General features: G+C 74.0%; 83 protein-coding genes and 1 tRNA gene (2 of these 84 cut by a window edge). 47 read left to right on the forward strand and 37 right to left on the reverse strand.

The features are described from left to right. Positions 1-299, forward strand: the 3' portion of a protein-coding gene (locus ACGFK0_RS20290; RefSeq protein WP_392906754.1) for a PaaI family thioesterase. 106 nt of this gene lie to the left of the window's left edge; 299 of the gene's 405 nt are visible here — the last part of the coding sequence; the start codon falls outside the window, past its left edge; its stop codon occupies positions 297-299. A gap of 30 nt (positions 300-329) precedes the next feature. On the opposite strand, the gene ACGFK0_RS20295 is transcribed toward ACGFK0_RS20290, so the two are convergent. Together ACGFK0_RS20295 and thyX are read right to left on the reverse strand one after the other, a co-directional pair. Then, positions 330-728 carry a dienelactone hydrolase family protein gene (locus ACGFK0_RS20295; RefSeq protein ID WP_392906755.1) on the reverse strand — a complete coding sequence of 133 codons (399 nt, stop codon included), beginning with the start codon at positions 726-728 and terminating at the stop codon, positions 330-332. A gap of 93 nt (positions 729-821) precedes the next feature. Further along, positions 822-1,619, reverse strand: coding sequence for an FAD-dependent thymidylate synthase (thyX, locus tag ACGFK0_RS20300; RefSeq protein WP_392906756.1), 798 nt, complete (start codon positions 1,617-1,619; stop codon positions 822-824). A gap of 127 nt (positions 1,620-1,746) precedes the next feature. Between thyX and ACGFK0_RS20305 the strand changes: the two genes are divergently transcribed. Continuing rightward, a complete protein-coding gene (locus tag ACGFK0_RS20305; protein ID WP_392906757.1) occupies positions 1,747-2,991 on the forward strand; it encodes a DUF1266 domain-containing protein in 1,245 nt (414 codons plus the stop codon). Between the two features lie 12 nt (positions 2,992-3,003). On the opposite strand, the gene add is transcribed toward ACGFK0_RS20305, so the two are convergent. Next, a complete protein-coding gene (gene add, locus ACGFK0_RS20310) occupies positions 3,004-4,029 on the reverse strand; it encodes an adenosine deaminase (protein WP_392906758.1) in 1,026 nt (341 codons plus the stop codon). Between the two features lie 111 nt (positions 4,030-4,140). Between add and ACGFK0_RS20315 the strand changes: the two genes are divergently transcribed. Then, positions 4,141-5,121 carry a helix-turn-helix transcriptional regulator gene (locus ACGFK0_RS20315; protein ID WP_392906955.1) on the forward strand — a complete coding sequence of 327 codons (981 nt, stop codon included), beginning with the start codon at positions 4,141-4,143 and terminating at the stop codon, positions 5,119-5,121. 28 nt (positions 5,122-5,149) lie between these two features. On the opposite strand, the gene ACGFK0_RS20320 is transcribed toward ACGFK0_RS20315, so the two are convergent. From ACGFK0_RS20320 to ACGFK0_RS20345, 6 genes are all read right to left on the reverse strand, one after another. Then, positions 5,150-5,554 carry a ChaB family protein gene (locus ACGFK0_RS20320; protein ID WP_392906759.1) on the reverse strand — a complete coding sequence of 135 codons (405 nt, stop codon included), beginning with the start codon at positions 5,552-5,554 and terminating at the stop codon, positions 5,150-5,152. A 177-nt stretch (positions 5,555-5,731) separates the two neighbouring features. Further along, a complete protein-coding gene (locus ACGFK0_RS20325) occupies positions 5,732-6,649 on the reverse strand; it encodes an SDR family oxidoreductase (RefSeq protein ID WP_392906760.1) in 918 nt (305 codons plus the stop codon). Between the two features lie 71 nt (positions 6,650-6,720). Then, the gene (locus ACGFK0_RS20330) at positions 6,721-6,867 is read right to left on the reverse strand and encodes a GPGG-motif small membrane protein (RefSeq protein WP_165975373.1); all 147 of its coding nucleotides are present in this window, start codon (positions 6,865-6,867) and stop codon (positions 6,721-6,723) included. A gap of 67 nt (positions 6,868-6,934) precedes the next feature. Continuing rightward, the gene (locus ACGFK0_RS20335; RefSeq protein ID WP_392906762.1) at positions 6,935-9,112 is read right to left on the reverse strand and encodes an anthranilate synthase component I; all 2,178 of its coding nucleotides are present in this window, start codon (positions 9,110-9,112) and stop codon (positions 6,935-6,937) included. A gap of 336 nt (positions 9,113-9,448) precedes the next feature. Further along, the gene (locus ACGFK0_RS20340; protein WP_392906763.1) at positions 9,449-9,874 is read right to left on the reverse strand and encodes a phosphomannose isomerase type II C-terminal cupin domain; all 426 of its coding nucleotides are present in this window, start codon (positions 9,872-9,874) and stop codon (positions 9,449-9,451) included. Next, the gene (locus ACGFK0_RS20345; protein WP_392906764.1) at positions 9,871-10,527 is read right to left on the reverse strand and encodes a TetR family transcriptional regulator; all 657 of its coding nucleotides are present in this window, start codon (positions 10,525-10,527) and stop codon (positions 9,871-9,873) included. Before ACGFK0_RS20345 ends, ACGFK0_RS20340 begins: the two co-directional genes overlap by 4 nt. Positions 10,528-10,639: 112 nt before the next feature. On the opposite strand from ACGFK0_RS20345, the gene ACGFK0_RS20350 reads away from it, so the two are divergent. From ACGFK0_RS20350 to ACGFK0_RS20380, 7 genes are all read left to right on the forward strand, one after another. After that, positions 10,640-12,010: a hypothetical protein gene (locus ACGFK0_RS20350; RefSeq protein WP_392906766.1), complete on the forward strand. Its 1,371-nt coding sequence runs from the start codon at positions 10,640-10,642 to the stop codon at positions 12,008-12,010. 271 nt (positions 12,011-12,281) lie between these two features. After that, positions 12,282-13,475, forward strand: a complete 1,194-nt coding sequence (locus tag ACGFK0_RS20355; RefSeq protein WP_392906956.1) for a thioesterase domain-containing protein — start codon at positions 12,282-12,284, stop codon at positions 13,473-13,475. Further along, positions 13,472-18,427, forward strand: a complete 4,956-nt coding sequence (locus ACGFK0_RS20360; protein WP_392906768.1) for an amino acid adenylation domain-containing protein — start codon at positions 13,472-13,474, stop codon at positions 18,425-18,427. Before ACGFK0_RS20355 ends, ACGFK0_RS20360 begins: the two co-directional genes overlap by 4 nt. Beyond that, a complete protein-coding gene (locus tag ACGFK0_RS20365) occupies positions 18,396-23,936 on the forward strand; it encodes an SDR family NAD(P)-dependent oxidoreductase (RefSeq protein ID WP_392906769.1) in 5,541 nt (1,846 codons plus the stop codon). The genes ACGFK0_RS20360 and ACGFK0_RS20365 overlap by 32 nt, the downstream gene beginning before the upstream one ends. Then, positions 23,933-29,449: an amino acid adenylation domain-containing protein gene (locus tag ACGFK0_RS20370; protein WP_392906771.1), complete on the forward strand. Its 5,517-nt coding sequence runs from the start codon at positions 23,933-23,935 to the stop codon at positions 29,447-29,449. The genes ACGFK0_RS20365 and ACGFK0_RS20370 overlap by 4 nt, the downstream gene beginning before the upstream one ends. A 53-nt stretch (positions 29,450-29,502) precedes the next feature. After that, on the forward strand, positions 29,503-32,664 hold the full coding sequence (locus tag ACGFK0_RS20375) for an amino acid adenylation domain-containing protein (RefSeq protein ID WP_392906773.1): 3,162 nt from the start codon (positions 29,503-29,505) through the stop codon (positions 32,662-32,664). Next, the gene (locus tag ACGFK0_RS20380; RefSeq protein WP_392906774.1) at positions 32,661-35,999 is read left to right on the forward strand and encodes an amino acid adenylation domain-containing protein; all 3,339 of its coding nucleotides are present in this window, start codon (positions 32,661-32,663) and stop codon (positions 35,997-35,999) included. The genes ACGFK0_RS20375 and ACGFK0_RS20380 overlap by 4 nt, the downstream gene beginning before the upstream one ends. On the opposite strand, the gene ACGFK0_RS20385 is transcribed toward ACGFK0_RS20380, so the two are convergent. The 7 genes from ACGFK0_RS20385 to ACGFK0_RS20415 form a co-directional block, all read right to left on the reverse strand. Continuing rightward, positions 35,967-37,007 carry an LLM class F420-dependent oxidoreductase gene (locus ACGFK0_RS20385; protein WP_392906776.1) on the reverse strand — a complete coding sequence of 347 codons (1,041 nt, stop codon included), beginning with the start codon at positions 37,005-37,007 and terminating at the stop codon, positions 35,967-35,969. The genes ACGFK0_RS20380 and ACGFK0_RS20385 overlap by 33 nt on opposite strands. Continuing rightward, positions 36,986-37,738: a thioesterase II family protein gene (locus tag ACGFK0_RS20390; RefSeq protein ID WP_392906777.1), complete on the reverse strand. Its 753-nt coding sequence runs from the start codon at positions 37,736-37,738 to the stop codon at positions 36,986-36,988. The genes ACGFK0_RS20385 and ACGFK0_RS20390 overlap by 22 nt, the downstream gene beginning before the upstream one ends. After that, complete coding sequence (locus tag ACGFK0_RS20395; protein WP_392906778.1) at positions 37,735-43,017, reverse strand: amino acid adenylation domain-containing protein; 5,283 nt, start codon at positions 43,015-43,017, stop codon at positions 37,735-37,737. The genes ACGFK0_RS20390 and ACGFK0_RS20395 overlap by 4 nt, the downstream gene beginning before the upstream one ends. 11 nt (positions 43,018-43,028) lie before the next feature. Continuing rightward, the gene (locus ACGFK0_RS20400; RefSeq protein WP_392906780.1) at positions 43,029-43,361 is read right to left on the reverse strand and encodes an acyl carrier protein; all 333 of its coding nucleotides are present in this window, start codon (positions 43,359-43,361) and stop codon (positions 43,029-43,031) included. 206 nt (positions 43,362-43,567) lie between these two features. Next, positions 43,568-44,797 carry an acyl-CoA dehydrogenase family protein gene (locus tag ACGFK0_RS20405; RefSeq protein WP_392906782.1) on the reverse strand — a complete coding sequence of 410 codons (1,230 nt, stop codon included), beginning with the start codon at positions 44,795-44,797 and terminating at the stop codon, positions 43,568-43,570. Between the two features lie 113 nt (positions 44,798-44,910). Further along, on the reverse strand, positions 44,911-45,894 hold the full coding sequence (locus ACGFK0_RS20410; RefSeq protein ID WP_392906783.1) for a glucosyl-3-phosphoglycerate synthase: 984 nt from the start codon (positions 45,892-45,894) through the stop codon (positions 44,911-44,913). A 166-nt stretch (positions 45,895-46,060) separates the two neighbouring features. Further along, on the reverse strand, positions 46,061-47,497 hold the full coding sequence (locus ACGFK0_RS20415) for a helix-turn-helix domain-containing protein (protein WP_392906785.1): 1,437 nt from the start codon (positions 47,495-47,497) through the stop codon (positions 46,061-46,063). A gap of 149 nt (positions 47,498-47,646) precedes the next feature. Between ACGFK0_RS20415 and aceA the strand changes: the two genes are divergently transcribed. From aceA to ACGFK0_RS20435, 4 genes are all read left to right on the forward strand, one after another. Continuing rightward, positions 47,647-48,930: an isocitrate lyase gene (aceA, locus tag ACGFK0_RS20420; protein ID WP_392906786.1), complete on the forward strand. Its 1,284-nt coding sequence runs from the start codon at positions 47,647-47,649 to the stop codon at positions 48,928-48,930. A 153-nt stretch (positions 48,931-49,083) separates the two neighbouring features. Next, positions 49,084-49,872: an ABC transporter permease gene (locus tag ACGFK0_RS20425; protein ID WP_392906788.1), complete on the forward strand. Its 789-nt coding sequence runs from the start codon at positions 49,084-49,086 to the stop codon at positions 49,870-49,872. Further along, complete coding sequence (locus ACGFK0_RS20430; RefSeq protein WP_392906789.1) at positions 49,865-50,680, forward strand: ABC transporter permease; 816 nt, start codon at positions 49,865-49,867, stop codon at positions 50,678-50,680. The genes ACGFK0_RS20425 and ACGFK0_RS20430 overlap by 8 nt, the downstream gene beginning before the upstream one ends. Next, positions 50,680-51,672: an ATP-binding cassette domain-containing protein gene (locus ACGFK0_RS20435; protein ID WP_392906790.1), complete on the forward strand. Its 993-nt coding sequence runs from the start codon at positions 50,680-50,682 to the stop codon at positions 51,670-51,672. The genes ACGFK0_RS20430 and ACGFK0_RS20435 overlap by 1 nt, the downstream gene beginning before the upstream one ends. A 57-nt stretch (positions 51,673-51,729) precedes the next feature. Here the strand turns inward: ACGFK0_RS20435 and ACGFK0_RS20440 are convergent, their stop codons facing one another. Beyond that, positions 51,730-52,221, reverse strand: a complete 492-nt coding sequence (locus ACGFK0_RS20440; RefSeq protein WP_392906791.1) for a hypothetical protein — start codon at positions 52,219-52,221, stop codon at positions 51,730-51,732. A gap of 241 nt (positions 52,222-52,462) precedes the next feature. Here ACGFK0_RS20440 and ACGFK0_RS20445 point away from each other — a divergent pair, with 241 nt between their 5' ends. From ACGFK0_RS20445 to ACGFK0_RS20465, 5 genes are all read left to right on the forward strand, one after another. Next, positions 52,463-53,089, forward strand: a complete 627-nt coding sequence (locus tag ACGFK0_RS20445) for a hypothetical protein (RefSeq protein ID WP_392906792.1) — start codon at positions 52,463-52,465, stop codon at positions 53,087-53,089. A 6-nt stretch (positions 53,090-53,095) separates the two neighbouring features. Then, positions 53,096-53,620, forward strand: coding sequence for a hypothetical protein (locus ACGFK0_RS20450; protein ID WP_392906793.1), 525 nt, complete (start codon positions 53,096-53,098; stop codon positions 53,618-53,620). Positions 53,621-53,761: 141 nt separating this feature from the next. Then, on the forward strand, positions 53,762-55,171 hold the full coding sequence (locus ACGFK0_RS20455) for an aldehyde dehydrogenase family protein (RefSeq protein ID WP_392906794.1): 1,410 nt from the start codon (positions 53,762-53,764) through the stop codon (positions 55,169-55,171). A gap of 191 nt (positions 55,172-55,362) precedes the next feature. After that, positions 55,363-56,112 (forward strand): hypothetical protein, encoded by a 750-nt coding sequence (locus ACGFK0_RS20460; protein ID WP_392906796.1) that lies wholly within the window; start codon positions 55,363-55,365, stop codon positions 56,110-56,112. Between the two features lie 36 nt (positions 56,113-56,148). Next, complete coding sequence (locus ACGFK0_RS20465) at positions 56,149-57,000, forward strand: helix-turn-helix domain-containing protein (RefSeq protein ID WP_392906797.1); 852 nt, start codon at positions 56,149-56,151, stop codon at positions 56,998-57,000. Positions 57,001-57,072: 72 nt separating this feature from the next. Here ACGFK0_RS20465 and ACGFK0_RS20470 read toward each other — a convergent pair whose 3' ends face one another. From ACGFK0_RS20470 to ACGFK0_RS20480, 3 genes are all read right to left on the reverse strand, one after another. Further along, a complete protein-coding gene (locus tag ACGFK0_RS20470; RefSeq protein WP_392906798.1) occupies positions 57,073-57,402 on the reverse strand; it encodes a DMT family transporter in 330 nt (109 codons plus the stop codon). Further along, entirely contained in the window at positions 57,402-58,274 is an 873-nt protein-coding gene (locus ACGFK0_RS20475; protein WP_392906800.1) for an LLM class flavin-dependent oxidoreductase, read from the reverse strand. The genes ACGFK0_RS20470 and ACGFK0_RS20475 overlap by 1 nt, the downstream gene beginning before the upstream one ends. A 64-nt stretch (positions 58,275-58,338) precedes the next feature. Beyond that, complete coding sequence (locus ACGFK0_RS20480) at positions 58,339-59,487, reverse strand: helix-turn-helix domain-containing protein (RefSeq protein WP_392906802.1); 1,149 nt, start codon at positions 59,485-59,487, stop codon at positions 58,339-58,341. A 126-nt stretch (positions 59,488-59,613) separates the two neighbouring features. On the opposite strand from ACGFK0_RS20480, the gene ACGFK0_RS20485 reads away from it, so the two are divergent. After that, positions 59,614-60,408, forward strand: a complete 795-nt coding sequence (locus ACGFK0_RS20485; protein WP_392906803.1) for a class II aldolase/adducin family protein — start codon at positions 59,614-59,616, stop codon at positions 60,406-60,408. A 51-nt stretch (positions 60,409-60,459) separates the two neighbouring features. Then, positions 60,460-61,515, forward strand: a complete 1,056-nt coding sequence (locus tag ACGFK0_RS20490; RefSeq protein ID WP_392906805.1) for a Gfo/Idh/MocA family oxidoreductase — start codon at positions 60,460-60,462, stop codon at positions 61,513-61,515. Here the strand turns inward: ACGFK0_RS20490 and ACGFK0_RS20495 are convergent. From ACGFK0_RS20495 to ACGFK0_RS20530, 8 genes are all read right to left on the reverse strand, one after another. Further along, positions 61,509-62,345 (reverse strand): endonuclease/exonuclease/phosphatase family protein, encoded by an 837-nt coding sequence (locus ACGFK0_RS20495; RefSeq protein ID WP_392906806.1) that lies wholly within the window; start codon positions 62,343-62,345, stop codon positions 61,509-61,511. The genes ACGFK0_RS20490 and ACGFK0_RS20495 overlap by 7 nt on opposite strands. Positions 62,346-62,396: 51 nt before the next feature. Continuing rightward, positions 62,397-63,437 (reverse strand): coiled-coil domain-containing protein, encoded by a 1,041-nt coding sequence (locus ACGFK0_RS20500; RefSeq protein WP_392906807.1) that lies wholly within the window; start codon positions 63,435-63,437, stop codon positions 62,397-62,399. A 250-nt stretch (positions 63,438-63,687) separates the two neighbouring features. Continuing rightward, positions 63,688-64,149, reverse strand: a complete 462-nt coding sequence (locus ACGFK0_RS20505) for an HNH endonuclease (protein ID WP_392906808.1) — start codon at positions 64,147-64,149, stop codon at positions 63,688-63,690. A 6-nt stretch (positions 64,150-64,155) separates the two neighbouring features. Then, positions 64,156-64,226, reverse strand: a tRNA-Asn gene (locus tag ACGFK0_RS20510). A gap of 150 nt (positions 64,227-64,376) precedes the next feature. Beyond that, on the reverse strand, positions 64,377-65,360 hold the full coding sequence (locus ACGFK0_RS20515) for a GNAT family N-acetyltransferase (RefSeq protein WP_392906809.1): 984 nt from the start codon (positions 65,358-65,360) through the stop codon (positions 64,377-64,379). Positions 65,361-65,438: 78 nt separating this feature from the next. Beyond that, positions 65,439-66,422 carry a methylmalonyl Co-A mutase-associated GTPase MeaB gene (gene meaB / locus ACGFK0_RS20520; RefSeq protein ID WP_392906810.1) on the reverse strand — a complete coding sequence of 328 codons (984 nt, stop codon included), beginning with the start codon at positions 66,420-66,422 and terminating at the stop codon, positions 65,439-65,441. Next, positions 66,419-68,632: a methylmalonyl-CoA mutase gene (gene scpA, locus ACGFK0_RS20525; protein ID WP_392906811.1), complete on the reverse strand. Its 2,214-nt coding sequence runs from the start codon at positions 68,630-68,632 to the stop codon at positions 66,419-66,421. The genes meaB and scpA overlap by 4 nt, the downstream gene beginning before the upstream one ends. Beyond that, positions 68,629-70,452: a methylmalonyl-CoA mutase family protein gene (locus ACGFK0_RS20530; RefSeq protein WP_392906812.1), complete on the reverse strand. Its 1,824-nt coding sequence runs from the start codon at positions 70,450-70,452 to the stop codon at positions 68,629-68,631. Before ACGFK0_RS20530 ends, scpA begins: the two co-directional genes overlap by 4 nt. 130 nt (positions 70,453-70,582) lie before the next feature. Between ACGFK0_RS20530 and ACGFK0_RS20535 the strand changes: the two genes are divergently transcribed. The 10 genes from ACGFK0_RS20535 (at position 70,583) to ACGFK0_RS20580 (ending at position 79,906) form a co-directional block, all read left to right on the forward strand. Further along, positions 70,583-71,761, forward strand: coding sequence for an acyl-CoA dehydrogenase family protein (locus ACGFK0_RS20535; RefSeq protein ID WP_392906813.1), 1,179 nt, complete (start codon positions 70,583-70,585; stop codon positions 71,759-71,761). A gap of 112 nt (positions 71,762-71,873) precedes the next feature. Then, entirely contained in the window at positions 71,874-72,083 is a 210-nt protein-coding gene (locus ACGFK0_RS20540) for an HGxxPAAW family protein (RefSeq protein ID WP_392906814.1), read from the forward strand. 4 nt (positions 72,084-72,087) lie between these two features. After that, complete coding sequence (locus ACGFK0_RS20545; RefSeq protein WP_392906815.1) at positions 72,088-72,261, forward strand: hypothetical protein; 174 nt, start codon at positions 72,088-72,090, stop codon at positions 72,259-72,261. A 150-nt stretch (positions 72,262-72,411) separates the two neighbouring features. Then, positions 72,412-73,500 carry a glutamate--cysteine ligase gene (locus tag ACGFK0_RS20550; RefSeq protein WP_392906816.1) on the forward strand — a complete coding sequence of 363 codons (1,089 nt, stop codon included), beginning with the start codon at positions 72,412-72,414 and terminating at the stop codon, positions 73,498-73,500. Positions 73,501-73,748: 248 nt separating this feature from the next. Beyond that, positions 73,749-74,696 carry an anti-sigma factor RsbA family regulatory protein gene (locus ACGFK0_RS20555; protein WP_392906817.1) on the forward strand — a complete coding sequence of 316 codons (948 nt, stop codon included), beginning with the start codon at positions 73,749-73,751 and terminating at the stop codon, positions 74,694-74,696. A 168-nt stretch (positions 74,697-74,864) separates the two neighbouring features. After that, complete coding sequence (locus ACGFK0_RS20560) at positions 74,865-75,278, forward strand: hypothetical protein (RefSeq protein WP_392906818.1); 414 nt, start codon at positions 74,865-74,867, stop codon at positions 75,276-75,278. A 65-nt stretch (positions 75,279-75,343) separates the two neighbouring features. Further along, positions 75,344-75,991: a GNAT family N-acetyltransferase gene (locus tag ACGFK0_RS20565; RefSeq protein ID WP_392906819.1), complete on the forward strand. Its 648-nt coding sequence runs from the start codon at positions 75,344-75,346 to the stop codon at positions 75,989-75,991. A gap of 313 nt (positions 75,992-76,304) precedes the next feature. After that, positions 76,305-77,099 (forward strand): SAM-dependent methyltransferase, encoded by a 795-nt coding sequence (locus ACGFK0_RS20570; RefSeq protein WP_392906820.1) that lies wholly within the window; start codon positions 76,305-76,307, stop codon positions 77,097-77,099. Between the two features lie 228 nt (positions 77,100-77,327). Then, positions 77,328-78,623, forward strand: a complete 1,296-nt coding sequence (locus ACGFK0_RS20575; protein WP_392906821.1) for an acyltransferase family protein — start codon at positions 77,328-77,330, stop codon at positions 78,621-78,623. Positions 78,624-78,727: 104 nt separating this feature from the next. Next, positions 78,728-79,906 (forward strand): helix-turn-helix domain-containing protein, encoded by a 1,179-nt coding sequence (locus tag ACGFK0_RS20580; RefSeq protein WP_392906822.1) that lies wholly within the window; start codon positions 78,728-78,730, stop codon positions 79,904-79,906. Positions 79,907-79,917: 11 nt separating this feature from the next. Here the strand turns inward: ACGFK0_RS20580 and ligA are convergent, their stop codons facing one another. After that, positions 79,918-81,987: an NAD-dependent DNA ligase LigA gene (ligA, locus tag ACGFK0_RS20585; RefSeq protein ID WP_392906823.1), complete on the reverse strand. Its 2,070-nt coding sequence runs from the start codon at positions 81,985-81,987 to the stop codon at positions 79,918-79,920. Between the two features lie 58 nt (positions 81,988-82,045). Next, positions 82,046-82,948, reverse strand: a complete 903-nt coding sequence (locus ACGFK0_RS20590) for a DMT family transporter (protein WP_392906824.1) — start codon at positions 82,946-82,948, stop codon at positions 82,046-82,048. A 389-nt stretch (positions 82,949-83,337) separates the two neighbouring features. Here ACGFK0_RS20590 and pfkB point away from each other — a divergent pair, with 389 nt between their 5' ends. The 8 genes from pfkB (at position 83,338) to ACGFK0_RS20630 (ending at position 89,339) form a co-directional block, all read left to right on the forward strand. Next, the gene (pfkB, locus tag ACGFK0_RS20595; protein WP_392906825.1) at positions 83,338-84,264 is read left to right on the forward strand and encodes a 1-phosphofructokinase; all 927 of its coding nucleotides are present in this window, start codon (positions 83,338-83,340) and stop codon (positions 84,262-84,264) included. A 104-nt stretch (positions 84,265-84,368) separates the two neighbouring features. Further along, positions 84,369-85,550 carry a mannitol-specific PTS transporter subunit IIC gene (mtlA, locus tag ACGFK0_RS20600; RefSeq protein ID WP_392906827.1) on the forward strand — a complete coding sequence of 394 codons (1,182 nt, stop codon included), beginning with the start codon at positions 84,369-84,371 and terminating at the stop codon, positions 85,548-85,550. 52 nt (positions 85,551-85,602) lie between these two features. Beyond that, positions 85,603-85,902 carry a PTS lactose transporter subunit IIB gene (locus ACGFK0_RS20605; protein WP_392906829.1) on the forward strand — a complete coding sequence of 100 codons (300 nt, stop codon included), beginning with the start codon at positions 85,603-85,605 and terminating at the stop codon, positions 85,900-85,902. Next, positions 85,895-86,404 carry a PTS sugar transporter subunit IIA gene (locus tag ACGFK0_RS20610; RefSeq protein WP_392906830.1) on the forward strand — a complete coding sequence of 170 codons (510 nt, stop codon included), beginning with the start codon at positions 85,895-85,897 and terminating at the stop codon, positions 86,402-86,404. The genes ACGFK0_RS20605 and ACGFK0_RS20610 overlap by 8 nt, the downstream gene beginning before the upstream one ends. After that, positions 86,401-87,441, forward strand: a complete 1,041-nt coding sequence (locus tag ACGFK0_RS20615; protein WP_392906831.1) for a zinc-dependent dehydrogenase — start codon at positions 86,401-86,403, stop codon at positions 87,439-87,441. The genes ACGFK0_RS20610 and ACGFK0_RS20615 overlap by 4 nt, the downstream gene beginning before the upstream one ends. A 50-nt stretch (positions 87,442-87,491) precedes the next feature. Next, positions 87,492-87,776, forward strand: a complete 285-nt coding sequence (locus ACGFK0_RS20620) for an HPr family phosphocarrier protein (protein WP_392906833.1) — start codon at positions 87,492-87,494, stop codon at positions 87,774-87,776. 95 nt (positions 87,777-87,871) lie between these two features. Then, entirely contained in the window at positions 87,872-88,633 is a 762-nt protein-coding gene (locus ACGFK0_RS20625; protein ID WP_392906957.1) for a DeoR/GlpR family DNA-binding transcription regulator, read from the forward strand. Positions 88,634-88,733: 100 nt separating this feature from the next. Further along, complete coding sequence (locus ACGFK0_RS20630; RefSeq protein ID WP_392906834.1) at positions 88,734-89,339, forward strand: TetR/AcrR family transcriptional regulator; 606 nt, start codon at positions 88,734-88,736, stop codon at positions 89,337-89,339. Positions 89,340-89,372: 33 nt separating this feature from the next. Here the strand turns inward: ACGFK0_RS20630 and ACGFK0_RS20635 are convergent, their stop codons facing one another. Together ACGFK0_RS20635 and ACGFK0_RS20640 are read right to left on the reverse strand one after the other, a co-directional pair. After that, complete coding sequence (locus tag ACGFK0_RS20635) at positions 89,373-91,034, reverse strand: long-chain fatty acid--CoA ligase (RefSeq protein ID WP_392906835.1); 1,662 nt, start codon at positions 91,032-91,034, stop codon at positions 89,373-89,375. Between the two features lie 29 nt (positions 91,035-91,063). Next, positions 91,064-91,516 (reverse strand): MaoC family dehydratase, encoded by a 453-nt coding sequence (locus tag ACGFK0_RS20640; protein WP_392906837.1) that lies wholly within the window; start codon positions 91,514-91,516, stop codon positions 91,064-91,066. 525 nt (positions 91,517-92,041) lie between these two features. Here ACGFK0_RS20640 and ACGFK0_RS20645 point away from each other — a divergent pair. Continuing rightward, positions 92,042-92,944, forward strand: a complete 903-nt coding sequence (locus ACGFK0_RS20645) for an alpha/beta hydrolase family esterase (RefSeq protein WP_392906838.1) — start codon at positions 92,042-92,044, stop codon at positions 92,942-92,944. A gap of 42 nt (positions 92,945-92,986) precedes the next feature. Here ACGFK0_RS20645 and ACGFK0_RS20650 read toward each other — a convergent pair whose 3' ends face one another. From ACGFK0_RS20650 to ACGFK0_RS20665, 4 genes are all read right to left on the reverse strand, one after another. After that, on the reverse strand, positions 92,987-93,184 hold the full coding sequence (locus ACGFK0_RS20650; protein ID WP_392906959.1) for an MbtH family protein: 198 nt from the start codon (positions 93,182-93,184) through the stop codon (positions 92,987-92,989). After that, complete coding sequence (locus ACGFK0_RS20655) at positions 93,184-94,494, reverse strand: lysine N(6)-hydroxylase/L-ornithine N(5)-oxygenase family protein (protein WP_392906840.1); 1,311 nt, start codon at positions 94,492-94,494, stop codon at positions 93,184-93,186. Before ACGFK0_RS20655 ends, ACGFK0_RS20650 begins: the two co-directional genes overlap by 1 nt. Further along, on the reverse strand, positions 94,494-95,513 hold the full coding sequence (locus ACGFK0_RS20660) for an iron-siderophore ABC transporter substrate-binding protein (protein WP_392906842.1): 1,020 nt from the start codon (positions 95,511-95,513) through the stop codon (positions 94,494-94,496). Before ACGFK0_RS20660 ends, ACGFK0_RS20655 begins: the two co-directional genes overlap by 1 nt. Before the next feature lie 112 nt (positions 95,514-95,625). Continuing rightward, positions 95,626-107,931: an amino acid adenylation domain-containing protein gene (locus ACGFK0_RS20665; RefSeq protein WP_392906960.1), complete on the reverse strand. Its 12,306-nt coding sequence runs from the start codon at positions 107,929-107,931 to the stop codon at positions 95,626-95,628. Positions 107,932-108,030: 99 nt separating this feature from the next. On the opposite strand from ACGFK0_RS20665, the gene ACGFK0_RS20670 reads away from it, so the two are divergent. From ACGFK0_RS20670 to ACGFK0_RS20695, 6 genes are all read left to right on the forward strand, one after another. Next, on the forward strand, positions 108,031-109,341 hold the full coding sequence (locus ACGFK0_RS20670; RefSeq protein WP_392906844.1) for a salicylate synthase: 1,311 nt from the start codon (positions 108,031-108,033) through the stop codon (positions 109,339-109,341). A 27-nt stretch (positions 109,342-109,368) separates the two neighbouring features. Beyond that, positions 109,369-109,497 (forward strand): hypothetical protein, encoded by a 129-nt coding sequence (locus tag ACGFK0_RS20675; protein WP_392906845.1) that lies wholly within the window; start codon positions 109,369-109,371, stop codon positions 109,495-109,497. A 121-nt stretch (positions 109,498-109,618) separates the two neighbouring features. Then, complete coding sequence (locus tag ACGFK0_RS20680; RefSeq protein WP_392906847.1) at positions 109,619-110,533, forward strand: ABC transporter ATP-binding protein; 915 nt, start codon at positions 109,619-109,621, stop codon at positions 110,531-110,533. Continuing rightward, positions 110,530-111,552 carry an ABC transporter permease subunit gene (locus ACGFK0_RS20685; protein WP_392906848.1) on the forward strand — a complete coding sequence of 341 codons (1,023 nt, stop codon included), beginning with the start codon at positions 110,530-110,532 and terminating at the stop codon, positions 111,550-111,552. The genes ACGFK0_RS20680 and ACGFK0_RS20685 overlap by 4 nt, the downstream gene beginning before the upstream one ends. Positions 111,553-111,613: 61 nt before the next feature. Then, on the forward strand, positions 111,614-112,762 hold the full coding sequence (locus ACGFK0_RS20690) for a sensor histidine kinase (RefSeq protein WP_392906849.1): 1,149 nt from the start codon (positions 111,614-111,616) through the stop codon (positions 112,760-112,762). After that, positions 112,759-113,415 carry a response regulator gene (locus tag ACGFK0_RS20695; protein WP_392906851.1) on the forward strand — a complete coding sequence of 219 codons (657 nt, stop codon included), beginning with the start codon at positions 112,759-112,761 and terminating at the stop codon, positions 113,413-113,415. Before ACGFK0_RS20690 ends, ACGFK0_RS20695 begins: the two co-directional genes overlap by 4 nt. Positions 113,416-113,481: 66 nt before the next feature. Here ACGFK0_RS20695 and ACGFK0_RS20700 read toward each other — a convergent pair whose 3' ends face one another. Next, positions 113,482-113,814 (reverse strand): hypothetical protein, encoded by a 333-nt coding sequence (locus ACGFK0_RS20700; protein ID WP_392906852.1) that lies wholly within the window; start codon positions 113,812-113,814, stop codon positions 113,482-113,484. A 77-nt stretch (positions 113,815-113,891) separates the two neighbouring features. Between ACGFK0_RS20700 and ACGFK0_RS20705 the strand changes: the two genes are divergently transcribed. Beyond that, a protein-coding gene (locus ACGFK0_RS20705) for a hypothetical protein (RefSeq protein ID WP_392906854.1) crosses the window boundary here: on the forward strand, positions 113,892-115,343 show its 5' portion. Its footprint extends 231 nt past the window's final position; the window shows 1,452 of its 1,683 coding nt (coding positions 1-1,452); it begins with the start codon at positions 113,892-113,894; its stop codon lies beyond the right edge, outside the window.

Genomic DNA, 115,343 nt, shown 5'->3' on the forward strand with positions numbered 1-115,343 from the left:
TGGACTGGGCCCCGGACCGCTGCACCGCCGGCGGCGTCATGCACGGCGGCGCCCTCATGGCCCTGGCCGACACCCTCGGCGCGGCCTGCGCGTTCCTCAACCTGCCGCCGGGCACGTCCACCTCGACGCTGGAGTCCAAGACCAACTTCTTCCGCGGCCTGAAGGACGGCCACGTCCGGGGCGTCTCCCGCCCGCTGCACACGGGCCGCACCTCGATCGTCGTCCAGACCGACCTGTTCGACGCCACCGGCCGCCGCGTCGCGCAGGTCACCCAGACCCAGGCCGTCCTCCGTGTCTGATCCGGCCGTGTCTGAGCCGATCGTGCGCCTTTACGTTGTAGATTTTTTCGCGAGATGCTCGCCGAAGAAGGCGAAGATCCGCTCCCAGCCGTCCGACGCGTTCTCCCGGCCCCGCCCGAGCCCGAACACGATCTTCGCCACCGGGCCGAGCGGGCCCGGGAGGGCGGTCTCGGTCAGGAAGCCGTGCCCGGTCGCCGGGTACTCCTTCACATCGTGCGCGACCCCCGCACCGGTGAGCGCCCGCTCCAGCTTGCCCGCGGCCCCCCGAAGCGTCGGATCGGCGCCGCCGTAGTTCCCGACGATCGGGCACGCGCCGCGCAGCGTCTCCTCCGGCCGGCTCGGCAGGATCCCGTAGTTGACCGCCGCGGCCTTGAAGTCGTACTTCGCCGCCGCGACCCGTTCGCCCACGGGAATCGTGATGTCAGACATACCGTCCAACAATGCCGCAGACGCAGGCCCCGCGACCAGACCCCGACCACACGGGCCCTGGCCACACGGACCCTGACCACACGGGCCTGGGCGTCAGACCTTGCGCCACTGGGGGATCCAGGCGCCGTCCTCGATGACGTAGTCGCCGAACAGGTCAGGGGCCTCCTTGCGCATCACCTCGCCGATCTTGCCGAAGAGCAGGCGGATCTCCTCCTCGGCGCCGGGGGCGGTGCGGTTCTCCAGGGTGTGGCGCAGGGTGCGGACGTTGGCCGTCCAGACCAGACCGGTGCCGACACCCTCCGGGGCGAACCTGCGCATGAACGAGGTCTTGTGCTTCTTCTCCTTGAACGGCACGCCCTCGTCGTCCAGGCCGAAGTGCCCGGCCATCCAGCCCTGGAACTCCTCCATCTGCTCCAGCATGGCGGTGGCGCGCTTCATCAGTTCCGGGTCCTCGCGGGCCCACTCGGGGAACCAGAACGGGATGTCCTGAAGCCGGACGAAACGCAAGGACTCCTGCGAAATGGCCACACCGGGACGATGCCGGACGAGCTCATGGGTGAGGACGCGGCTCACATTGTGCAGGACGAAGCTGAAGCTGACGTGCTCCAGCACCGAGCCGTGCAGGCTGCGCAGGATGTTCTCCAGGTACTGGCCCGAGTCCGTGCGGACCTTGACCACGTTGGGGTTGAGGCCGGGCTCCCACGAGCGGTAGCAGAGCCGGCCCGCGAACTCGGCGAGGTTCTGCGGATCGTTCAGCTCGTCGTCGAGGCCGCCGCGGTCGAGCCGCTCCAGCCAGCTCTCCCCGCCCACGTCGCGCAGGTACCGGGCAACCTCGTCGTAGTCCAGTTCGGGCCGCGCAACGAGAAAAACCTCAGGCTCGACGCTCTTCACTCTCGTATCCCCCCAGGGTCGATTCGGTCGTCCCTAGGAAACCACCACGGTGGGACGGCCGCGACCTCGGCCGCGGAAGCCCGGCCGTGGAGATCATCGGGTCGGTACGGTTGGGCGCGGAGGGACGATGACGAATCAGGGGATGCTCGAGCGGGCCCGGAAGTTCGAGCGGCAGGGCAGGCACGGGGAGGCCGCGGCCGCCTACGCGGGCGCCGCCGAGGAGCTGGAGCGCCGCGGCGACCGGACGTCCGCCGTGGCGGTGCGGGCGCGGTGGGCGCGGGCCCTCGCCGCCGCGGGCGACACCGGGAAGGCGCACCGCATCCTGGACGGGCTCGACCGCGCCGCCGCGTCCATGCCCGCCGAGGTGCGCGCCGGGCTGGACGCGCAGGCGGCGCACGTCCTGGCCGCCGCCGGGCGGACCGGCGAGGCGGCCAGGCGCGCGTGGTCGGCGATGAGCGCGTTCTGGTCGCTGCACGACCGCAAGCGCGCCGACGGGGCCGGCGTCCACGCCGCGCGGCTCATCGTCAAGGACGCGGGTGCCCGCGAGGCGCTGCGGCCGCTGCGGGAGCTGCTGGCGCAGATGCCGACCGGAGGCGAGGGGTACCGGCAGGTGGCGAAGATGCTCGCCGACGCCGAGCGGCGTCCCGACCGGGACCACGACGTCCTCGTCGTCGATCCGGACAGTGCGGCGTGGGGGCGGCTCGCCGCGGCCCTCGCCGTGGGCGCGCATCTGGCCGTCGGCAACGGGGTCGCCTGGAACGGCTTGAGCGGCCACGACGGGAGTTCCCGGGACGGCAAGGTCATGCTGGAGCGCGACTGGGGCATCACCGGCCCCGAGAGCTGGCGTGAGCAGATGGACGCTCTGCTCGACGCGCAGAACAGCGATCCCGCGATCCAGATGGTCCTCGACCAGCGCGGCCGGGGCACCGACCGGGCGGCGTGGCGCGCGGCCGTCGTCGCCTGGTGCCGCGAGCGGAAGATCTCCGATGAGACCGTCGGCGAGGTCGTCGGGCTGCCCGACCTGATCGAGCGGTACGAGGCGCGGTTCCGGGCGGACGGCCTCCTCAAGCCGGACGGCCGGGTCGAGAGCGTGTACGGCTACGACTTCGGGCGCGCGGTGAACATGGCCCGCTGGGGCCTGAACGCGGGGTACTGCGACGCCGAGGAGGCCGAGAAGTGCGTCCTCACGGCCGGTGGGCGCGCCCACCAGGTGTACTCGTCGTGGGGCGCGTTCTCCGCCGGGTACATCCTCGGGAGGATGCTGCGGTTCGATGAGGGCGGGTTCGGCGAATGGTACGAACGCTCCCTCGCCGGTCACCGCGTCCTCGCCGAGGATCCCGACAGCCCGTGGCGCCGCATGGCCTGGGGCTAGGCCGGAGCCGGGTCAGAGCAGGGCGTCGATGTCGGCGAGGACGGCCTGGCGGGCCTCCTCGTCCAGGGACGAGGCGGCGACGCCGTTGCGGGCCAGGGACGCCAGGCCGGCGCGGTCCAGGCCGAAGACCTCGGCGGCGATGCGGTACTCGCCGGTGAGGGTGGTGTCGAACATCGGCGGGTCGTCGCTGTTGAGGGTGACGAAGAGGCCTTCCTCCAGCATCCTCGGCAGGGGGTGGCCGGCGAGGGCGGCGACCTGTCCCGTGCAGACGTTGGACGTGGGGCACACCTCCAGGGGCAGTTGCGTCTCGCGCAGGTGCGCGATGAGGCGCGGGTCGTCCATGCAGCTGATGCCGTGGCCGATGCGTTCGGCGCCGAGGCCCTCGATCGCCTCCCAGATCGTCTCCGGGCCGGTCATCTCGCCCGCGTGCGGGAGGCTGCGGAGCCCGGCGGCGCGGGCGGCGGCGAACGCGTCCCGGAAGGCGTCCCGGAACGGCGGGCGGACCTGCTCGATGCCGCCGATGCCGAACCCGATGAGCGCCTCCGGCGGGTGGGCGAGGGCGTGGTCGATGGTGCCGCGGGCCCCCTCGGCGCCGAACTCGCCGGGGATGTCGAAGATGTAGGCGACGCGGATGCCGTGCCGGTCGCGGGCCTCCCGGACGGCGTGGTCGAGGACCTCGGTGATCGCGGGCATCGGCATCCCGGCCCGCTGGTGGGTGTAGGGGGTGACGGTCAGCTCGACGTAGCGGACGTTCTGGGCGGCGAGGTCGCGGGCGGTGCCGAGGACGAGGGTCCCGACGTCCTCGGGGGTCCGGACGAGGCCGGAGACGGACTCGTACACCTCGGCGAAGTGCGGGAAGTCGCGGAACTCGTAGAAGGCGCGCAGTTCCCGCTCGTCCACCGGGACCGGCCCGTCGGGGTGGCGGCGGGCGAGTTCGAGCACGGTCGGGACGGAGGCGGAGCCCACGAGGTGGACGTGGAGCTCGACCTTCGGCAGGGCGTCGATGAACGCCTCGATGGGTGTGGTTTCGGTCGGCACGCCGCGAAGCTAACAGCCGTCGGACCGGCCACGACAGACAAACCACCCCAATCTGCCACAAGATTGTCAGATACCGCGGAGCGGTGCCCGGGGTGCGGCAGGATGGGACGCGTGCGGGCCGCCCGGTTGATCTCGATAGTGCTGCTCCTGCAGTCGCGGGGCACGATGACGGCGGGTGAGCTGGCGCGGGAGCTGGAGGTCTCCGAGCGCACCGTGTACCGGGACATGGAGGCGCTGTCGGCGGCCGGCGTCCCGGTGTACGCCGACCAGGGGCGCGCCGGCGGGTACCGGCTGGTCGGCGGGTACCGGACCCGGCTGACGGGCCTCACCCGCGAGGAGGCCGAGGCGCTGTTCCTGTCCGGGCTGCCGGGCCCGGCGGGGGACATGGGACGCGGCGACGCGGTGGCGGCGGCCGAGCTGAAGGTCCTGGCGGCGCTGCCCGCCTCGCTGCGGGACGCGCCGTCGCGGGCGGGCCAGCGGTTCCATCTGGACGCGCCGGGCTGGTTCGGCGAGGCGGGACCGCCGCCGCTGCTGCGGGACCTCGCGCGGGCCGTCTGGGAGGACGAGTGCGTCGAGCTGCGCTACCGCCGCGGGGACACCGAGGTCACGCGGGCGGCCGAGCCGTACGGGCTCGTCCTGAAGAACGGCACCTGGTACCTCATCGCGCGGGTCGGGGGCAGGCCCCGCACCTACCGGGTGGACCGGGTGACGGAGGTCCGGCCGACCGGCTCCTCCTTCGAGCGGGACGAGGACTTCGATCTCCCCGGGCACTGGCGCGAGCAGGCGGAGGCGTTCGTGCGGTCGATGCTGCGCGAGGAGGTCACCGTCCGGCTGTCGCCTACCGGGATGCGGGTCCTGCGGTACGCCGTCGAACCGTACGCCGCGCAGCGGGCGGCGGAGGGCGCCGGGGAGCCCGACGCGCAGGGCTGGGTGGTGACCGCGCTTCCGGTCGAGTCGATGGCCGTCGCGGCGTCGGAGCTGATGCGGCTCGGGCCGGAGGCCGAGGTCCTCGCCCCGCCGGAGTTGCGCGAGCGCATGGCCGACGGCGCCGCCCGGCTCGCCGGGCTGTACGCCTCCCGGCACCCGCGCTGAGCGCGTCCCGTCCGGGGCGGCGCTACAGCTAGTCCTGCTTGCGTGCGATCGCCTCGGCCAGCTCCTGCTTGCTCATCTTGGAGCGGCCCTGGACGTCGAGGTCGGAGGCGCGGTCGTAGAGGTCCTTCTTGCTGCTGCCCTCGACGTCCACGCCGCCGGCGGTCCGGCCGCGGCCGCGGCGCGCCTCGGGATCCTTGGCCCGCTGGTCGGACGGGCCCTTGCGGCCCTTGGGGACCCACCTGTCGCCGCGCTTCTCGAACTTGTGCTTGAGCGCCGAGTAGGCGGTGCGGTGTGCGCGCTGCCCCTCGCCGTAGGTCTCGACCGCCGAGTCGTGGGCCTTGGCGAACGTCTCCTGCGCCTCCTTCGGGGAGCGCTGCAGCGTCCCGGGGAGCTCCTCCTTCCGCGGCTTGCCGCTCTTGGTCGTCTTCGGCATGGCTCCTCCCCTTTCACCTGTCCGGCGCCGTCTTTCCGGCGTCGTCCGTCCGGCTTTCATCCGTCCGGCTTTCATCTGTCCGACGCCATATCCGGACAGAATCGGCTCAAACCGGCACGAGGGGCGGGGCCCCGCCGACGCCGGGGGGTCGGCGGGGTCCTCGCCGGGGGGGCGTTCCTACCGGTAGCCGGTGACGTCGGCGGGACGTCCGGCCTGCTCGACCTCGACGATGTAACGCCAGGCGTCGGGCCGGCTGCCGTCGGCGTCGGTGAACCCGTAGACCTGGGCGAGCCCGCCGCTGGACAGCGACGCGCCGTTCCAGCGCGCCCGGTCCGGGTCGGCGGCGAGGGCCGCCGCGGCGCGTCCCACGAACGCCGGGGACTCGGAGATCGCGAAGTGCGGGTTCGCCTTGGCGGCGTCGAGCCAGTTCTCCTCGGTGACGCCGAAGTTGTCGAGCATCGCCTCCGAGCGCAGCCATCCGGGCGTCAGGGACAGGGCGGTGGCCCCGTGCTCGGCGATCTCCTCGGACTGGGCGTGCGCCATCCGGATCACGGCCCACTTGGCGAGGTCGTAGAAGTAGCCGACGTCCTTGCGGTACTTCGCGTTGAACTCGGCGGTGCCGTCGGTCATCTCGATCACGAGCCCGCCGGGCTCGCGGATCAGCAGCGGCAGGGCGCGGTGGCTGGTGATGGCATGGGTCTCGATGGCCAGCCGCAGCAGCCGCAGCCCGTCGTCGAGGGACTGCTCCCACAGCGGCTTGCCGAACTGGAACAGGTGGTCGGCGCCCCAGATGTCGTTGACGAGGACGTCCAGCCTTCCCTGCTCGCCGTCGATGCGGTCCACCAGCGCGGTGACCTGCCCGGGGTCGAGATGGTCGACCGGGACGGCGATGCCCTCGCCGCCCGCGGCCGTCACCAGTTCCGCGGTCTCCTCGATGGTCTCGGGACGGTCCATCTCCGATCGCGCTGACCGGGTGGACCGTCCCGTGACGTACACGGTCGCGCCCGCGGCGCCGAGCTCGGCGGCGATGCCGCGGCCCGCCCCGCGCGTCCCGCCCGCGACCAGTGCTGTCTTTCCCTTCAGTGCACGGCTCATGGGGACGATGCTGGCACCGAAACCTGACAGGCGACGTCAGGTTTCGCGTCCCCGGCCGCGCCGGTTTTCGGTCAGGTGAAGATGCTCACCCCGCCCGGGCCGACGAGGAGCCCGACGACGATGAGGACTATGCCCCAGAGCAGGTCGCGTCGCGCGACGATCACATAGATACCGGCGATCACCAGGATCACGGCGATGAGCCACAGAATTGTCATCATGGCCCAGGGGATCCCCGGTAGATTCACGGCAAAACCGGCATCTCGGTTCGGATGCCCAAATTTGACATTATGGACGGCGACTCTGCGGACGGCTCAACCGGAGGACGTTGGCGACGATCCGGTGCCCCGCCCCGCCCGCCGCCGTGAGGATGGACTCCGGGTGGAACTGGACGGCCCAGCGCCGCCGCTCCGGATCCTCGATCGCCATCACGACGTCCCCGGTCAGCGCCGTCACCTGGAACCCCTTCACCCGGTCGGGCGTGGCGTGCAGCGAGTGGTAGCGAGCCGCGGTGAACTCGTCCGGGAGCCCTTCGAACAGCCCGCCGCCCGTCACCTTCACCTGGCCGGGCTTGCCGTGGGACGGCTCGGGCAGCAGCGTCAGATCGCCGCCCGCGTGCTCGACCATCGCCTGCAGGCCGAGGCAGACGCCGAAGACGGGGAGGTCCCGCTCGTCCAGCGCGTCCAGGAGGGCGCGGGTGGCGAAGTCGTCGGGGCGGCCGGGCCCGGGTGAGAGCACGACGAGGCCGGGTGCGTGCTCGTCCAGCATCCGCATCGGGAACCCGTGCCGGAGCGTGACCACATCGGCGCCCTGCTGGCGGAAGTAGTCGGCGAGGGTGTTGACGAACGAGTCCTCGTGGTCGACGAGCAGCACCTTCGGCGCGTCGCCCGGCGGCGCGGGAAGCGGCGCCTCCCGCGCCGCGGCGGACCCGCCCCCCTCCAGCGGCGCGGTGAGCGCCCCCAGCAGCGCGCTCGCCTTGAGGTGCGTCTCGCGCTCCTCCTCGTCGGGGTCGGAGTCGTACAGCAGGGTCGCCCCGGCCCGGACGGTGGCGACGCCGTCGCGGATCTGCGCGGTCCGCAGCGTCAGGCCCGTGTTCATCGACCCGTCGAAGCCGACGCATCCGACGGCGCCGCCGTACCAGCGGCGCGGCGACTCCTCGTGGTCCTCGATGAACTGCATCGCCCACGTCTTGGGGGCGCCGGTGACGGTGACCGCCCACATGTGGGTGAGGAACGCGTCGAGCGCGTCGAACCCGGGGCGCAGCCGCCCCTCGATGTGGTCGACGGTGTGGATCAGCCGCGAGTAGATCTCGATCTGCCGGCGGCCGAGGACGCGCACGCTGCCCGGCACGCAGATGCGCGACTTGTCGTTGCGGTCCACGTCGGTGCACATGGTCAGCTCGGACTCGTCCTTCGCCGACGACAGGATCGTGCGGATCTGCTCGGCGTCCTCCAGCGCGTCGGCGCCGCGCTTGATCGTCCCGGCGATCGGGCACGTCTCGACCCGGTCGCCGCCGACCCGGACGAACATCTCCGGCGACGCGCCGACCAGGTGCTCGCCGTCCCCGAGGTTGAACAGGAACTCGTACGGTGCGGGGTTGGTCTCGCGCAGCCGCTCGAAGAACGCGGCGGGCGCGTCGCAGCGCGCGTACATGGCGTGCCCCGGCGTCACCTCGAACAGGTCGCCGCGGACGAACTTCTCCTTGGCGTCCCGCACCATCTGCGCGTACACGCCGGGGACGGGCTGCGCCGGAAGCTCCGCCGCCGGTGGCGGGACGGGCGTCGGCTCGGTGGCGCGCGGCAGCCCCGCGGTGCTCACCCCGCCGATCTCGAACTCGTACGACATCCGGTGGGAGGTCTCGCGCTTGCGGTCCACGACGACCATCTCGTCGGCCAGGTGCAGGACGAGGTCGCGCTGGTCCGCCGGCCGTTCGGCCCTCGTCCGCAGCGGCTCGAACTGCAGCGACAGGTCGTATCCGAACGCCCCGTACAGGCCGAGGTGGGGGTCGTCGCAGCGGAACAGGCCGACGACGGCGCGCAGGGCGGTGAAGACGGTCGGCTGGCGGCTGCGCTCCTCCTCGGTGAAGAACGCGTCCGCCGGCGGGACGAAGACCTCGAACAGGCCGGGTTCGTCCGCCCGGACCTCGCCGGTGCCGCGGAGCACGGCGGCGATGGCGGGCAGGACGACCCGCCCGCGCTCGTTGAGGGCCCGCACGGCGGCCGTCCGGCCGCGGGCGACGATCTCCAGGCAGGGATCGACGTAGGCCATGTGCCAGCGGCTGTAGCGGCCCGGGTACTCCATGCCGGAGCTGAGCACGCCGCCGCGCCGCTCCCCCACGGCGGCGACGAGGGCGTTCAGCACGTCGGACTTGCGCTCGGAGTCGACCGGGGTGGCGGTACGGGTCACCCGTACGCCTCCGGCCGTGACGAACTCGCTGGTCAGCGGCTGCTGTGAGACGGTCTCCACCGCGGTGGCCCCTCATTGTCCGGGCCCTGCACCCAGGCGGAGGGACGCGAAAACGACCGCCGGGTGAGGGCGGTCGCCTGGGTGTGAACGTGCACGAACCGGCGCCGCCTTAGCGGCGCCACCACCACTGGGAGGCTGCGGTTCGCATGCCGCGAGATTACCACGGGCCGGAAGCAGGGGTTCACTCACGCCACCGCGCGGCCCGCCCCGGCGGCGGCCGGGAGCCCGGCATCGCCGGCGGCCACTGGACGCTTCTCCGGTAACCGCGGGACACGGTGATTCAGGGAACGGCCCGGCCGCCCGCTCGACCGGGCGGCCGGGCCGTTCTCCCGCGGGTCAGGCGCGCCCGTACTGGTCCTCAAGGCGCTCGATGTCGTCCTCGTCGAAGTGCCCGAAGGCGATCTCCATGACGCGCACCGCAGGGCCGTCCGAGCTCAGCCGGTGCGTGTCGCCGGCCCGGATCAGCACCCGCTCCCCCACACCGGGCACGATGCGGCGGCCGGCGACCTCGAACACCGCGCCGGGGTCGAGCGCCACCCACAGCTCGTCGCGGTCGCGGTGCCGCTGCAGGCTGAGCCGCTGTCCCGGCTCCACGTGGATGATCTTCACGGTGGACGGCTCGTTGAGCGTGAAGCGCTCGAAGCTCCCCCAGGGCCGCCGCTCCGTCTCCACCGCGGGTTCCGTCTCCACCGCGGGCTCGGTCTCCGCGGCCGGCTCGGGCCGCACGTCGGTCTGCACGCGCGCGTCGGTCTGCACAGTCACCTCGGGGATCGTGGTTCGTCGGACATCTGCGGGGCGCGGGCGCCGGACGCCGCCGCCGGCAGCCCGCCCAGGACGAGGTCGACGAGGCCGTCCACGACGGCCTCCCGCGGAACCTCGTCGTCGTGGTCGAGCCACCAGTCGCCGGCCGTCTGCACCATGCCGACGATCGCGTGGCCCCACACGTAGGCGCGGGTCCGGTCCGCCATCTCGCCGTCGGCGATCATCACCTCGGCCAGTTCCCGGCTCACGTCGCGGATCATCGTGCTCATCGCGCTGTGCGTGGCGGTGTCCTCGGCGCTCGCCCGGTGCATCAGGAAGCGGTAGAGGTTGAGGTTCTTGGAGATCGTCGACAGGTAGGTGTCGATGGTGGAGCGGGTGCGGTCGCGGATCGGGCCGCCGCTGGAGAACTCCTCCCGGATCCCCTCGATCAGCTTGCGCGTGTGCCGCTCGGCCAGCGCCTGGTAGAGGCCGCTCTTGTCGCCGAAGTGGCGGTAGAGGATCGGCTTGCTGATCTCCGCTTCGGCGGCGATCGCGGCCATCGACGCCTCCGGGCCCTCCCGCTGGATCACCCGGTCGGCGGCCTCGAGCAGCGCGCGGCGGCGCCCGGGATCGCGCCGCGACCCCGTTGCCGGGCCGCCCTGCGCACGTGTCATGCCCGCAAAGGTATCCGGGGGTGTTACCCGGTGACAACACCGCCTGGCCTGCGCGGAACTCGCGCGGCGGCGAGCCTCCCGCCGCGCGGCCCGAGCGGCTACCGTGACCAGGGTGCGGACGCTCTATTCGGTGCGGCTGGAGGGCCTGGCCGCCAACCCCGCCGCCCCGGCCGATCTCCTGCTGCTGATCCTGGAGCGCGCCGAACCCCGGATGGGGAACGCGCTGCTGCGCCGCGCCGGTGTGCCGGACGCCGTGTACGAGGCCGCCGCCCGGCACCCCGACCCGCGCACCCGGCGGCTGGTCGCCACGACGGGCCACGCACCGGTCGCGCTCCGCGCCCGCCTCGCCGACGACCCCGATCCCGTCGTCCGCCGGGCGGTGGCCTCGGCCCCCGAGCAGTGGGAGCCCGCGATGCCGCTGCCCCGCGACGTCCTCGCGCGGCTCGCGGCCGACCCCGACGCGCGGGTGCGCGACGCCCTGTGCGACAACGCGGCCCTGCCCGACGGCGTCCGGGCCGCGCTCGCCGCCGACCCGGACGCGAAGGTCCGGATGAGGGCGCTGCTGACCTGGCCGGAGCCGCCCGACGAGGTCGTCGACGCGGCGCTGGAGGACGCCGACCCGGCCGTCCGGCGGCTGGCGATGCGGCTCGCGTGCCACCGCCGCCCCGAGTTCGCCGCGCCGCTGCTGGCCACCGGCCAGGCGTCGGCGGTGTCCACCCTCCCCCTGGACGACGAGCAGGCGCGTGAGCTGTGCCGGCACGAGAACACCGCGACGCGCGCCGCGGTCGCCGCGAACCCCCATCTGCCGCCCGGCCTCGTCGAGGTCCTCGCCGCCGACCCCGAACACGAGGTGCGGCTCGCGGTGTCACTGCGCCCGGAGCTGCCCGAGGAGCAGCGCGCGGCCATCGACTGCCACGTCGGGCCGCACGACCGGCTCCACCCGCCCGAGTGGTTCTGGACGCGGCTGGACGACCTCGTCCTGATGCGCCGGTACGCCACGTCCGCGCATGTGGGACTGCGCCGCTTCGCCGCCTACAGCCCGCACCTGCCCGCCGACCTCGTCGCCCTCCTGGCGGCCGACGAGGACTTCGTCGTCCGGATGCTGCTGTCGGAGTGCCATCCCGACCCGCCCGGCGACCTGCTGCTCGCGGTGGCGCTGGAGTCGCCGTACATCACCAGGCTGGACCGCGTCGGGCATCCCAACTTCCCGTGCGCGGGCCTCGCCCGGCTCGCCGGCGCGGACGACCCGGTCGCCCGCACCCTGGCCCTGCGCGATCCCGCGCTCGGGATCCGGGCCGTCGAGCGGCTCAGCCGGGACGGCGACCCGGAAGTGCGCGCGGCGGCGGCCCGGGACGCGCGGCTCCCGGTCGCCCGGCTGCTGGAACTGCTCGACGACCCGGAGGCGGCCGGGAGCGCGGCGCGCAACCCCGGCCTCCCCGAGGCGTCGATGAAGCGGATCCTCTACGACGTGGCGATCATCTAGCGATCATCCGGCGAACCGGCAGGCCGGCGGCGGCCCGGCCGGGAGCCTGGGCGCCCGTTCCGCGGTGCCGCCGATCTCTTGATCGTTCGGGTCTCGACATATCACCAGGAAATCGGCAAAATTCAGCCAGCCGAGGTTGTGACACCCCTCACGCGGTCGGGTGCCGCACCGCCGTCCGGGTGGAATGGGGTGAGCAGGCATCGCTCGTCCGGTAACGGAAGAACGCTGGTTCGGCCCACCCCGGAAAGACGCCGAGTGCGCGCTTCTGTGCCTGCCCTACGCAGGCGGCGGCGCGACCGCGTACTGGTCGTGGCGGCGCGGGTTCCCGGCCGCCATCGACCTGCAGCCCCTCAAGGTCCCCGGCCGGGACGGGCAGGCCGGCGAGCCGGCGGAGGCGCCGTCCGTCCCCGAGATCGCCGCGGCGGTGGCGTGCCGGGCGCGGGGCCCCTACGCGCTGTACGGGCACAGCATGGGCGCCCGCCTCTCCTTCGAGGTGGTGCGCGAGCTCCGCCGGACGGGCGCGCCGATGCCGGTCCGGCTCTTCGTCGGCGCGGCCCTCCCGCCCCACCTTCCCGAGCCGCTGGCCCGGTTGGCGAACCTGCCCGAGGCCGACTTCATCGAGCAGCTGATCGACCGCGCGGGAGCACCGCCGGACCTGCGCCACGAGCCCGAACTGCGCGCCCTGGCGCTGCCGGCGCTGCGCGCGGACTTCGCCTGGATCAGGGCGTACCGGTACCGGCCGGAACCGGCTCTGGACGTCCCCGTCACGGCGTTCGCGGGGTCGGACGACAGGGAGTTCCCCCCGGCGAAGATGGCGGGCTGGGCCAGGCACACCACGGCGGGGTTCCGGCTGCACACCCTGGCGGGCGGGCACATGTTCCTGCACGGGCAGGCCGAGCGCATGGCCGCGATCATCGCGGCGGACCTGACCGGCGGGAGCGGCCGCGCTCCCGGACCGCCGGAGGACGACGAGGTCCACGTCTGGCTCGCGACGCGGCCGGAGATCCTGCGCCGGTACGACGGCGCACGGCCCGGCCTCCGGATCGGCGCCGCAGAATCGGGAGGTCTCACCGTCACCGCGGTCACGCGGGGCCTGCGCGCCGGCATCGCCGTGGAACGCCTGCCGCCCCCGGAGGGCGTCGACGAGAGCCTCTTCGATCCGGCGGAGCGGGCCGACCTCGACGCCGAGCCCGCGGAGACGCGGCTGCTGTCCGCGGTGAGCATCCACGTCGCGAAGAAGGCCGTCCTGCGGGCGGCCGGGAACGCCCCGGCCTGCGACCCCGCCGGTTTCGGGTTCGTCCGGCGCGACGCGGGCGAGCCGTGGCGTCCCGGCGCGGCCCCGGGGATGGAACGGCTGGAGGCGTGGCGGGTCACTCACTTCCCCGTACCGGGAGGGCTCGCGGCCGTGGCCGTCGCACGTGACGGATGGCGGCTCCGCTTCGAGATCCCCGGGGAGGCCCGGTGACCGAGGCGCCGGCCGCCCCACCGCCCCCGCTCCTGGGAGACCTGATCACGGCCCAGGCCGCGCGGACCCCCGACGCCATCGCCGTCAGGCAGTGGAACGACACCCTCACCTACCGGGCCCTGGCCGGAGCCGCCGCGGCGCTGGCCCGGGACCTCCGACGGCTCGGCATCGGCCCGGAGCAGCGGGTCGGGGTGTGCCTCCGGCGGACGCCGCTCATGCCCGTCGCCGTCCTCGGCGTCCTGCTCTCGGGCGGCGCCTACGTGCCGCTCGACCCGTCCCATCCGCGGGGACGGCTGGCCGGCGTCATCGCGGACGCCGCCATCGACGTGGTCGTCGCCGACGAGACGGGCCGGGAACTCCTGGACGGCCTCGGCCCGCGCCTGCTCGTACCGTCGCCGGACGACCTGGACAATCCAGATGACCCGGACGATCCGCCGCCGAACGCGGCCGCGCCCGAGAACGCCGCCTACGTCCTCTACACGTCCGGGTCGACCGGCGAGCCCAAGGGCGTGACCGTCGCCCACCGCAGCGCCGTGGCGTTCGTGACCATGGCGGCCGACTGGTTCGGGCTGGACGGGACGTGCCGCTCGATCGCGTTCTCCGCGCTGGGCTTCGACGTGTCCGTCCTGGACATGCTGGCACCGCTGACCAGAGGCGGCAGCGTGCAACTCGTCGGCGACGGCGACCGCGACGACCCCGGCCGGCTCCAGCGCTTCCTGGGCGAGCACGACGTGACGTGGGGCTTCCTGCCCCCGGCCCTTCTGCCGCTGCTCGACCCCGAGGGGATGCCGAACCTGCGCGACCTGGTCACCGCGGGCGAGCCGGCCGGCCCGGAACAGGTGGAGCGCTGGTCGAAGCCGCCGGAGCGGAGGTTCCACAACTGGTACGGCCCGACCGAGACGACCGTGTGCGTGGTCGGCACGGAGCTGACCGGCCACTGGGACCGCCCGCTCCCGATCGGCCGCGCGCTCCCCGGCTGCCGGGCCCACATCCTGGACGAGCGGGGCGGCCCCTGCCCGCCGGGCGTCCCGGGCGAGCTGTGGATCGGCGGCCCGCAGGTGGCGCGCGGCTATCTGGGGCGGCCCGCCCTCACCGCCGAACGCTTCGTCCCCGACCCGTTCGGAGGCGAACCGGGCGCGCGGCTGTACCGCACGGGCGACCGGGTCGTCCTGGACGCGGAGGGGCGGATCGCCTTCCTCGGACGGCTGGACCGGCAGGTGAAGATCCGGGGCCAGCGGGTCGAGACCGGCGAGGTCGAGACCGTCCTGCGCGGCCATCCCGGCGTGCTCCAGGCGGTCGCCGGCGTCGCGGCGGACGAGCTGGTCGCCTACGTCACGCCTCGCGGGGCGCCGGACCTGGACGAGCTGCGCGCCCACTGCGCCGGCCGGCTGCCCGCCTACATGCTGCCGACCCGCCTCGTCCGGCTCGACGCGCTGCCGCTCAACACCGCGGGCAAGGTCGACCTGGAGGAGCTGCGCGGCCGGGCGGTCCCGGAACCGGCGCCGTCCGCGAGCGGGAACGGGACGGTCGCCGGGATCTGGGCTCGAGTCCTGCGGTCACCGGCTCCCGGGCCCGGCGACGGGTTCCTGGAGTCCGGCGGCCACTCGCTGCGGGCCATGCGGATCGTCTCCGCGCTGCGCGCCGAGCTGGGCCGCGACGTCACCGTCGAGGACGTCTTCGCCGGGCGGACGCTGGCCGGCCTGCAGGCCCGGGTGGCCGCGGCTCCCCCGCTCCTCCGCGGCCCGGTACGCGCCGCGCCGGACGGACCGGTGCTGTCGGCCATGCAGCGGAGGCTCTGGTTCGTCGAGCAGCTCGCGCCGGGCACCCCCGTGCACAACGTGGCGATCGCGGAGCGGCTGCGCGGCCCGCTCTCGGCGGACGCGCTGCGCGCGGCGCTGACCGCCGTGGTCGCCCGGCACGACGTGCTGCGCTGGCGCGTCCGGCAGCGGTCCGGCGTCCCCTACGTGGTCGTGGACCCGCCCGGCAAGGTGCCGCTGCCCGTCGACGAGGTCGGCGAGTCCCGGCTGGCCGGGGCCCTCGCGGACGAGGCGTCCACGCCGTTCGACCTGGCCGCCGGGCCGCTGCTGCGCGCCCGGCTGCTCCGGCTCGGCGACGACGACCACGTCCTGGCGCTGACCGTCCACCACATCGTCTTCGACGGCTGGTCCCAGGGCGTGCTCGCCGGCGACCTCGCCGCCGCGTACGCCGGGACGCCCGCCGCGCCGGCACGGGCGGGCTTCGCGGACTACGTCGCGTGGTCGCTGGAGCGGGCGAGGCGCCACGGGACGGACCAGGCGGCGTGGTGGAAGGACCACCTGGCCGGCGCGCCGGCGGTGCTCGACCTCCCCCGCGACCGCGCCCGCCCGCCCGTGCAGACCTTCCGCGGCGAACGCACCGCCGCCCGGACCGGCCCGGAGCTCGCCGCCGCCGTCGACGCCCTCGGCGTCTCGCTCGGCGCCACCCCGTACGCCGTGCTGCTGGCGGCCTTCGGGGTGCTGCTGCACCGGCTCACCGGCCAGGACGACCTGGTCGTCGCCACCCCGTACGCCGACCGCCCGGACGCCGCGTTCGAGAACCTGGTCGGGTGCTGCCTGCGGATCCTGCCGCTGCGGCTGCGGGTCGACGGCGGCGCGGACTTCGCTTGCCACGTGCGGCGCTGCCAGGACGAACTCGCCCAGGCGAGCGCCCACGGCGACCTGCCGTTCGAGCGGATCGTCGAGACGCTGGGCGTCCCGCGCGACCTGGGACGGGGGCCGCTCGCGCAGGTCGCCTTCAACATGTTCGGGTTCGCCGGGCCCCGGCTCCGCCTTCCCGGCTGCACCGCCGAACCGGTCGAGGCGGGGCTGCCCGGGTCCCTGTTCGACCTGACCATGTACGCCGACCGGACCCCGGGCGGGCTGGCGTTCCAGGTCGTCCACAACCCCGACCTGTTCGACGGCGACCGCGTCGAGGCGCTGCTCGCGGGCTACCTGCGGCTGCTCGGGGACCTCGTCGCCCGCCCGCACGAGCCGGTGCGCGAGGCGTCGCTGCGCGACCCGGCCGCGCCGGGCTGGGACGAGCCGCTCCCGGAATGGACGGGGCCGGGAGTCCTGGAACGGGTGCGCCGGGCGGCGCCGGACGCCGTCGCGGCCTCCGGGGCCGGGGGCGAGCTGACCTACGGCGAGCTCGCCCTCCTGAGCCGCCGCACGTCCGCCGCCGTGCGCGCGGCGGGCGTCCGCCCCGGCGAGACGGTGGCGGTACCGGCGATCAGGGACGTGGCCCTGCCCGGCCTGCTGCTGGGCGTCCTGGCCTCCGGGGCGCGCTGGGCGATCCTCGACCCGTCCGATCCACCGGCCGTACGGCGGGCGCAGGCCGCCGCCGCCGGAGCCCGCGCCCGGCTGCGCGGCCCCGGCGCCGCCGAGGACGACGGCGCCCTCCGCGACCTCCCGGCCGTCCTCGTCGAGGACGGCGGGCCCGCCGACGGCACCGAGTCGCCGCGCGGCTACATCTCCCTCACCTCGGGCACCACGTCCGGGCCCAAGGCGGTCGTCACGTCGGACCGCCCGCTGGCCCGCTTCGTCGACTGGTACACGACCGCGCACGGGATCGGCCCCGGCGACCGCGTCGCGCTGCTGTCCGGCCTGTCCCACGACCCCGCGCTGCGCGACATGTTCGTCCCGCTCGCCGCCGGGGCCCGGTTGTGCGTGCCCGGCGGGCCGATGGTGCGCGACCCGGGACCCCTTGCGGAATGGCTGCGCGCGCAGGAGGTCACGGTCGCCCACCTCACCCCGCCCTTGGCCCGGATGCTCTGCGCGGCCGCCGCCGAGCCGATCCCCGGCCTGCGGCTGATCGCGCTCGCGGGCGACCGCCTCACCGAGGACGACGCGCTCCGCCTGGCCGTCCTCGCCCCGAACGCCCGGATGCTGAACCTGTACGGCACCACCGAGACCCCGCAGGGCCACTCCCGCCACGAGGTCGATCCGGCCCGGCTGACCGCGACGGCGCACCCGGTCCCCGTCGGACGCGGCATCCCCGGCAGCCGCCTGCTGGTCGTCGACCCCGCGGACCGCGTCTGCGGGACCGGCGAGCTGGGCGAGGTGGTGATCCGCAGCCGCCATCTCGCCGACGGGTACCTCGACCCGTCCCTGACCGGGCGGGGCTTCGGCGCCACGCCCGGCGCCGCCGACCCCGGCGACCGGATCTTCCGCACCGGCGACCTCGGACGGTACGCGCCGGACGGCGCGGTCGAGCTCGCGGGACGCGCCGACGACCAGGTGAAGATCCGCGGGTACCGGGTGGAGCTCGGCGCGGTCGAGGCCGCGATGCTGGACCATCCCGGCGTCAGGGCGGCCGCCGCCGCCACGGCCGTGGACGCGGCCGGCGCGCGCGTCGTCCACGGCTACGCGGTGCCCGAGCATCCCGAACTCACCCCGGCCGGCCTGCTGGCCCACCTGCGCGCGAAGCTGCCGGACGCGGCCGTCCCGGCGGACGTGCGCCTGGTCCCGGCGATCCCGCTGACCCGCGGCGGCAAGGTGGACCGCTCCGCGCTGCCCCGGCAGCGGCGGCGTCCGCTCCCGCCCGCGTCCGGCGGGCCCCTGACCCCCACCGAACGGGTCGTGGCCGAGGCGTGGGGCGCGGTGCTGGGGCGGCTGCGGGTCGGCCCGCGCGACAACTTCTTCGACATCGGCGGCCACTCGCTGGCGATCATGGCCGTGCAGGCCCGCCTGGACCAGGCCCTCGGCCGCCGCGTCCCGGTGGTCGAGCTGTTCCGCCACCCCACCGTCCGGGAACTGGCCGCCTTCCTCGAAGGCGGCGCCCGCCACAGCCCCGGCCTCGACCGGGCGACCCGGCGGGCCGCCGCCCGTCGCTCCCGCTCCCGGCGGCGCGACCGCCCCTCTTCACCCACGCGACCGGCGCACGGCAACCAGAAGGACGCGGACCATGACGACCCCCCACACGGCCTCCCCGGCTGACCGCCAGGACGACCACGGAGAACACGACGAGCACGGCGGGCAGGCCGTGGAACCGATCGCGATCATCGGGCTGGCCTGCCGGGTCCCCGGCGCCGGCGACGCCCGGCGGTTCTGGGACAACCTCGCCGAGGGCGCGGAGGCGATCCGCTACTACTCCCCGGACGAGCAGCGCGAGCTGGGCGTGGCCGAGCACGTCCTGAACGACCCGAACTTCGTGCCGGCCGCGATGGTGCTGGACGACCACGACTCCATCGACGCCGCGTTCTTCGGCATGTCGATCCGCGAGGCGGAGATCCGCGACCCGCAGCACCGGCTGTTCCTGGAGCTGGCGCACACCGCGCTGGAGGACGCCGGCTACGACTCGACCCGCTACCCGGGCGAGATCGGCGTGTACGGCGGGGTGGGTCCGGACGTCTACCAATGGATCAACATCCGCAGCAATCCCAAGGCGTACGCCAACGCGGGCTGGCTCGCGGTGATGGTCAGCAACCACGCCGACTACTGCGCCACGCTCGCGTCCTACAAGCTCGACCTGCGCGGGCCCAGCATCACGCTGCACACCGCCTGCTCCACCTCGCTGGTCGCCGTGCACACCGCCTGCGAGGCGCTGCGCAACGGCGAGTGCGACATGGCGCTGACCGGCGGCGCGACCATCGAGGTGCCCGCCGGCCACGGCTACATCTACGACGACGACGGCATCACCTCGCCGGACGGGCACTGCCGCGCCTTCGACGCCGGGGGCAAGGGCACGATCTGGGGCAGCGGCGGCGGGATCGTGGTGCTGAAGCGGCTGGCGGACGCGCTGGAGGACGGCGACAACGTCCGCGCGGTGATCCTCGGCAACGCGATCAACAACGACGGCGCCAACAAGGTGGGGTTCTCCGCACCGAGCGTGGAGGGCCAGTCGGCGGTGGTGGCGCAGGCCCTCGGCGTCGCCGGGGTGGACGCCCGCACCGTGTCCTACGTGGAGGCGCACGGAACCGGGACGGCGCTGGGCGACCCGATCGAGGTCGGCGCGCTGTCGAACGTGTTCGGCCAGGCCAGTCCGGACACCGGCTGGTGCGCGATCGGCTCGGTCAAGACCAACATCGGGCATCTGGGGCAGTCAGCCGGGATCGCCGGGGTGATCAAGACGGTGCTGGCGCTGGAGCACGGGACGATCCCGCCGAGCCTGCACTACGAGTCCCCCAACCCCAGGATCGACTTCGGCGAGAACCCGTTCTACGTCAACGCCTCCCTCGCGAAGTGGGAGGCGAACGGCGCCCCGAGGCGGGCGGGCGTCAGCTCCTTCGGCATCGGCGGGACCAACGCGCACCTCGTCCTGGAGGAGGCGCCGGCCCGGGACCGCCCCGCCCGGGAGCCGCGCCCGCTGCATCTGCTGCACGTCTCCGCCCGCACGGAGACCGCGCTGGAGGCGTCATGCGAGCGGCTCGCCGCGCATCTGGACGGCGACCGCGACCTGGACCTCGCCGACGTCGCCTTCACCCTGCGCGAGGGACGGCGCAGGATGGGCCGCCGCGCCGTGGTCGTGGCCGCCGACATCGACGAGGCCGTCGCCGCGCTCCGCGACCCGCGGCGCCTCGTCACCGGCGCCGTGCCCCGCCGCACCCCGCAGGTCGCGCTGCTGTTCTCCGGGCAGGGCGCGCAGTACGCGGGCATGGGCGCGCAGCTCTACGAGGCCGAGCAGGTGTTCCGGGACGCCGTCGACGAGTGCGCCGCGATCCTCGCCGGCGAACTCGGCGAGGACATCCGCGAGACCGTCCTCACCCGCGGCGGGGACGGCGACGAGCGGCTCCGGCAGACCCGGCTGACCCAGCCCGCCCTGTTCACGGTCGAGTACGCGCTGGCGCGGCTGTGGCTGTCGTGGGGCCTGGAACCGGCCGCGATGATCGGGCACAGCATCGGCGAGTACGCCGCCGCGACCGTCGCGGGGGTGTTCGACCTGCCCGGCGCCCTCAGGCTCGTCGCCGCCCGCGGCGCGCTGATGCAGGAGATGCCGCCGGGAGCGATGCTCGCGGTGCCGCTGGACGAGGAGGAGGTCCGCACGCGGCTCCCCGCCGACCTGGCGGTCGCCACCGTCAACGCGCCCGGCACCTGCGTCGTCGCCGGGCCGGCCGAGGCCGTGGACGCGTTCGCGTCCGAACTGGCGGCGGAGGGCGTCGCCGGTACGCCGCTGCGCACCTCCCACGCGTTCCACTCACCGATGATGGAGCCGATCCTGGGCCGGTTCCGGCAGCTGGTGGAGGAGACGCCCCGGTCCGCGCCCCGGATGCCGTTCGTCTCGAACGTCTCGGGCACCTGGATCACCGCCGAGGAGGCGACCGACCCGTCCTACTGGGCGCGGCACCTGCGCGAGGCGGTCCGGTTCGGCGCGGGCGTGGAGACGCTGCTGAACGAGGGCGAGTGGCTGTTCGTCGAGTGCGGGCCGGGCCGCCAGCTGTCGAGCCTGGTCCGGATGCAACTGGGCCGCGACGCGGCCCGCCCGGCGCCGAGCCTGCCGGGTCCGCGCGACAAGGGCTCCGACCTGCACACCCTCTACGCCGCCGCCGGGGCGCTCTGGACGCGGGGCATCGACCTCACCGGACCGGCCGCCGAAGGCCGCCGCGTCTCACTGCCCGGCTACCCCTGGGAGCGCAAGCGCGCCTGGATCGAGCCCGCGGAGGGCGTCGGGCCGCTGGCCGTCGTCCCGCACATCGGCGGCGAGGCGAACCTGCCCCTGGAGGAGTGGTTCACCGTCCCCGCCTGGCGGCAGGCGCCGCGGGCACCGGGCTCGCCGGAGCCGATCGGCCGCTGCCTGGCGTTCGTGGACGACGGCACCGCCGGGCTCGTCGCGGCATTGCGGGAAGCGGGCGCCGAGGTCGTCGAGGTCCGTCCCGGCGACGCCTACGGCAGGGCCGGCGACGGAGTCCACACCGTCCGCCCGGCCGAGCCCGCCGACTACGAGGCGCTCATCTCCGACCTCGGGGACGTCCCCGGCCGCATCGTCCACGCCTGGGCGCTGTCCGGTTCACCGGCCGCGGGCCCCGAGGCTGCCCTGCAGGCTCAGGACCGGGGCTTCTTCAGCCTGCTGACCCTCGTCCAGGCGCTGTCCGCGGCGGAGCCGCCCGAGACCCGGCTCGACGTGCTCACCGCCGGGACGCGGGCCGTCACCGGGCGGGACGTGACCCGGCCCGAGCACGCCACCGTCGCCGGCATCGCCCGGGTGGTGCCGCTGGAGGCGCCCTGGCTGACCGTCCGGCACGTGGACCTCGACCCCGTCGAGCCGCTCGCCGACCCGGCCGCCGTCCTGGCCGAACTGGGCGGGGACGCCGATGTCGCGCTGCGCGGGGGACGCCGCTGGATCGAGGAATGGGAGCGCGTGACCGTCCCCGGCGCGGACGGCGGCGCGCCGCCGCCGATCGGCCCGGACGACGTCGTCCTCGTCACCGGCGGCCTCGGCGGCATCGGCATCACCCTCGCCGAGGACCTCGCCCGGCGCGCGGGAGCCCGGCTGGTGCTGGCGTCCCGCTCCGGCCTCCCGCCCGAGAGCGAATGGGACGCCCGCGCCGCCGACGGCGGACCCGCCGCGCGGGCCATCGCCGCCGTCCGCCGGATGCGGGACTCGGGCACCGAGGTCATGGTGGCCGCCGCCGACGTCACCGACGCGGCGGCGCTGCGCCGGGCCCGCGAGGAGACCCTCGCCCGCTTCGGCCGGCTGGACGTGATCGTGCACGCCGCCGGTGTGGCCGGCGGCGGCATGGCCGAGGTCAAGGAGCGCGCCGCCGCCGAACGGGTGCTGGCGCCCAAGATCGGCGGCACGCTCGCGCTCCGCGACGCGTTCGGCGACCTGGACCTGCGCGCGGTGGTGCTGTGCTCGTCCGTCACCGCCGTCGCGGGCGGGTTCGGCCAGGTCGACTACTGCGCCGCGAACGCCTTCATGGACGCGCACGCGTCCGGCGAGCACGGCTGGCCGTGCCGGGTGGTCTCGCTGGACTGGGGCGGGTGGCTGGAGGTCGGCATGGCCGCCGAGGCCGAGGCCCCGTCCGCGTTCCGCGCCCTGCAGCGCGGGATGCGGTCCACGCCCGTCGACCACCCGATCGTCACCGAGATGCTGTCGGGCGAGGCGGGCGCCGCGTGGGCCGCGGGCGAGGTGTCCGCGCAGACCCACTGGGTGCTGGACGAGCACCGGATGACCCCCGTCCCGGTCATGCCCGGCACCGGATACGTCGAGACCGCGCACCGCGCCGCCGCCACGGCGCTGCCCGCGGCGGACGGCGACGGCACCGTCATCGAGCTGCGCGACCTGACGTTCACCGAGCCCATGCCCGTCCCGGACGGCGAGGCGGCCCAGATCCGCGTCACCCTCACGCCCGAGGCGGACGGGATCGACATGCGGATCTCCAGCCGCGTCGGCGGGGAGGTCCGCGACCACGTCCGGGGCGGCGCGGGCCGGATCGACCCCGGTACCGCGCCGGTCGCCGACATCGCCGCCGTCCGGGCGCGCTGCGATCAGGCCGACGGGCGCGGCGGCGTCCCGCTGTCCAGCCTGCTCAGCTACGGGCCGCACTGGCGCAACCTGCGCAGCTGGTACATGGGCGAGGGCGAGGCGCTGGCGTTCCTGCACGCCGAGGGCATCGTGGCCGCCGACCTGGACCGCTGGGTGCTGCATCCCGGAATGCTGGACGAGGCCACCTCCTTCGCCCGCATCAGCGTGGAGGGGCACTACCTGCCGCTCAGCTACGGGCGCGTGGTGGTGCGCGGGGCGATGCCCGCCAAGATGTGGAGCCACCTGGTGTTCCGCGACAGCGGCACGGACGAGGTGATCGTCGCCGACGTGACGCTGTACGACGAGGACGGCCGGGAGGTCGTGGCCATCACCGACTACGTGCTGCGCCGCGTCGACCCCGACCGGGTCATGGGCGTCGTCACCCGCAAGGACCCCGCCGGCGCCGGCCCGGCGGGCGCGCCCGCCCAGCAGGAGGGGGCGGGCGCCGACCGGGGGCCCGGGATCCGGCCCGCGGACGGCGCCGAGGCGTTCACCCGGATGCTCGCCACCCCGCTCGGCCCGCAGGTGGCGGTCACCGCGACGCCGCTGCCCGCGATCCTGGAGGAGACCCGCGCGCTCACCCAGGAGACCGTCGAGACCGCGGTGGGCGAGGGGGCCGCGTCCGCGGCCGCCCGCCGCGCGTCCGACGGTTTCGTCGCGCCGCGCACCGAGATGGAGGCCACCCTGGCCCGGCTGTGGGGCGAGGTCCTGGGCGGTGAGGAGATCGGGGTCGAGGACGACTTCTTCGAGCTCGGCGGAAACTCGCTCATCGGCGTGCAGTTCCTGGCGCTGCTGCGCAAGCAGATCGGCGTGCGGCTGCCGATGCGCACCCTGTTCGAGGCGCCGACCATCGCCGCGTTCGCCGCGCTGGTGGCCGCGGACGAGGCGTCCCCGCCGGAACCCGGGGAGTCCGGCGACGGGGGCACCACCATCCCGCGCCTGCCGCGCAGCACCGACTCCGGCACGGGAGGCGTCGGCGCGTGAGCGACACGCAGGGGCTGAGCCCGGCGAAGCGGGCGCTGCTGGAGCAGCGCCTGCGGCGCCGGGCACCCGCTGCGGCGCGCCCGGTGATCGGGCGCCTGCCGGACGGCGTGGCGCCGCCCCTGTCGTTCGCGCAGGAGCGGCTGTGGTTCATGGAGCAGTTCGCGCCGGGCACCGCGGCCTACAACGTCCCCATGGCGCTGCGCCTGCGCGGGCCGCTGGACGAGGCACGGCTGCGCGCCGCCCTGGACGGCGCCGCGGCCCGGCACGAGAGCCTGCGGATGCGGTTCCCCGCCGGCCCGGACGGCTCGCCGCTGGTCGTCGTCGCGGACCCGTCCCCGGTGCCGATGGAACGCGCGGACGCCTCGGGAGGCGTGGAGGAGGCGCACGGACTGGTGGCCCGTGCGGCGGCACGGCCGTTCGACGTGGCCCGGGGGCCGCTGCTGCGCGCCCTGCTCGTGCGCATCGCCGGTGACGACCACGTCCTGCTGGTCACCGCGCACCACCTGGTGATCGACGGCGTCTCGGCGGGACTGCTGGCCCGGGAGATCCGGGAGCGCTACGCCGCCGGCCCGGACGCGCCGCCCGCGCCCGACCCGCCCGTCCGGTACGGCGACTACGCGGCCTGGCAGCGGGATCACCTGTCGCAGGGCGCGCTGGACCGCGACCTGGAGTACTGGCGGGAGCGGCTGGACGGCCTGGAGCCCATCGAGCTGCCGGCCGACCGGCCGCGCGGCGCCGGGCCGTCCTCCGCCGGGGCGTCGCACCCGTTCCGGGTGTCCCCCGGCCTGGCCGGCCGGCTCGGGGAGATCGGGCGGGCGCACGGCGCGACACCGTTCATGACGCTGCTGGCCGCCTACCAGATCGTGCTGGCGCGGCACTCGGGCCGCCGCGACCCGGCCGTGGGGACGCCGGTGGGCGGCCGCCCGCTGCCGGAGCTGGAGGGCCTGGTCGGCCTGTTCGTGAACATGGTGACGCTGCGCGCGGACCTGACCGGCGACCCCGTGTTCACCGAGCTGCTCGCCCGCACCCGGGACACCACCCTGGACGCCCTGGCCCACCAGGGCCTGCCGTTCGAGCGGCTCGTGCGGGACCTGCGGCCGGAGCGCGACGCCGCCAGGTCACCGGTGTTCCAGGTGACCTTCACCTTCCACGATCCGGACCCGCCCCCGGACGGGCCGCCCGGCGGCCCGGCGGCCGAACCGTTCCCGGTCGCGCAGCATGCGACCCGCTTCGACCTGGAGCTGCACGTCGCCGCCCGCCCGTCGGGCGGGCTGGACGGGCTGCTGGTCTACGACCGCGAGCTGTTCGACGCCGCCACCATCGCGCGGATGGCCGGGCACCTGGAGACGCTGCTCGGCTCGATCGCGGAGCGTCCCGGCGCGCGGCTCAGCGAGCTGGAGATGCTCACCGAGGACGAGCGGGCGGAACGGGCACGGTGGAACGACACCGCCGCCGACCTCGGCCCGCCCGCGACGCTGCACGGGCTCCTCGCCCGGCGGGCAAGGACCCGTCCGGGCGAGGTCGCCGTCGTGCACCCCGGCGGCGAGCTCACCCGTGCGGAGGTCGAGCGCAGGGTACGGCACCTCACCCGGGAACTCGCCGGGGCCGGAGTGGAACGCGAAGAACTCGTGGCCGTCGTCATGGAGCGCGGCTGGGAGCAGATCGTCGCGGTCCAGGCGATCCAGCGGGCGGGCGGCGCCTACCTGCCGGTGGGTCCCGACCTGCCCGGGCGGCGGCTGCGGCACGTCATCGAGCGCGGCGAATGCCGGATCGCGCTCACCCAGCCCCGGCTGGCGGAATCCGTCCCGTGGCCGCCCGGACTGGACGTGCGCCAGGTCGTCCCGCCGCCCGGCGGCGAACCGGAGCCGGCCGGCGCACTCGGCCCCTCGCGTCCCGGAGATCTCGCCTACGTGCTGTTCACCTCCGGCTCCACCGGGACGCCCAAGGGCGTGATGATCGAGCACCGGAACGCGGCCAACACCTGCCTGGAGGTCAACCGGCGGTTCGGTGTCGGGCCGGACGACCGGGTGCTGTCCCTGGCCGAGCTCGGCTTCGACCTTTCGGTGTACGACGTGTTCGGCGCGCCGGCCGCGGGCGCGGCCCTGGTGATGCCCGAGCCCGCCGCCGCCAGGGACCCGGCCGCCTGGGCCCGCTGGGTCGAGCGCGCGCGGATCACCGTGTGGAACTCCGTCCCGGCGCTGATGGAGCTGCTGGTGGAGCACGCCGAGCACGAGGACGCCGACCTCGGCTCGCTGCGCCTGGTGCTGCTGTCGGGCGACCGGATCCCCGTCGGCCTGCCCGGCCGGATCCGGGCGGTGGCGCCGAACGCCGAGGTGATCAGCCTGGGCGGGCCCACCGAGATCTCCATCTGGTGCGTCCATCACACGGTCGGCGAGGTCGATCCGGAGTGGCGGTCCATCCCGTACGGGCGGCCGCTGGCCAACCACACCGTCCACATCCTGGACGAGGACGGCGCGCCGGTGCCGGTCGGCGTCACCGGGGAGCAGTACGTCGGCGGCGCCGGCGTCGCCCGCGGCTACTGGCGGGACCCCGAACTCACCGCGGCCCTCTTCGTGCGCCGTCCGTCCAGCGGGGAGCGGCTGTACCGGACCGGCGACCTGGGACGGTTCGGCCCCGACGGGGTCATCGAGTTCCGCGGCCGGCGGGACGCGCAGGTCAAGATCCGCGGCCACCGGGTCGAGCTCGGTGAGATCGAGGCGCACCTGGCCGCCCACCCGGACGTGGCCGAATGCGTCGTCACCGCGCAGGACGGCGAGCTGGTGGCGCACGTCGTCGCCGAGCCCGGAGCCGGACCCGCCGCGGCGGCGCTGCGCTCCCACCTGGACCGGGCCCTGCCACGCCACATGGTCCCCGGCCGGTACCGGCTGCTGCCGCGGCTGCCGCTCAGCCGCAACGGCAAGGTCGACCGCAAGGCCCTGGCCGTCCCCTCGGCGGAGCCCACCGGTTCCCTGCCCACGTCCCCGGAGCCGTCCGCCGAACCCGCGACGGAGCTGGAGCGGACGGTCGCGGGGGTATGGCGGGACGTCCTGGGCGACCCCGGCCTCGGCGCCGACGACGACTTCTTCCAGAGCGGCGGACACTCACTGGCCGCGATCAAGGCGCTGACCCGGCTGCGCCGCCTCCTCGGCGGCGGTGACTGGTCGGTGAGCGTCATGGACCTCTTCCAGAACCCGACCGTGCGGCGGTTCGCGCGGCTCCTGGAGGACCCGCGCGAGCGCGGTTCCGGCCTCCTGCACGCGCTGAAGGCGCCGCCTCCCGGCCGGTGCGCGCTCAGCTACGTCTGCGTCCCGTACGCGGGCGGGCAGGCGCTGGCCTTCCGGGACCTCGCCGACGCCCTCCCGGAGGACCGCGCGGTGTACTCCGTCGCCGTCCCCGGCAGCGATCCGTCCCTGGCCGGCGATCCGTCCCCGGCCGGTGAGCGGCCCGGAGAATCCGTCGAGGAACTCGCCCGGCGCTGCGCGGCGGAGATCCTGGACCGCGTCGACGGCCCGCTCGCGCTGTACGGGCACTGCGCCGGCGGCGCGCTGGCCGTCGAGCTGGCGCGGCTGCTGGAGGCGGCGGGCCGCGAGGTGACGGCGGTCTACCTCGCCGCGATCTTCCCGTTCGCCCGTCCCCGCGGCCGGATCGCCGATCCGGTGCTGCGGCTGCGCGAGCGCGTCCTGGGCGACCGGTTGTACGAGGTCCGGATGCGGGCGCTGGGCACGGACGTGGCGGGCCTGGAGGACGCGCAGGTCCGGTTCATGGCCAGGGCGATGCGCCGCGACAGCGTGCTCGCCGAGGAGTACTTCACCCGGTTGCTGCACGAGCGGGTGGCGCCGCTGCGCGCGCCGATCATCTCGCTGGTCGGCGCGCAGGACGGCGTCACCGACATGTACCAGGAGCGCTACCTGGAGTGGCGGTTCCTCTCCGGCTCGGTGGCGCTGGTGGTGCTGGACGAGGCCGGGCACTACTTCGTCCGGTACCGGGCCGAGGAGACGGCCGAGATCGTCGCCGGGACGCATGACGCGCTGGCCGCCGGGACCACGGGCGCGCTGCGGCGGGAGGCGCGCGGACCCGCCGCCACCTGGTGGCTGGAGGACGCCGACGACGGCGCCCGGTCCGGCGGCGGGCCCGGCGAACCGGCCGGACGCGCCGCACCGGAGCCCGGCCTGCGCCGCTTCCTGGCGGTCACGTCGGCGCAGCTCGCGGCGGTCACCGGTTCCGCCGTCACCGACTTCGCCCTGCCGATCTGGATCTACCTGACCACCGGGTCGCTGGCCCGGTTCGCGCTGTTCGCCACGCTGGCCATCGTCCCCGGCGTGCTGGCGGGCCCGCTGGCCGGGGCGGTCGTGGACCGGCTGAGCCGCCGGACCGTGCTGCTGTGGAGCACCGGCGCGGCCGGGACGGTGCAGCTGTGCCTGGGCACGCTGGTGTGGACCGGCGCCCTGCGGATCTGGCACGTCTACCCGCTGATCGCCTGCCTTTCGGTGGTGTTCGTCTTCCAGCGGCTCGCCTACACCACCGCGATCCCGCAGCTGGTGCCGAAGCATTTCCTCGGGCACGCCAACGGGCTGGCGCAGATGGTGAACGGCATCGCGCAGTTCGGCGCTCCGCTGGCGGCGGTGTGGCTACTGTCCACGGTCGGGCTGGGCGGCGTCCTGGCGCTGGACGTGGCCGGCTTCTTCGTGGCCGTCGCCGTGCTGGCGTTCGTCCGGTTCCCGGAACGGCTGGGGCGGGTGCGCCGGGAGACCCTGTGGGAGGAGCTGGTCAACGGGTTCCGCCTGGTGTGGAGGAACCGGCCGATCCGGGCGCTGCTCTGCTTCTTCGCGGTGTTCAACATCCTGCTGTCCCCGCTGCTGATGTCGCTCGCGCCTCTGGTGCTCGGATTCGGGTCGCTGTCGGCCGCCGGGCAGGTGGCGGTCGTGGGCGGCGCCGGGGTGGCGGCGGGCGGTCTGGCGATCGCGGTGTGGGGCGGCCCCAGGGAGCGCCGCGTCCACGGCGTGATGGTGACCGGGCTGCTGCTGGCGGCGTCCGCGACGCTCACCGGGATGCGGCCGGACCCGGTGTTCGTGGCGGTGTGCGCTTTCTTCCTGTACTTCTGGCTGGCGATCCACAACGGCATCTACGTCACGCTGATCCACCTCAAGTTCCCGCAGCGCTTCCACGGCAGGATCCTGGCGGTCAACCAGATGATCGCCTGGTCGACGCTGCCGCTGGGGTTCGCCGTCGCCGTGCCGCTGAGCGAGCGGCTGCTGGAGCCGCTGATGGCGGCGGACGGCGCGCTGGCCCCGACCGTCGGGCAGGTGATCGGCACCGGTACGGGACGCGGGCTGGGGCTGATGTACCTCGTGCTGGGCCTGCTCATGGGGCTGGCCGTCGCGGTGGCCATGCGGACCAGGGTGCTGGGCCGGTTCGACCGGGACGTCCCCGACGCGCCGCCCGACGACCTCGTCGGACGGCAGGCCCTCCGCGAGCGCGGGGGCGCGGCGGCTCTCAAGAAAGGACACCTATGAGCGGCGGAGCCGTTGGGGGGGGCCGGGGGGACCACCCCCAGGAAAGGACACCTATGAGCGTCGACGTCTTTCCCGTCTCGTCCGGTCAGGAGCGGATGTGGTTCCTCAGCCGGTTCGAGCCCGACCTCGCGGTCTACAACGTCTGCCTGTGGATGCCGATGCCGCGGGACACGGAGCCGGCGGCGGTCGGGGATGCGCTGGCGGCGCTGGCGGAGCGGCACGAACCGCTGCGCACCACGTTCGACTTCCGGGACGGGCAGGTCGTCCAGCTCGTCCATGCCGGGCTGCCGGCGGCCCTCGCCTCCACCGATCTCAGTGCGCTGCCCGAGCCGGAGCGGGAGGCCGAGTTCGACCGGCTCGCCCGCGGCGACGCGAGCCGGCCGTTCCCGCTGGACACCGCGCCGCTGTGGCGGGCGAGGCTGGTCCGGCTGGACGAGGAGGATCTGCGGCTGGTGTGGATCTGCGATCACACGATCTTCGACGGCGCCTCCTCGGCGATCTTCGTCGACGAGCTGTACGAGGTGCTGGCCGCGGCGGCCGGCGGGCGCCCCCCGGACCTGCCCGAACTGCGGATCCAGTACGCCGACTACGCCGCGTGGCAGCGCGGCCGGCTCACCGACGACTTCCTGGCCGGGGAACTGCGGTACTGGCGCCGGCGCCTGGAGGAGCTGCCCGCCGACCTCGGCCTGCCGGCCGACCGCCCCCGCCCCGCCGTCCGCACCTACGGCGGCGGGCTGCACCGGTTCGCGCTGTCGCCCGAGCTGACCGCGGAGGTCGACCGGCTGGCCAGGACGCTGGGCGTGACCCCGTTCATGGCGCTGCTGGGCGCGTTCAAGGCGGTGCTGGCGCGCTGGGCCGGGCGGTACGACATCACCGTCGGCTGCCCGATGGCCGGGCGGGTGCTGCCGGAGCTCGAACCCCTGATCGGGATGTTCGTCAACGCCGTCCTCGTCCGCACGGACCTGTCCGGCGACCCGTCGTTCCGGGAGGCGGCGCGGCGGGTGCGGGGCACCCTGCTGGACGCGATCGACCACCAGGAGATGCCCTTCGAGCGGCTGGTCGAGGCCCTGCAACCGCAGCGGGACCTCAGCCGGCCCCCGCTGTTCCAGGTGGCGTTCAACCTCGTCCCGTCCGACACCCGGGGGCAGATCGCCAACGGCACCACCAAGGTCGACCTGAGCCTGGACCTCAACGTCCGCGACGGCAGGATGCACGGGCGCCTGGAGTACGCCACCGACCTGTTCGACGCGGGGACGATCGAACGGCTCGCGAGCTGGTTCCAGACGTTCCTGTCCGCGGCGGTGCGGGATCCCGACCGGCCGATCTCCGCGCTCCCGCTGATGGACGAGCGGGAACGCGAGCGGATCCTGGCGGCCTCCCGCGGCCCCTCGATGCCGCTCGGCGCCGGCACGGTCCTCGCCGACCTGTTCACCGGTGCCGCACGCGACGACGACGTGGCCGTCGTCGCGCCGGACGGCGGCACGCTCGCCTTCGGCGAACTGCACGCCCGCGCCAACCGGCTGGCGCACTGGCTGCGCTCCCAGCGCGTCGGCCCCGGGACGCCCGTCGCGATCTGCGCCGAACGCTCGCCCGAACTCGTCGTCGGCGTGCTGGCGGTGCTCAAGGCCGGCGGCGTCTACACGCCGCTCGACCCGGACCATCCCTGGCAGCGGCTCGGCGCCCTCGTGGCCGACAGCGGGGCCCGCCTGGTGCTCACCCAGTCGCACCTGGCCGGCCGCCTGAGCAACCTGCCCGCCCGGCTCGTGCCGCTCGACGAGGACGGCGCGTGGCGCGGCCTGTCCGACGACGAGCCCGCACGCGTCAACCGCCCCGGCGACGCCGCCTACCTCCTCTACACGTCGGGGACGACCGGCAGGCCGAAGGGCGTCGTCACCGCCCACGAGGCGATCGTCAACCGGCTGGAGTGGATGCGGCGCTCCCACCCGCCGGGCCCGGTCGTCCTGCACAAGACCCCGATCAGCTTCGACGTGTCGGTGTGGGAGCTGTGCCTTCCGGCGGCGTGCGGCGCGGCCCTCGCCCTCGCCGCGCCCGGAGGCCACCGGGACCCGTCCTACCTGCGCGACCTCATCAAGGAGCGGCGGGTGACGACCGCGCATTTCGTGCCGTCGATGCTGGCGTCGTTCCTGGCCGCCGAGGGCGTCGAGGAGTGCCGGTCGCTGCGCCAGGTGATCTGCAGCGGCGAGGAGCTGTCCCGCGACCTGGCGGCCCGCTTCGCCGGCCGGCTGCCGGACGCCGCACTCCACAACCTGTACGGGCCGACCGAGGCCGCCATCGACGTCAGCGCCTGGCGGTGCGAACCGGGGGCGTCCGGGCCCGTCCCGATCGGCCGTCCCGTGCCCAACACCGCTCTGTACGTGCTGGACGAGCGGATGGCGCCGGTCCCGGACGGGATACCGGGTGAACTGCACATCGGGGGCGTCCAGCTCGCCCGCGGCTATCACGGGCGGCCCGGACGCACGGCGGCGTCGTTCGTCCCGGACCCGTTCGGCCCGCCGGGCTCCCGGCTCTACCGGACCGGCGACCTGGCCCGGCGGCGGGCCGACGGCGCGATCGAGTTCCTCGGCCGCATCGACACCCAGGTCAAGGTGCACGGCGTCCGCGTGGAGCTGGGCGAGATCGAGGCGGCGCTGGAGGCGCACCCGCGGGTGGAGCGGGCGGCGGCGGCGCTCCGCGATGACGCCCCCGGCGGGCCCGGCCTGGTCGCCTACGCGGTGTGGACCGGCGACCCGGCCGACATCACCGGGATGCTGCGCGACCACCTGTCCCGCAGGCTGCCCCCGACCGTGATGCCGCAGGCGTTCGTGGCGGTGGAGGAGCTGCCCGCGGGGTCCAGCGGCAAGCTCGACCGGGCGGCGCTCCCGTCCCCGGCGGGCGCCGGGCGCCGGACGCTCGCGACCGGCTACCGGGCCCCCGGCACCCCCGTTGAGGAGGAGCTGTGCGGGATCTGGCAGGACCTGCTCGGCCGGGACCGGGTCGGGGCGCTGGACGACTTCTTCGAGCTGGGCGGCCACTCCATGCTGGTCGTGGAGCTGATCAACCGCGTCAGCGCGGCCTTCGGCGTGGAACTCCCCCTTCGCCGCTGCTTCGAGATCACCACTGTGGAGGGGTACGCCCTGGAGATCCTGGAACATCGGCTCGGCGGGCAGGACCTGGACCGGCTGCTGGACGCCGTCACCGGGGAGCCCGAATCGTGAGCGATCTGAGCGAGCGCCTGGCCAGGCTGACCCCGCGGCAGCGGGCCGCGCTCGAACGGCGGCTGGGCGCCGCCGCGCCCGGGGCGCGGGAGCCGGGCATCCCCCGGCGGGCGGACGACGGCGCCCCGGTCCCGCTGTCCGCGGGCCAGGAGCGGTTGTGGTTCCTCCAGAAGTTCGACCCGGGCGACGCGTCGTACAACATGTTCATCGTCCTGCGGCTGCGGGGCAGGCTGGTCGAGCCGGCGCTGCGGCACGCGGTCGGCGAGATCGTCCGGCGGCACGAGATCCTGCGCACCCGCTTCCCCGCCGGCCGCGACGGGCGCCCCGTCCAGGTGGCGGACGCGGACGCGCGGGTCGAGCCGGAGCGGCTCGACCTGACCGGGCTGCCCGCCGGTGAACGCGAGGCCCGCGCCCGCGAACTCGTGGCCGGGCGCACCGGCCTCCCGTTCGACCTGGAGCGGGGACCCCTGCTGAGAACGCACCTGCTGCGGCTCGGAGACGACGACCACGTGCTGTGCGTGGTGCTGCACCACATCATCGCCGACGGCTGGTCGCTGAAGGTGTTCCTGTCCGAGCTGTCCGAGCTGTACGGGGCGGCCCTGGACGGGCGGCCGTCGCCGCTGCCGCCCCTGCCGATCCAGTACGGCGACTTCGCGGCCTGGCGGCGCGCCCGGCGGGAGCGGGACTCCGACGGCGACCGGCTCGCGTTCTGGACGGACGCGCTGGCCGGAGCGCCGACGCTGGAGGTCCCCGCCGACCGCCCGCGCCCCGCGGTGCGCACCTCGGCGGGCGACCACGTCGCGCTGGTCCTGCCCGCGGAGCTGGCCGGCCGGCTGGAGCGGCTGGGACGCACCCGGCGGGCCACGCTGTTCATGACCGTGCTCGCCGCGTTCCAGGTGCTGCTGTCGCGGCACGCCGGCCAGGACGACGTCTGCGTCGGCTCCGTCGTGGCGGGCCGGGACCGTCCCGAACTGGGACCGCTGATCGGCTTCTTCCCCAACACGATCGTGCTGCGCGGCGACCTGTCCGGCGATCCCTCCTTCGGCGAGCTGCTCGACCGGACCCGGGGCACCGTGCTGGACGCCTTCGCCCACCAGGACGTCCCCTTCGAGGAGCTGATCACCGCCGTCGGGGCGCGGCGCGACACCAGCCGCACGCCGCTGTTCCAGGCGATGTTCGCCATGCAGGACGCGGAGGCGGCGACCGCGGACCTGCCCGGCCTGGCCTGCGAGCCGTTCGAGCCGGGGGTCCGCCAGGCCAAGTTCGACCTCATGCTGGACGTCACCCGGCGGCCGGATGACATGCTCGCCTTCCTGTCCTACAACCGCGACCTGTGGGAGCGCGCCACCATGGAGCGGATGGCGGGCCGTTTCCGGCGCCTGCTGGAGCTCGTGGCCGATGGCGGCGACCCGTCCCTGTCCACCCTGTACCGGGAGATGCTCGGGGACGAGGAGCGCCGCACGCTGCTCGCGTTCGCCTCGGGCCCCGGCCCCGCGAGCGCCCCGGCCGCCTCGGACGCGCCGGACGCTCCGGAGGTTCCGGACGAGTCGCTGTCCCGGCAGGCCGCCCGTACCCCCGGCGCGGTCGCGGTGCGCCACGGCGGGCGCACCCTCACCTACGCCGAGCTGGACGCGCGGGCCGGCCGGCTCGCCGGTGCCCTGCGCGCGGCCGGTGCGGGCCCCGGCACGGTCGTGGCGGTCTGCGGGCCGCGTTCGCCCGAACTGGTCGCGGCCCTGTTCGCGGTGCAGCGCTCGGGCGCCGCGTACCTGCCGCTCGACCCCGCCCTCCCGTCCGCACGGCTGGAGTACATGGTCCGCGACGGCGGCGCCGCGCTGCTGCTCACCGACGGGTCGGCGCACGTCCCGGGAGTCGCCACGCTGCCACTGGACGCGGAGGACGCGACGGGCCCCGCGCCGCCCACCGCCGCCGCGGCGGCCGATCTGGCCTACGTCTGCTACACCTCCGGAACCACCGGACGTCCGAAGGGCGTGGAGGTCGAGCGCCGCGCGCTGGCGTCCCGCGTGCGCTGGATGCGCGAGGACTACGGGCTCGGCGCGGGAGACCGCGTGCTGCAGTTCGCCTCGATCGGCTTCGACACGCACGCCGAGGAGATCTACCCGGCGCTCGCCTCCGGGGCGGCGCTCGTCCTGCCTCCCGCGGGCATGCCGCTCCCGGACTTCTTCGGCACGCCCGAAGGTGCCGCGCTCACCGTCCTCGACCTGCCGACGTCCTACTGGCGGGAGCTGGTCTCGCACGGGGAGCGGATCCGCTGGCCGGAGGGCCTGCGGCTGCTGATCCTCGGCGCGGACCCGCTGCCGGGCGCGGCGCTGGCCGACTGGGCGCGCCTCGGCCGCGGCGGCGTGCGGCTGGTGAACACCTACGGCCCGACCGAGGCGACGATCATCGCCACGTCGGCCGACATGGATCCCGGCCGGGCGCAGTGGCGTCCCCCGATCGGGCGTCCGCTGCCCGGCACCCGCGTGCACCTGCTGGACGGCCGGCTCGACCCGGTGCCGATCGGCGCGGCCGGGGAGGTCTGCGTCGGCGGGGACGGGGTGGCCCGGGGCTACCGCGGCCTTCCCGCCGCGACCGCCGAGCGCTTCGTCGCCGACCCGCACGGGGCGCCGGGCGGCCGCCTCTACCGGACCGGCGACCTGGCCCGGTACCGGCCCGACGGCGCGCTGGAGTTCCTGGGCCGCGCCGACGACCAGGTGAAGCTGCGCGGGTACCGGATCGAGCCGGCGGAGGTCGAGGCCGTCCTGCTGGAGCATCCGGGGGTGGCCGGAGCGGCGGTGGTCGTGCGCGAGGACCGTCCCGGCGACGCGAGGCTGACCGCCTACGTCGTCCCCCGGGACGGTGCGCGGCCGGGGGCGGACGATCTGCGCGGGCATCTGGGCCGGGCGCTGCCTCCCTACATGGTCCCGGCCGCGTTCGTCCCCCTGGACCGCCTGCCGCTCACCCCCAACGGCAAGCTCGACCGGGCGGGGCTGCCCGAGCCCCCGCGGGGCGGCGGGGAGCGCGGGCACGCGCCGCCCGAGACGGCCGCCGAGGAACTGGTCGCCGGGATCTGGTGCGAGGTGCTGGGCATCGACCGCGCCGGGACCTCGGACGACTTCTTCGATCTCGGCGGGCACTCGCTGCTGGCCACCAAGGTGACCGCCCGGCTGGCCGCGACCCTCGAACTGGACGTCCCGGTCCGGACCGTCTTCTCGCACCGCACCCTGCGGGAACTCGCCGCCGAGGTGGAGCGGCTGCTCGCCGAGGAGATCGACCGGCTCACCGACGAGGAGGCGCGGGCCCGGCTAGATCCCGGCGAGCTCGGCGATCAGGCGTAGCTGCTCCATCCGGAGCCGCAGCGTCGGATGGACCAGGCCGACGATCAGGGTGGTGGCGCCCGCCTCGCGGTAGGCGGCGATGCGGTCGCGGACGTGCTCGGGCGGCCCGCAGACGGTCATCGCGTCGACCAGCTCGTCCGACATCGCCGCGACGGCCTCGGCCTGCCGTCCGGCCAGGAACGCCTCCTGCATCGCCCTGGCCTCGTCGGCGAAGCCGAGCCGCTGCGCGAGCCGGTTGTGGAAGTTCGTCTTCCGCGAGCCCATGCCGCCCAGGTACAGGGCCAGCATCGGGCGCATCATGTCGTAGGCGATGTCGAGGTCGTCCTCGACCAGGGTGAGGACCATCGGGGCGGTGTCGAAGCCGTCCAGGGACCGGCCGGAGCGGGCGGCGCCCTCCTCCAGCAGCGTGCGGCAGCCGGCCAGATACTCGGGCGGGACGTTGAGCGGGAGCCAGCCGTCGGCGATCTCACCGGTCAGCGCGACCGCCTTCGGCCCGATCGTCGCCAGGTAGACGGGCAGGTCCTCCTGGACGGGCGAGACGGCCAGCGACATCTCCTTGCCCTGCCCGCCCGGCAGCGGAACGGTCAGCGTCTCGCCCCGGTGCACGACCGGCTCGCGGGCCAGCGCCTTGCGGACGACCGCGATGTAGTCGCGGGACTCCGCCAGCGGACGGCCGTAGGGCAGCCCGTGCCATCCCTCCACCAGCTGCGGCCCGGAGAATCCGAGCCCCAGGCGGAACCGGCCCCCGGAGATCTGGTCGATCGTCGCCGCGGTCATCGCCGCGGCGACGGGACGGCGCGCGGGCATCTGGAGGATCGCGGTGCCCAGCCCGATCCGCTCGGTGCGTCCCGCCAGCCACGCCATCAGGGCGGCGGGGTCGGTGCCGTAGGTCTCCGCCGCCCACACCGAGTCGTAGCCGAGCCGTTCGGCCTCGGCGACCAGCTCCAGATGGTGGGCGGGCCGCAGCCCCGTGTTGCCCCAGTAGCTCAGGCTGTATCCGAGACGCATCCGGCGCTCCCCAGTTCTTCGGCGATGACGGCGGCCAGCTCGTCCGGGGCGGTCTCGGCCAGCCAGTGGGAGGCGTCCAGCCCCCGCAGGACGGGGCGGTGCGCGGTCTGCCGCCGCCAGCCCAGCAGCCCGCCCCGCGTCAGGGTGGTGTCGCGCCGCCCGTACAGGACGGTGATCGGCGTGCCGAGCGGGGCGGCCGCCGGGCGGTGCCGGTACCCGGCGAGCATGCCGAAGTCGGCGCGCAGCGCGGGTTCCAGGACCGGCCGCAGCGACTCCCGTGCGGCGATCTCGTCCGGGACGCCGCCCATGCCGATCAGCTCGTCCCAGAACAGGTCCGAAGGCAGCGCGTGCAGCCCGCGCGGCAGGACCGCGACGTCCGGGGCGGCGAACGAACCGACGATCAGCCGTGCCGCGGGGCGCTCCAGCGCCCGGCACGTCAGGTAGGCCAGCAGGGCGCCGCTGCAGTACCCGAACAGCGCGAACGGCTCCGGGACGAGCCGGGTGAGGTCGGCCGCGAGGTCCGCCGCGAACGGGTCCAGGTCGGTGCGGGGCGGTTCGGCCAGGCGTGCCTGCCGTCCCGGCGGGCTGACCGACCAGACCTCCACGTCGCCGGGGAGGCGGCCGGCCAGCGAGCCGGCCGACGCGGGCCCGCCACCGGCATGCGGGAAGATCACCAGCCGGATCCGCGCCCCGGGGCGCGCCTCGACCGGGACGAACAGCGGTGCGCTCATGCCGGCCCTCCCAGATGCGCGGCCAGCTCGGCGGGCGTCGGATGCTCGAACACCGTCCGCACGTCCACCTCGGTGCCCGCGATCTCCTCCAGGGCGCTCACCAGCCGCACCGCGAGGATCGAGTGCCCGCCGTGCAGGAAGAAGTTGTCGCGCGCGCCCAGGCCGGGGCGTTTCAGCGTCTCCCGCCACAGCCCGACCAGGCGCTCCACCAGCTCGGGTTCGCCCGGGGACGGCGCGGCGGCGGGTGCGGCCGGAGCGTCCTGCGGCGCCGGGAGGCGGGCGTAGTCGATCTTGCCGTTGGGGGTCGCCGGGAGGCCGTCCAGCAGCGTGAACCCCGAGGGCACGGCGTAGTCGGGCAGCCGGGCGCGGGCGTGCCGCCACAGCTCCTCGGCCAGCCCGCCGCCGGGCGCGGCGGCGTCCGGCTCGACGTAGGCGACCAGCCGCCCGTCGCCCTGCGGGTCGCCCACCAGGGTGACGGCGGCGGCCCGGACCCCGCGGTGCTCGTGCAGCACCGCCTCGACCTCGCCCGGCTCGATGCGGTGGCCGCGCAGCTTCACCTGCCGGTCGGCCCGTCCGAGCAGCTCCAGGGCGCCGTCGTGCCGCACCCGGGCCCGGTCGCCGGTCCGGTAGAACCGGCCGTGCCGGGGATGGTCGCCGAAGCGCTCGGCGGTCAGGCCGGGCCGGGCCGGGTAGCCCAGGCTCACCCCGTCGCCCGCGATGCACAGCTCCCCCGGCACGCCCGGCGGCAGTTCCCGGCCCGCCGCGTCCAGGACGAAGACCCGCGTGTTGGCGAGGGGGGCGCCGACCGGGACGGGATCCTCCGGCGCTCCGGTGATCTCGGCGGCGGTCGACCAGATCGTGGTCTCGGTCGGGCCGTACACGTTGAACAGGCGGCACCCGGCCGCCAGCAGCCGCCGGGCGAGCGCGGCGGGCATCGGCTCCCCGCCGCACAGCACCGTCCGGCCCCGGAGTTCCTCTCCGGCCTCGGCCGCGACCAGCCGCCACGCGGTCGGCGTGGCCTGGATCACGGCGACGTCGTGCCGCTCGATCAGGCCCAGGAAGGCGGACGGCTTCAGCTGCGCCTCGTCCGGCGCCACGACCAGCGGCGCCCCGCACAGCAGCGGCAGGAGCAACTCCAGCCAGGAGATGTCGAAGGACGTGGTGGTCGCCCAGAGCACGGGATCGCCCGGCCCGCACCCGAGCCGGTCGGCGAAATCGCAGACCAGGTTGAGCAGGTTGCGGTGGGAGACCGCGACGCCCTTGGGCCGGCCCGTCGATCCCGAGGTGTGGATCACGTAGGCGGCGGCCCCCGGCTCGGGGGCGCCCCGGTCCAGCAGCTCACCCGGCCCGGCCTCGGCCGGAACCGGGAGGACCGGCCGCCGGCCGGCCCATCCGGCGCTCTCGCCGGGGTGCACCAGCACGACGCGCGCGCCCGCGTCCTCGACCTGGTAGGTCAGCCGCGCCTCCGGTTGCCGCGCGTCCAGCGGCAGGTACGCCGCGCCCGCCGCCCACACCCCGAGCACCGACGCCGCCATGGCCGCCGACCGGCCCAGCGCCAGCGCCACGACCTCTCCCGGCCCGGTGCCGTGCGCGCGCAGCAGGTCGCGCACCGCGACGGCCCGCGCGATCAGTTGCGCGTAGGTGACGGTGTCGTCGCCGTCCACGACCGCGACGGCGTCGGGCGACTCGGTGGCCCGCCCGGCGATGCGCCGCACGAGCGTTCCCGGCCCGTCCCATGCCCGGTCCGTGCCGTTGAGCGCGTCGAGCACCTCGCGGTCGCCGGCCGAGGCCAGGCCCAGCTCGGCGACCGGGCGGCCGGCGTCCTCGGCCGCCTCCTCCAGCAGCACCTGCATCCGCGCGATGTACGACGCGATCTCCGCCTCGTCGTGCACCTCGGTGCTGTGCCACGCGCGCAGCGTGAAGCGGCCCGGCTCGGGGACGGCGACGCACTGCAGGTCGAGCCGGCTGCGATCGAACAGGTCCTCGATGTAGGCGGGGACCTCGCCGGTGATCGCGATCTGCTCGTCGGTCCAGGGCCGGTAGTTGAACATGTGCCGGAACAGCGGGACGCGCCAGTCGCCGGTGCCGTGTCCGCGCTCGGTGATCACCGTCTCCACCGAGACGTCCGCGTGTTCCACGCCTTCGAAGAACGCCTCCGCCACCTGCCGCACCAGGTCGGCGAACCCGGCGCCCGGGTCGGGGCGGACCCGGAGCGGCAGGGTGCTGACCCCGTAGCCGACGCTGCGGCGGGTGGCGGGGCGCCGGGTGGTGACCGGTACCCCGATCACCAGGTCGGGGCCCGCTCCGTGGCGCAGCAGCATCAGCGCGAACGCGCTCATCAGGATGATGTTGTCCGTCACCTGGAGCAGGCCGCGCAGCCGTTCCAGCGCGTCCCGCGCGGACGCCGTCATCTCCCAGCTGCAGGTGTGCCCGGCGAACGTCGGGCGCCGCGGCGCCGGACGGGTGCCCGGCAGCACCATCGCCTCGGGTTCGGCGCCGCGCAGCCGGTCCGTCCAGTAGCGCAGGGAGACGGGGTCGGGCTCCGGCTCGGCCAGCAGCGGCGCGGGCCCGTCCAGCTCCCCGGGGACGGCGCGCCCCTCGGCGACGGCGTCGTACAGCCTCCCGATCTCCTCGACCAGGAGCTGGACGGCCGGCGCGTCGATCACGATGTGGTGGGCGGCCAGGCACACCACGCTGGAGCCGTCCGGGAGGACGAAGTGCCCGGCCCGGAACAGCAGGTCGCGGCCGAGGTCGAACGGCTCGTCCAGGAACGCCTGGAGATCGCCGACCAGCGCCTCCTCGGTGGTGGTGTCGGTCGGCACCTCGATCCGCGCGTCGCCGGGGCCGGTGAGGTGGCGCAGCGGGACGCCGTCCACCTCGGGGAACCGCAGGCGCAGCGCGGGCTGCCGGGCGACCAGCCGCTCCACCGCGGTCTGCAGCGGGTACCAGCGCAGGGGACGGGCGGTGCGGAACGCGATGCCGATGTTGGAGACGCCGGTGCCGGGGGCGAGCCGCTCCAGCATCCAGAACGCGTGCTGGGTGCGCGACAGCGGGCGCAGCGGCTCGGCCGGGTCGGGCAGGCCCGCGACCCGCGTGTTCTCCGGCGCCGCCGCGGTCTCCCGCACCGGCGGGGCGCCGCCGGTCTTCGGGGCCGCCGGGCCGGTGACGGGGACGGCCCAGTGCCGTTCGCGCCGGTAGGGGTAGGCGGGCAGCGGGACGCGGCGCGGCGGGCGGTCGGGGTCCAGTGCCGCCCAGTCGACCGGCTGGCCCATCGTCCACAACCGCCCCAGGGTTTCGAGGACGGGACGTACGCCGCCCTGGCCGCCGGCCTCGAACGACGCCAGGGCCGCCGCGGGACCGCCGTCCCGGCACAGCCGGGTGAGATCGTCTCCCGGCCCCGCTTCCAGGACCACATCGGCCCCGGTCGCGCGCAGCTCCCGCAGGTGGCCGTCCACGGACGGCGCGACCGGGCCGGGCAGGGCGGCGGCCGCCGCGTCGCCGAGTTCGCGCGTTCCCCGCAGCACGTCCGCGACGATCCCGCCGACGCCGTGACCCACCAGCGCGTGCGGATGCAGGCCCCATGCCCGCCACATCCGTGCGAGGGCGTACTCGAAGGTGAACAGCAGCGCCCCGGCCTCCGGGCCGGTCTCCGGCATCTCTCCCGACGTCCAGAGGTCGTAGACGTCCAGGCCCTCGTCTTCGAATCGTTCCAGCACGACGTCGGCGGTCTCGGTGAAGGTGCGCTCGGTGCCGTAGAGGCCCTGCGGGAGCCGCCCGGTGAAGGCACCGGGAAAGGCGAAGGCCACTTTCGGGGCGCCCGCCTCGGTCGCCGGCGCCTCCCCGCCGAGCGCCTCCCCGCCGAGCGCCGCGGCGGCTTCGGCGGCGTCGGAGCAGACCGCCGCGCCGCGGTGGGAGCGGGCCGCCCGGCCCTGCTGCAGTGTCGCGACCGTGTCCTCGAAGTCCCCGGCGCCGGAGGCGAAGTGCCGGGCCAGGCCCGCGCGCACCGCGGCCGCCGCGCCTGCGTCGTGCCCGGACCAGACCACCAGCCGCGGCCTGCGATCCGGCAGGGGCGGCGGGGCGGGCGGCCCCTCCGCCACGACCAGGCAGGCGTGCACGTCGCCGGTGGCCCGGTCGCACACCAGGGCCTGCCGGGACGTGCCTTCCCCGCGCGGCCAGGCGCGGCTCTCGCCGACGATGTCGAACGGGCCCGACCGGATCGCGGGATGCGGGGTGCGGGCGTTGACGGTCGCCGGGATCCTGCCCCGTTCCAGCGACAGCAGGACCTTGAGGAGCTCCGCCACACCCGCGGCCGAGGCGAGGTCGCCCACCGCGGACGTCACCGACCCCAGCGGTACCGGCCCTCCGATGACCTCACCGAGCGCGGCCAGTTCCGCGAGGTCCTCGGCCGGGACGCCCGACCCGCGGGCCTCCACGTAGCCGATGGCGTCCGCCTCGACGCCGGCCGCGTCCAGCGCTTCGGCGGCGCACCGGGAGGACCCGGCCGGATCGTGCGACGTGGCGCCGCCGCGGACGACGCCGAGAACGCGGGCGCCGTCCAGGATCGCCTCCGAGAGGCGCCGCAGCACCACGACCCCGGCGCCGCTGCCGGGGACCGTCCCCGCGCCACGGGCGTCGAAGGGGCGGCACCGGCCGTCGGGCGCGTACCGCGAGCCCGGCGCCCACCGGTAGCCGTGACCGTAGGGCATGCGGATGTGGCCGCCGCCCGCGACGGCGATGTCGCAGTCGCCCGACCGCAGTGCCTCGCACGCCAGATGCACGGCCGCCAGGGACCCGGTCGAGATGCCGACGCAGGGCCCCCGCAGCCCGAGCATCGCCGCCACGGAGGCGGCCGGGTCGGGTCCCGGTGAATCGTCGCGCAGGTTCAGGTCCCGGTAGCGGCCCGCGCCGGAGGCCGCGAACACCCCCGTGTGCCCGCCCATCGCCGAGACGTCCAGGCCGGCGCCTTCGAGGGCGGAATGCGCCAGTTCGGTGAGGACCCGCGCCTGCGGGTCGCAGCGCCGCGCCTCCTCGTCCGTCAGGCCGAAGAACGCGGCGTCGAACCCGGCGGCGTCCGGCATGAGCGCCGCCGCCCGCACGTAGGACGGATCGGCCAGTTCCTCCGGGCTCACCCCGGCGCGCAGCAGGTCGCCGTCGGCCAGTGCGGTCACGGCCTCGCGCTCGCCGCTCAGCCCGTCCCAGAACTCCCCCAGCCCGGGGGCGCCGGGCAGCCGGCAGGCCGCGCCCACCACGGCGATCGGTTCCGGCACATGATCGTCCATGGTCCCCGCCCTCAGCGTGCGTCCCCGCGGCGGCTCCGCGACCGCACCCGTTGCGACGACGGCGCCCGCCTGCGCCGCGCCGCCGCGTCGCCGCGCCGCGGGGCGTCCGGCCGTCCCGCCGTGGCGCCCACGAACCCGAGCAGCGCCGCCAGATTGGGATTGGCGAACAGCTCGGTGATCGGGAACTCCAGGCCCAGCCGTTCGGTGATCCGGTCGTGCATCTCGACCAGGGCGAGCGAGTCCATCCCCGCCTCGAAGAAGTTCTCCTCCGGCAGGGCGGGACGCCCCAGTGCCTCGGCGACCATCTGCGAGATCACGGCGGCCAGGTCGCTCACTTCAGGCATCCCGGATCTCCTTCGCGGTTCCGACGAGGGTAACGGTACCGACCAGAAGATCTTTTCCGGGAGTCTTCCGCGGTAACACCTCGATGTCACCGGTGGGACGTGAGACCGGGCCCGGCGTCCTTGCTGGACGCCGGGCCCGGGGGGGCCGAGGCGGGCCGCCATCGGCGAGGCGGGATCGTGATGGCGGTGGCCCCGGCCGGGGGGCGCTACCGGACGGGGAGGCCGGTGACGGTGCGGCCGATGACCAGGCGCTGGATCTCGCTGGTGCCCTCGAAGATCGTGAAGATCTTGGCGTCCCGGTGCATCCGCTCGACCGGGTACTCGCGGGTGTAGCCGTTGCCGCCGAGGATCTGGATGGCCTCCTCGGTGACGTTCACCGCCATCTCGCTCGCCATCAGCTTGGCCATCGAGCCCTCGGCGTTGTCGAAGTCCTTGCCGGTGCGGGCCATCCACCCGGCGCGCCACACCATCAGCCGGGCCGCGTCCAGCCGGCACTTCATGTCGGCGAGCTTGAACGCGACGGCCTGGAAGTCGCCGATCTTCTTGCCGAACTGCTCGCGCTCCTGCGCGTACTGCAGCGCGTAGTCGTAGGCTGCACGGCCGACGCCGAGCGCCATCGCGCCGACCGACGGGCGGGTGGTCTCGAACGTCTTCAGCGCGGCCTGGCCCTTGGAGCGCTTGCCCTCGCGGGTCCGCGCGATGCGCTCGTCGAACTTGTCCTTGCCGCCGATGATGAGGTGGCTCGGGATGCGCACGTCCTCGAGGATGACCTCGGCGGTGTGCGAGGCGCGGATGCCGTGCTTCTTGAACTTCTGGCCCTGCCGCAGCCCCGGGGTGTTCGGCGGGACGATGAAGCTGCCCTGGCCGCGGCTGCCGAGGTCGGGGTGCACGGACGCCACGATGATGTGGACGTCGGCGATGCCGCCGTTGGTGGCCCAGGTCTTGGTGCCGTTCAGCACCCACTCGTCCTTCGCCTCGTCGAAGACGGCGCGGGCGCGGATGGCGCCGACGTCGCTGCCGGCGTCGGGCTCGGAGGCGCAGAACGCGCCGAGCTTGACGTCGTCGGGGGTGCCGAACATCTGCGGCACCCACTCGGCGGCCTGCTCCTGGGTACCGACGGCGGCGACCGACGCGGCGGCGAGACCGGTGCCGACGATGGAGAGCCCGATGCCCGCGTCGCCCCAGAAGATCTCCTCGAACGCCACCGGGATGCCGAGCCCGGTCGGCTCCAGCCACTGGGTGGCGAAGAAGTCCAGCGAGTAGAGACCGACCTTGGACGCCTCCTGGATCAGCGGCCAGGGCGTCTCTTCGCGTTCGTCCCACTCCTCGGCCGCGGGACGGATGATGTCCCTGGCGAACTCGTGCACCCAGTCCCTGACCTGGCGAACGTCCTCACTGGGCTCCAGCGAGAACGGTGTCGGCTCCGCGCTCGTCATGATTAATAGACCCTCTCTCCAATATCGTGTTACCAACGGTAGCACCATCTGACGTTACCGTGGGTAACACCGTGGCGTGAGTCACAGCGCGAGGGCGGCCCCCCGGCCGAGGGCTACCTGCGGCCGGGCGAGAACGACCGCGCGGCGGCATAGCCGGAGACCTCGATCATCGGGGGCCGCTCCCCCACCGCCACGTCGGTGGTCCGGGCGTCGTGCCCGTCCGGGCCGCGGCGGAACCGCGTCAGCGCGGTCGCCGGGGCCTCCAGGGGCATCATCCGGCCGTGCCGCTCCAGCCGCGACCAGGCCGTCAGCATGATCTGCCCCGACATCGCGCCGAGCGCCTCGGTCGACTGGTGCGCGTGCACCCTCCGGCCGAGATCGACCTGCGCGATCGCGTCCAGCCCGGAGTCCTGGTAGACGTCGAGCAGGAGGCCGAGCTCCACGCCGTAGCCGGTGACGAACGGCAGCCGCTCCAGCAGCGCGCGGCGTCCCGCGTACTCGCCGCCGAGCGGCTGCATGACGCCGGCGAGCATCGGCCAGTGCAGGTTGATCAGGGGGCGCGCGACCAGCTCGGTCACCCGGCCCCCGCCGCCCTCGACGCGCCGGTCGCCGTCGACGAGAGGGCGGTCATAGCAGCCCTTGACGTAGCCGACGGACGGGTCGGTCAGCAGCGGCCCGAGCAGCCCGGTCACGTAGGAGGAGGTGAACTCGCGCAGGTCGGCGTCGACGAACACGATCAGGTCGCCGGACGTCGCGGCCAGGGACTTCCACAGCGCCTCGCCCTTGCCGGACATGCGGCCCTGGCCGGGCAGGACGGCGTCCTGGGCGACCACCTCGGCGCCCGCGGCGGCGGCCACGGCGGCGGTCCTGTCCCCGGAGCGGGAGTCGACCACCACGATCTCGTCCACCAGCGGCATCCGCTCGACGAGGTCGGTGCGGACGGCCGCCACGATCGCGCCGACCGTCGCCTCCTCGTCGCGCGCGGGCAGCACGACGCTGATCCTGGCGTCACCCTTGGCGGCGAGCAGCCGGCGCGGCGCCCAGTCCGCCGCCGCGCTGGTGCGGCGGCGCAACCACGAAGCGACCTCAGGCAGCACGCGCTCTCCCTCCGTGCGGACCGTCCCGGACGGACGTCCGGACGGGACGTCCCGGACCGGGCGTCCCCCTCACCTACAGGAAACGCCAGATCCTCCCAGATCATTCACCGTTGGCACGGGACAAGGCGGACCGACCCGAAGAGTTAACACGAGCACAACACGCCGGTCATTCGGCGGCGTGCTTGTCCAGGAACTCGTAGACGTCGGCGTCGTCCACGCCGGGGAAGGCGCCGGGCGGGAGGACGGACAGGACGTGCGAGTGCGCACGGGCGGACGGCCAGGCCATACCCTCCCACCGGTCCGAGAGCGCCTTCGGGGGCCGCTGGCAGCAGTCGCCGTCCGGGCAGGACGACTTGCGGCGCCGGGTCGTCTCCCGGCCGCGGAACCAGCGCGAGTCCTCGAACCGCACGCCCAGCGTGATCGCGAAGTCGCGCTCATGGCTGGGGTCTATGTGCGACAGGCACCAGTACGTGCCCTTGGGGGTGTCGGTGTACTGGTAGTAGACCGAGAAGCGGTCCTCGGCGCCGAACACGTGCCGCCCGGCCCAGTCGCGGCACATCCGCTGACCCTCGATCGCGCCGTCCTCGTCCTGCGGGAACGCGAGGCCGTCGTTGGCGTACGCCTTGTAGATGGTGCCGTTCTCGTCGTTCTTGGTGAAGTGGAGCTGCAGGTCCAGATGGTGGGTCGCGACGTTGGTGAAGCGGTGCGCGGCCATCTCGTAGGAGACGGAGAAGACGTCCGCGAGGTCCTCCACCGACAGCTCGCGCGCCGCCTTCGCCTCCTGCAGGAACGGGACGACGCTGCGCTCGGGCATCAGGATCGCGGCGCCGAAGTAGTTGGCCTCGACGCGCTGGCGCAGGAAGTCGGCGAAGTCGCGCGGCTGGTCGTGGTCGAGCGCGATGTGCCCGAGGGTCTGCAGCAGGATCGTCCGCGGCGTGTGCATGCCGAGCTGCTCGCGCTCCAGGTAGATCCGCCGGTTGCGCAGGTCGGTGATGGACCGGACGGAGCGCGGCAGGTCCTGGACGTACTGCAGGCTGAAGCCGAAGTGGCCGACGAGCGTCATCAGCAGGCCCTGCGACACCGCGCCGCGCCGGTAGCCGACGGAGTCGAGTGTCTGCGAGGCGATCGCCTCGATCTCGGCGAAGTGGTTGCCGCGCTCGTGCATCTGGCGGCGCAGTTCGGCGTTGGCCTTGCGCGCCTCCTCCGGGCTCGCGGTCGGCTTGGTCCGGCTGCGCTTCAGCTCGCCGTACAGCGCGAGGATGTGCTCGATCACCTCGTTCGGCATCCGCTTGCCGACCTTGAGGTGCGACAGCCCGAGCGTCCGGTAGAGCGGGTCGCGCTGCGCCTCCTCCAGCTGGATCTCCAGCTGGGCGCGCCGGCTGGGCGGCTGGCGCCGCAGCAGCTCCTCCACCGGGCACTCCAGCGCGGCGGCGAGGGCCTGCAGCAGCGACAGCTTGGGCTCGCGCCGCCCGTTCTCCAGCAGCGACAGCTGGGACGGGGCGCGGCCCACGCGCTCGCCGAGCTCCGACAGCGTCAAGCCACGGCCGCGCCGCAGATGGCGGAGCCGCTGCCCGAAGGTGACGAGATCTACGTCACTCGTCAAGTTGAGGGGTTCTTCTGGCCGCAAGGTCGTCACGGCTTGATAGTACCGGAAATTTCGCAGTTCTTCTGTTACTTGCGAGTTCATTAAGGGGTTGCAGCCGGGGCATAGTCGAGCCAAGCACCCAGGGGACGACACGGAAGGGCGAGACGATGAGTGATAGTCGCCTCAAGGGCGCAGCCGAAGAGCTGCAGCGACAGTGGGAGACCGACCCTCGCTGGAAGGACGTCGAGCGGACCTACTCGGCCGAGGACGTCGTGCGGATCCGCGGCTCGGTCCAGGAGGAGCACACCCTCGCGCGCCTCGGCGCCGAGCGCCTGTGGAGCCTCCTGCACGAGGAGGACTACGTCCACTCCCTCGGCGCGCTGACCGGGCTGCAGGCCGTCCAGCAGGTGAAGGCCGGCCTCAAGGCCATCTACCTGTCGGGCTGGCAGGTCGCCGCCGACGCCAACCTGGCGGGCCAGACCTACCCGGACCAGAGCATCTACCCGGCGAACTCGGTCCCGGCCGTCGTCCGCCGCATCAACAACGCGCTCCTGCGCGCCGACCAGGTCCAGTGGGCCGAGGGCCAGGGCGACACGCACTTCCTCGCCCCGATCGTGGCCGACGCCGAGGCCGGCTTCGGCGGCGTGCTGAACGCCTTCGAGCTGATGAAGGGCATGATCGCCGCAGGCGCCGCGGGCGTGCACTGGGAGGACCAGCTGGCCTCCGAGAAGAAGTGCGGCCACCTCGGCGGCAAGGTGCTGATCCCGACCTCGCAGCACGTCAAGACGCTGAACACCGCCCGCCTCGCGGCCGACATCTCCAACGTGCCCTCCCTGATCATCGCGCGGACCGACGCCGAGGCCGCGACCCTGATCACGACGGACGTGGACGAGCGCGACCGCGAGTTCATCACCGGCGAGCGCACCGCCGAGGGCTTCTACCGGGTCCGCAACGGCATCGAGCCCTGCATCGCCCGCGCCAAGGCCTACGCGCCGCACTCCGACCTGATCTGGATGGAGACCGGCACCCCGGACCTGGAAGTGGCCCGCAAGTTCGCCGAGGCCGTCAAGGCCGAGTACCCGGACCAGATGCTGGCCTACAACTGCTCGCCGTCCTTCAACTGGAAGGCGCACCTGGACGACGCGACCATCGCCAAGTTCCAGCGCGAGCTCGGCCACATGGGCTTCAAGTTCCAGTTCATCACCCTGGCCGGTTTCCACGCGCTCAACTACGGCATGTTCGACCTGGCCCACGGCTACGCCCGCGACGGCATGACCGCCTACGTCGACCTGCAGGAGCGCGAGTTCGCGGCGGCCGAGAAGGGCTTCACCGCGGTCAAGCACCAGCGCGAGGCCGGCACCGGCTACTTCGACATGGTCAGCACCGCGATCAGCCCGGACTCGTCGACCACGGCGCTGAAGGGCTCGACGGAAGAGGGCCAGTTCCACTGAGCCGGCTCCACCTTCCGGTCTGATCCCCAGGACCCCGGAGGCCCCCGCGTCCCTACACCCGCGGGGGCCTTCTGGCGTCCTCACCCGGGACGGCACGGGTTCTGTGCGAAATTACGTGGTGAGGCGCCGCCCGCGTGCCTAGGCTCCCGGCAAGTGGGCGTTCTTCCATGGGTGTGGTGGTACGGCTTCCGCCGCCACACGGCGTATCCGCTCGGTTCCCTCACCGAATCGGTGACCAACACCGCCTTCGGCTTCATGCGGGCGTACGTCCTGCTCGCGCTCTGGGAGGTGCGTCCCTCCCTCGGCGGCTACGACGCCGCCGACGCCGTCACCTTCTGCTTCATCACCCAGGCGCTGATCGGCCCCGTCCAGATCTTCGGCGGGATGGACCTCACCGAGCGCATCCGCAACGGCGACGTGGCGATCGACCTGCACCGGCCCGTCGGACTGCAGGGCTGGTGGCTCGCCGACGACCTCGGCCGCGCGGCCGCCTCGCTGCTCCTGCGCGGCGGCCCGCCGCTGGTGGCCGGGGCGATGGTCTTCCCGTTCCGCTGGCCGGGACCGGAGGGCCTCGCCGCTTTCGCGGTGGCGCTGCCGCTGGCCGTGATGGTGGGCTTCGGGCTGCGCTACCTGGTCGCGCTGGGGATGTTCTGGCTGCACGACGACCGCGGCCTGCACGCCGTCACGCTCGTGATGTCCCTGTTCTTCTCCGGGATGATCCTGCCGCTGGTCGTGTTCCCGGGGGCGCTCGGCACGGTCGCGCAGGCGCTGCCGTGGTCGGCGCAGATCCAGGTGCCCGCGGACGTGTTCCTCGGCCGCCACACCGGCGCCGGGCTGATCGGCGCACTGGCCTTCCAGGCGGCGTGGGCCGCGGCGCTGCTCGGGGCCGGCGCGCTGCTGACACGGGCGGCCCGGCGCAAGCTGGTGGTGCACGGTGGGTGACACGCCGGCCGGGGCCGTCCGCATGTACGGGCTGCTCGCCTGGACGTGGATCCGGGCGGCGGCCCAGTACCCGGTGTCGATGGTGCTGCTGGCGCTCGCCACGGCGGTCGTCACCGGGCTGGACGCCGCCGCGATCGGGCTGCTGTTCTCCCAGGCCCCGCGCATCGCCGGGTTCGGCGCCTCGGAGGTGCTGTTCCTGTACGGGACGTCGGCGCTGTCGTTCGGGATCTCCGACATCCTGCTCGGCACCACCGAGCGGCTGGGCCAGCATGTGCGGCAGGGGACGCTGGACGCGATGCTGGTGCGTCCGGTCAGCCCGCTCGTCCAGGTCGCGACGGAGGACTTCTCGCCCCGGCGCTTCGGCAAGCTGGTCCCCGCGGTGGCGGTGCTCGCGTTCGCGCTGAGCCGGGTGGAGGTGGCCTGGACGCCGGGCCGGGCGGCGATGGTCCCGGTCATGGTGCTGTCCGGGACGGTGATCTTCGCGGCGCTGTGGGTGCTGGCGGGCGCGGTGCAGTTCGTGCTGATCGACAGCCACGGCGCGAGCAAGTCCGTCACCTACGGGGGCGCCTTCCTGACGCAGTACCCGATGACCATGTTCGGGCGGGACTTCGTCCGCGGCGTGACGTTCGTCGTGCCGCTGGCGTTCGTGAACTGGCAGCCCGCGCTGTACGTCCTCGACCGCCGCGACCCGCTCGGGCTGCCGGACGCGGCGCGGTTCGCGTCCCCGGCGGTGGCGGCCGTACTGTGCGCGGCCGCGGCGCTGGCGTGGCGGGCGGGGATGCGGCGCTACCGATCGACAGGGAGCTGATGCGGGTGCCGATGATCGAGGCCGGGAACCTCGTCAAGTCCTTCACCATCCGCAAGCGGGCGGCCGTCCTGCGGCGGTCGCGCACGACCCTGCGCGCCGTGGACGGGGTGTCGTTCACCGTCGAGCCCGGCGAGTTCGTCGGCTACCTCGGCCCGAACGGCGCCGGGAAGTCCACGACGATCAAGATGCTGACCGGCATCCTCACCGCGTCGTCCGGCGAGCTGCGGGTGTGCGGGCTGGACCCGTCGCGGCGGCGCACGTCGCTCGCGCGCCGGATCGGCGTGGTGTTCGGGCAGCGGACGACGCTGTGGTGGGACCTGCCGCTGCGCGACAGCCTGGCCCTCGTCCGGCGGCTCTACCGGGTCGAGGCGGCCGCGCACCGGGTGCGGCTCGCCGAGCTGACCGCGCTGCTGGAGCTGGAGCCGTTCCTGGACATCCCTGTCCGCCAGCTCAGCCTCGGCCAGCGGATGCGCGGCGACCTGGCCGCGGCCCTCCTGCACGATCCCGAGCTGCTGGTGCTGGACGAGCCGACGATCGGCCTGGACGTGGTGAGCAAGGCGACCGTCCGCGACTTCCTGGAGCGGGTCAACGCCGAGCGGGGCACCACGATTCTGCTGACCACGCACGACCTCGGCGACATCGAACGGCTCTGCCGCCGCGTCATGATCATCGACCATGGGCGGCTGGCCTACGACGGCGGGCTGGACGAGCTGCGCCGGACCGTGGACGCCGACCGGCTGCTGATCGTCGAGCTGGCGCGGCCGAGCCCGCCGATCAGGCTGGACGGGATCGAGGCGGAGCGGGTGGAGGGGCCCCGGCAGTGGCTGCGGCTGCCGAACGCGGTGAACGCCGCGGCGGTCGTGGCCGAACTGGCGCGGGGCCACGAGATACGCGACATCTCGCTGCGGGAGGCGGGCATCGAGGAGGTCCTCGCCGGGCTCTACCGTGGCGAGCACGCATACCGGCATCCCGGCCGCCCGGTCGCGCCCTAGCCATGTCCGTCGGCCCGTGTCCGGTGGCCCGTGTCCGGTGGGCCCGTGTCCGGCGGGTCAGGGCTCGTTTCTCGAGGTCCGGCGTTCCAGGGCGGTGTAGAAGTCGATGTCGGCGGCGTCCTCGTCGCGGTGGGGACTCCAGCGGCGCGGCGCCCAGCTCGGCATCAGCAGCGCGAGCCCCATCATGCCGAACACGCCCGAGCCGAGCAGCATGCGCAGCCCGAAGTCCATGTCGCCGGCCGGCGGCACCTTGCCCGGCAGGTCGAGGACGCGGTCCGGGTCGATCAGGAAGTAGGCCGAGAAGCCGAGCAGCGCCAGCGCCGGGATGAGCGAGACCAGCGGCGACGCCCACCGCGCAACGATGATCACGCCCATCACCAGGCCCACGGCGGCGAGGAGGGCGAACGCCCCGTAGATGCGGGTGCGATCGGTGATCTCCTGCCCGGTGCCGTCGAAGGACTGGCCGGCCTGGACGTAGCCCCATGCGGCGCCGTACACCAGAGCGGGTGTCAGCAGGACGCCGAGGACGAAGCCGAACGCATGGCGCACCGCGCATCACATCCATTCGCACGCGCCCACCGGGCGCGGGAGGTTCCGTAGCGCCTCAATCAGAACATGCACATCGGGCATGGCGCAGTAAATCCGTACTGATAACCGAGAGTGGCGATCTTCCGCTGGTGACACGGTACGGGGCGCTGACCACCACGTGGTCGATCTGTGGTGTTTCGTTTTAAGTGTCCTGCTGCGGGCATCGGCGTTCCATTCGATCCGACGCACGTTGGAGGAAACAATGTCGACCGCGATATGGGTCGTCATCGCCGTTGTCGTCGTCGCCGCGCTGATCGCGGCCGTGTTCCTCGCCCGGACCCGGGCGCGGACGCAGCGGCTGAGGCGGCGATTCGGCCCCGAATACGACCGGACGCTGGAGAGCGAGGGCGGCCGCACGGCCGCCGAGCGCGAGCTGCGCTCCCGCGAGCAGCGCCATGACGAACTCGAACTGCACGATCTCGACCCGCGGCGGCGCGAGCAGTACCGCGAACAGTGGGTCCGAGTCCAGGAGCGCTTCGTCGACACCCCGGAGGCGGCGGTCGAGCAGGCCGACGGCCTCGTCACCGTGGTGATGGGCGAGCGCGGCTACCCGACGCACGGGTTCGAGGACAAGGTCGCCCACCTGTCGGTGGAGCACGGCCGCACGATGGAGCACTACCGCAGCGCCCACGCGATCAGCGGCCGGGCGGCGGACAAGCAGGCCTCCACCGAGGACCTGCGGCAGGCCATGGTGCACTACCGCGCCCTGTTCGACGAGCTGCTGTCCGCCCCCGGCGAGCGGCCGCCCGCCGGCGGGACGGGTGCGGCCGCCCCGGCGGCGACCGCCGGACCGGCCGGGCACCGCGACGACCAGGCACCGAGGAGCTGACCCCCGATGGAGCACAGGCGACCCGACGACATGGCGCCGGGCACCGGCGCCGGGTTCACCGCCGACGAGCGCGCCCGGGCGGCCGGGACGGCCGATCCCGGCGTGGCCGGTGACACCCGCGTCGCCGGGACGGCACCGGGGCAACCCGTCATGGACGCGCCCGAACCCGTCCCCGACACCGCACCCGATCCGATCCCCGCGGCGGGCGGCGACCGCGGGAGGGTGGCCGCCGCCGTCCCGGATCCGGCTCCCGCCGGGACCCCGGCGAAGCTGCTCGATCCGGCGGAGTCCGAGCGGTTGAGGGAACGCTGGCGCGAGGTGCAGTCCGCGTTCGTCGACGACCCCGGCCGGTCCGTGCGCAAGGCGGACGACCTCGCGTCCGAGGCCGTCGACGCGCTCGGGCGCGCGATCGCCGAGCACCGGCGGACGCTCTCGGACGGGCTGAAGCACCGGGAGCGCGCCGACACCGAGCAGCTCCGGCTGGCGCTGCGCGGCTACCGCGACCTCCTGGACCGCATCTTCGCCGCCTGAGCGGCGCCCGGTCCGAGCGCCGGCGATGGGCGCCGGACCGGCCAGGGACCTGGCGTCCCGTCGCGCGCCCGTCTCGTCAAAACGGCCGGCGAGGGTGAATACTGAATGCCGTTCGGTAATCCCGTGAGCGGAGGATCAACGGTGTCCGAGAAATTCTCCATGACCATCGACGGCCAGGCCGTGGACGCGCCCGCGACCTTCGGTGTGATCGACCCGGCGACCGGGGAGGTGGCCGAGCAGGCGCCCGATGCCTCCCGGGAGCAGCTGGACGCGGCGATGGCGTCGGCGCAGGCCGCCTACGCGGAGTGGCGCCGCGACGAGTCCGTACGGCGCAAGGCGCTGCTCGCGGCGGCCGACCTCATGTTCGCCAGGTCGGAGGAGATCGGCCGCATCCTGACCCTGGAGCAGGGCAAGCCGCTGGCCGACGCGACCATGGAGGTCGTCGGCGCCGGCGTGTGGCTGAAGTACTTCGCCGAGCTGGAACTGCCCCGCGAGGTCATCCAGGACGACGACAACGCGCTGGTCGAGGTCGTCCGCCGCCCGATGGGCGTCGTCGCCGCGATCACCCCGTGGAACTTCCCGCTGCTGCTGGGGATCTGGAAGCTCGCCCCGGCGCTGCTCGCGGGCAACACGATGGTGCTCAAGCCGTCGCCGTTCACCCCGCTGTCCAGCCTCAAGCTCGGTGAGGTGCTCCGCGACGTCCTGCCGCCCGGCGTGCTGAACGTCGTCACCGGCGGCGACGAGCTCGGCGCCTGGATGACCTCGCACGACGTCCCCCGCAAGATCAGCTTCACCGGCAGCGTCGCCACCGGCAAGCGGGTCGCCGCGGCCGCGGCGCCCGACCTCAAGCGCGTCACGCTGGAACTCGGCGGCAACGACCCGGCGATCGTGCTGGACGACGCCGACCCGGCCGCCATCGCCGACAGGGTCTTCGGCGGCGCGTTCCAGAACAACGGGCAGGTCTGCTCGGCGATCAAGCGCGTGTACGTCCCGGACGCCCTCTACGGCGACGTGGTGGACGCCCTCGCCGAGCGGGCGAAGGCCGCCAGGGTCGGCAACGGCATGGAGGAGGGCGTCCAGTACGGGCCGATCAACAACAGGGCGCAGTTCGAGCGGGTGAGCGAGCTGGTCGCCGACGCGCTCGCCGGCGGCGCCCGGGCGGCGGCGGGCGGCAAGCCCATCGACGGGCCGGGCTACTTCTTCGAGCCCACGATCCTCGCCGACATCGAGGACGGCGCCCGCATCGTGGACGAGGAGCAGTTCGGCCCCGCGCTGCCGATCGTGAAGTACACCGACGTCGAGCAGGCCCTCGCCCGCGCCAACGGCACCCACTTCGGGCTGTCCGGCTCGGTGTGGGGCGCCGACGCCGACCGGGCCGCCGAGATCGCCGGGCGGCTGGAGTGCGGCACCGCCTGGGTCAACACGCACCTGGCGCTCGCCCCGAACCAGCCGTTCGGCGGGTTCAAGTGGAGCGGCATCGGCGTCGAGAACGGCCCCTGGGGCCTGTACGGGTTCACCGAGATGCAGGTCGTCCACCGCTCCAAGCACTGACCGGCCCATCCGGCGGGGGCCCGGCGCCGGGACGCCGGGCCCCTACCCGTTTCCGCCCCGTCTCGCATCTGCGAGAGGTCACGACTTCGAGGCCCGAAAGTGACATGGCCACTACTGGCGGTCGGCCACCGCGATGGCACACTTTCTGGGGCGGGGGTCGTGCCACCGCACCGCCGACCGTGGAGGCCCGGATGCAGACCTGGGACGTCATGCGCCAAGACGACATCGGCAACACGTTCCACGTGGCCGCGCACGACTCGCGGATCTCGGCGCTGGCGCAGATCCTGGTCTTCGAGAGCGGCGTCCGGCACAGGCAGGAGTACTGGGTCGAGGGCCCGCCCGGGCCCGCCGTCCGCACCAACCGCGACCTGTACCTGGTGTTCCTGCAACTGGGGCAGGAGGCCAGGGCGGCGTCCTGGTCGCTGTCGGGGTTCCTGCGGGCGCTCTGGAAGGTCAGCGCCCCGCTCGCCGACCGGCCGCGGCTGGAGCCCGACGACGTGGCGGCGATGTTCGCCGCGGCGTCCATCACCCCGCCCGTCGACTTCGACCCGGCGTGGAGCGGCAAGGACCTGTCCCTGCCCGGCGACGAGCCGGACGGGTACGCCGACTGGGAACGGGTGCTGCTCTCCCAGATCGCCGATCTCGAGGACTTCCTGACCACTCCCCCGGGCCCGCAGGCCAGGTTCGGCGTGGACGCGCCCCGCCCGCCGGGCTCCGGCGCCCGCGCCACCCCGGCCCGCTGGTACAACTTCGACCCCGCGACCTACCTGGAGTGCGCCGTCGCGGGAAGCCTCGGCGGCTGGGACGCCGCCGACGGCGCCCGCGTGCCGCTGCCCACCCGGCCCGGGGAGCCGCCGGCCCGCTCCTACGTCCGCACGATCACCACCATGACGTGGGACGACCTGGCCCGCATCGCCGTGTGCGGCCAGATGTACGAGTAGCCGGATCCGTCGGGCCCGTCTGGTAGGACTGGGAACATGAGCGACAGGCCGGTCCAGTTCAGCGACCGGGACGGCTGGTGGCTGGCGCGGGCGCGGCCGCATCCCGCGCTGCGCCCCTTCCTGGGCTCCTACGACGGCTACTGGGAGACCGTCGCCGTCCCGACCCGGACGCGCACCCTGCCGACCCGCACCGCCGTCGTGATCATCAACCTGGGGCCGCCGCTCTACCTGGAGGTCCCCGACTCCGGCGTCCGCAGCCGCGAGTACGGGTCGTTCGTCGCCGGGATGCACGACGGGCACGGCATGTACGTCAGCCCCGGCGGGCAGCGCGGCATCCAGCTCGACGTGACCCCGCTCGGCGCGTACACGCTGTTCGGCGTCCCGATGGCCCGCCTGACCAACGCCGCCGTCGACCTGCCCGACCTGCTCGGCCGCGGCGCGTACGCCCTCGTCGAGCGGCTCGGCGCCGCCGCGTCCTGGGGCGAGCGGTTCGACGTCCTCGACGGCTTCCTGCTGCGCCGCCTGGAGGCCGGTCCCGTTCCCGACCCGGAGGTCACCAGGGCGTGGCGGCTGCTGAACGGCGACCTCGCGGTGACCGTCGCCGACATCGCCGCCGACGTCGGCTGGAGCCGCAAGCATCTGACGCACCGGTTCCGCGAGCAGGCCGGCCTGCCGCCCAAGGTGATGGCGCGGGTGCTGCGCTTCCAGCGAGCCGTCGAGGTGCTGGCCGGCGGTGCCGGGTTCGCCGAGGCCGCGTTCGCCTGCGGCTACTACGACCAGGCCCACCTGAACCGCGAGTTCCGCGCGCTCTCGGGGTGCACCCCCACCGAGCTCATCGGCGGGCGGCTGGAGCAGCAGCGCGTCAGCACCCTCGCCGAACCCGCCTGACGGGCGCCGCGGGGGGTGGCCGCGGCCCCCGGCGGAGGAGGGTCGGGCGCCGCCGGGGGGGGACGGCTCCTCCTACTGCTGGCGCACTCCCCCGCCGAGGTTCATCACGATCACGCCCACCACGATGATCGCCGCACCGGTGATCGTCACCGGTTTGACCGGCTCCTTGAACAGCACCACGCCGCCGGCGAACGCCCCGACCGTGCCGAGCGCGGACCAGATCGCATAGACGGGACCGACGTTCAGCGACACCAGCGCCTTGGCCATGAACACGAACGAGATCAGGTATCCGGCCACCACCACGATGGACGGCACGAGCCTCGTGAACCCCTCCGAGGCGCGCATCGCCAGCGTCGCCGTGACCTCGAACGCGATCGCGAAGGCGAGCAGCACGAACGGCATCAGCGGCTCTCACCGTGCTCGGCGGCGACCGCCTCGAAGACCCTCATGTCCGCTTCGAACTGCGTGCCGGGACGCGGCCAGTGCAGCGCTATCTCGGTGATGCCGAGTTCCGCGTAGCGGCCCGCCAGGTCGGCGAACGAGCCGGGCGAGTCCAGCCACGGCTCCCCGCTGAACCCCGTCATCAGGATGCGGTCGTCGATCCTGCGGCCCTCCGCCTCGCAGGCCGCGTCGAGCGCCGCCAGCCGGGAGCGCACGACGTCCTGCGGCTCCCTGCCCTCGGCGTGGCCGCCGGTCACCCACCCGGTGCCGTACCTGGCGGCGACCCGCATGCCCCGCGGCCCGTCCCCGGCGATCACGAACGGCACGCGCGGACGCTGCACGCAGCCCGGCTCAGAGACGACCTCCCGGGCCGTGTAGTACGTCCCCTCGAACGTCGTCTCCGGCCCCCGCAGGAGCAGGTCGAGCAGCTCGACCCACTCGGCGAACCGGGAGGCGCGCTCGCCCGGCGTCCACGCGTCCCCGCCGAGGACGCCGGCGTCGGAGGTGCGTCTGACGCCGCCCGACCCGATGGCCACCGACAGCCGCCCGCCGCTCACATGGTCGATCGTCTTGATCGCGTGCGCGGTGGGCACGGGATGGCGGAAGTTCGGCGAGGTGACCAGTGTGCCGAGCCGGACCCGGGAGGTGACCGCGGCCGCCGCGGCGAGCGTCGTGTAGGCGTCGTACCAGGGCGTCGCGCCGCGCCACGCGAGATGGTCGTACACCCAGGCGTGCCGGAACCCGAGATCCTCGGCGCGCCGCCACAGTTCCCCGGCCTCCGGCCAGGACCGCATCGGCCACATCACCGTACCGATCCTCGGTGTGCCGGTCACCGGCCCCTCCCCTCTCCCCGACTCCCCGGGACGTCCCCCGGGCTGATCACACCGTCCCAATAGATCACGACCGGGCCTGCGCGAGCCAGCGGTGCAGCGCCCACCACCAGTTCGCGGCGCGGGACACCGCCGCCCCCGACGACGGGTCCAGCAGCGGCCGCCCCGTCAGCTCCTGCAGGCGCCGGATACGGTACTTGACCGTGTTGCCGTGGACGTGGAGGACGGCGGCGGTCGGCTCGATCCGCCCGCCGTGGTCGAGGTAGGCGAGCCCGGTCTCGGCCAGTTCGACATGGAACGGGTCGTCGGGGTCGAGACCGGCCGGCAGCGCGGCGGCGAGCAGCCCGCCGAGTTCCGGTTCCGCGTCGGTGGCGGTGAGCAGCGCGAGGTCGGTGAGCTCCCGCATCCCGGCCAGTCGGGCGGACGCGCCCGCCCGCAGCGCCCGCCGCCCCAGCGCGTACATCGGCGCGATCGCGGTGGGGCGGGCGGGCGGCGCCGCCACCAGGAGCGGACCGGCCGGCCCGCCGGTCGTGCCCCGCGGGTCGGGGAGCCGCTCGACCAGCGCCACGAGCCGCCCGTCGACCAGCCCGCACAGCCCCGGCCCCGCGGCGAGGAGCTCCGCCTCCAGCCGCGCCGCGACCGCCGGGTCGCTGACGTCGGAGACCACGCAGTGGTAGGCGCAGGACGGGTCGAGCGGAGCGAGCACCGGGACGGACTCGCCGTGCAGGAGCTGCCGGAGCATCTGCACGCGGCCCTCCCGCACGGTGCGGGCCATCTCCAGCTCCGCGACCCGGTGCGCGTGGACCATCCGGTGGACGAGCGCCGTGGTGATCTCGTCGATGCGGGTGACGCCGTCGAGCAGCACGGCGTCCGGCACGCCGCTCCGGCGGCCGTCGGCGACGAGCGTCCGGACGAGATGGGCGCGGCCCGCCTGGAAGCCGTCCAGGAACGCCGCGACCGGCACGCCCTGCCGGGCCCGGTCCGAGCCGAGCCGCTCCGCCGCGGCCAGGACGTCCTCGCCGGGCCTGCCGCTCCGCACCGCCGCGAGCACGCCCCGCACGAGCGCGCGGGTGTGCCGCCTGGTCTCCTCCTCGGGCAGCGCGGCCACCATCTCCGACTTGCTCCGCGCGGCGCGGACGGTCGCCTCGATCACCGCCGGATCGTCGGTGCGGTCGGTCAGCAACCGCAGGAACCGGTCGCCCGCACTGGCCTCCATCCCCCCATTCTGCGCCCTGGTTGTCCCGGCCGGACAACCGGCCGTGCAGCATTTGGACGGCCCCGGTCTAGCCGAACCGCCGGACGTTGGTGTTCGGTGGTGCAAACGACCTCAAGGAGTGCTCCGATGTCCGAGGAAGACGAGTTCCTGGAGAAGCTGCCGACCGACTTGATCTTCCGGCTGCCTCCGTCGTTCGACGACGCCGAGGGCGAGCGCCGCCATCGCAAGGAGCGCCTGACCGCCGCGCTGCGCATCTTCGGCAAGTTCGGGTTCGAGGAGGGCGTCGCCGGCCACATCACCGCCCGCGACCCCGAGCGCACCGACCACTTCTGGGTCAACCCGTTCGGCATGTCGTTCAAGCACATCAAGGTCAGCGACCTCATCCTGGTGAACCACCAGGGCCAGGTCGTCGAGGGCCGCTACCCCGTCAACGAGGCGGCGTTCGCGATCCACTCGCAGGTGCACCAGGCCCGGCCGGACGTCGTGGCCGCCGCGCACAGCCACTCCACGCACGGGCGGGCGATCTCCGCGCTCGGCCAGAAGCTGGAGCCGATCACGCAGGACGTCTGCGCGTTCTACCAGGACCACGGCCTGTTCGACGACTACACCGGCGTCGTCACCGACCTGGAGGAGGGCAAGCGCATCGCCGCCGCCCTCGGCGACACCAAGGCCGTCATCCTCCGCAACCACGGCCTGCTCACCGTCGGCGACACCGTGGACGCCGCCGCCTGGTGGTTCATCACCATGGAACGCTCGTGCCAGGTGCAGCTCCTCGCCAAGGCCGCCGGGCAGGTCGTCCCCATCGAACACGACAACGCCGTCCTCACCCACGGGCAGATCGGCAACGACCTCGTCGGCTGGATCAACTACCAGCCCCTCTACGACCAGATCACCCGGGAGCAGCCCGACCTGTTCGAGTGACCCGCGGACCCGGCGCGGGGCGGCGCCGCGCGATCGGTCATCATCGGGGGCATGGACCTGCGTGTTGCGCTGATCGGATACGGCACCGGCGGCTCGGTGTTCCACGCCCCGCTGATCTCGTCGGTGCCGGGAATGCGGCTGGCCGCGGTCGTGACGGGGAACCCGGGCCGGCAGGAGGCCGTCCGCGAGCGGTACCCGGAGGCGGAGGTGCTCGGCAGCGCCGACCGCCTCTGGAGCGCGCCGGAAGGCTATGACCTGGTCGTGGTCACGGCGCCGAACCGGCAGCACGTCCCGCTGGTGCGGTCGGCGCTGACCTCGGGTCTCCCGGTCGTGGTGGACAAGCCGGTGGCGGCCTCGGCGGCGGACGCCCGGTCGCTGGCGGCGCTGAGCGCGGTGCGGGGGCTGCCGGTGTTCCCGTTCCACAACCGGCGCTGGGACGGCGACTACCGGACCGCCCGGCGGCTGATCACCTCGGGCGCCCTCGGCGACGTCCGGCGGCTGGAGTCGCGGTTCGAGCGCTGGCGTCCCGGGGTGAAGGCGGGCTGGAAGGAGAGCACCGACCCCCGCGACGCGGGCGGCATCCTGTTCGACCTCGGCTCCCACCTCATCGACCAGGCGGTCACGCTGTTCGGCCGCCCGGAACGGGTGTACGCCGAGATCGACACGCGCCGCCAGGGCGCGCACACCCCCGACGACGTGTTCGTGGCCCTGGCCCACCCGGGCGGAACCCGCTCCCACCTGTGGATGAGCGCGACGGCCGCGCAGTTCGGCCCGCGGTTCCGGGTGCTCGGAAGCCGCGGGTCCTACACGGTGTCCGGCATGGACCCGCAGGAGGAACAGCTCCGCGGGGGCCTCACTCCCAAAGAACCCGGCTACGGCATCGCACCCCCGGATGCGCACGGCATGCTCGGCGTCCCCGGCGAGGAGGCCGCCGAACCGACCGAGCCCGGTGCCTACCACGACTTCTACGCGGGCGTCGTCCGCGCCCTCCGCGACGGCGCTCCCCCTCCGGTGACCCTCGCCGACGCGATCACCGGCCTGGAGGTCATCGAGGCGGCGGCCCGCTCCGCCGGCGAGAACGCCGTCGCCGCTCTCGACGATCAGTAGCGCAGGTCGGCCAGCACCCCGTAGTGGTCGGACGGGACGACGCCGTCCACGGGCCGCTCGCCGATCAGCTCGCAGCGGACGGGATGGCCGGCGCCGCCCGCGCGCGGCCACGCCGAGAAGACGTAGTCGATCCGCCGGTCGGGCCACAGCACGGGCCTCGTCCAGTGGTTGGCCCGGCTCCAGGTGTGCCCGGCGGTGCCGTCCCCCGCCATCTCCCAGGCGTCGTAGAAGACCACCCCGGGCGCCGCGGCGGCCGCACGCCCGGTCAGCATGCGGATCTCGTCGGAGTCGGGTGCCGCGTTGAAGTCCCCGCACACCACGACCGGCGCGTCGGTCCGCCCCGCCTGGCGGACGAAGCCGCCGAGGGCGCGGACCTGCTCCTGGCGCTGCGCGCTGTGGCCGAGCTTCCACCCGAGGACGGTGCCGAAGACGTGCACGGGGCCGCGCGGCCCTTCCGCCCTGGCGTGCAGGGCGTGGCCGGAGTCGAACTGGTCCTGCTGGAAGCCGAGCTGCTGGCGTCCGACCTGGCCGAGGGGCCAGCGGGACAGCAGCGCGATCCCCGACCTGCCCGGTCCGGCGGCGGACGGGGCGCCGCGGAACACGGTGTGCGGCAGGCCGAGCGCCTCCGCGAGCCGGTCGGCCTGCGCCTCGTCGTCGTCCTCCCACGCCTCGGCCAGGACGACGATGTCGGGCTCGGCGTCCCGGAGGGTCGCGATGATCGCCGCCTCGCGTTCGCGCCAGGGGCCGTGGCGGTCCCAGACGTTCCAGGTGGCGACCCGGACCGTGGTCTCGATCTGCGGGCCGTACGGCTGCTCGATGTCATAAGGCATGACGCGAGCGTCTCAGTGCGTGCGCCGGGCCGCCAGGATCGCGGCCGGGGATCAGAGGACGGAGACGTGGATGTGGTCGTAGTGGTTCTGCGTGATGCTTCCGCGGTCCTCCATCTGGCGCCAGCCGCCGCTGCTGCGGAAGTCGTAGATGCGCTGCTTCCAGATGATGTACTTGAGGCCCATCCGCGAGGCGTTGTTGATCAGGTACTGGGCGACACTGTCGCCGTGCGCCTGGGCGGAGGCGCTCGGCATACTGCCGCCGGTGCTCTCCATGAAGTCGCAGGCGGTGCCCGAGCCGTGGTCCTGCGGGTCGCCGGGACGCGAGCAGCCGATCGTGGGGAACGCGCCGAACCTGCCGTCGATCTCCACGAGGACGCTGCGCATGCGCGCGGTCATGGAGTTGCCGACGATCGGGGACTTGGTGCCGCTCGCCCCGTCGGGACGGCCGCTCCCGCCGCCCGCGGGCGCCTGCGTCCGCGTCACCTGGGGCTTGTACTTGGCCAGCAGCTTCTTGACGCGGGTGCGCTGGCTCTTCAGGTCCTTGATCTCCTTCTCGACCGCGTCGAGCTTCTTGCCGGCCGTCTCCTTCGACTGCTCCGCCTTGGCGGTGAGGGTCTGCAGGTTCTCCAGGCGGCGGTCGTTGTTGCGGCTGATGTGCTCGATGACGGCGGCGTCGTGGACGGCGGCGCCCGGCTCGGCCGAGGAGATGATCGGGATCACGTCGAGCCGGCCGGTCATGTAGGAGGTGGAGGCGAGGCGGGCGACGGCGGCGCGGGCCTCGTCGTACTCCCGGTCGACGCGGGCGGCGTCCGCGCCGGCGCGCTCGGCGGCCTTCTTCGCCTCCTCCAGCGTGACGAGCTCGCCGCGGTACTCCTTGGACAGCTTCTCGGACTCCGCCTTGAGCTTGGCGTACTTCTTCTTCAGGTCGTCGTCCGGTGCCTGGGGGAGGCTCGCGGCGCTCGCGGCGCTCCCGGAGGCCGGAGGCAGCGCCACCGCGACGCCCGCCGCGAGGGCCAGCGCCGCCAGGCGCCGCGACGTTGTGCGCCCGCCCGTCGCGCGAGCCGTCCTGCCGGGGGGATCGAAGGCCGCCACAGATCACTCCTAGATAACAAAGCTCAAGATTGGCGGCACGTTACCACAATCGCCCATTTAGCCTCAGAAGCTTCAGTAAACACATGGAGTCACCCCCGGGCTACCGGTCGGCCACGCGCCCGGAGGGCCCCGCCACGAAGGGCCGGCACCGCGCAAAGGCCGAGGGCCGGACCGCCGTGCGGCGGCCCGGCCCCCTGCCCCGGCGTCGCCGGAAGGCCCCCTCGCCCTCGGGTTGGAGGGGCACCTCCGGTCACGGCCCGGCGAGTTCCTCCCAGCGCGGGATCCGCGGCCGGGACAGCAGCCGCAGACCCGCCTCGGCGACCGTCCGGTCCCCCTTGCGGTTGTTGCACCGGCCGCAGGCCAGGACGGTGTTCTCCCAGGTGTCCCCGCCTCCGCGCGACTGCGGGTGGACGTGGTCGATGGTGTTGCCGCGCTTGCCGCAGTAGCAGCAGCGACCCCGGTCGCGCAGGTACACGCCGCGCTTGCTCCACGGCGGGCGCCTGCCGTGCCGCCAGCGCATCGCCACGTATCGGACGAGCCGCAGGACCCGCGGCACCGGGAACCGGCCGAAAGTCCGGCCCTCCTCGGCCTCCTCGACGACCGCCACCTCGCGCACCAGCATGCGGATGGCGTGCCGCAGGTCCACCCTTTGTAAGGGCTCGTACGACGCGTTCAGGACGAGCACGTTCACCGGGTCACCTCCCAACCCCATGTGCCGCTCCCCCGCCAGGATTCGAACCTGGATATCCGCATTAACGGTGCGGCGTTCTGCCGTTGAACAACAAGGGAATGCTTCGGCAATTCTGGAGGCCTCCGGGCATTCCCGGAAGCCTCCATAAGAGTGCCGACGCGGGGCCGCGGAGGCAAGGTGTTTTAGGTCCCGGCGCCCGCCGGACCCGCCCGGCGGGCCGTCAGGGCACGGTGGTCACGGCACGGTGGTCACGGCACGGTGGGGAGGGCGGAGGCGGCCGCCTGGTATTCCATGGACTCGCGTTCCATCCGGAAGCCGAGTTCCTCGTTGACGGCGAGCATGTGGACGTTGTCGCCGGCGTTGTCGGTCTCGATCTCGCGGACGCCGGGGCGCGCCTCGGCCAGCCATTCGAGCATGGCAGCCTTCACCCAGATGCCGAGGCGCCTGCCGCGGTGCTCGGGGACGACGGCGGTGTCGTACTGGGCGGCGCGGCCGGTGCAGCCGTCCGGGACGACGACCTCGGTGAACCCCGCGATGACGCCGCCGGAGAGGGCGGCGACGGTGTACAGGTCGTCGCCGCGCTTGGCGACGACCTCGGCCATCTCGCGGACGCGGTGCGCGTCCCAGGGGGTCCCCTCGTACTCGGCGAGGTCCGCCATGGCGTGTTTGGCGCGGGCCAGCGCGGTGGCGTGCCCGTCCGGCACCACGCCCTGCCAGCGGACCAGGTCGTAGCCGGCGTGCTCCTCGGCCAGGAGGCGGGCGACGTGCCCGGCCGGGACGTCGTCCAGCCGCAGCAGCATGCCGCGCAGGGTCAGGACGCATTCGAAGCCGTGCGACTCCAGGAACGGGACGGCCGGGGTGCCCGCCAGCACCTGCGCGATCACGCTGGTGCGTCCGTCGGCGCGCAGCCCTCCGGCGGCGGCGGCGAGGAGGCGGCCGCCGAGACCGCGGCGGCGATGTTCGGGCCGGACCCGGATGTCGATCTCGGCGGGACGGCCGGTACCGGGCTCGCCCGGCAGCCGGAGCGCCGCCACCGCGGCCATGTGCTCGCCGTCGGTCACGGCCCACAGCCGCCGCCGTGCCCCGGGCTCGGAGCCGAGCAGCAGCCGGGCCGTGCGTTCCGGGTCGGGGGCGGGCTCCGCCGCGGGGTCGGCGGCGTGGACGGCCGTGAGCACGCCGTGCCACTCCCGGATCTGCACGTCCGCCGGATCATCGAGCGCGATGACGTCCATCCGACTGTTGTACCTGATCGTCGCGCGGCGTGGCCGGGACCCTCGGCAACCGGGGGTTTCGGTCGGCGGGAACGGCGGTCAGCAGCCGCGCGAGAACACCTCCAGGATGCGCTCGGCGGCGAGGGCGGGGGTGAGGGCGCCGTCGGCGACCTCGCGTTCCAGCCGCGGCGCGAGCTTCCGGACGTCGGGATGCGCGTCCAGTTCGGTGAGGAGCCGCTCGCGGACCATCGCCCAGGTCCAGCCGACCTGCTGCCGCCGCCGCCTGGTCTCCAGCTCGCCGGATTCGCGCAGCCGCTCCTGGCGCTCGACGAGCCTGCCCCACACCTCGTCCAGCCCGGTGCCCTCCTTGGCGCTGCAGGTCAGGACGGGGGTGTCGCGGATCCGCTCGTCGCTGCGCAGCAGCCGCAGCGCACCCGACAGTTCGCGGGCGGCGCGCTTGGCCTCCATCTTGTGCTCGCCGTCGGCCTTGTTGACGGCGATGACGTCGGCCAGCTCCAGGACGCCCTTCTTGATGCCCTGCAGCTGGTCGCCGGTGCGGGCGAGGGTGAGGAACAGGAACGAGTCGACCATGTCGGCCACGGTGGTCTCGGACTGGCCGACGCCGACGGTCTCGACGAGGACGACGTCGTACCCCGCGGCCTCCATGACGACCATCGCCTCGCGGGTGGCCTTGGCGACGCCGCCGAGGGTCCCCGCGGTGGGCGAGGGGCGGATGAACGCCTCCGGGTCGGTGGCGAGGCGCTGCATGCGGGTCTTGTCGCCGAGGATGCTGCCGCCCGTCCGGGTCGAGGACGGGTCCACGGCCAGGACCGCGACCTTGTGCCCCTCGCCCGTCAGGCGGGTGCCGAGCGCGTCGATGAACGTGGACTTGCCGACGCCCGGGACCCCGGTGATCCCGACACGGCGGGCGTTCCCCGCGTGCGGGGTCAGCTCGACCAGCAGCTTCTGCGCGAGGTCCCGGTGGTCGGGGCGGCTCGACTCCACGAGCGTGATCGCCCGCGCGATCCACGCCCGCGACCCGTCCAGGACCCCGGCCGCGTAGTCGTCGAGGCCCGGCTTCACTTGTTCGCGTGGCCCAGCGCGGCGGTCAGCTCGTCCAGCAGGCCGATCGCCGCGTCCGCCAGGACCGTGCCGGGCGGGAAGATCGCCGCGGCGCCGGCGGCGCGCAGCTCGTCGAAGTCGCCCGGCGGGATGACCCCGCCGACGACGATCATGATGTCGCCGCGGCCGAGCGCGGCCAGCTCCTCGCGCAGCGCCGGCACCAGCGTGAGGTGGCCGGCGGCGAGGGAGTTGACCCCGACGATGTGCACGTCGGCCTCGACGGCCTGCCGGGCGACCTCGGCCGGGGTCTGGAACAGCGGGCCCACGTCGACGTCGAAGCCCAGGTCGGCGAAACCGGTCGCGATCACCTTCTGGCCGCGGTCGTGGCCGTCCTGGCCCATCTTCGCGACGAGGATGCGGGGGCGGCGCCCCTCGGCGTCCTCGAACGCGGCGGTCGCCTCACGGGCCTTCTCGATCGCGGTCACCTGGCCCGCTTCCTCCCTGTACACCCCCGAGATCGTGCGGATCTGCGCGGCATGCCGGCCGTACGCCTTCTCCAGCGCGTCCGAGATCTCGCCCACGGTCGCCTTGGCGCGGGCGGCGTCGATGGCGAGGGCCAGGAGGTTGTGCTCCAGGCCGGGCTCCCGGGCCCCCTTCTCCGCGGCGTCGGCGGCGCGGGTCAGCGCGTCCAGCGCGGCCAGCGCCGCGGGCTCGTCGCGCTCCTCGCGCAGGCGGCGCAGCTTGTCGATCTGCTGCGCGCGGACGGACGCGTTGTCGACCTTGAGGACCTCGATCTCCTGCTCGGTGTCCGGGCGGTACTTGTTGACGCCGATGACGGGCTGCCGGCCGGAGTCGATGCGGGCCTGGGTGCGGGCGGCGGCCTCCTCGATGCGGAGCTTGGGCAGCCCCTCGTCGATCGCCCTGGCCATGCCGCCGGCGTCCTCGACCTCGGTGATGTGGCCCCAGGCGCGGCGGGCGAGGTCGTAGGTGAGCCGCTCGACGTAGGCGCTGCCGCCCCACGGGTCGATGGTGCGGGTCGTCCCGGACTCCTGCTGGAGGACGAGCTGGGTGTTGCGGGCGATGCGCGCCGAGAAGTCGGTCGGCAGGGCGAGGGCCTCGTCCAGCGCGTTCGTGTGCAGGGACTGGGTGTGACCCTGCGTGGCGGCCATCGCCTCGATGCAGGTGCGGGCGACGTTGTTGTAGACGTCCTGCGCGGTGAGGGACCAGCCGGACGTCTGGGAGTGCGTCCGCAGCGACATTGACTTGGGGTTCCGCGGGTCGAACGTCTTCACCAGCCGCGCCCACAGCAGCCGGGCGGCGCGGAGCTTGGCGACCTCCATGAAGAAGTTCATCCCGATCGCCCAGAAGAACGACAGGCGGGGCGCGAACGCGTCGATGTCCAGGCCCGCGTCGCGTCCGGCGCGGATGTACTCGACGCCGTCGGCGAGGGTGTAGGCCAGCTCCAGGTCGGCCGTGGCCCCGGCCTCCTGGATGTGGTAGCCGGAGATGGAGATGGAGTTGTACTTCGGCATCCGCTGCGAGGTGAACGCGAAGATGTCGGAGATGATCCGCATCGACGGCTGCGGCGGGTAGATGTAGGTGTTGCGGACCATGAACTCCTTGAGGATGTCGTTCTGGATGGTCCCGGCCAGCGCCTCCGGCTTCACCCCCTGTTCCTCCGCGGCGGCGATGTAGAGCGCGAGGACGGGCAGGACCGCGCCGTTCATGGTCATCGACACGCTCATCCTGTCCAGCGGGATGCCGTCGAAGAGCTGCCGCATGTCGTAGATGGAGTCGATCGCCACGCCCGCCATGCCGACGTCGCCGGAGACGCGCGGGTGGTCGGAGTCGTAGCCGCGGTGGGTGGCGAGGTCGAACGCGACCGACAGGCCCTTCTGCCCGGCCGCGAGGTTGCGCCGGTAGAAGGCGTTGGACTCCTCGGCGGTGGAGAACCCGGCGTATTGCCGGATCGTCCACGGCTGCGTCGCGTACATCGCCGGGTAGGGGCCGCGCAGGTACGGCGCGACGCCCGGGTAGGTGTCGAGGAAGTCGAGCCCGGCCAGGTCGTCGCCGGTGTAGAGGGGCCGGACGCCGATGCCCTCCGGAGTCTCCCAGGTCTGGGCCTCGGGGTCCGTGCCGATCGTGCCGGCGACCGCGGCGCGCCACCGCTTGGCGGCCTCGTCGGCGGAGGGCGCCGTCCCGAGCTCGATCTCGGTGAAGTCGGGGATCATTCGTTCACTCCCAGATCGTGGAGGGTGGTCTCCAGCGCCTCGATCGCGTCGCATCCCGCGTACACGACGGCGTCGACCCCCTCATGACTTCCCTTACCCGCGAGCCAGACCTTCACCGCACCCGCTTCGCGCAGAACCCGCGCCGCCTCCGCGGCCTGCTCCTCGTACAGCCGGTCGCTGGAGCAGATGCAGGCGACGGACGTCCCGGACGTCCCGAACTCCTCGGGTGCGCCGGTGACCGTCTCGATCCCGCCCGCCTGGAAGAGGTTCGCCGCGAACGACGCGCGCGCCGTGTGGACGGCGATGGGCCCGAGCGTGGCGAGGAAGACCCGGGGACGGGCGCCGGTCGCCTCGGCGTGGGCGTCGGAGCGGTCGCGGAGGGCCTCGAAGTCCTGCGCGTACGTGACGGCGGGGAGCCCGCCGCGCGGTTCCCGGGGCGCCGGCGCCCGTTCGGGCAGGGTCTCGGCGAGGTTGGGGAACTCGCTGATGCCGGTGAGCGGCGCCTTGCGCCGGGCGATGTCGGCGCGGCGCCGCGCCCACGTCGCGGCGAGCCGGTCGGCGACGAGCCCCGATTCGAGGGCGGCGGCGAGGCCCCCCGCCTTCTCGATCTCGGTGAACCAGGTCCAGGCGGCCTGGGCGAGTCCCTCGGTGAGGCTCTCGGCGTACCAGGAGCCGCCGGCCGGGTCGACGACGCGGGCGAGGCTCGACTCCTCCAGCAGCAGCGTCTGGGTGTTGCGGGCGATGCGGCGGGCGAAGTCGTCCGGCAGCCCGAACCGGGCGTCGAACGGCTGGACGGTGACCGCGTCGGCGCCGCCCGTCCCGGCGGCGAACGCCGCGATCGTGGTGCGGAGCATGTTCACCCACGGGTCGCGCCGCGTCATCATCGCCGACGACGTCACGGCGTGGACGCGCGCGGCCGTCCCCTCGGCCGCCCCGCTGACCTCCGCGACCCGCGCCCACAGGCGGCGGGCGGCGCGGAGCTTGGCCATCGAGGAGAACTGGTCGGCGGTCACGGCGAGGCGGAACTCGATCTGCCCGAACGCCTCGTCCACGCTCAGGCCCGCGCCGGTCAGCGTGCGCAGGTGGGCGACGCCCGCCGCGACGGCGGCGCCCAGTTCCTCCGCGTCGCCGCCGCCCGCGTCGTGATACGGCGTGCCGTCGGCGACGACGGCGCGCAGCCTCGGGAACTCGCGGACGCAGCGGACGGCGAGCGCGGCGGCCTCGTCCGGCGAGCCGGGCGTGCCGGTGCGCGCGGCCTGCCCGAGCGGGTCGGCGCCGAGGTTGCCGGACACGTCCGCCGCGTTCCCGCGCTCGGCGGCCAGGGAGAGGAACGCCTCCGCGGCCTCGGCCGTGCGCTCGCCCGCTTCCAGGACGACCGGCGCGAGGTCCAGCAGCACGCCGCGCAGCGCCTCGGGGAGCCCGGCGACCGGCAGCCCTCCGTCGCCGAGCCGCAGCCAGACGGAGGTCGCGCCGTTCTCCAGGTCGGCGAGGACCGCCTCCCGGGTGACCGCCGGATCGGGGTGCGCGTGCCGCTGCCGGACGTCCCATCCGGCGATGCCCTCGCCGTCCGGCCGCACCTCGCGGACGAAGGGGGCGAGGCCGGGGCGCCCCGGCGGGGCGTCGCCCCGCGCGTAGAGCGCGGCGATCGGCACTCCGTCGTACGACTCGCGGGTCAGCAGACCCTCGATGTCGTCGAGGGGGGTGTCCTCCGTCGCCGCGCCGGACTTGCGCAGCACCCCCTTCACCATCTCCCGCCACCGGTCGCGTTCGGCCAGGGGGAAGGCGGCTGCCAGTTCGAGTTCCTCAGGCGGCACCGTCATGCCCTGGATCGTAGGCGAGCGACCGAATCCGGCTCTGAAGCGGGTCCCGGTGACCAGAACCTGCGCGCGGGACCGGGCGCGCCGGACCGGTGCGCCGGTTAGCGGTGCGGCGCACGGGAAGGGGCAGCCCATGACCTTGGATTCCCTCCCCGGTGACCTCTACCACATGCAGGAACTCCTCGACGAGCGCGAGAAGGAGATCGTCGGGCGGGTGCGCGCCTTCCTGGAGTCGAAGGTCGCGCCGATCGCGAACGACTGCTGGGCGCGGGCGAGGTTCCCGTTCGACCTGATCCCCCAGTACGGGGAGCTCGGCATCGCCGGGCTCCCCCACGACGAGTGCCCCGGCGAGAAGCCGAGCAGCCTGCTCACCGGGTTCCTTGCGATGGACATGGCCCGCGTCGACCCGTCCATGGCCACGTTCTTCGGCGTCCACTCCGGCCTCGCCATGGGCAGCATCGGCCGGTGCGGCTCGCCCGAGCAGCGCGAGCGGTGGCTGCCCGCGATGGGGCGGATGGAGAAGATCGGCGCGTTCGCGCTCACCGAACCGGAGGGCGGATCGGACGTGGCGCTCGGGCTGCGCACCACCGCGCGCCGCGACGGCGACACCTGGGTGCTGAACGGCGCGAAGCGGTGGATCGGCAACGCGACGTTCGCCGACCACACCGTCGTCTGGGCCAGGGACGAGGCGGACGACCAGGTCAAGGGGTTCGTCGTCGGCAAGGACACACCCGGCTTCACCGCCACCCGGATCGAGAACAAGATCGCGCTGCGGACCGTGGAGAACGCCGACATCGTGCTGGCGGACTGCCGCGTCCCGGAGGCCGACCGGCTCGCGGGCGCGAACGGCTTCAAGGACACGGCGGCGATCCTGCGCCGGACGCGCAGCGGTGTCGCCTGGCAGGCCGTCGGCGTCATGCTCGCCGCCTACGAGATCGCCCGCGTCTACGCGCTGGAGCGCGAGCAGTTCGGCCGTCCGATCGCCAAGTTCCAGCTCGTCCAGGACCTGCTGGTCAAGATGCTGGGGAACACCACCGCCTCGCTCGGCATGGTGGTGCGGCTCGCCCAGCTCCAGGACGAGGGCCTCTACCGCGACGAGCACTCGGCGCTCGCCAAGGCCCACTGCACCACCCGGATGCGGGAGGTCGTCGGCTGGGCGCGCGAGCTGATGGCCGGCAACGGGATCGTGCTCGACTACGGCATCGGCCGGTTCGTCGCCGACGCGGAGGCGCTGTACTCCTACGAGGGCACCCGGGAGATCAACACGCTGATCGTCGGGCGCGCGGCGACGGGGCTCGGCGCGTTCGTCTGACCGCCCCCTCCGGGACGGGTCTACGGCATACCCCGAAGGGGCACCTGGCGATGGGCGTTGCTAGAGTTCGGCGTCGTCAGCCCCCAACGGAACCTGTGAGGAAGACGAACGCATGTCGACAGGCAGCCACGCCGGGCGCCCCAAGTCCTGGGTCGCCGTGGCCATCATCTTCACCGGTTTCGTCGTCGGCGGCGTGGGCATCGTCATGGGCCCCGACTGGATCGTGTTCGGGGTCGGGGCGGCCCTGGTCGCGATCGGCGGCATCTTCGCGCTGGCCGTCGACATCATGACCGACGTCGTCGTCGACGAGCCCAGGCGGTAGCAGGATGTTCGGCCGCCCTCCCATCGAGGAGCGGATCGCCGCCCGGCAGCGCGAACGCGGGCCGCTCGAGCCGGGCACCGTGTTCCCGCACGCCCCCGCCAAGATGCTGTTCTTCTTCAGCATCGGCGTGGTCGTGGTCACCCACCTCATCGCGCTGTCGCTGTACTTCTTCGAATAGGCCCCGTCTCTGGTTAAGGCGGGTCAAAAGCGCGTCAAGAAGATTCCCGGGACCGCTCCAGGCCCGTCCGGCGGGTGCGAACGGGGCGGCGGCAACGTACGGTCGAAGTGATGTGGCCGCCTGCGTCGCCCCCGAGCCAGAGGTGGTGGGATGGCCCTGCGATTCGGAATCGAGGAAGAGTACTTCGTCGTCGATCCCGTCTCACGGGAGGTCGTCCCCCGCGCCGCGGCCGTCGTGCGGCGGGCCACCGCGGCCCTGGGCGAGCGCACCTCCACCGAGCTGGTCGACTTCCTCGCCGAGGCCAAGACGCCGCCGTGCGACGACCTCGACAAGCTCGGCGAGCAGATCCGCTCGATGCGGTCGGCGATGGCGGCCGCCGCCGCCGCCGAGGGCGTCCGGCTCGCCGCGACCGGCACGCCCGTGCTGGGCGAGGTGATCCCCGCCCCCATCAGCGCGGGCGCCCGCTACGCCGAGAGCCTCGCGGTGTACCGGGGCCTGGACGACGAGCAGAGCATCTGCTCGTGTCACGTCCACGTCGAGATGCCCGACCGCGAGCGCGCGATCCAGGTCGGCAACCATCTGCGTCCCTGGCTGCCGACGCTGGTGGCCCTGGCGGCGAACTCGCCGTACTGGGCGGGCCGCGACACCGGCCACGCCTGCTGGCGCGTGATGGCCTGGGCGCGATGGCCGGTGGCGGGCCCGCCGCCGTTCTTCGAGTCGTCGGCGCACTACGACGACCTCGTCGGGACGCTGCTGGGCTGCGGCGCCCTGATGGACACCGGCACGATCTTCTGGGACGTCAGGCCGTCGGCGCGGCTGCCCACCGTGGAGATCCGGCTCGCGGACGTCGCCCCGACCGCCGAGGACGCCGCCGTGTTCGCCGCACTGATCCGGGCGCTCGTGCAGGTCTCGGCCGCGGCGGTCGACGCGGGTGAGCGGGCGCCCGACCCGTCGCAGGAGATGCTGCGCGCGGCGTACTGGCTGGCCGCGCGGGACGGCCTGGCCGGGACGGGAGTGGACGTGTGCACGGGCCGTCCCGCCGGTTTCCGGGAGCTGGCGGCGGACCTGCTGGCGCATGTGCTGCCCGCGCTGCGCGACAGCGGGGACCTCGGCGCCGTCGTCCGCGGCGTCCGCCGCCTCCTGACGGGCGGGACCGGCGCCGAGCGGCAGCGGGACGCGTACCGCAGGCGCGGCCGTCTGACCGATGTGGTCGACGCCGCGATCCTGCGGGATCGGTGATCGCGACGGAAGCGATTCGACGGTCCGCGGAAGCGATTCGATGATCTCGGCGTGTAACTTTACGGTCTTCGCCCGTTTTTCGGTGGTCCTCAGCGGGTACTCGTGAACTTGGCCGTTCTACGGCCGCCGTGACCGCCTGACCTCGGGGGACATGTGCACGGGTCCGTTTCGCGCGGCCGTCCCCCGCCACGTACGCTCGAACCGATGCACGTGCACGCGACCATCGTCCCGAACGGAGTGACCGCGCGATGAGCCTCATGCCCGGGGGGCCGGGCACGGTGTCGCGCGGCCCGTTCGTCCACCCGGCCCTCTTCTACCGTGACGACGGGGAGTACCTCGCCGGCACCGTCCCGTTCATCCGCGCGGGACACGAGTCCGGCGAACCCGTCGCCGTCGCGGTGCCGCACGCGCGGCTGATCCTGCTGCGCGCGGCGCTGGGCCCGGCCGCGGCCGAGGTGACGTGGCTCGACATGTCCGAGGCGGGACGCAACCCGGGCCGCATCATCCCGGGTGTGCTGCGCGGCTTCGCCGACCTGCACACCGCCGGGCGCGTGCGGATCATCGGCGAGCCGGTCTGGCCCGGCCGGTCGGCCGCCGAGTACCCCGCCTGCGCGCAGCACGAGGCGCTGATCAACCTGGCGTTCGAGGGGCGCGAGGTGTCGATCCTGTGCCCCTACGACGTGTCCGGCCTGGACCCCGTCGCGATCGCCGACGCCCGCGCCACCCACCCGGTGGTGATCGACCGGCGGGGCGAGCGCAGGAGCGGCGACTACGCGCCCCACCGCGTCATCCGCGCCTACAACCGGCCGCTGCCGGAGCCGCGCGGCGCGGTCTCGATGAGCTTCGACCTCGACGCGCTGCCCCTCGTCCGCAAGTTCGCGTGCCGGTGGGCGGCACGCTTCGGTCTCGGTCCCGACGCGGTGGGCGACCTGGAACTCGCCGTCAGCGAACTGGCCGCCAACTCCTGCCTGCACGGCGGCGGTTCGGGCGTCGCGCGGCTGTGGGCGGAGGACGGCCATGTCCTCTGCGAGGTCCGCGACGCCGGGACGATCACCGACCCGCTCGCCGGCCGCCACCCCGCCGACATGAGCCCCAACGGCGGCCGCGGCATCCTCATGGTCAACCATCTGGCCGACCTCGTCCGCGTCCACACGGGCCCGGACGGCACCGCGATCCGCGTCTACATGCGCAAGTGAGGGCCGGCATGCGCAAGTGAGGGCCGGCGCCGCCGCAATCCGGCGATGCCGAGACTTGACCTTGCACCAGGTGTACCGGACGCACGACGGGAATGACCCGTGCGGCCGATGTCAGCACGATCCTTGTGGGGAACGATGCGTTTTCTTGCCCGCGCTCACCAGATGCCCATGCGGATGATCGTCGGAGCGTTCATCGTGAACTCCGGCATGTCGAAGCTCAAGGGCGGCGACGAGGCGGCCGAGCAGACCCATGCCATGGCCAAGACCGCCTATCCGTTCCTGGAGTCGCGCAACCCGCAGGAGTTCACCCGCATGCTCGGCACGGCCGAGGTCGCCCTCGGCACCGCGCTCCTTGTGCCGCTGGTCCCCTCGGTGGTCGCGGGCGCCGCCCTCGCCGCGTTCTCGAGCGGGCTGACCGGGCTGTACCTGCGGGTGCCCGGCATGCGGGAGCCCGGCGACCTGCGTCCCACCCAGCAGGGCATCGGCCTCGCCAAGGACTCCTGGCTCTTCGGGATCGGCACCGGCCTCGTCCTGGAGGAGATCGGCCGCGCCCGGGCGGAACGCTGCGCCCGCCGCCGCTGAGACGGCCGCTTGACGCGGCGCGGCCCGCCCGGTGAGGATCGGCGCGTCCCCGAGGAGGCCGCACCATGACGTCCCAGCCCCAGCCGTCCCCGCCCGGGCCGTTGAGCGTGCGTCCGGTGACGGCCTCCGACACCGCGGCGGTCGCCGCCGTTCTCGGCCGCGCCTTCGACGACGACCCGGTCTGGCGGTGGCTGCTGCCCGACGACGCGTCCCGCGTGCGGCGGCTGACCGGGCTGTTCGCGATCATGCTGCGCCGGGTGCACCTTCCGCACGGCACCACGGAGGCCACGGGACGGGACGGAACGGCCGAAGCGGCGGCCCTGTGGGACCCGCCCGGACGGTGGCATGTGCCCGTCCGCACGCAGGCGGCCCAGGCGGTACCGCTGCTGCGGGTTCTCGGCACTCGGGTGCCCGCCACCCTGCGCACGCTCGGCGCGATCGAGGAGCAGCACCCGCGCGAGCCGCACTGGTACCTGGCGGTGCTCGGCACCGATCCTCCGGCGCAGGGCGGCGGGCTGGGCGGCGCGCTGCTGCGGTCCCGCCTCGACCGCTGCGACGCCGAGGGGGTCCCCGCCTACCTGGAGTCGTCCAAGGAGCGGAACGTCCCTTATTACGAGCGGTTCGGGTTCACCGTGACGCGCGAACTCGCCCTGCCGGGCAAGGGCTGCCCGCCGGTCTGGCTCATGTGGCGGGCGCCCGGGCAACGCCCCTGAGGGTCCCGACAGGGGTTACGGCCATGCGGTTAAGTCCGTGTCATGGCCGGATCCGGCCATCGATGCCGGGGCGCCGGGCGGCCGGTGCGCGGACGGCGGCCGTCCGCGCCCGCGTCGCGTTCCTGCTGCCCGCCACCGGCGGCTCCGGAACCGGCGGGACACCGCGAAACACGATTGGCCCGATGCGGCCACGCGGCGAGGCGCCTTTCGGACGGACCACGGAATGCCCTTTCCGCTGACCGCCCCCGTCCGCCTACCGTCGGAGGTGAGTCACCACACCGCTCCCTCTGGTGAAGGCGACAGGTGAAGCGACATGACGACGGCCGCGACGCGCGCACCGGAGGCGCGGCTTGTCCTGCACCGGCCCGGACCGGCCAGGGTCCAGGACTACCTCCTCGGCGGCAAGGACAACTACGCCCCGGACCGCGACCTCGCCCACCGGATCCTGGAGGTCCTGCCGCAGTCGGCGGACGCGGCCCGCGCCGCCCGCGCCTTCCTCGCCCGCGCCGTCCGGCTGCTCGCCGCCCGCGGCGTACGGCAGTTCCTCGATCTCGGATGCGGGCTGCCCAAGGCCGACAACCTGCACCAGATGGCCGCCCGGCACATCGCCGGCACCCGCGTCGTCTACGTCGACGACGACCCGCTCGTCCTCGCGCACGCCCGCGCGCTGCTGATCGACGGCGGCAACATCGCGGCGCTGAACGCCGACATCCGCGACCCGGCCTCGATCGTGGACAGCCCGGAGGTCCGCCGCCTCATCGACCCGGCCGAGCCGGTCGCGCTGGTGTTCTCCTCCGTCCTGCACTTCCTGCCGGGCGCCGCGGACCTCGTCGCCGGCCTCGCGGGAACGGCCCCGCCGGGCAGCGCCGTGGTCGTCTCGCACGCCACGGCCGACTTCGCCCCGGCGGCGCTCGCCGAGGCCGCGCGGCGCTACCGGGAGGCGAGCGGCGTCCCGATGATCCCGCGCGGCGCCGGTGAGATCGCGCGGCTCCTCGGACCGTTCCGCCCGCTGTTCCCCGGCCTGACGCCGATCCCCAGCGGGCATCCGTGCGGGATGCCCCGGCCGGGCCGCGAGCCGATCATGTACGGCGCCGTGGCCGTCCGCTGACCCTCCCGGCGGGCCCGCCCGCGACGTCCGATGGGTGTGGGGTTGGTCACAATGAGTCGCGCTACGGCCCGGTACGCGTGCCCGGCGTCCACCTCGCCGCAGCACCGCCCCCGCCGGTCGCGGGGGCCTCCGCGGCCGTCACGCTGAGTCAGCCGCCGGAGCACCGCGTCACGCGAATCACGTCCGCCCGTTGGAGAACGTCGACTCCCGGCACCTATGGTGGCCCGGATGGCGGCGAACACCCTGACTCCACCGCGAACCCGGATCGGCTCCCGCGAGGAGAAGGCGCCACGGATGGGCTGGCTCGACGCCCTGCGCGGTCTCGCCGCCCTTGTGGTGGTGTTCGAGCATTCCCTGGACGTGCTGCTGCCCGAGGTGCGCCGGACGGCCAGCCCGTGGTTCGACTTCGGCCGCTACGGGGTGTTCGTGTTCTTCCTCGTCAGCGGCTATGTCGTGCCGTTCTCCCTGGAGCGGCGCGGAAGCGTCCGGCAGTTCTGGGCAGGGCGGTTCTTCCGGCTGTATCCGGCCTGGTCCGTGGCCGCCGCGCTCACGCTGGCGGTCGGCGCGGGCGGCGTGTCCTACGGGCTGCCCGCAGCCCTCGGCGACCGCCCCTGGGCGGCCGCCATCGCGCACCTGACCATGCTTCAGGACCTCATGGGCGTGCCGAACGCCCTCAACGTCTTCTGGACGCTCTCCTACGAGATGGTCTTCTACCTCCTGGTGACGGCGATGTTCGTCGCCGGCGTCCACCGCTCCAGCGCCCGGGTGGCGCTGGGGTTCGGCGTGGGCGCGGCGATGCTGGGCGTGGCGCTGCCGTCAGGGCTGCTGGCCTCCCGCTGGCCGGACGGAACCGTCCTCGTCACCGTGCTGCTGCTGGCCGGCGGGCTCGCGGCGATGATCGGCCGACGGCGCGGGATGCGCCGGGCGGGGGTCGCGGTCGTGGCGACGCTGGCGCTCACCCTGCTGCTCCTCAACAGCCGCATCGGCGCGATCGAGAGCCTGTGCATCATCGCCACGATGTTCGCCGGAACGGCCGTCCGGGGCGTCCAGGACGGGCGGCTGCGCACCCGGCCGGCGGCGGGGATGATCACGGTCGTCGCGGTCTTCACGCTGGCGGCGGGCATGCGCGCCCCGACCGAGTGGGCCCTGAACGCCAACCCGAACCCGCTCGGCCCGGACTGGTCCATCGCCGTCGGCGCCGCCTGGCTGACGTTCCTGGGCGGCCTCGCGCTGCGCCGCCACCGGATGCCCCGGGTCCTGGTGTGGTCCGGGCTGGTCAGCTACTCCGTCTACCTGCTGCATCCGCTGGTCATCCAGGGGGTCTGGTACGCCGCCGGACGCGACCCGAGCGAGCTTCCCGCCGTCGTGCGGCTGGGCTGGGGGGTGGTGCTGGTCGCGGCCGTGCTCGGCTCCGCCGCGCTGGCGCACCGCTTCGTCGAGCGCCCGGCCCAGCGCCTCGGACGCCGCCTGACCGACCGGCGGGCGTCACCGCGCGGCACGGCCCCCCGGCCCGCCCGGACCTGATCCCCCGGACGCGACGGCCGGGGGGGTGATGACAGCGTTTCCCCTTCCTGCCTAAGGTGAGGCCGATTCACCCCCAGCCAGCCTCCCGGCGGAACGGATAGCGGATGACACAAGGGCCCATGCCCGCCGAGCTGCCCGACCTGCTGCGCCAGCACCTCCAGTCCGCCGTGGCAGAGATGGAGCGGGAGATCCGCGACCAGGTGCCCGAGTACGCGGGCGACGACGGCGGCGAGTACGCCAAGCGGGTGGAGCGGACGGTCAGTGACACCGTCGCGTTCTTCGTCGACTCCGTCGATCATCCGAACGCCGACGCGCACCTGCTCACCGAGCTCTACATGCAGCTCGGCGAGCAGGAGGCCAGGCAGGGCCGGAGCCTGGACGCGCTGCAGAACGCGATGCGGGTGAGCAGCCAGGTCGCGTGCCGCCGCTTCATCAAGGACGCCTACCGGCTCGGCTGGTCGCGCGAGACGCTGGGCCGGCTGACCGACTCGCTGTTCATGCTGCTGGCGCGGGTCGCCGACGCGGCCGCGCAGGGGTACGCACGGGAGCAGGGGCAGCTCGCGACCGAGCGGGAGCGCCGCCGGGACAGGCTGCGGGACCTGCTGATCGCCGAGCCGCCGCCCGCGCAGGAGGCGATCTCCGACCTGGCGGTGGCGGCCCGCTGGGACCTGCCGAAGAGCATCGGCCTGGTCGCGCTGCCCGCGGGGGCGCCCGCCGGGGCGCGGATCCTGCCGCCCGGGGTGCTGGCCGACTGGGAGGCGCCGATCCCCTTCCTCGTCGTGCCCGACCCGGAGGGCCCCGGCCAGGACAGGCTGTGCCCGGCGCTGCGCAGGCTCGGGACGGCCGCGATCGGGCCGACCGTCCCGCTCGGGCGGGGCGGTGTCTCGCTGCGCTGGGCCCGGCACGCTCTGACCCTGGTGGACCGGGGGCTGCTGCCCGGCGGCGCCCCGGTCCGGTGCGTGGACCACATCGCTTCGCTGGCGACGCTGGCGGCGGACGAGCTGGTCGACGCGACCGCCGCCACCGTCCTCGGGCCGCTGCTCGATCTCGCCCCGGCGCGCCGCCGGCCGCTCGCCGAGACCCTGCTGACCTATCTGCAGTGCGGCGACAACGCGGTGATCGCGGCGGAACGGCTCCACATCCACGAGCAGACCGTCCGGTACCGGCTGCGCCGCATCGCCGAGCTGACCGACGGGCGGTTCACCGAACTGGACGGCCGGCTCGACATGATGCTGATGCTGAGCTGGCTGGTGCGGTCCGCCCACGCAGAGCAGCGGGCGTAGCCGGGCCGGCCCTACAGGAACGCGGCGACGCGGGCGGCGAACTCCTCGGGAGTGACGATCTCGACGCCGAGCTTCTCCGCCTTGTCCTTCTTGGAGCCGGCCTTGCCCCCGGCGACGAGGAGGGACGTGCGGGCCGAGACCGACGAGGACGCCCTGCCGCCGGCGCGTTCGATCAGTTCGTTCACCTCGTTGCGGGACAGCCCGCCGAGCGGCCCGGACATCGCTCCGGTCGCGACGACGGACAGGCCGCTCAGCGGCAGGCCGGGCGCGCCCGCCTCCTCGCCGGCCTCGTCCGGCGCGGCGGCGCCCGGCTCGGTCATGGTCACGCCCGCGGCGACGAGCTTGTCGATCAGCGGGGCCAGCTCGGCGATCTCGGCGACCAGCACCGTGGCGCGTTCCGGGCCGACTCCCTCGACCTCCTGGAACGCCTCGGCGTCGGCGGCGCGGATCGCGTCCATCGCGCCGAAGTGGCGGGCGATGCGGCGGGACATGGACCGGCCGGTGCCGCGCACGCCGAGCGCGCAGAACACCTTGTTCAGCGGCTTGGCCTTCGCGGCCCCGATCGCGGCGAGGAGCGCGGCGGTGCTGGTCTCGCCCATCCGGTCCAGGGCGATGACCTGCTCGTGGGTGAGGACGAACAGGTCGGCGAAGTCGGTGATCAGCCCGGCGTCGACGAGCTGGTCGATGCGGTTCTCGCCGAGGCCCTCGATGTCGAGCTGGTCGCGGCCGACGGCGTACCGGACGGACGCCACGGCATGGCAGGACCGGCCGCGCACGCACCGCCAGCGCTGCTGGGACGCGTCGATGCCGTCGCCGCAGCGCGGGCACGCGGACGGCACGCCGATCGGCCGCTCCTCGCCGGTGCGCAGGTGCACGACGGGGGCCTCCACGCGGGGGATCACGTCACCGGCCTTGTAGACGGTGACGTGGTCGCCGATCCTCAGACCGCGCCGTTCGATGTCGGCCGCGTTGTGCAGGGTCGCGTAGGTGACGACCGAACCGTCCACCTCGACGGGCTCCAGCACGGCGCGCGGCGCGATGACCCCGGTGCGGCCGACGTTCCACTCGACGTCCAGCAGCCGGGTGATCTTCTCGACCGCGGGCAGCTTGTAGGCGATGGCCCAGCGGGGCGCGCGGGAGGAGATCCCGGCGTCGGCCTGGTCGGCCGCGGCGTCCGCTTTGATCACGATGCCGTCGATGCCGAAGTCCAGCTCGGCGCGCAGCGCCGCGATCTCCCCGACCCGCTTGTGGAGGTGCTCGACCGAGGTCGCGGTGACCGCGGGCACCGGCGTCGCCGCGGTGGTGTGCGCGCCGAGTCCGGCGACGAGCTCCATGATCCCGCTGTGCGGCAGCTCGCGCAGCCGCGCGGCCGTCGCGTCGTCGGTGCCTTCGAGAGGGAGGGCGCCGTAGGCGAAGAACGTCATCTCCACCCGGTAGGCGCGGTCCTTGGTGCGCAGCGACCCGGCGGCGGCGCTGCGCGGGTTGGCGAAGGCCGCTCCCCCGGCGGCCGTGCGGGCCGTGTTGGCGGCCTCGAACTGGGCGCGGGTCATCAGGACCTCGCCGCGCAGCTCGACGGTGAGCGGCTCGGCGAGCCGCCCCGGCAGGCCGCTGATCAGGCCGATGCCGCGGGAGACGTCCTCGCCGGCGGCGCCGTCGCCGCGCGTCACCAGCTGGACGAGGCGCCCGTCCCGGTAGCGCGCCGAGATCGCCAGGCCGTCCAGCTTCGGCTCCACGCTCCAGGCGGCGACCTCGCGGCCGAGCCTGCGGACCAGGCCCGCGGCCCACGCCTCCAGGCCCTCGGCGGAGAACACGTTGTCGAGGCTGAGCATCGGGACGGTGTGCGGGACGTCCCCGATGACCGCTCCCCCGGCGACCTTGCCCGTCGGGGAGCCGGGCAGCACGTGCTCCGGGTTCTCGGCCTCGTAGGCGGCGATGCCCCGCACCAGCCGGTCGAAGGCGTCGTCGTCGAGCGGCGAGTCGCCCTCGCCGTAGTAGGCGGCGGAGGCGGTGACGGCGGTCTGGACGGCGGCGGCGTAGGCGGCCTGGTCGCCGATCTCGGTACGGGCCGGTGTCTCGGTCATGAGGCCATCCTGCCTGGTGCCACCGACATTTCCGGGCCGTGTGAGGCAGCCCGGGTGATCATGTGGGGGTCCGTTCCGGCGGGAGCGGATCGGACGGCCCGTCGCCCCGGGCGGCGGCCGCGGAGCGCGACAGCAGGGCCACCCCGGCGGTGAGGAGGACCGCGCTGACCGAGACGGCGGTCAACGCCGCCGCCGTCCGGGGCGGCAGCGTCCGGAAGGCGAGGACGGCCACCAGGTAGGAGGCGATGGGGTTGGTCATCGTCATCGCGGTCATCGCGGCGGGCAGCGATCCGGCGGCGAACGCCCGCTGCTCGATCACGAGCCCGAGGAGCGTGCTGCCCGCCAGGGCGTAGCCCGGCCAGTCCGCGGCGGTGGCCGCGACGCCGTGGTCGACGAGGCTCGCCGTGGTGAGCTTGATCAGGACCGCGGTCGCCGCGAAGCACAGACCGGCGCAGACGCCGAGCAGCGCCGCCCGCACCGGTCCCCTCCGCAGCCACGCCGCCCGGGACAGCACGGCGATGAGCGGCGCGGCGATCAGCCCGGCGATCAGCAGCCGCGACCGGGACGGCTCGCCCGCGGGCGGGATCGCGCCCGGAACCGTGAACAGGACGGCGAGGCCCGCCGAGACGGCCATGCCGCCGAGCACGTCCATCCGGGCCGGGCGGCGCCCCGTGCCGGCGGCGCCGAGCAGGATGGTGAAGACGAGCTGGGTGACCAGCAGCGGCTGGACGACGGCGGTCGACCCGAAGTGCAGGGCGGCGGCCTGGGTGAAGAACCCGGCCATGTTCACGCCCCACCCGGTGAGCCACACCGGGTCGCGGAGCAGTTTGCGGATCAGGCCGTGCGCGGCCGTGGCGTCCATGCCGCCGTGCGCGGCGCGCCTGGCGGCGCGGTACTGCAGGGCGGCGGCCGCCGCGAACAGGAAAGCGGCGAGCAGGCTGAACGCGACCGACCACGCCATCAGGGCGTTCCGGCCCGCGCGCCGCCGGCGCGATCCGTTCCCCGCCGGCCTTCCGCGCCACCGGCCGCGACCGCTTCGGACCGGATCACCACGCCTCCCGCGTCCTCGTGCAACGCGCCGCCTTCCCGATCATCCTTCCCACGATTCGGCCGGTTCGCCCCAAGGCGGGGACCGGCTTCGCGGCACGATCGCGACGCCCGCGGATGCCCTCCGAACCTGCATTTCCACATGCGCCGCGCTGAGCTCCGGGGGTTCACACGGTTTTTCCTGCGAAAACTCGCTCGAAACCCTTGACCTCGCGCGCCAAACGGGCATAAATACGAGGGAAACAAAGATAAACGGGAGGGAAACCACATGCATCGGGGAACGGCACCCGCATGATCGTCACGGTGACGCTCAATCCGAGCCTCGACCGGACGATCGAGGTGGACGTGCTGACCCGCGGCGCGGTCATCCGGGCGCGGTCGGCGCGGCTGGACCCCGGGGGCAAGGGCGTCAACGTCTCGCGGGCCCTGCTCGCCAACGGCGTCGCGTCCACCGCCGTGGTCGCGGTCGGCGGCGCCGACGGCGACCAGCTGCGGCGGCTGCTGAAGGGCGAGGGCATGCGGGTCCGCGCCGTCCGCGTCGCGGGCCGCACCCGGTCCAACGTGACCATCGTCGAGCCGGGCGGCGTCACCACCAAGCTGAACGAGCCCGGCGGCCCGCTGGCGCCGGGCGAGCTGGACGAGATCGGCGCCGTCGTGGCGGCCGAGGCGGGCACCGCGAGCTGGGTGGTCGGCTGCGGGAGCCTGCCGCCCGGCGTCCCGGACGGCACCTACGCCGAGCTGTGCCGCAGGTTCGGGCCGGACGGCATCCGGGTCGCGGTCGACTCCAGCGGCGCCGCCCTGCGCGCCGCCGTCCCCGCCGGGCCCGACCTGATCAAGCCGAACCGCGAGGAACTCGCCGAGGCCGTCGGCGGCCCGGTCGACACGGTCGCCGACGTCGTCGAGGCCGCCGGGGAGCTGCGGGCGCGCGGAGCCCGCGCCGTCCTGGTCAGCCTCGGCGCCGAGGGCGCGGTGCTCGTCGACGACGACGGCGTCCTCACCGGCGAGGCGCCGGTCGCCCGGGCGCGCAGCACGGTCGGCGCCGGCGACGCCCTGCTCGCCGGGTTCCTCGCCGCGGGCGCCCGCGGCCCCGGCGCCCTCACCGAGGCGCTCGCCTGGGGCGCCGCGGCCGTCCGGCTGCCCGCCAGCCGGATGCCGGGCACCGCCGACGTCCGGCGCGACATCGTCCGCATCCATCCCCGGCCGGACCTCACCCGGCCCCTCGTCACCTGACCCCGTCCACCCGAGCCCCGCACCCCACTCAAGCCCCGTCCACTCAAGCCACGGTCACCAACACCCCCTGTTAGCACCCACCCCCGATCGACAGGAGGCCCGAGATGGCCACCGACTACACCCCAGAACCCGCGGGAAGCGGGCTCCGAGCGCAGGTCCAGCGGTTCGGCGGCAAGCTGGCCGGGATGGTCATGCCGAACATCGGCGCGTTCATCGCCTGGGGCCTGATCACCGCCCTGTTCATCCCCACCGGCTGGCTGCCCAACGAGGACCTGGCCGAGCTGGTCGACCCGATGATCAAGTTCCTGCTGCCGATGCTGATCGGCTACACCGGCGGCCGGATGGTGCACGGCCAGCGCGGCGCGGTCGTCGGCGCGGTCGCCACCGTCGGCATCGTCGTCGGCTCCGACGTGCCGATGTTCCTCGGCGCGATGATCATCGGGCCGCTCACCGCGTACCTGCTGAAGCTGTTCGACGACCTCGTCCAGGACCGCGTCCGGCCCGGGTTCGAGATGCTCGTCGACAACTTCTCCGCCGGGATCATCGGCGGCGCCATGGCGGTCGCGGGCAACCGGGGAATCGGCCCGGTCATGAACACCTTCACCGAGTGGGCCGGAGACGGCGTCGGATGGCTGGTCGACCACGACGTGCTGCCGCTCACGTCCCTGCTCATCGAGCCCGCGAAGGTGCTCTTCCTCAACAACGCCATCAACCACGGGGTGCTCGGCCCGCTCGGCGTGCAGCAGGCCGCCGAGACCGGCAAGTCCGTACTGTTCATGCTGGAGTCCAACCCCGGGCCGGGCCTCGGCGTCCTGCTCGCCTACTGGTTCTTCGGGCCGAAGCGGCTGCGCCCGACCGTTCCGGCCGCCGCGATCATCCACTTCTTCGGCGGCATCCACGAGATCTACTTCCCCTACATCCTGATGAAGCCGCGGATGATCCTCGCCGCGATCGCGGGCGGCATGACCGGCGTCGCGATCTTCATGGCCTCGGGCACCGGCCTGGTCGCGACCCCGTCGCCGGGGAGCATCTTCGCCTACCTCGCGCAGACGCCGCGCGGCGCCGGCAACTGGATCGGCGTCTACACCGGCATGCTCGCGTCCGCGGCCGTCTCCTTCGGGGTCGGCGCCGCACTGCTCGGCTTCGGCAGGCTCGCCGAGCCGGCCGCCGAGGGCGGCGACGACGCAGGGGATGAGGTCGGCGCGGATGAGGCCGGTGCGGAGGGGGCCGGCGCGGAGGGCGAGGGCGCCGCCGACGGCACCGCCAAGGAGACCAGCGCCCGCTGACCGCGCACGAGATCACACGGCCGAACCACCCAGTCCGAAAGGCACACCCACGATGAACGGCAAGGACATCCGCAAGCTCGTCATCGCCTGCGACGCCGGCATGGGCAGCAGCGTCATGCTCGCCGGCCGGCTGCGCAAGTCGCTGAAGAAGACCGACGTGACGGTCGTGCACACGCCCGTCGACGACATCCCGGCCGACGCCGACGTGGTCGTCACCCACACCGGGCTGGCCGACCGCGCCCGCCGCGGCGCCGGCGACGCTCCCGTCATCGCGTTCGAGGTCTACATCGGCGACCCCGCCGTCGACCGCCTGGTCAAGGCGATCAAGGACGGGGGTGAGGTCGGTGCCTGACCGGGCCACCGGTCTGCTCGCCCCCGGGGCGATCCGGCTGGACGCCCGCGCCGGCGGCCGCGACGACGCCGTCCGGACCTGCGGGCAGGTGCTGGTGGACATCGGTGCCGTCGAACCCGGCTACATCGACGCGATGCTGGAGCGGGAGCGGTCGATCTCCACCTACCTCGGCGAAGGGGTGGCCATCCCGCACGGCACGTCCGGAGGCCGTGACCTCATCCACCGGGACGCGCTCGCCTTCGTGAGATTCCCCGAGGGCGCGGACTGGAACGGCGACCCCGTCACCGTCTGCATCGCCATCGCGGCGCGCGGCGACGGGCACATGGAGATCCTCGCCGAGCTGGCCGAGGTGCTCATGGACCCGGACAAGGCACGCGAGCTGCGCGAGGCCGCCGAGCCGGACAAAATCCTCGCCCTGCTCGACCCGCGGGCAGAAGAACAGCAACCGACGGACCCGCTGCAGACGGATCCGCTACAGACAGGACAGGGACACGCCGTATGAAGGTCGCCCGTTTCTACGCACCCGGCGACATCCGCCTGGAGGACGCGCCGGAGCCCACGCCCGGCCCCGGCGAGCTGAAGATCCGCGTCCGCAACTGCTCGACGTGCGGCACCGACGTCAAGATCTCCCGGTTCGGGCACCACCACATCGTCCCGCCGAGGGTGATGGGACACGAGATCGCCGGCGAGGTCACCGAGGCCGGCCCCGGCGCCGGGGACTGGACGGCGGGCGACCGCGTCCAGGTCATCGCCGCGATCCCGGACGGGACGTGCCCGGAGTGCCGCCGCGGCCGGATGACGGTCTGCACCGCGCAGGAGTCGATGGGATACCACTACGACGGCGCGTTCGCCGAATACATGATCGTCCCGGCGAAGGTCCTGGCGGTGCGGGGGGTGAACCGGATCCCGGACGGCGTCTCGTTCGCCGAGGCGTCGGTGGCCGAGCCGCTCGCCTGCGTCCTGAACGGCCAGGAGCTGGCGGGCGTCGGCGAGGGCGACGACGTCGTGGTGTTCGGCTCCGGGCCGGTCGGCTGCCTGCACGTGCGGGTCGCCCGCGCGCGCGGCGCCGCCCGCGTGTTCCTCGTGGAGGTCAACGCCGAGCGGCTCGGCCAGGCGGCGGCGATCGTGAAGCCGGACGCCTCGATCGACGCGGGCGCCACCGACGTCGTCGAGGAGATCCTCGAACGCACCGGCGGCCGCGGCGCCGACGTCGCGATCACGGCCGCCGCGTCGGGCGCCGCGCAGGAGCAGGCGCAGCGGCTCGTCGCGCCCGGCGGCCGGGTCAGCCTGTTCGGCGGGCTGCCCAAGGACGATCCGGTCATCTCCGTCGACGCCAACCGCGTCCACTACCGGGAGCTGTCCCTGGTCGGCGCCAACGGGTCGAGCCCCGCCCACAACGCCCGCGCGCTGGAGCTGATCGGCTCCGGCCGGGTGCCCGTCGAGGACCTCATCACCCACCGCCTTCCCCTGGACGACCTGCACGAGGCCCTCGACCTCGTGACCCGGGGCGCCGCGATCAAAGTGACGATCGAACCCTGACCCCGAGGCGAGCCGGACCCGAGGCGAACCCTGACCAGAAGGAGGCAGCCGTGCCCGAACGCACCGTCGTCATCGGCTCGGCGCAGGGGCTGCACGCGCGCCCCGCGAAGATCTTCGTGCACACGGCCGCGCAGCAGCCCGTCCCGGTGACCATCCGGGTCGGTGACCGCGCGGCGGTCCCGGCGAGCAGCATCCTCGGCGTGCTGTCGCTCGGCGCGGCCCGGGGAACGGAGGTGATCCTGTCCGCCGACGGCGACGGGGCCGACACGGCGCTGGACGAGCTGGCCGAACTGCTCGCCGCCGACCTGGACGCGGAGGAACCCGGCCATGCCTGAGCCGCACGGCCCGGCGTGAGGGAGCGCAACGCGGCCCGGACGCACCACAATGGCGGGTGAACGGGAACGGACTCGGGACGGGTGAGGCGAGGGTCATGTACGCCGAAGAACGACAGCAGGCGATCCTCGCGCTGGCGCGCTCGAAGGGCCGCGTGGACGTGGTCGCGCTGGCCGAGGAGTTCTCGGTCACCACCGAGACCATCCGCCGCGACCTGACCGTCCTCGAACGCGCCGGGACGATCCGCCGCGTCCACGGCGGCGCCATGCCGGTCGAGCGGCTCGGTTTCGAGCCCGAGCTGGCGGCGCGGGACGCGGTGATGACCGAGGAGAAGCAGCGCATCGCCAAGGCGGCGCTGGAGGAGCTGCCCGCCGACGGCTCGATCATCGTGGACGCCGGGACGACCACCGCCCGGTTCGTCCAGCTCCTGCCCACCGACCGCGAGCTGACCGTGATCGTGAACTCGCCGCCGCACGCCTCGGTGCTGGCCACCCGCCCCAACCTGACCGTGATCATCCTGGGCGGGCGGGTCCGGGGCCGGACGCTGGCCACGGTGGACGAGTGGGTGCTGCGCCCGCTGGCCGACCTGTGGGTGGACGTGGCGTTCATGGCGACCAACGGCTGCTCCGTCGAGCGCGGGCTGACCACGTCCGACCAGGCCGAGGCCGCGGTGAAGCGGGCGATGATCGCCTCGTCGCGGCGGCGGGTGCTGCTCACCGACCGCACCAAGATCGGGCACGACCATCTGGTGCGGTTCGGTGACCTGTCCGACATCGACGTGCTGATCACCGACACCGGCCTGGACACCGACCTCGCCGCCGACCTCGCCGCCGAGGGCCCCGAGATCGTCCGCGCCTGACGCCGCCGCGCGTCGGCGGCCCGCCGTCCGGCCCGGTAGGCTGACCGCGCCGCGCCGGGGCGGCGGGACACCCCGGCCGATCCCGGACGGAGGTGGAGTGATGACGCAGGCGCCCGCGGGCCGGGCCCCCGGCGCCCTCCCCCTCCCCGACCGGCTGCTGGCCGTCGCGACGCGCCTGTTCGCCGACAAGGGCTTCGAGAACACCTCGGTCCAGGAGATCGTCAACGCCGCCGGAGTCACCAAGGGCGCGATGTACCACTACTTCGGCTCCAAGGACGACCTTCTCTACGAGATCTACCACCGGCTCATCGGCCTGCAGATGTCGCGCCTGGAGCAGATCGCGGACGGCCCCGGCACCGCCGAGGAACGGCTCCGCGCCGCCGCCGTCGACGTCCTCGACACCTCGTTCCGCTACCTGGACGACTTCACCGTCTTCTTCCGCTCCACCCACCTGCTCCCCCGCGACCGCCGCGAGGCCGTCCGCGCCGAACGCCGCCGCTACCACGAGCGCTTCCGCGGCCTGGTCGAGGAGGGCAGGCGCGAAGGCACCTTCCGCGACCGCGCCTCTGCCGACATCGCCGTCCACTTCTTCTTCGGCACCGTCCACCAGATCGGCGCCTGGTACCGCCCCGGCGGCCGCCTCGAACCGGCCGCCATCAGCGAGCACTACGTCGACCTCTTCTTGAACGGCCTGAAGAACCCTTGAACGGCCTGAAGAGTTCGCGAACGGCCTGAGGGACTAGCCGGCCGACGCCGCCTTCTCCACGTGCTCGATCTCGAGGGCGGCGTCCCGGTGGCGGGCGCGGAGGGGCTTCTTGTCGAACTTGCCGACGGTGGTCTTCGGGATCTCGTCCAGGAACGTCCAGTACTCGGGGACCTGCCAGCGCGCCACCTTGCCGGCGAGGAAGGACGCGAGGCCGGCCGCGGTGGCGGTCGCGTCGGGGCGGAGGACGACGCAGGCCAGCGGACGCTCGTCCCACCGGGCGTCGGGGACGCCGATGACGGCGGCCTCCGCCACCGCGGGGTGCGCCATGAGGTGGTTCTCCAGCTCGACGGAGGAGATCCATTCGCCGCCCGACTTGATGACGTCCTTCGCCCGGTCGGTGATCTGGAAGAAGCCGCGGTCGTCGACGGTGCCGATGTCGCCGGTGCGCAGCCAGCCGCCGTCGAACTTCTCCGGCGCGGGGTCGCGGTGGTAGGCGCCGGTGATCCACGGGCCGCGGACCTCGATCTCGCCGACGGCCCGGCCGTCCCACGGGAGTTCCGCGCCCGACTCGTCGACGATGCGCATCTCGACGCCGGCGGCGACGCGGCCGGACTTCAGCCGCCAGTCCAGGTCCTCGGCGGTGCCGGGTTCGACGCCCGGCGGCGGGAACGCCATGCCGCCGAGCGGGCTGGTCTCCGTCATCCCCCAGCCCTGGACGATGCGCAGCCCGTAGCGCTCCTCGAACCGCTCCAGAAGGACGCGCGGAGCGGCGGCTCCGCCCGAGGTGCCGGCGCGCAGGGAGGAGAGGTCGAGCTCGTGCCGCTCCCCGTAGGCGAGGATCGCGTTCCAGATGGTGGGGACGGCGGACGACAGCGTGCTGCGCTCCTCGGCGATGAACGCCGTGAGGTGCTCGGGCTGCATGAACGGGCCGGGCATGTGCAGGGTCGCGCCGGACAGGAACGCCCCGTACGGCAGGCCCCACGCGTTCACGTGGAACATGGGGACGATGGTCAGCACCCGGTCCGCCTCGGTGATGCCGATCAGCGATGCCGACTGCACGGCCATGGCGTGCAGGAACGTCGAGCGGTGCGAGTACACGACGCCTTTGGGGTCGCCCGTGGTGCCGCTGGTGTAGCACATCGACGCGGCGGCGCGCTCGTCGACGTCGGGCCAGTCGTAGCCGGGCTCCTCCGCGTCGAGCAGTTCGCCGTAGCGCAGGACGGGCGCGCCGTTGCCGTTGTCGCGCAGCGGTGCGGTGTCGCCGTCGCCGACGACCACGAACGCCTCGACGGCGGGCAGTTCGTGCACGACCCTGGCCAGCAGCGGAACGAGGGAGTCGTCGACGATGACGACCTGGTCGTCGGCGTGGTTGATGATGTGCGAGAGCTGCTCGGGGAACAGCCGGATGTTCAGCGTGTGCAGCACCGCGCCCATGGCCGGCACCGCGAAGTACGCCTCCAGGTGCTCCTGGTTGTTCCAGCAGAAGGTCGCCACCCGGTCGCCGCGGCGGACGCCGAGCCTGGCCAGGGCGGACGCGAGGCGCTCGGCGTTCTCGGCGACCTGCGCGAACGTGGCGCGCCTCGGTGCCCCGCCGCCCGTCCAGGTGACGCATTCGCTGCGCCCGTACACGCGCGCGCCGTGCCGCAGGATCGCGGCGACCGACAGCGGAAAGTCCTGCATCGTGCTGGGGATCATGGCAATTCTCCGATTCTCCGGCCCGCCGGTCAGTCGACCAGGACGGAAAGGGTCTCGGCCACGCAGACCGGCTTGTCGCCGCCCTCGCGTTCGATCGTCACGCGCACCGCGGCCCGCGCGCCCGAGGGACCGCGTTGCAGCGACAGCAGTTCGGCTCCGGCGCGGATCCGCGAGCCCACCGGCACCGGCGCCGGGAAGCGGACCTTGTCGGCGCCGTAGTTCACGCCCATCTTCAGGCCCTCGACGCGGTAGATCTCCGCGGCGAGCATGGGCAGCAGCGACAGGGTGAGGTAGCCGTGCGCGATCGTCCCGCCGAACGGGCCGCGCGCCGCCCGCTCCGGGTCGACGTGGATCCACTGGTGGTCGCCGGTCGCGTCGGCGAACAGGTCGACCTGCTCCTGTGTGATCGTGTGCCACTCGCTGTGGCCGAGGTGGCTTCCGACGGCCTTTTCGTACTCGTCGACTCCGCTGAACGTGCGCATGCGGTCGTGACCTCCGTGCAACGACTGTTCCGTGAACGGGACGATGACAACATACCGACCGGTTGGTATGCAATCCCCGCGACGGACCGGCTCGGGTCCGGGAGTCGTTCCGGCCGGCGGGCGGGACGGCCCCGCGGCGTCCGCCCCGGCACCGCGGGACCGTCCAGCCCGCCGGCAGGTGGCCGGCGCTTCGGCTGACGCGCGGGCCCCCCTCCTGCTCACGGCCCGCCGGCGCCATCGCGATCCGGCTCTCACCATGCACAGCGCCTACGCGCCGTAATGCGTCACACACCCCACAGTTACCGACGAGTACACATGGTCCACCAGGGCATATGCGCCGACGCCGGTTTCCGGGTCCAGCGTCTCGGCCACACCCCCGAGCAGGGGGAGACGAACACAGAGCGGGCATGCCTGGACAAGATTCGCGGAACGGTCACCGAGTGTGCGCCCGGCCACCAAAACGCGGCGATCTTTTAGCGCCCGGGGATATTGCCAGGATGCGGTCCCGGGCGTTGGATCTGCGCTATGAAGATCGCCGCGCGGGCGGCGATGGTCGTCGTGACCCTCATCGCGACGCTCATCGCCCACCCCCTGCCCGCCGGGGCGTCCGACCCCGCCCCCGAGAACACCCCCGCCCCAGGAACCTCCGAGCACACCATCGCCATGGGCGACTGGAATCGCCCCTACCTCCTGCACGTCCCCCCGGAACGTGCGGCGGACGAAGGCGAGCCCGGCCGGCCGCTGCCGCTCATCGTCGCGCTGCACGGCGGCCTGAACGATCCCGAGTACGTCCGCGAGCAGAGCGGGCTCGACGAGGTCGCCGACGAGGCCGGCTACGCCGTCGCCTACCCCGAGGGCCTCCTCGGCACGTGGAACGCCGGAGCGTGCTGCTGGTTCGCCCGCTGGACGGGCGTCGACGACGTCGCGTTCCTCGACGAGCTCATCGACACGCTGGTGCTGCAGGGCGTCGCCGATCCGCGCCGGGTCTTCGTGACCGGCTTCTCCAACGGCGGCGGCATGGCCTACCGGTACGCGTGCGAGCGCTCGGCGAAGGTCGCCGGGATCGCCGTGGTGTCGGGCGCCCTCGCCATCGGCTGCACGCCCGACCATCCCACGTCCGTCCTGGCGTTCCACGGCACGTGGGATCCGTCCGTCCCCTACCACGGCGGCGGGAACATGGACGCGGACGTCGACTTCCCGTTCTTCTCCGTCCAGATCACCATGGAGTACTGGAGGTGGCTGAACAAGCTGCCCGCGCTGTCGTGGCCGGTGCCCGGCGGACCGGACGGCTGCGTCGGCACCGGCCCGGGGCCCCTCCTCGTCGCGCTCTGCACCGAACAGCAGGGCGGCCACGAATGGCCCCCCTACGCCAGCGAGCTGATAGCGGAGTTCTTCACCGCCCGCCCCTCGCTGCCGAAGGAGACCTGACGGGCGGCGGGCGGCGCGGGGGCACGCCGCCCGCCGCGCGCGTCAGGAGGTGAGGCTCCGGGGGCGCAGGTCCGTCCAGTTCGCGGTGATGTGGTCGAGGCAGCCGGGCCGCGGCGCGGGGCCGAACGCCGTCGTCCAGCCCGGCGGGACGTCGGCGAACGCCGGCCACAGGGAGTGCTGGCCCTCGTCGTTGACGAGGACCAGGAACGTCCCGCCGGCGTCGTCGAACGGGTTGGTCATCATGCCCCCTTCTGAAGGACGCCGGGCGCGACGCGGGCGGACCGGCGGGCGATGGAGCGGACGATCTCGCCGGTGCGCACGGCGGTCATGGACAGCAGCGACGACGCGATGCCGTGGCTGTGCTCGGTGGCGCCCTGCAGGTAGACCGACCACTCCCGGCCGGGCTCGGTGGCGATGCGGTAGTCGCGCTCCATCACCGGGTGCCCGTCCGGCCCGGTGAGGCAGTGCGCGCCCGCCTCGCCGAGCAGGGCGAACGGGTCGCGTTCGCGGTAGCCGGTGGCGTAGACGAGCGCGTCGGCGTCCAGGTCCGCCGCCTCGGCGGTGGGCAGGAACCCGACCCGCACCCGCAGCCCTCCCGCGTCGTCCTGGACGTCCAGTACACGGGAGACGTTGAGGATGCGGAGCCGTTCGGCGCCCGCGACCTTCTCGGCGTAGGCGCGCCGGTACAGCTCGTCGATGAGGTCGAGGTCCACCACCGAGTAGTTGGTGTTGCGCGAGTACTCGAACAGCATCCGCTTCACGTCGCCGGAGGCCGCGTAGTAGTGGTCGACGGCCTGCGGGTCGAAGATGCGGTTGGCGAACGCGCTGTCGTCGGCGGGCGAGTACCCGTACCGGGCGAAGACCGCGCAGATCTCGGTCTCGGTGAAGGTGCGGTGCAGGTACTCGACGGCCTCGGCGGCGCTCTGCCCGGCCCCCACCACCACGAGCCGCTTCGGGGTCCAGCCGGGCCGCTCGTCCAGCCGGGTGAGCAGGTCCTCGGTGTGCCAGATCCGCTCGCCCGGCCGGACGCCCCCGGGCAGGACGGGTTCGAGCCCGGCGCCGACGACCACGTTGCGGGCGAGGTGGGTCTCCAGTTCGTCGTCGCGGCGCACGACGACTTCGAGGGTCTCGTCGTCGCGCGGCCGCAGCGCGACCACCTCCGACCGGTAGCGGACGCGGTCGGCGAACGCGGCCGCGGTCCATTCGAGGTAGTCGTGGAACTCGACCCGGGTGGGGAACATCGTCTTGTGGTTGACGAAGTCGACCAGCCGGCCCCTCGCGTGCAGGTAGGACAGGAACGAGTACGGGCTGGCGGGGTTGCGCAGCGTCACCAGGTCCTTGAGGAAGTGGACCTGCATGGTGGCGCCGTCGATCAGCATGCCCCGGTGCCAGCCGAACTCCGGCTGCTTCTCGAAGAACACCGCGTCCACGCCCCGCCCGTGCTCCGCGCCGCGCTCCTCGTCGAGGGCGACGGCGAGGGCGAGATTGGACGGGCCGAACCCGATGCCCACCACGTCATGGACGGGGGTCTGCACGCGCACCTCCGGCATCAGGCGGACTCGGCCTTGGCCGCGGCCTCGGCGATCTTCGGGACGACCTGCTCGATGACGTAGGGGACCGCCAGCGGGGTGGGGGTGCGCAGCGGCCAGAACGCCTCCAGGTCGAGCGGCACGTACGAGCCGCGCTCGACGACGGCGAGGCCGGAGAACAGCTTGTTGCCCTCGACCTTCTTCTGCGTGGCGGGGTCGTCGTTGTAGTGGCTCATCAGCACGTCCACGTCCAGCACCGAGATCTTCTCCATGCTGAGCTCGGCGGCGAAGCCCTCACCCGGAAGGTTCTTCAGCGACTCGGGCAGCACCATGCCGAACTCGCTGAGCAGCTTGACGCTGGTGTCCTCCCCGGACTTCATCACGCCGATGTTCCCGTTCGGGAAGACGCTGGTGAACGCGAACGTCCTGCCCTTCAGCGCGGGGTGCTTCTCCTTCACCTGGGCGATCTGGGCATCCACCTTGCCGACCAGGGCCTTCCCGTCCTCGGGGCGGCCGATGGCGGTGGCGACCTGCCGGGTGATCTGCTGCCAGGCGTCCTCGGCGGGGCCGGTCTGGTACGCGACGGTCGGGGCGAGCTTGGAGAGCTTCTCGTACTCCTTGTCGATGAAGAAGTCGCCGGCGGCGAGGATGAGGTCGGGGCGCAGCGCCGCGATCTCCTCCAGGTTGAATCCGGCCTCGCCGGCCTTGAGCAGCTTGGGCTTCTCGCCGGTGATCCTGGGGGCGGTCCAGGGGGCGAGGCCGTCGGCCTGGACGCCGGTCAGCTCGGCCATGCCGACGGGCGTGACGCCGAGGGCGAGCAGCGCGTCCTGGTCGACCTCGCCGAGCGCGACGATCCGCTCCGGCCGGGACTCGATCGTGGCGGTGCCGAGCTTGTGGGTGACCGTGACGGGGAACGCCCCGGCGGACTCGCCGCCGCCGGACGTACCGCCCGACGGCTCGTCGTCGCCGCAGGCGGCGACCATGCCCAGGCTCAGGACGAGTGCCGCAGTGACGGCCGCACGCCGCATCATGGTGCGCATAGAGGACCGGTGTCCTTCCACATTTCTCAGGGGGCGGGATTGCAGGGGTTTTCGACCGAATATTAGGTTAGCCTCACCTAACTACGCAATGGGTGCAGGGGTATGAGCGGCCTCACCGCAACCGGGCGAGGAGCCCCGCCACGGTGGGCGCCTCCATCAGGGTCGCGATCTTCAGGGATTGGCATCCGGGCTCCCTCCTGATCCGCCGGACGAGTTTCATGGCGAGCAGCGAATGGCCGCCGAGGTCGAAGAAGTCGTCGGCCGGGCCGGCCTCGGGGACACCGAGCTCCTCGGCGAAGATCCGGCACAGGAGCGCCTCCAGTTCGCTGCCCCGCCCCGCGTCCGTCCCGTCCGCCCCGGCCGCCGGCGGAGCCGTACCGGCGGTCACGCCCCCGGCCGATACCGCACGGGCCGTCACCGCACGGGCCGTGACCGCACGGGCCGTGACCGCACGGGCCGTCAAGACGGAGGGGAGGGCGCCGACCCTGATGCCCGGGTCGGCCGCGACCGCCTCCAGCAGGGCGATCAGGCCGTCCGCCATCGCGGCGACCGTGTCCCGGTCGAACAGGTCGGCGGAGTAGTCGACGACCAGGCCGAGCGTGTCCGTCCCGCCACGCGCGTCCGCCCCGTCCCGGAAGATGAAGTCGAGGTCGAACTTCGCCGCGCCCGGCCCGAACGACGCCTCCCGCTGCTCGAGCCCGGGGAACCGGACGTCGCCGACGCCCTGGTTCTCGTACCCGACCATCACCTGGAAGAGCGGGTTGCGGCCGGGAACCCGGCGCGGACGCAGCGCCTCGACGACGGCCTCGAACGGAAGGTCCTGGTTGGCGAGGCCCGCGAGGTCGGCCTCCCGGACGCGGGCGAGCAGCTCGGTGAACGCGGGGTCGCCGGACACGTCGGCGCGCAGGACGAGCGTGTTGACGAAGAAGCCGACCAGATCCCGCGCGGCCTCCTCGGTGCGTCCGGCGACGGGGCTGCCGAGGGGGATGTCGTCTCCGGCGCCCATGCGGTGCATGAGGGCGGCGACGGCGGCCTGGCAGACCATGAACATGCTGGCGCCGGCGTCCCGCGCGACGCCGCGCAGCCGACGTGTCAGGCCGGGCGGCAGGGTGGCGGCCAGGGTCCCGCCGCGCTGCCCGGCGGTGCCGGGGCGCGGCCGGTCCACCGGCAGCGGGATCTCCTCCGGGACTCCCGCCAGTGCGCGCGCCCAGTGGTCGAGCTGCCGGGCGTGGACGCCGCCCGGGTCGAGCGGGTCGCCGAGCAGCTCCCGCTGCCACAGCGTGTGGTCGGCGTACTGGACGGGAGGCGGCTCCCACGCGGGCGGCGCCCCGTCCAGCCGCGCCGTGTACGCCTCGGCGACGTCGCGGGCGAACGGCCCGAACGACCACTCGTCGAACGCGATGTGGTGGAACACGGCGAGCAGCAGGTGCTCGCGCTCCCCCTCGGGGAACACCGCGACCCGCAGCGGGATCTCCGTGCCGAGATCGAACGGCCTGGCGATGACGTCCTCGGGCGCGCACGCCGCCACCTCCAGGACGGGACGCGCCTCCTCCGGGGCGAGGATCCGCTGGTAAGGGACGCCGTCATGCTCGGTGAAGACCGTCCGCAGGCTCTCGTGCCTGGCGGTGACGTCGGCGATCGCGGCTTCGAGGGCCGCGAGGTCGAGATCGCCGCGGAGCCGGACGGCGAGCGGCAGATGGTAGGCGCCGCGCGGCCCGTCGTCCTCGCGGAGGAGCTGGTCGAGCATCCACAGGCGGCGCTGCGCGGACGACAGCGGGATGCGCGCGGGGCGTTCCCTCGGTCCCAGGGCGGGCCGTGCCGCGGCGTCCGCGCCGGCGTCGCGGTGGACGCGCCCGGCGAGTTCCGCGACGGTCGGCGCCTCGAACAGGTCGCGGATCGCCAGTTCGGCGCCGAGCACCTTGCGGGCCCGGCCGACGAGCCGGGTCGCCAGCAGCGAGTGGCCGCCGAGGTCGAAGAAGTCGTCGTCGACGCCGGCCCCGGGGACGTCCAGGACCTCGGCGAACAGCGTGCACAGGAGCCGCTCGACGGGTGTGCGGGGGGCCCGGCTCCCGCCGCCGCGCCCTTCCCCGCGAGGGCCGCCCCGCCCCGGGTCGGGGAGGGCGCGGCGGTCGAGCTTGCCGTTCACCGTCAGCGGCAGCGCGTCGAGGGTCATGATCGCGCTCGGCACCATGTAGCCGGGCAGCCGCCGCTTGAGCGCCTCGCGGACCCGCCCGGCCAGAACACCGTGGTCGCGCGCGGCGACCGGGTCGTTGGCGTAGGACGCGGGCGCCCGTCCGGGCTCGGCCGGCGGTCCCGCCGCTCCCCCGCCGAAGACGGCGTCGTAGTACCCGATCCGGTCGGACGGTGTGAGGACCACGCCCGGGTACCGCGCGTGCAGCGTCTCCGGTTCGATTCCCTCCGGCGCCGCGGCCAGCGCCTCGCGGGCCTCGTCCGGGGATCCGCCGTCCCGCAGGGTCCGCAGGGCGGCGACCTCGCCGAAGAGCCTCGGGTCCGGAATCCCCCGGACCCGCAGCGGGCCCGCCGGCCCCGCCCCCGGTTCGCCCGGTTCCACCTGTTCCACCTGTTCCTCCAGTTCCCCCAGGCTGCTCCAGTCGACGACCGGCGTCTCCGGTGCGGGCGGCACGGACTTCCAGAGGACGACGTCGTAGCGGTGCCGGGTCAGCTCGTTGTGGCGGGTGCCGCGCTTGGTGAGCACATCGACGCGTGCGGGACCGTCCAAGGCGGTGAAGAACGCGGGGTCGAGCAGCAGTTCCTTCTCCATCCGGACGGCGCGCTCGACCGCGTCCAGGTCGCCGCCGCCGCGTCCGAGCCGGATCGCCGCGTGCAGGCACCGGACGGTCCGCAGGTCGCGGACGTCGCCGAGGAACAGCGCCCCGCCCGGTGCGAGCAGCGCCATCGCCTTGCCGATGACGTCCTGGAGGTAGCCGGGGCCCGGGAAGTACTGCGCGACCGAGTTGACGACGATCGTGTCGAAATGCCCCTCCGGCAGGCCATCGGTGTCGTGGGCGGGACGGTGGCTCAGCCGCACCGGCGAGTCCGGGCCCAGATCGGCTCGCAGCTTCGCGATGACCGGCTCGGAGAAGTCGGTGCCCCAGTACTCCTCGCTCTCGGGGGCCAGGCGCGTGAGGATCAGGCCCGCGCCCACCCCGATCTCCAGGACGCGGCGGGGACGCAGGGCACGGACGCGCTCGACGGTCGTCTCCCGCCACTCGCGCATGTCGTCCAGCGGGATCGGGGCGCCGTCGTAGCTGCTGTCCCAGCCGGCGAACTCCTCCCGGTGGACGACGGTGCCGACCTCGGTGTACTCGGCGTCGTAGATCTGCCGCCATTCGGCGAGCTGCTCGACGGCGGCGCCCTCCCGCGTCCCGTCGGGGACGATGTAGCCGATGAGGCGCTTCACGCCGGCGACGCCGGTGTCCGCGGCCACGACGGCGGCCTGCCCGACGCCGGGTTCGGCGGCGAGCGCGGTCTCGATCTCCCCCGGCTCGACGCGGTAGCCGCGGATCTTGACCTGGTCGTCGGTGCGGCCGAGGAAGTCGATGTTGCCGTCGTCGCGGACCCGCACGAGGTCGCCGGTCCGGTACATGCGCGACCCCGGCGGGCCGTACGGGTCCGCGACGAAGCGTTCCGCGGTGAGGTCGGCGCGGCCGAGGTAGCCGCGGGCCAGGCCGGCGCCCGCGATGTACAGCTCGCCGGGCGCGCCGGGCGGGACGGGCCGCAGCCGGCCGTCGAGGACGTGGCCGCGGGTGTTCCAGATCGGCTTGCCGACGGTCGGGGTGGCGCTGTCCCCGGTGCCGCCGCCGAGCGTGTTGATCGTGTACTCGGTCGGGCCGTACAGGTTGTAGCCGAGGACGCCGTCGGCCCGGGCGAGCCGGTCCCACACCGACGCCGGGACGGCCTCGCCGCCGAGCAGGACGAGCGGCGGGCGGTGCCCGCCGTCCAGGAGCCCCTCGTCCAGGAGCTGCTGCGCGTACGTCGGGGTCACGTTGATGACGTCGATGCGGTGCCGCCGGAGGTAGGCGGTGAGCGCCTCGGCGTCGCGGCGCAGTTCCTCGTCGCAGACGTGCACCTCGTGGCCTTCGATCAGCCAGAGCAGCTCCTCCCACGACATGTCGAAGGAGAACGACACGGTGTGCGCGATCCGCAGCCGGCGGCCCGCGGCTTCCACCACCGGGTCGAAGATGTTGGCGCGGTGGTTGAACTGCATGTTCGTGAGACCCCGGTAGGGCGTCACCACGCCCTTGGGAAGTCCCGTGGAGCCCGACGTGTAGATGACGTAGGCGGGGTGGTCGAGGCGCCCCGGTGTGCCCGGGGCGAAGCCGGGCAGCTCGTCCGGGGCCGGGTCCGTGCCCGGCAGGCCGGCGAGGGTCCGGGCGGTTTCCGGGTCGTCCAGCGCGAGGGTCGTGCCGGAGTGGGTGAGTCCGGCGGCGATGCCGCGGTGCGAGACGAGGCAGGCCGGGGCGGCGTCCCGGAGCATGTGGTCGAGCCGGTCGGCCGGGTGGTCGAGTTCGAGCGGCAGGTAGGCGGCGCCCGTGCGCAGGACGGCGAACAGCGCGACGACCATCTGCGCGGAGCGCGGCAGCGCGAGCGCGACGACGCGTTCGGGGCCGGCGCCGTGCGCGAGCAGGAGCCGGGCGAGGCGGTTGACCTCGGCGTTCAGCTCCCCGTAAGTGAGGCGGACGTCGGGGAGGGACACCAGGGCCGGGTCGCCCGGACGTTCCGCCGCGCGTTCCGCGAGCAGTTCGGCGACCGTCAGTTCCGGGACGGGACGGCGCGCCTCGTCCCATTCGCGGCGCAGGCGCTCGTGTTCCTCGGGAAGGAGCAGGTCGAGGCCGTGCCATGGCGTCCCGGGCGACTCCGCGAGCGCCCGGAGCACCTGCACGTACCGGTCGGTGACGCGTCCGGCGCCGGCCTCGGTGAACGCGTCGCCCCGGTACATGACGCGCAGCGCCGCGCCCGGCTCGACCACCATGGTGATCGGGTAGTGGGTGGCGTCGCGGACTTCGCGTCCGAGGACGCGCAGGTCGCCGTCCGGGCCGAACCCGCGGCCGGTGGGCATGCCGGGGAAGTTCTGGAAGACGAACAGCGTGTCGAAGAGCGTGCCGAGGCCGGTGGCGCGCTGGACGTCGGCGAGCGCGACGAACGAGTGGTCGAACAGTTCCGACCGGGCGGCCTGGACGCGGTCGAGGACGGTCGTGAGCGCGTCCGCCGGGCCGGCCTGCACTCGCACCGGGATGGTGTTGAACAGCAGGCCGACCATGGACTCGACACCGTCCACGTCCGGGTGGCGGCCGGACACGGAGGAGCCGAAGACGACGTCGTCGCGTCCGGTGAGGCCCATCAGGACCAGGCCCCACGCGGTCTCGAACAGCGTGCCGGGCGTGACGCCCCGGTCCCGGGCGACGGCGTCGAGGCGTTCCGCGAGCTCCGGCGGCAGCGTCCGGTGCACCTCCCCCGCCGCCGCGGGGTCGGCGGGGCGGCCGGCCAGTCCCGGGCGGACCAGGGCGGGCTCGTCGAAGCCGTCGAGGGCGCGGCGCCACGCCTCCACGGCGGCGGGCCTGTCGCGTCCGCTCACCCAGTCGAGGAACGCGCGGAACGGCGGGACGGGACGGGCCGCCTCGGCGGCGGCGTCGGTGTAGGCGTCGAGGAGGGAGGTGACGAGGAGGCCGCCGGACCAGCCGTCCAGCAGGATCAGTTCGGAGGTGAGAATCAGCCGGTGGTCGCCGGCTCCGAGGCTGGCGAGGGCGAACCGGATGAGCGGCGGTTCGCCGGGGTCGAACGGCTTGGCGCGCTGCGCGTCGACGAACGCGTCCAGTTCGTCCGGGGCGATTCCGGCGTGCGTCCACGGGACCTCGACGTCGTCGGGGACGAACTGCACCGCGCGGTCGCCGTCCGTCCGGAACCCGGCGCGCAGGTTGGGGAACTTGTCCAGGACGGTGCGCACCGCGTCCGCCATCCGGTCCGGGTCGACGGGCCCCGACAGCGTCACCACGGCCTGCTGCACGTAGATGTCGCGGCCCTCGCCCGCCAGCATGAGGTGGAAGAGCAGCCCCTCCTGGAGCGGCGACAGCGGCAGTTCACCGGGTGTGCCGGCCTCCACGGCGGCGCGTCCGGGGGCGGAGGCGGGGGCGGCCGCCGCGGCGAGCGCCTCGACCGTCCGCAGCCGGAAGACGTCCCGGACGGTGAACGACAGCCCGGCGCGGCGGGCGCGGGCGACGAGGAGCGCCGCGCTGATGCTGTCGCCGCCGGTGCGGAAGAAGTCGTCGTCGGCGCCGACGGCGTCGCGGCCGAGGACGGTCGCGGCCAGCCTGGCGAGGACGCGTTCCGGTCCGGTCGCCGGCGCCCGCCCCGCGGCGGGCCGTCCCGGCTCGGGCAGGGCGCGCCGGTCGACCTTGCCGTTCGGGTTGAGCGGAAGCTCGTCCAGGACGATCAGCTCGGCGGGGACGAGGTAGTCGGGCAGCAGGCCGCGGAGCCGGCCGTCCAGCACCCCCGCGTCCACCCCCGCGTCCACCTCCGCGTCGATCTCCGCGTCGGTGTCGCCCACGACGTACCCGACGAGCCGGGAGCCGTGCGCGGCGACGGCGGCGGACCGGACGCCGGGCTGGGCGGCGAGGACCGCCTCGACCTCGCCCGGCTCGATCCGGAAGCCGCGGATCTTGATCTGCGCGTCGGCGCGGCCGAGGAAGTCGAGTCCGCCGTCCGGGCGGCGCCGCACCCGGTCGCCGGTGCGGTACAGGCGGGAGCCGGGCGGGCCGAACGGGTTCGCGACGAACCGCTCGGCGGTGCGGGCCGGGTCGCCGAGGTAGCCGCGGGCCAGCCCGTCGCCCGCGAGGTACAGCTCCCCGGCGGGAACCTCGCGCAGCGCGGAGTCCAGGACGTGCGCACGGGTGTTCGCGATGGGGAGCAGTCCCCCGGCCCCCTCCCCCGGCACGGCGTCTTCCCCGGGCACGGCCATCAGGCTGTCCCCGGCGGCCTCGGAGCACCCGTACAGGTCGACCAGCCGGGCCGGGACCCGCCCGGCCAGCGCGGCGGGCAGTGCCTCGCCGCTGCTGACCCAGGTCGTGACCGACGCGGGCAGGCCGTTGTCCACCAGCGCCGACAGGAGGCTCGGGACGAGCGTGACGAGCGCGGCGCCGTGCCGTTCGATGAAGGCGGCGAGCGCGACGGCGTCGGTGGCGGTCGCGTCGCCGGCGATGGCGACGGTGTCGCCCGCGACGAGGCCGCCGAGCAGCTCGGTCGTGCCGTCGATGAACGCGGGCGAGCTCTTGGCGACGCGGACGCCCGGCGCGGCGAGGTCCGCGCCCCAGGCCAGCCGGTTGGCGAGGGCCCGCTGCGTGCCGGCGACGGCCTTGGGCGTCCCGGTCGACCCGGACGTGAAGACGACGTAGGACGGATGGTCGGGCCGGATGTCCGGCCGTGCGCGGCGCGGTGCGTCCAGCGGTGGTTCGTCCCGGCCGAGGACCAGCAGCGGCTGGACGGCGTCCAGCATCATGTCCACCCGGGCGGGCGGATGGGCCAGGTCGACCGGCAGGTAGGCCGCGCCCGTCTTCAGCACGGCGAGCAGCGCGACGGCGAACTCGGCCGAGCGCGGCAGCGCGAGCGCGACGACCTGCTCGGGCCCGGCGCCGGCGGCGGCGAGCCGGTCGGCGAGCGCCTCGGCGCGCCGGTCGAGTTCGGCATAGGTGAGTTCGGTGTGGGTGGGTTCGGTGGAGGCGGGTTCGGTGGAGGCGGGTTCGGTGCCCTCGAAGACGACGGCGGTCCTGCCGGGTGTGCGCGCGACCTGCTCCTCGACGAGGGCGGCGACCGTCCGCACGGGGAAGTCGCGGGCGGTGACGGGATGCTCGACGGGGGCGCCCAGCGTCGACAGCCTCCGCTCCGGATCGGCGGTGACCTGGCCGAGCAGCTCGTCCAGGCCGTCCAGGAGCCGCTCGACGGTCGCGGCGTCGAAGAGGTCGGCCGCGAACGCGGCGAAGCCCTCGATCTCCTCGTCCCCCTCACCGGCGGGGCCCTCGGCGAAGTACAGGTCGAGGTCGAACTTCACGCCGCCGGTCTCCGGCAGGAACGGCTCGGCGCGCACGCCCGGCAGCGCGAGCCGCACGTCGTCCAGCCGCTGGTGGACGATCATCACCTGGAACAGGGGGCTGCGCGCCAGCGAACGCTCCGGGGCGAGCCGGTCCACGACCCGCTCGAACGGGACGTCGGCGTGGGAGAACGCGGCGAGGTCGGTGCCGCGCACCCGGTCGAGCAGCTCGGCGAACGTGGGGTCGCCGGACAGATCGGTGCGCAGGACGAGCGGGTTGACGAAGACGCCGACCAGGCCGGAGAGGTCCTCGTCGGCGCGTCCCGCGATCGGCGACCCGAGCGCCACGTCGTCGCCCGCGCCGGACCGCTGGAGCAGGGCCGCGACGGCGGCGTGCAGGACCATGAACACGCTGGTGCCGGTGTCGCGCGCCAGCCGCCGCGCCCCGGCGGCCGGGAGCCGGAACGGCACGAGCCCGCCCCGGTGGCTCGCCTCCGCCGGACGCGGCCGGTCGAACGGGAGAACGGTCTCCTCGGGCAGCCCGGTGAGGGCCCTCTCCCAGTAGTCGAGCTGGGCGGACATTCCCGGTGCCGCCTCCCGCTGCCAGGCCGCGTAGTCGGCGTATTGGACGGGCAGCGGCTCCCAGCCGGGTTCGCGGCCGTCCCGCCGGGCCTCGTAGGCGCGTGCGAGGTCGGCCAGCAGGGGTGTGAACGACCATTCGTCGGCGGCGGCGTGGTGCAGCAGGAGCAGCAGCGACCATGCCGCGTCGCCCGTCCGGACGAGGGTGCCCCGGACCGGCAGGTCCCGGCCGATGTCGAAGACGTGCGCGGTGGCGTCCCGCTCGATGGCCGCGCGCCGCTGCGGCGTCTCGGCCCGCGCGTCGATCACGGCGAGGCGCACGGGGACGGCCGGTTCGAGAACGCGCTGGACGGGCAGGCCGTCCGGCCCTTCGACGAGCAGCGTGCGCAGCGCCTCATGACGCGCGACGACATCGCCGAACGCGGCGTCCAGCGCGGCCTCGTCCACGGCGCCGCGGAGGCGGAGCCCGAGCGGCAGCGCATACGAGGCGGAGGGGCCGCGCAGACGCTCCTCCAGCCAGAGCCCCCGCTGCGCGGCCGACGCCGGGACGACGTCCGGCCGTTCGACGTCGCGGACGCGCACCCCGCCGGCCTCCACCAGCCTGGGCGCGAGCGCGGCGACGGTCGGCGCCTCGAACACGTCCGCGATGGACGGCGCCGCGCCCAGGACGGCGCGGGCCTTGGCCGCGACGCGGGCCGCCAGCAGCGAATGCCCGCCGAGGGCGAAGAAGTCGTCGTCGATGCCGACCCCTTCGACGCCGAGCAACTCGGCGAAGATCGCGCAGAGCGCCGCCTCGCGGGCGTCGCGCGGGGCCCGTCCGGAGATCTCGGCTCCGGGCGCCGGGAGCGCGGCACGGTCGAGCTTGCCGTTGACCGTGCGGGGCAGCGCGTCCAAGGCGACGAGGGCGGACGGCACCATGTACTCAGGGAGGTACTCGGGGAGCGCCTTGGCGAGCGCGTCGCGCAGAGCGGCCTCGTCCAGGTCGCCTTCGGGGACGTAGTAGCCGACGAGCCGGGGCTCGCCGGGGCGGTCCTCGCGCACCACGACGGCGGCGTGCGCGACGCCCGGCCGCGCGGCGAGGACGGCCTGCGCCTCGGCGGGCTCGATCCGGAACCCGCGGATCTTCACCTGGTCGTCGGTGCGGCCGAGATACTCGATGGACCCGTCCCGGCCGCGCCGCGCCAGGTCGCCCGTCCGGTACATGCGGGAGCCGGGCGGGCCGCAGGGGTCGGCGACGAACCGCTCCGCCGTCAGGTCGGGGCGGCCGACGTAGCCGCGGGCGAGCTGCGCGCCCGCCAGGTACAGCTCGCCGGGCACACCGGGCGGGACGGGACGCAGCGCCCCGTCCAGGATGTGCGCGCGCGTGTTCCAGAGCGGGTCGCCGATGCCGGACGCGGGCAGGTCCGCGGACGTCGCCCAGATCGTCGCCTCCGTCGGCCCGTACATGTTGGTCGCGAGCGAGGCCGACGCCTCCAGCGACTCGGCGAGCGCGGCGGGCAGCGCCTCACCTCCGACCAGCACCCGCAGCCCCTTCAGCGCGGCGGGATCGAGCGTCCCGAGCAGCGACGGGGTGCCCTGCACGACCGTGGCGCCCTCCAGCAGCGCGGCGAGCGCGGCCGGGTCGCGGACGTCCCGCCGGCCGGCGAGCACGACCGTCGCTCCGCTGATCAGCGGAGCGAACAGCTCCAGGGCGGCGATGTCGAACGCGATCGTCGTCACCGCGACGAGCCGGTCGCCCGCCCCGAGGTTCAGCTGGGAGCGCGTGGTGAGCAGGAAGTTCGTGAGCGCGCCGTGCGGGACGGCCACGCCCTTGGGGCGCCCGGTCGAACCGGAGGTGAAGATGACGTAGGCGAGATCGTCACCGCGCGGTTCGGCGGACGGCGCCGCCGGGGCGGCCTGTCTCCCGCCGTTTCTCTCGCCCGTTCTCCCGCCCTTTCTCCCGCCATCGAGAACCAGGAGGCTCGTCGTGTCCGGCAGCAGGTGCGCGGTCTCGCCGGTGACGATCGCGCAGAGGGGCGCGGCGTCGTCCAGCATGCCGGCGATCCGGTCGGCGGGATGGTCGAGGTCGAGCGGCAGGTACGCGGCGCCCGCCTTCAGGACGCCGAGCAGGGCCACCGCCAGATCGGGCGTGCGGGGCAGAGCGAGCGCGACGATGCCCTCCGGCCCGGCGCCCCGCGCGCGGAGCTCCGCCGCGAGCGCCGACGACCGCACGTCCAGCTCGGCGTAGGTGAGGGACGCGTTCCCGCTCTCGATCGCGGGGACGTCCGGTGTGCGCGCCGCCTGCTCCTCGAACAACGCGACCACGTTCGTGTCCGGAACGGGATGACCGGTGGCGTTCGCGTCCTCGATCAGGGCACGCTCGCCGGCGTCCATGACCTCCAGCGCGCCGATCGGGCGGTCGGGATCGGCCAGCGCGTCCTTCAGGAGCGTCTCGAGGTGGCCGAGCAGCGCGTCGATGCGCTCGTCGTCGAACAGTTCGCGGCGGAACGTGGCCTCGACCGTCATGCCCTGCGGCCTGACGAACGCCTCCAGCGACAGGTCGAAGTGGGCGGTGCCGTTGTGGACATGCGTCCAGCCGGACGTGACACCGGGCAGGTCCAGCTCGCCGATCTCCTGGGCGAGGAACAGCAGCATCGTGTCGAAGAACGCGGAACGCCCCCTTTCCCGAGCCGGCCGCAGATCCTGGACGATGCGGTCGTAGGGCAGGGCCTGATGCGCGAAACCCTCCGCGCAGGTCCGGCCGGTGCGGCGCAGGGCCTCCCGGAACGTCGGCGCTCCCGACAGGTCCGTCCGCAGCACCAGCGTGTTGCCGAAATTGCCGATGAGCCGCTCGATCCCGGCGTGCTCCCGGTTCATCACCGCCGACCCGATCGCCACATCGCCGGCGCCGGTGTAGCGGTGCAGAAGGACGGCGTAGGCGGCGAGCATCACCGCGAACGAGGTGACGTTCTCCTCGGCGGCGAGCCTCCTCATCCCCTCCGCCACGGCGTCGTCGAACAGCCGCGCCCGGCGTCCTCCCCGCTCGGAGAGCACGGCGCCGCGCGGACGGTCGGCGGGCAGGTCGAGCGGCGCGGGCGGCGGATCGAGGCGGGCACGCCAGTACGCGAGATCGTCCTCGGCGACCGGCCGCCGCTGCTCCCACTCGGCGTAGTCGGCGTACTGGACGTCCAGCCGGGGCAGCCCGTCCGGCTCCCCCGTCACCGCCGCGCGGTAAAGGGCCGACAGGTCACGCGACAGCGTGCCCCACGTCATGCCGTCCCACGCGATGTGATGCACCACGAGGACGAGCGCGTGCTCGTCCTCGCCGAGCCGGAGCAGCTCCAGCCGGATGGGCCGCTCGTTCCGCAGGTCGAACGGCACCGCCGCCAGCTCCGCCGCCCGCGCCCCCGCGTCCGGGCGGTCGGCCGGCTCCAGGTCCAGCGAAGCGTCGTCGCCGACGACCTGCACGGCACCGCCGTCCTCCCCGTCCGCGTAGGTGGTGCGGAGGACGGCGTGCCGCCGGATCAACCCGCGCAGCGCCGCACGGAACGCGCCCGTATCGAGCGGCCCCGACATGCGGATGAGCAGGCAGACGTTGTAGGCGGGGCTGCCCGGGAACGTGTTGTGGTGCAGCCACATGCTCTGCTGCGCGTACGACAGGGGCGCCGGTCCGCCGGATTCCCGCGGGGTGAGCCCGGCGGTGTCCGGGCCGAGTCCGGCCTCGGCCATCATCCGCCGCATCAGTTCGCGCCGCCGTGCCGTCGTCGTCTGCTCCTGCACGCTCAACTCTTTCGCTGTCGGCTTCTTCGCTGTCGGCATCGCCACCGCCGGTTAGGTTAGCCTTGCCTATGAAAATCACACAAGGTTAGCCTTACCTAAGTTTGGGACGTTCCGGCCCGCGAAAGGGAGTTGGCTGCCTTGTCGTCTGCTCTGAGCACTGATGCGACACTCACCGAGCTGGTGGTCGAGTACACCTCGGACCCCCTCACGCTCATGACCCGGCTGGCCGGATCCGGGCTGTTCGACGACTACGTCGTCTACGAGAGACCCGGGGCGTGGACGTTCGCGGGCGGCGCCCTCGGCGAGGTCGTCCTGGACGCGGCCACGGTCCGCGCGCACTGGCCCGGCCGGCCCCCGACGACCCGCGCCTGGACGGGCCGCCCCGCCGACGCACTCCGCGACACGTTCGCCGGCGCACCGCTCCCCACCTGGACCGCCTGCGGCTGGATCGCGTTCGAGTTCGCCGCGCCCCGTCCCGCCGGGCGCCTCGCCCACCTGATCGTCCCCCGCACCGAGGTCCGGGCCCGCGACGGCCGCGCCACCATCACGGGCGTCGACGAGGCCGAGGCCGAGCAGGTCGCCAAGCTGCTCACCGCCGCCGCCGCGCCGTCCGCGGGAATCCCCTCACCGGTCGACGTCCGAGCCGGCGGCGATCGCTACCGCGCACAGGTCGCCGAAGCCTTGGCCGAGATCGGCGCGGACCGCTACCAGAAGGTCATCGTGTCCCGCCGGCTGGACATCCCTTACCCCGTCGACGTCGTGTCGACCTACGTCCGGGGCCGCCGCGCGAACACTCCGGCGCGCTCGTTCCTGCTCGACCTGGACGGCTTCCAGGCCACCGGGTTCAGCCCCGAAGTCCTCGCGAGCGTCGACGCCGGCGGCCGCGTCATGACGCAGCCCCTCGCCGGCACCCGCGCCTTCGGCCTCGGCACCGACACCGACGCGCGCACCCGCCGCGACCTGGAAACCGACCCCAAGGAGATCTACGAGCACGCCGTCTCCGTCCGCACCTCACAGGACGAGCTGAACCGGGTCTGCGACCCCGGGACCGTCCAGGTCACCGACTTCATGACCGTGAAGGAACGGGGCAGCGTCCAGCACCTCGGCTCCAGCGTCAGCGGCGTCCTCGCCCCCGGCCGCACCTCGTGGGACGCCCTGGACGCCCTGTTCCCCGGCGTCACCGCGTCCGGCATCCCGAAGCCCGACGCGATCGAGGCCATCACCCGCCTGGAGGGGCGCCGCGGCCTCTACTCGGGCGCCGTCGTCACCGTCTCCCACGACGGCGCCCTCGACTCGGCCCTCGTCCTGCGCGCCCTCTACAGCGAGGACGGCCGCGCATGGCTCCGCGCAGGCGCCGGCATAGTCGGCGCCTCCACCCCGGACCGCGAATACGAGGAGACCTGCGAGAAACTCTCCAGCATCGCCCCCCACGTCGTCCCGCTCGTGTGACCACCTGCCCGCTGGGAACGTTGAGGCATGCACGGGCCCGACATGGACCTGTTCGAGGCCGTGACCACCGAACTGGGCAACGTCAACCTCGCCCCCCCGGGAACGATGCCGGCGGACCTGGACGAGGCCACGGGTCCGGAAACCTCGTCGCGCTGATACCCGAAGTCCCCGGCGGGGTGGGGCTCGGCGTCGAACCAGCCGAAAGTACGGCCGTCGCCGGCGCGAACCGTCCTTTGGGCCGGTGATCTGGAGTGGCGCCGTTGCCGACGATGCTGTCATGTCTCATGAGAATCCGATCCCGGTGCTGCACGCCGAGGGATTGACGAAAAGGTATGGCCGCCGCGAGGCGTTGAGCGAAGTCGATCTGCGTGTTCCGGCCGGTCGCGTCGTGGGTCTGGTAGGTCCGAACGGGGCCGGCAAGTCGACGTTGCTGAATCTGGCCTGCGGCCTGCTGCAGCCGACGTCGGGCACACTGCGCGTCCTGGGGTCCCGGCCGGCGGCGGACGCCGCGCACCTGGCCCGGGTCGGGTTCGTGGCGCAGAACACCCCGGTGTACCCGTCGTTCAGTGTGGCCGACCACCTGCGTCTGGGCGCGCGCCTCAACCCGTCCTGGGACCGGGGGCTGGCCGAGCGGCGCATCGCGCAGGTCGGGCTGAACCCGGGCCAGAAGGCGGGACGGCTGTCGGGTGGTCAGCGCGCGCAGCTGGCGCTGACGATCGCCGCCGCCAAGCGCCCCGAACTGCTGATCTTCGACGAGCCGGCCGCCGCGCTGGACCCGCTGGCGCGCCAGGGGTTCCTGGCGAACCTGATGGAGTTCGTCGCGGAGCTCGACGCCGGCGCCGTGCTGTCGTCGCACCTGCTCGGGGACATCGAGCGGGTCTGCGACTACCTCATCGTGCTGTGCGACTCGCGGATCCAGATCGCCGGCGAAGTCCGCGACCTGCTGGCCGGCCATCACCGGCTGTTCGCGCCCCACGGCGAACTCGGCCGGCTCCCCGCCGGTGTCGAGGTCGTCCGCGTGGACCACGGCGCCCCGCACGCCGGCGCGGTGGTGCGCACCGGCCTCCCGCCGTCGGAGATCCCGTTCCGGGCCGGGCCCGTCACGCTCGAAGAGCTGGTGCTCGCCTACATGTCGCGGGCGAACACGCCCGCCGCCCGCGCCGGCGCCGCGGCCGGGGAGGGAGTGCGATGATCTGGCTGAACTGGCGGCAGTTCCGCCTCCAGTCGCTCGCCGGCGCCATCGGGCTCGCCCTGATCGCCGGGTACCTGCTGTTCCTGGGCATGGACATCCGGGACGCCCATGACGCCTACCGGTCCCGGTGCGCCGACCCCGCCGGCTGCGCGCAGGCCGCGAGCCAGTTCCAGAGCTCCTACAAGAACACGTTGCTGTTCCTGGCCGCCGGGCTCGGGCTGATCCCCGTCGTCATCGGCGTGTTCTGGGGGGCACCGCTGATCGCGCGGGAAATGGAGCTCGGTACCCACCGGCTGGTGTGGAACCAGAGCGTGACCCGTCGCCGCTGGCTGATCGGCAGGATGGCGTTCGTCGGCCTGGCCGCGATGGCCCTGACGGGCCTGGCCGCCCTACTGCTCACCTGGGCGGCCTCCCCGTACGATTCGGTCGCCTCCGACCGGTTCGGCGCGGTGGAGTTCGGCGCCCGCAACATCGCCCCGATCGGCTACGCCTTCCTCGCCTTCACCCTCGGCACCGCCATCGGCCTGTTCGTGCGCCGGACGCTTCCGGCGATGGCCATCACGGGCGTCGTCTTCCTCGTCGTCCAGTTCACCGTGCCGAACCTGGTGCGTCCGCACCTCATACCGCCGGAGAAGACGACCCTGCCGATGACCGTGCAGACCATCAACCAGGCCAAGAACCTGGGCAGCATCACCGGCGCCCCCGTCATCGGCGGCCTGCGGGTGCCCGGCGCACCCGGCGCGTGGATCAGCGAGACCAGCCCGCTGCGCACCGCGGACGGGCAGACGCTCAGCGAGAGCACGTTCAACGACTGCCTCGACACCCCGCCGAAGAGCGGCGCGGGCGGCACGTTCGGCGACGCCGCGGTCTGCCTGTCCGGACTCGGCCTCCATGTCGACATCGAGTACCAGCCCGGCAGCCGCTACTGGCCGTTCCAGTTCGCGGAAACCGGGCTCTACCTGGTGGCCGGCGCACTCCTCACCGCCATCGCCCTGCGACGCGTCAGGCGGGTCTCGTGACGAGCGACCGGAATCCGCCGGGCACGGATCCGCCGGACGGCACATCGATAACCTGTCCGGTGTGACCGTTCCGGGGGGATGGGTCCGGGGCGTCTCCGTGACCGGACTCGGCGCCGTGTTCCTCACGGCCATCGCCGTGCAGGCCACCGCCATCGCGCAGAGCTGGGGCGCCTGGTACTGGGTGCCGGGCAGCGTCTCCGCGGCGGCGGTCTGCCTGCCGGCGCTGCCGGGGCTGCGCCGGCCGCTCCGGCCGGCGATCGCGGGCTTCGGCCTCGCGGTGTCGGCCATCGTGGCCACCCGCATGGCCGGACCCGATCTTCCCGCCGAACCCAGCCCCGCCATGACGCTGGGTCTGGCGGTGCTGACCGGCTCCGCGCTCCGGGCCCTCGCGCCGGTCCAGGCGGGCGTCATCGCGGGCGCCGGGCCGGCGGTGATCATCGCCGGCCAGCTGGCCGCCGGGCCGCCGTCCGCCGACCTCGCGGCGGTGACGGCGCTGGACGGCCTGATCTGGCTGACCGCCGTCGGGGCGGGGCTGTCGCTGCGGTTCCTGGACGCCCGTGCGCACGCGGCCGCCGAGCGGGTGCGCCGGGACGAGCGGCTGGCACTCGCCCGGGAACTGCACGACGTCGTCGCCCACCACATCACGGGAATGGTGGTCCAGGCGCAGGGCGCACAGGTGGTCGCGCGGCGGAATCCGGAGCAGGTGGGCGAGTACCTCGCCGACCTGGAGGCCGCCGGCACCGACGCCCTGGCGGCGATGCGGCGCGTCGTCGGGCTGCTGCGCGACGCCGGCGACGCGGCACCGGCGTCCCCCGGGCCGGAGCGGCTCGGCGCGCTGGTGGAGCGTTTCGGCCGGCAGGGCCCGGAGGTGCGGCTGGACATGCCGGACGGGGACACCGGGTGGCCGCCGGAGGTGACCACCACCGTGTACCGCGTCGTCCAGGAGGCGTTGACGAACGTGTCGCGGCACGCACCCAAGGCCCGGTCCGTCACGGTCACGGTCGAGCAGGACGCGCAGGGCGTCGCCGTCGAGGTCGCCGACGACGCCCCCGCCGCCCCGCCCCGGCACCCCCATCGTGGCGGATACGGTCTGATCGGCATGCGCGAACGCGTCGAGACGCTCGGCGGCTCGCTGCGCGCCGGGCCGCGGCCCGGCGCCGGCTGGTCCGTGCGGGCGACCCTGCCCGTCCCCACCAGGGAGCCCCGATGACCATTTCGGTCCTGCTCGCCGACGACCAGGCGATGGTCCGCCGCGGGCTGCGGCTGATCCTGGAGGACCAGCCCGACATCACCGTCGTCGGAGAGGCCGCCGACGGGGCCGAGGCGGTCGCCATGGCCCGGCGGCTGCGCCCGGACGTGTGCCTGGTGGACATCAGGATGCCCCGGCTCGACGGCATCGAGGTGACCCGGGCGCTGGCCGGCCCGCGGGTGCCCGACCCGATACGGGTCGTCGTGGTCACCACCTTCGACCTCGACGAGTACGTGTACGGGGCGTTGCGCGGAGGTGCGGCGGGGTTCCTCCTCAAGGACGCCGGGCCCGCCCTGCTCGCCGAGGCGGTCCGCGCCGCCCACAACGGCGAGGCGCTGGTCTCACCGTCGGTCACCGTGAGGCTGCTGCGGCACCTGACGGCCGCCTCGGCACCGTCCGGCGCCGCGCGGCCCCCACCCCTGTCGGACCGCGAACTCCAGGTCGTCCGGGCGCTGGCGCGCGGCCGCACCAACCAGGAGATCGCCGCCGAGCTGTTCATCTCGGTCAGCACCGTCAAAAGCCACCTGTCGGGCATCCAGACCAAACTGGGGGTGCGCAACCGGGTCGGAATCGTCACGTGGGCATGGGAGAACCGGCTCGTCGACACACCATGAGCGGCGCCGCGGCCGGCCCGAGCCGGTCCGCTCCCCTTGAACCGGCAGGCCCGGGCCGGCGACGGGTCACATGAGCCAGGCGGCGATGTCCGAGCCGGGGGGCCACAGGGTGAAGACCACCGCCCAGGCGATGAACTTGGCGACCTCCAGCGCGGTGCGGACCCGCCAGTAGCGGGCGGCATGCCGGCGGTCGGCCCGCCTGCCCTCGATGACGTCGTTCACGCCGTCGTCCATGATCTGCGTTCCCCTTTCACGGCCCGGGGGCGGCCGGGTCCCCGCGCCGATCCCTCGCGGCGTGAATCCAGGAAACATCCGCGGGCGGGTGTCCTGCAGGGCGCCGGACGACGCGGTGCCCGGCCCGTCCACCCGGGTGCCGGAACCGGACAGGCGCTCGGCCATCGGGACGGCCGGCGGCCACGGTCGTCCTCGCGTCGTACTGTCTCGGACAGCGTTGGACACTCGGAGAAGGGTGAGGCGTGGACGACGTTCCGCACACGCACGACCTGGAGGAGAGACTCGCGGCGGTCGCCACCCGGGTGGAACTGGCCGCGCTGCTGCGCGAGTTGCACCGGCGGGCGGACAGCCCGTCGCTGCGCACGCTCGACAGGGACTCGGTCGACCGCGGGGATCCGGTGCGGCTGACCAAGTCCTCGGTGAGCGACATGCTCAAGGGCAGCCGGTTCCCCCGCAAGGCACTGCTGTCGGCATTCGTCCACGCCTGCGGGACCCCGGCCTCCCGCCTGGCCCCTTGGACGCAGGCATGGGAACGCATCGCGACCACGGAGGAGAGCCGGGCTCAGGCCGACACCGGCACCCGGCCGGACGTGTGCGTCGAACTGGCGCGGTGGGTGGCCGAGTTCGACCAGCCGCACAGGTCGTCCCCCGAGGAGATCCTCCGCGGCGAAGGGCCGGCGGTGAACACGAACGACCTGGCGGCCCTGCCCTCGGCGCTCGGGGCGCTGCGCTCCAGCGGCGTGACCGCCGAGGTGGTCACCTGCTTCCGCGGCATCCATGTGCCGGTCGGGTCGGCCTCCGAGTTCTGGGCGGTGCTGGCCGCGGACATGACGCTGCACCGCGGGACCGCGGGGCACCGGCGGTGGCTCGTCAAGGAGAGCGGCGAGATCCTCAGGCGCAGGAACAAGCCGGAACACGTGGCGCAGCTGCGGCTGACCTGGAAGGTGCTCTTCGAGAGGTTTCTGACCGGCGGAGCGGACGACCCCGCATGGCCGATCGAGCAGATGGTGGCCGACATCACGGCGTGGGCGGGCGGCCGCGCCAACTGGTTCTACCATTTCATGGTCTGGCTGCTGGAGGTCGTCCCTGACGACCCGGCACTGTGGGCCGGCATCCACAAGGCGCTCCGGGACTACGAGGCGGATCTCCCGGAGGTGGCGCCCTGGGAGCTGCGCCTGCGAGTCAAGAAGGCCCAGAGCCTGGCGTCGCGCCGCATCGGCTCCCGGCGGCCGGCCTCCTTCGCCCCGGCCATCACGCCCGTTCCGGGCGGCCGCCTGTGCCCCTACGAGTTCAAGGCGATGCTGTTCCCCCTGACGATCGGCGAGGTCGGGGTCCTGCTGGCGGACGAGGTCCCGGACAACGTCGACCACCCCTACGTCATCGATCTTCCCAGGCCTCCCGAGAAGGGCTCGGGCACCGACCTGGTCAACTGCCTGAGCCGGCTGATCGGGGCCTGCATGCGCGACGATCCCGATTCCGAGGAACTGTGGGCGGTCCCGACCGCCCCGGAATGGCTGGCCCTCGCCGGCTGCGAGGACACCGACTATCCCTGGGGCCAGACCCCGCCCACCCCCGAACGGGCGAATCTCGGCTACGGCGACCTGCGAGGCAGGCATGAGGTCGAGCCCGTCGGCTGGCGGGAGCGCGGGAAGTCGCCGCACGGCGTCCAGGACTGCTGCGGCAACGTCCACGAG

This window comes from Spirillospora sp. NPDC048823, assembly GCF_043198445.1.
Lineage (GTDB): Bacteria > Actinomycetota > Actinomycetes > Streptosporangiales > Streptosporangiaceae > Spirillospora.

Bases quoted from the DNA above. Each gene is read 5' to 3' on its own strand.
- ACGFK0_RS20295 (WP_392906755.1), bottom strand. From the start codon at position 728: ATGTCTGACATCACGATTCCCGTGGGCGAACGGGTCGCGGCGGCGAAG.
- ACGFK0_RS20305 (WP_392906757.1), top strand. From the start codon at position 1,747: ATGACGAATCAGGGGATGCTCGAGCGGGCCCGGAAGTTCGAGCGGCAG.
- ACGFK0_RS20320 (WP_392906759.1), bottom strand. From the start codon at position 5,554: ATGCCGAAGACGACCAAGAGCGGCAAGCCGCGGAAGGAGGAGCTCCCC.
- ACGFK0_RS20325 (WP_392906760.1), bottom strand. From the start codon at position 6,649: ATGAGCCGTGCACTGAAGGGAAAGACAGCACTGGTCGCGGGCGGGACG.
- ACGFK0_RS20330 (WP_165975373.1), bottom strand. From the start codon at position 6,867: ATGATGACAATTCTGTGGCTCATCGCCGTGATCCTGGTGATCGCCGGT.
- ACGFK0_RS20345 (WP_392906764.1), bottom strand. From the start codon at position 10,527: ATGACACGTGCGCAGGGCGGCCCGGCAACGGGGTCGCGGCGCGATCCC.
- ACGFK0_RS20365 (WP_392906769.1), top strand. From the start codon at position 18,396: ATGACGACCCCCCACACGGCCTCCCCGGCTGACCGCCAGGACGACCAC.
- ACGFK0_RS20375 (WP_392906773.1), top strand. From the start codon at position 29,503: ATGAGCGTCGACGTCTTTCCCGTCTCGTCCGGTCAGGAGCGGATGTGG.
- ACGFK0_RS20385 (WP_392906776.1), bottom strand. From the start codon at position 37,007: ATGCGTCTCGGATACAGCCTGAGCTACTGGGGCAACACGGGGCTGCGG.
- ACGFK0_RS20390 (WP_392906777.1), bottom strand. From the start codon at position 37,738: ATGAGCGCACCGCTGTTCGTCCCGGTCGAGGCGCGCCCCGGGGCGCGG.
- ACGFK0_RS20395 (WP_392906778.1), bottom strand. From the start codon at position 43,017: ATGGACGATCATGTGCCGGAACCGATCGCCGTGGTGGGCGCGGCCTGC.
- ACGFK0_RS20400 (WP_392906780.1), bottom strand. From the start codon at position 43,361: ATGCCTGAAGTGAGCGACCTGGCCGCCGTGATCTCGCAGATGGTCGCC.
- ACGFK0_RS20405 (WP_392906782.1), bottom strand. From the start codon at position 44,797: ATGACGAGCGCGGAGCCGACACCGTTCTCGCTGGAGCCCAGTGAGGAC.
- aceA (WP_392906786.1), top strand. From the start codon at position 47,647: ATGAGTGATAGTCGCCTCAAGGGCGCAGCCGAAGAGCTGCAGCGACAG.
- ACGFK0_RS20435 (WP_392906790.1), top strand. From the start codon at position 50,680: ATGCGGGTGCCGATGATCGAGGCCGGGAACCTCGTCAAGTCCTTCACC.
- ACGFK0_RS20445 (WP_392906792.1), top strand. From the start codon at position 52,463: ATGTCGACCGCGATATGGGTCGTCATCGCCGTTGTCGTCGTCGCCGCG.
- ACGFK0_RS20450 (WP_392906793.1), top strand. From the start codon at position 53,096: ATGGAGCACAGGCGACCCGACGACATGGCGCCGGGCACCGGCGCCGGG.
- ACGFK0_RS20460 (WP_392906796.1), top strand. From the start codon at position 55,363: ATGCAGACCTGGGACGTCATGCGCCAAGACGACATCGGCAACACGTTC.
- ACGFK0_RS20465 (WP_392906797.1), top strand. From the start codon at position 56,149: ATGAGCGACAGGCCGGTCCAGTTCAGCGACCGGGACGGCTGGTGGCTG.
- ACGFK0_RS20470 (WP_392906798.1), bottom strand. From the start codon at position 57,402: ATGCCGTTCGTGCTGCTCGCCTTCGCGATCGCGTTCGAGGTCACGGCG.
- ACGFK0_RS20480 (WP_392906802.1), bottom strand. From the start codon at position 59,487: ATGGAGGCCAGTGCGGGCGACCGGTTCCTGCGGTTGCTGACCGACCGC.
- ACGFK0_RS20485 (WP_392906803.1), top strand. From the start codon at position 59,614: ATGTCCGAGGAAGACGAGTTCCTGGAGAAGCTGCCGACCGACTTGATC.
- ACGFK0_RS20490 (WP_392906805.1), top strand. From the start codon at position 60,460: ATGGACCTGCGTGTTGCGCTGATCGGATACGGCACCGGCGGCTCGGTG.
- ACGFK0_RS20495 (WP_392906806.1), bottom strand. From the start codon at position 62,345: ATGCCTTATGACATCGAGCAGCCGTACGGCCCGCAGATCGAGACCACG.
- ACGFK0_RS20505 (WP_392906808.1), bottom strand. From the start codon at position 64,149: ATGGGGTTGGGAGGTGACCCGGTGAACGTGCTCGTCCTGAACGCGTCG.
- ACGFK0_RS20515 (WP_392906809.1), bottom strand. From the start codon at position 65,360: ATGGACGTCATCGCGCTCGATGATCCGGCGGACGTGCAGATCCGGGAG.
- scpA (WP_392906811.1), bottom strand. From the start codon at position 68,632: ATGATCCCCGACTTCACCGAGATCGAGCTCGGGACGGCGCCCTCCGCC.
- ACGFK0_RS20530 (WP_392906812.1), bottom strand. From the start codon at position 70,452: ATGACGGTGCCGCCTGAGGAACTCGAACTGGCAGCCGCCTTCCCCCTG.
- ACGFK0_RS20535 (WP_392906813.1), top strand. From the start codon at position 70,583: ATGACCTTGGATTCCCTCCCCGGTGACCTCTACCACATGCAGGAACTC.
- ACGFK0_RS20540 (WP_392906814.1), top strand. From the start codon at position 71,874: ATGTCGACAGGCAGCCACGCCGGGCGCCCCAAGTCCTGGGTCGCCGTG.
- ACGFK0_RS20545 (WP_392906815.1), top strand. From the start codon at position 72,088: ATGTTCGGCCGCCCTCCCATCGAGGAGCGGATCGCCGCCCGGCAGCGC.
- ACGFK0_RS20550 (WP_392906816.1), top strand. From the start codon at position 72,412: ATGGCCCTGCGATTCGGAATCGAGGAAGAGTACTTCGTCGTCGATCCC.
- ACGFK0_RS20555 (WP_392906817.1), top strand. From the start codon at position 73,749: ATGAGCCTCATGCCCGGGGGGCCGGGCACGGTGTCGCGCGGCCCGTTC.
- ACGFK0_RS20560 (WP_392906818.1), top strand. From the start codon at position 74,865: ATGCGGATGATCGTCGGAGCGTTCATCGTGAACTCCGGCATGTCGAAG.
- ACGFK0_RS20565 (WP_392906819.1), top strand. From the start codon at position 75,344: ATGACGTCCCAGCCCCAGCCGTCCCCGCCCGGGCCGTTGAGCGTGCGT.
- ACGFK0_RS20570 (WP_392906820.1), top strand. From the start codon at position 76,305: ATGACGACGGCCGCGACGCGCGCACCGGAGGCGCGGCTTGTCCTGCAC.
- ACGFK0_RS20575 (WP_392906821.1), top strand. From the start codon at position 77,328: ATGGCGGCGAACACCCTGACTCCACCGCGAACCCGGATCGGCTCCCGC.
- ACGFK0_RS20580 (WP_392906822.1), top strand. From the start codon at position 78,728: ATGACACAAGGGCCCATGCCCGCCGAGCTGCCCGACCTGCTGCGCCAG.
- ligA (WP_392906823.1), bottom strand. From the start codon at position 81,987: ATGACCGAGACACCGGCCCGTACCGAGATCGGCGACCAGGCCGCCTAC.
- ACGFK0_RS20590 (WP_392906824.1), bottom strand. From the start codon at position 82,948: ATGGCGTGGTCGGTCGCGTTCAGCCTGCTCGCCGCTTTCCTGTTCGCG.
- mtlA (WP_392906827.1), top strand. From the start codon at position 84,369: ATGGCCACCGACTACACCCCAGAACCCGCGGGAAGCGGGCTCCGAGCG.
- ACGFK0_RS20605 (WP_392906829.1), top strand. From the start codon at position 85,603: ATGAACGGCAAGGACATCCGCAAGCTCGTCATCGCCTGCGACGCCGGC.
- ACGFK0_RS20615 (WP_392906831.1), top strand. From the start codon at position 86,401: ATGAAGGTCGCCCGTTTCTACGCACCCGGCGACATCCGCCTGGAGGAC.
- ACGFK0_RS20625 (WP_392906957.1), top strand. From the start codon at position 87,872: ATGTACGCCGAAGAACGACAGCAGGCGATCCTCGCGCTGGCGCGCTCG.
- ACGFK0_RS20630 (WP_392906834.1), top strand. From the start codon at position 88,734: ATGACGCAGGCGCCCGCGGGCCGGGCCCCCGGCGCCCTCCCCCTCCCC.
- ACGFK0_RS20635 (WP_392906835.1), bottom strand. From the start codon at position 91,034: ATGATCCCCAGCACGATGCAGGACTTTCCGCTGTCGGTCGCCGCGATC.
- ACGFK0_RS20640 (WP_392906837.1), bottom strand. From the start codon at position 91,516: ATGCGCACGTTCAGCGGAGTCGACGAGTACGAAAAGGCCGTCGGAAGC.
- ACGFK0_RS20645 (WP_392906838.1), top strand. From the start codon at position 92,042: ATGAAGATCGCCGCGCGGGCGGCGATGGTCGTCGTGACCCTCATCGCG.
- ACGFK0_RS20650 (WP_392906959.1), bottom strand. From the start codon at position 93,184: ATGACCAACCCGTTCGACGACGCCGGCGGGACGTTCCTGGTCCTCGTC.
- ACGFK0_RS20655 (WP_392906840.1), bottom strand. From the start codon at position 94,494: ATGCCGGAGGTGCGCGTGCAGACCCCCGTCCATGACGTGGTGGGCATC.
- ACGFK0_RS20660 (WP_392906842.1), bottom strand. From the start codon at position 95,513: ATGCGCACCATGATGCGGCGTGCGGCCGTCACTGCGGCACTCGTCCTG.
- ACGFK0_RS20665 (WP_392906960.1), bottom strand. From the start codon at position 107,931: ATGCCGACAGCGAAGAAGCCGACAGCGAAAGAGTTGAGCGTGCAGGAG.
- ACGFK0_RS20675 (WP_392906845.1), top strand. From the start codon at position 109,369: ATGCACGGGCCCGACATGGACCTGTTCGAGGCCGTGACCACCGAACTG.
- ACGFK0_RS20680 (WP_392906847.1), top strand. From the start codon at position 109,619: ATGTCTCATGAGAATCCGATCCCGGTGCTGCACGCCGAGGGATTGACG.
- ACGFK0_RS20685 (WP_392906848.1), top strand. From the start codon at position 110,530: ATGATCTGGCTGAACTGGCGGCAGTTCCGCCTCCAGTCGCTCGCCGGC.
- ACGFK0_RS20695 (WP_392906851.1), top strand. From the start codon at position 112,759: ATGACCATTTCGGTCCTGCTCGCCGACGACCAGGCGATGGTCCGCCGC.
- ACGFK0_RS20700 (WP_392906852.1), bottom strand. From the start codon at position 113,814: ATGGCCGAGCGCCTGTCCGGTTCCGGCACCCGGGTGGACGGGCCGGGC.